This window comes from Cryobacterium sp. BB307 (genome assembly GCF_012274275.1).
GTDB lineage: Bacteria > Actinomycetota > Actinomycetes > Actinomycetales > Microbacteriaceae > Terrimesophilobacter.
This window is the reverse complement of sequence record NZ_JAANZA010000001.1, coordinates 171,584-286,926: the sequence shown is the minus strand read 5'-3', so window position 1 is coordinate 286,926 and position 115,343 is coordinate 171,584. Positions and strand designations below refer to the sequence as shown.

The following is a 115,343-nucleotide window of genomic DNA, read 5'->3' as shown; positions in this document are numbered from 1 at the left end:
AGCAGCTGCGCCGCAGTATCGGTGAGCACGCCACATACGCCGTGGTGAAGAACACACTGACCAAGATCGCGGCGAACGCTGCCGGAATCAGCTCGTTTGACGACGAACTGACCGGCCCGTCCGCGATCGCCTTCGTGCACGGCGACCCCGTCGCTGTCGCGAAGGGTCTTCGTGACTTCGCCAAGGCAAACCCTCTGCTCGTGATCAAGGGCGGTTACTTCGACGGTAACCCGCTCTCCGCAGCCGAGGTCAACCAGCTTGCCGAGCTCGAGAGCCGGGAGGTGCTGCTGGCGAAGCTGGCCGGCGCCTTCAAGCAGTCGCTGTTCGGTGCGGCCTACCTCTTCAACGCACCGCTGTCGAAGGCCGTTCGCACGGTCGACGCGCTGCGTGAGAAGCAGGAAGCGCAGCAGTAACTCAAGCGTGAACAACTTCGTGGCATCCCGCCGCGGAAAAATCTAAGGAGACACAATGGCAAAGCTCAGCACTGACGAGCTGCTCGACGCATTCAAGGAGCTCACCCTCATCGAGCTCAGCGACTTCGTGAAGAAGTTCGAGGAGACCTTCGAGGTCACCGCGGCCGCCCCGGTTGCCGCCGCAGCACCCGCCGCCGGTGGCGCAGGCGCCGCTGCTGAAGAGGTCGAGGAGAAGGATTCCTTCGACGTCGTCATCACCGCAGCCGGTGACAAGAAGATCCAGGTCATCAAGGAGGTGCGTACCCTCACCAGCCTCGGCCTCGGTGAGGCGAAGGCTCTCGTTGACGGCGTCCCCGGAACCGTGCTCGAGGGCGCGAACAAGGAGACCGCCGAGAAGGCCAAGGCTCAGCTCGAAGAGGCTGGCGCAACGGTCGAGCTCAAGTAAAGCAGCTCCACTTCACGCGAGGGCGTCGCACCGGTTTCGGTGCGGCGCCCTTTGCTGTCTGCCCGGCGCACGCGCCCGCTGCGGACATCCGCGCCCGGCGCAACTGGCGCGGATGTCCGGAGCCGGCGCCGTTCGGCGGAAGGGGCGCGGATGTCCGGAAGTGCGCGGATGTCTGGAAGGGCGCATAAAGATAAGGGGGCGCGGGGCACATCCGAACCACTGGACGTGCCCCGCGCTGAGCCGTCTCAGCCGGAAGACTCGGGATCAGGGACGAGTGTGCCGGGCTGTACCTCAGGGCGTCTCGACGGCGAATCCGCCCTGCGTTTGTGGAATGTCTTGGATGGAAAGTCTTGGAACGATAGTGCCATCAGGTGCGGGTGGTCCGCGGGGTGATCGGGGATTAGTAGCGGGTGATTTCCCGGCTCAATCCGAGCTCCTGCACGCGGTGCACGGCCTCGCGCCTGCTGGTCGCGTTCAGTTTGCGGTAGATACTGCGCAGGTGGGTCTTCAGCGTGTTCGTCGAGATGAACAGGTCGGAGGCGATCTGTCCCAGCGTCTTGTCATGCGACAGGCGCTGCGCGATGTCGAGTTCGCGTTCGCTGAGCGGTTCGAGAGCGGAATGCAACGGGTTCGACAGCCCGGCCCGCATGGTGTCGAGGATGCGATGCACCGGCGCCGGCTGGGGACGATCAGAGGCGCGGCTGAGCATGCGCTGCATGGTGTCGCCGGGGATGAGGGTGAACGGCGTCTTCAGTCCGGTGTGGCTGGCGACGAGGAGCGCCTGGTCGAAGGCGATGTCCGCGATGTCGGGGTTGCCCAGCTCGTAGTGCGCTGCCGCCTTGAGCAGCAGCACGTCGATGATGGTGCGTGTCGAGTGGTCATCGCCCAACTGCTCGCAGTCCGCCAGCGCGTCCAGGGTTCCCGCGTAGTCGTCGTGGAGGAAGCGGACACCCGCGATGAAGCGCGCGGGGCAGTTCGCGTGGTTCTCGGTCGGGGTGAGCACCTCGAAGATGGCGAGCGCCTCGTCCCGTTGTCCCAGATGAAGGTGGAGCACGCCGCGCATCCCCTCGCACAGCTCACGCGCCACCGGATCACCGGTCCAGTCGCGCATTGCCTGGCGGCCCCGACGCACGTGGTCCAGGCCCTCGATGTGCCGACCGCTGATGACCGAGATCGCCGAGCGTGCGAACAGGCTGAGTGGCTCCCACTCCGAGCCGGCGGCGACAGCGCTCACAATGCCCTCTGCACGAGTCACATCGTCCGGCCGGTTGCGCTCCACAGCGACAAGAAGGTCGACGGTGAGCGCGAGCACACCGATCCGGCTGTTCAGCGTCGCCGAATCGAGAGCCTCTGCTTTGCGCACCAACGCGAGCGCTTGGTCGAAATCCCCGTTTGCGTAGCGGAGGTAGGCGAGCCCGCCGAGGCACTCCACCTGCTCGGCGATGCCCAGCGTGCGGTCGGCGAGGCCATCCGCCAACTGGAGCAGCCCCTCCGCCCGCTCGAAGTCACCGAGATGGATGGCGACCAGGCCGCGGTGCAGGGCGTTGATGCCCTCAGCGCGGACGCGCTGCTTCGTTCCGCGGGATCGCGCCGAGCGCAGCAGGGCGCCTGCCTCGGCCGCCTTCGCCTCGGCCTCGGCGATCAGCCCGAGCGACCGCAGCGCCGCCGAGTGGTGACTGAGCACGTCCGACGTGTGCCAGGGGGACGCATCCGGTGTTGCCGCGAGCGTCGCTTCAGCGGCCCGGAAGTAGGGAAGACCGGCGACAACTCCGGCGGAGTCAACCGAGCGGTAGCTCGACCCGATCGCCGCAAGCAGCCACGGGTCATCCGCCCACAGCTCGTGCGGGAGGGAGTCGATGAGTTCCCGGATGCCGTGACCGTGCCGCGTCACGAAGCGGGGCCACTTCTCGGACAACAAGGCGGCGGCGGCCGATGGCTCGCCGGATGCGAGGCGATGTGCGACGCCTTCGTGCAGGTCGTCGAATCTTCCGATTGTCTCCACGGTTTCCCTGCGCCATGCCGGTTCGCGCGCCATCGCGCGATTCAAAGGGTACGGGCGCGGCTATGAGGGGCACCTGCGGTTGACTCGGGTAGTGCAGGCGAAGTCGGTCCGTGTGAGTGACCTTACTTGCCCCGATGATCACGTGTCCAGACTCCGAGACGATCTCACACGTTGTCGTCGCTCGGAGGCGCCGTCGTGCTCGTGCGCACCACGAGGTTGACCGGCATCACCATGCGGGCCGCCTCCCCGGTGGGGGTGTCGCCGCTCAGGCGATCGAGCACGGCCTCCACCGCGGCCTTGCCTTGGGCGGCGGGATGCTGCTCGAGCGTCGTCAGTCCGAACATGCCTGCGAGCGCGTGGCCGTCGACTCCGACAACGGACAGCTGGGAGGGGATCAGGATGCCCAGCTGTCGAGCAGCAATGATCACCCCGATCGCGATCTCGTCGCATCCGGCGATGATCGCCGTCGGCCTCGAGGTCGGGTCGGCAAGGACCGTCAGTCCACCGTCGTAGCCGCCGGGAACCGAGTAGGGGACCTTGCGGAAGTCCCCATCGTGGCTGAGCCCCGCGGCGTCGAGCGCCTGCCGCACGCCGGCGAGTCGCCGGTCATGAACGTGGAAACCCTGTTGTTCGTCGGTGTCATCGCCCAGGTGCATGATGCGCGTGTGGCCGAGGCTGATCAGGTGCTCAGTCATGAAGCGCGCCGCGGCCAGGTCGTCGATGCTGAGCGTTGCGATGCCGTCGATCTCGCCGCCGATGCCGACGACCGGTTTGCCGAGCGAGTGCAGCAGCTCGACTTCCTGCTTGGTGAGCGAGATGCCGACGGCGATCACCGCGTCGACCCGCTTGCGCACCAGGAAGTAGTCGAACACCCGCCGCCGTCTCGCCGGGTCGTCGCTCAGCCGGTACAGGGTCAGGTCGTAGTCGGCCTCGATCAGCGCGGCCTCAATGCCCTCCAGCACCTCAGCGAAGAACCAGCGGCTGATGCTCGGCGTGACGACCCCGACGTTCCGGGTGCGTCCGGTGACCAGGCTCGCGGCGTTCGAGGATGCGACGTAGCCGATCTCCGCGGCAGCCCGCACGACCCGCTCGCGGGTCTCTGCCGAGACGTAGCCCCGCCCGCTGAGAGCCCGGGAAGCGGTCGACTTGGATACACCGGCTCGGCGCGCGACGTCGTCGATGGCGCTCACGTTCACTCCGTCCTTGCCGTTCTGAGCGTCAGCATAGTCAACATCCGGCCGTTTGTGGAACCGGTTCCACAAATGACTCCGGCCGCCGACGGCAACGATTGCTTAGCGATTGCGGTATGTCCTTGAACTGCCGAACGGCAGTAACGTAGCGTGTCTATGGAACCGGTTCCCGAACGGGACCGGCTCCAAGCATGATGGACCCGCGGGGCGGCGACATTACCTCCCTGACGGGTCACCTAAGAGGAGGAAGCACATGAGAAAGTCCCTGCAGCACAGACTTCTCCTTCCCGTCGCCTCTCTCGGTGTGGTTGGTCTCGTTCTCACCGGTTGCACCGGTGGTGGCGGCACGGACACCGGGAACGACCTCGGAGACTTCTCGGGCGAGACGCTCGAGGTTTCCGGCGCATGGTCGGGCGCGGAGCAGGAGAACTTTGAGGCGGTCCTCGCCCAGTTTGAGGAGGACACCGGCGCGACAGTGAACTACACGAGCTTCGGTGACCAGGCGGCCACGACCCTTGGCACGCAGATCGAGGGCGGCAGCCCGCCGAACGTCGCGCTTCTCGCGCAGCCCGCGCTCTTGCAGAGCCTCGCGCGGGACGGGAACCTTATTCCGCTATCTGACAACGCGCGAGCGGCAGTCGAAGACAACTACTCGGAGAGCTGGATCGATCTGGGCACGGTCGACGGTGAGCTGTACGGCGTCTGGTTCAAGGGTTCCAACAAGTCGACTGTCTGGTACAACGCCGACCTGTACGACCAGGCGGGCGCTGAGGTTCCGGATAACTGGGACAGCTTCCTGGAGCAGCTGCAGGTCATCAGTGACAGCGGCTTTGCCGGGATTTCGATCGGTGCGGACGTCGGATGGCCGTTGACCGACTGGTTCGAGAACGTCTACCTGCGCACAGCCGGTGGTGACATGTACGACCAACTGACCAACCACGAGATCCCGTGGACCGACCCGTCGGTCGCCGAGGCGCTCGAGGTGCTGGCCGAGCTGTTCGGCAACCAGGCGCTGTACCAGGAGGGCGCGGTGCAGCGCACCTTCGACGACTCGGTGACGCAGGTGTTCGGCGCTGACCCGCAGGCGGCGACCGTCTACGAGGGTGACTTCGTTGCAGGCAACATCGCGGATGACGGCAACTCCGTCGTCGGCGAGAACGCGCTGTTCTACGACTTCCCCGCGGTGAACGATTCAGAGCCGGCAGTCGTGGGCGGCGGTGACGTCGCCGTTGCGCTCGTCGATGACGAGGTAACTGACGCGCTCATGCAGTTCCTCGCGACGCCCGAGGCGGCTGAGATCTGGGTGCCGAACGGCGGCCTGACCTCACCGAACTCAAACGTCGACACGTCGCTGTACCCGGACGACATCTCACGGCAGATCGCTGAAGCGCTCACCGGCGCCGAGACCTTCCGCTTCGACATGTCCGACCTGACGCCGAGCGCGTTTGGCGGTACCCCCGGGCAGGGCTTCTGGCAGATCATGATCTCGTTCCTGCAGGACCCGAGTGACATCCCGGGCACCCAGCAGGCGCTGGAAGACGCTGCAGTGGCGGCATACTGATAGATAGTCGATAACCCTCGGTGCGGAGTCAGGCGATGACACAGTCAGCGGTTGCTCCGGCGGAGACAAGCACCGGGAGGGGCGGCCCTGGCCGTTCCTCCCGGGCATCGTCCCGTCGGCGCATGTTCCTCATTGCGTTGATCTTCCTGGCTCCCGCGCTGCTGCTGCTCGGCGCGCTGGTCGCCTACCCCATCGTCTACACGGTCGTGCGATCGTTCTTCGATGCGAGCGGCGGCCAGTTCGTCGGATTCGACAACTATGTCGAGATGTTCACGCGTGACTCGACGTTCACCGCCATCCGGAACAACATCATCTGGGTCATCGTTGCGCCGGTCACCTGCACGATCCTCGGCCTGATCTTCGCGGTGCTGCTCGACAGGATCCGCTGGGCTACCGCGTTCAAGCTCATCATCTTCATGCCGATGGCGATCTCGATGCTCGCCGCCGGTGTCATCTTCCGGATGATGTTCCAGGAGAACCCGAACCTCGGTGTCGTCAACGCGGCACTAGTCGGTATCAACAGTTGGTTCACGGATGAGTCAGCGTATCCGGGTGCTAACGTGCGGGCGGACTCCGGACTCATCGTGCAGGGCGGCACGATCGCCAGCGACGGCGCCGTTGAACCGGGCACTGAACAGAACTTCCCCCTTGTCGGCATCCGGGCCGACTCCATCCCGGAGGAAGCCGCCCAGGCTGAGGAGCCGGGCTCCGCCGGCTCCGACGAGATCACCGGCACGGTGTGGCTTGACGTCATCCGCGGCGGCGGCGGCGAAAACGGCGAGATCGAGGACGGCAAGTCCGGACTGCCCGGCATCCGTGTCGACGCGGTTGCCGACGACGGCTCGATCGCCGCCAGCGCGGAGACGGATGCCGAGGGCCAGTACCAGATCACGGGGCTCGCCGACGGCAGCTACACGATCGCGCTGCCCGCCTCCAACTTCACCCAGGGCTACCAGGGCGTCAACTGGCTCGGTGAGACCCTGATCACGGCGGTGATCATCCTCAGCTACGTGTGGATCTGGGCGGGCTTCGCGATGATCATGATCGCATCCGGGCTCTCCGCGATCGACCGGTCGCTGCAGGAAGCCGCGCGCATGGACGGCGCGAGCGAGTGGAAGGTGTTCACCAAGATCACCGCTCCGCTGCTGTCGCCGGTGATCATCGTCGTCTTCGTGACGCTCATCATCAACGTGCTCAAGATCTTCGACCTGGTCTACGTCATACCGCCCGGCTCATCGAAACCCGCGGCTAACGTGATCGCGGTCGAGATGTGGACGGTGTCCTTCGGCGGTGGCAACAACCAGGGTCTCGGCTCTGCGCTCGCCCTGCTGCTGCTGATTCTCGTGCTCCCGTCGATGATCATCAACGTGAGGCGCTTCCGAGAGGAGCGGTCGCGGTGACCGGAGCTGACCTGACCATCGTCCGCGGCAAGAAGACCGTCGGACAGCGCATCCTCGGCGTCTTCAACAACTCCATCGTCAACGTCGTCTTCGTCCTGGTCGCGCTGTTCTGGCTCGTCCCATCGGTCGGACTCCTCCTGTCGTCCCTGCGTACGGTGGGCGACAGCGCGTCATCCGGATGGTGGACAGTGTTCACCGAGCCAACCCAGCTGACACTCGAGAACTACGCCGCGCTGCTCTCGAACGACACCATCACCGGGTCCTTCTGGAACACCATCCTCATCGCCGTGCCGACGACCTTCTTCGTCGTGTTGTTCGGCTCTTTGGCGGGCTACGCGTTTGCGTGGATGGAGTTCCCGGGCCGCGACTGGCTGCTCATTGCGGTGATCATCCTGCTGGCGGTTCCCATTCAGGTCGGCCTCATCCCGATCGCCCGCATGTTCGGGGCTCTCGGCATCTTCGGGTCGATTCTCGGTGTTGTGCTGTTCCACATCGCCTTCGGCCTGCCGTTCGCGATCTTCCTGATGCGCAACTTCTTCACCCAGATCCCATCGGAGCTGCTCGAGGCGGCGCGGCTGGATGGTGCGAGCGACCTCCGCATCTTCCTGACGGTGATCGTGCCGCTCGGAGTGCCGGCGATTGCGTCGCTCGCGATCTTCCAGTTCCTGTGGACCTGGAACGACATGCTGGTGGCCCTGATCTTCAGCAACTCGCAGTCGCAGCCGCTGACCGTCGCCATCCAGAGTCAGTTGCGGCAGTTCGGAGCGAACATCGACGTGCTGTCGACCGGTGCGTTCATCTCGATGATCATCCCCCTAATCGTGTTCTTCGCGTTCCAGCGCTACTTCGTGCAAGCGCTGCTGGCCGGCTCGCAACGCTGACCCTGCTCATCCATCTCGCTTGGGGGTGGGCGTGCGTAGGGTTGACGGATGAGCGGAATGCGAGGCGGCGGCGGTCACCGGGGCCGACTCGACGAGGAAGCACAGCGGGCGGCCAACGCTGCTGCGCCGAAGATCCCCAACCTGCTCACTCGCACCGCAGCGCTATTCGCCCCACACCGACGCGCACTCATCCTTACCGCGGCGCTCGTCATCGTCGCAGCCGGACTGTCCGTGCTGCCGCCGCTGCTCACGCAGCAGGCATTCGACCGCGGGCTGTTCCCGCCAGCTGGGACACCGAACCTGCCCGTGCTGCTGCAGATCGTCGGGCTGATGCTGCTCATCTTCCTCATCACCACCGCCCTCGGCGTGTGGCAGACCTGGCTGACCTCCACGGTCGGCAACAAGGTCATGGGCGCGCTGCGGGTGCGCATGTTCGAGCACCTGCAGCGGATGGAACTCGCGTTCTTCACGCGCACCAAGACCGGGGTCATCCAGTCTCGCCTGCAGAACGACGTCGGCGGGGTCGCGGGCGTGCTGACGAACACCGTCTCGAGCGTGCTCGGCAACACCGTCACGGTGATCGCGGCCTTCATCGCGATGCTGCTGCTGTCCTGGCAGCTCACGGTGGTCGCCCTCATCCTGATGCCGTTCCTCGTCATCGCACAGCGCAGGGTCGGGCAGGTGCGCGCGCGCATCGCCACCCAGACGCAGGAGTCGCTGAGCGAGCTGACCGCGATCACCCAGGAGACACTGTCGGTCTCCGGCATCCTGCTCGCCAAGAGCTTCACGCAGCAGCGCGCGGAGATCGCTCGCTACCGCGACGAGAACGACAACCAGGTACGGCTGCAGGTGCGCCAGATGATGAGCGGGCAGTGGTTCTTTGGCCTCGTGTCGCTTTTCATGGCGATCATTCCGGCGATCATCTACGTGGTCGCCGCGTGGCTCATCCTCGGCGACGTGCCGGTCAGCGCCGGCACCATCGTCGCGTTCACGACCGTGCAGGCGCGGCTGATGTTCCCCCTCATCGGCCTCATGCGGGTCGCGCTCGACCTGCAGACCTCGGCGGCGCTGTTCGCGCGCATCTTCGAGTACCTCGACCTGGCGCCCGCCATCACCGACCATCCGGATGCCCGCCCCACCTCCGCGGACCCATCCCGCATCGGGCGGGTCGAGTTCGCGAACGTCAGCTTCTTCTACCCGGACCGGGATGGCTTGGCGGCGCCGACGCTGAAGGACGTGTCGTTCCGCATCGAGCCGGGCGAGTTCGCGGCCTTTGTCGGCCCATCGGGCGCGGGCAAGACCACCATCTCCTACCTGATCCCGCGGTTCTTCGAGGCCACATCCGGCAGGGTGCTGTTCGCCGGCGACGACGTGCGCGAGCTGCTGCAGGAGTCGCTGCACTCGCAGATCGGCATCGTCAGCCAGGAGACCTACCTGTTCCACGCGACCATCGCCGAGAACCTCCGCTACGCGAAGCCGGAGGCCACCGACGCCGAGCTGGAGGCCGCGGCGCGCGCCGCGAACATCCACGCGACTGTTCGCTCGTTCCCGGATGGCTACGAGACGGTCGTGGGCGAGCGCGGCTACCGGCTGAGCGGCGGCGAGAAGCAGCGCATCGCCATCGCGCGCGTGCTGCTGAAGGACCCGCCGGTGCTCATCCTGGACGAGGCGACCAGCGCGCTCGATTCGATCTCGGAGCGCGTCGTGCAGCGGGCGCTCGACGAGGCGTCGCGCGGGCGCACCACCATCGCGATCGCGCACCGGCTGTCAACCGTCGCGGGCGCAGACACCATCTACGTCGTTGAGGCCGGCCGGATCGTGGAGCGGGGAACGCACGACGAACTGGTGTCGGCATCCGGAACCTACTCGCGCCTGTACGCCCAGCAGCAGACCCGCTGAAAAACCCATCGAGTCGGGAGTATTCGCCCTTATGGCATGCGCGATTTGGGCAAATACTCCCGACTCGATGAAAAGGTGGTCTTAGGAGCGCTCGGCGAGCAGGTCTTCCATGTAAGTGATTTCCTTCTCCTGCACGATGACCATGCCGCCCGCAAGCTGCCGCACCTCTGGATGGGTGCTGCGGTCGAGGACCGCTTCCGCCATCTCGACCCCGCCGATGTGGTGCGCGATCATCAGCTCGAGGAACAGGCGCTCGGCTTCGACGCCGCGCAGCGACTCCAGCTCGGAAAGCTGCTCGGCGGTCGCGAGCCCGGGCATCGGCGCGCCCGGCTCGTGCGCCTGATCACCGCTGCCGTGGTTGTGGGCGGAGCCGTCCAGGGCTGGCCGGATCATCCACGTCATCGACGGCTCGGGCGCGGCTTGCGGCAGACCCCACAGCTCCAGCCAGGCGAACATCTGCCCGGCCTGCTGGCTCTGCGCGGTCGCGATGTCGTAGGCGAGCAGGCGGATCTCTTCGTCGTCCGTGTTGTCGCGGATGATCATCGACATCCGCACCGCCTGAAGATGGTGGGTTTGCATGTCACGCGAGAAGCCCGCCTCGGCGCTGGTGTTCGACGGCATCGCCGGCACCGCGACGGTGAACCGCCCCGCGGCGAAGGCGAGAGCGACCAGGATCGCCGCGCCCAGGATGATGCCGACAAGCGCGCGGGTGCTCAGCCGGTTGGTCGTTCCAGTTGTCTGCTCAGTGATGTCAGGCAACCTTCCCTGGACCGTTGATGGCACCGTCGCAGCGGGCGCCCGGCTCAGGCACGTTCTTGGCCTGCCAGTACTTGGTGATGAAGTCGCTGATGCGCTCGTCGTCGACGCCTGTCAGCTTCAGCTGCACACCCCATCCGGATGCGACGACGGGGGCGTCAAGACCCGGGTACGGGGAGACGATGATGTAGGTGTCGGGCAGCTGGCTGCGGAGCTCGGCGACATCCGCCTCACTGAGCTCGTCGGGGTTGTAGGTGAACCAGAGCGCTCCGTGCTCGAGGGCATGCACCGCGTTTTCGTTCTGCTGGGGCTCCTCGTACACGCCGCAGTTCAGCCAGGCGGGGTTGTGGCTGCCGCCGGCGGGCGGGTTCATCTCGTACTGCCCCTCGTAGTCGACGGGACCGTTGGTGTGCGTGTAATCGATATCGGGCCAGGTCTGCACCTCCGAGATCTCGATCGCATCCGGGTTTGCCCTGGTCGATCCGCCGGTGACGACGATCGTGACGATCAAGCCGACGACGGCGAGGGCAGCCACCGAGCTCAGCACGATCGCGATGAGCCGATTCCGCTTCTCCTTGGCCTGTTCGCGCTTGAAAGTCTCCAGCTTGGCGAGACGGCGCTGCTCGCGCTCCTGCTTGACGGTGAGCTTCGAGCTTGTGCCGGAGTTGGCCGGATTGCCGGAGTTGGAGGTGCGTGCCACAGAAGTCCTGTCGGGGTGGTAGAGACAAGGGAACAACCCACCACGTTAGCGGGTCGCAACTGAAGGGAACGCGTACGTACGCATCAGTTATTCCCGAACGCGCTTCCTCTTATGCGGCACGAGGTAACGCGGGAGGGCCCGCTGATAGATTGAGCCGCGATGAGATACGCCAACTCGGTGCTCGACCTGATCGGCGACACCCCCCTCGTGCGACTGAATAGCGTGACCGACGGAATCCGTGCAACGGTGCTCGTGAAGATCGAGTATCTGAACCCCGGAGGCTCCTCCAAGGACCGCATCGCGGTGAAGATCATCGACGCTGCGGAGGAGGCCGGACTGCTGAAGCCCGGCGGCACGATCGTCGAGCCGACCAGCGGCAACACCGGCGTCGGTCTCGCACTGGTCGCTCAGCAGCGCGGCTACCGCTGCGTTTTCGTCGTGCCGGACAAGGTCGGTGTCGACAAGCGCAGCGTGCTCGAGGCCTACGGCGCCGAGGTTGTGGTGTGCCCGACCGCGGTGGCTCCGGATGACCCGCAGTCGTACTACAGCGTCTCCGACCGGCTCGCGCGTGAAATCCCTGGCGCGTTCAAGCCCGACCAGTACTCCAACCAGAACGGCCCGGCCAGCCACTATGAGACCACCGGTCCGGAGATCTGGCGCGACACCGACGGAACGATCACCCACTTCGTCGCCGGCGTCGGCACCGGCGGCACCATCAGCGGCACCGGCCGTTACCTGAAAGAGGTCTCGAACGGCGCGGTGCAGGTCATCGGCGCCGACCCAGAGGGCTCGGTCTACTCCGGCGGCACCGGCCGCCCGTACCTGGTCGAGGGCGTCGGCGAGGACTTCTGGCCCACAGCCTACGACCCCAGCGTTGTCGACCAGATCGTCGCCTCCAGCGACGCCGAGTCCTTCGAACTGACGCGCAGGCTGGCGCGCGAGGAGGGCCTGCTCGTCGGCGGCTCGAGCGGCATGGCCGTCGCCTCCGCGCTGAAGGTCGCGCGCGACCTTCCCGAGGACGCCATCATGGTCATCCTGCTCCCGGATGGCGGGCGCGGCTACCTGGGCAAGGTCTTCAACGATCGCTGGATGGCCAACCACGGCTTCACGGCAGCAGCCGAGAGCGGCAGCGTGGCCTCCGTGCTGGCCGGCGTCGCGGCCCGCAGGCCGGAGTTCGCGCACGTGCGGGTCGACGACACTGTCGCTGACGCCATCCGTGCCATCACCAGCAGCGGAGTGTCCCGGCTTCCGGTGCTCGCGGCCGACCTCCCGGTCGTCCTCGGCGAGGTCGCCGGCGCCATCGACGAGCGCGAACTGCTCGCCGGGCTCGCCTCGGGTGAGCTCAGCGCCGACCAGCCGGTCGGCGGGGCGGTCGGCGCGCCGCTGGACCTGATCGGCGCGGGCGAGCCGATCGACGCGGCTCGGACAGCACTCGAGACGACGGATGCCCTCCTCGTCATGCAGGAAGGCAAGCCGATCGGCGTGCTCACCCGCCACGACCTCCTCGACCACCTCACGAAATGACCCCACTCATGACGAACGACAGCCACGGCTTCTCCACGCGCGCCATCCACGACGGGCAAGCATTCGACCCCACCACCGGCGCGGTGATCCCGCCGGTCTACCTGACCACCACCTTCGTGCAGAAGGCGATCGGCGACCTGCGGAACGGCTACGAGTACACCCGCGGCACCAACCCCACCCGCGACGCGCTGCAGGTGCAGCTCGCGAGCCTCGAGGGTGGCCGGCACGGGCTGAGCTTCGCATCCGGCCTTGCGGCTGAGGATGCGCTGCTGCGGTCGGTGCTGAAACCCGGCGACCACGTGCTCATGGGCAACGACGTCTACGGCGGCACCCACCGGCTCGTGAACCGCATCCACGTGCCGTGGGGCGTGACGCTGAGCACCGTCGACGCGTCGGACATCGACGCGGTGCGGCAGGCGCTGCGGCCGGAGACCAGCGTGCTCTGGCTGGAGACGCCGAGCAACCCGCTCATGCGCATCTCCGACATCGCCGCGCTCGCCGAGCTCGGCCACGCCGCCGGAGCGCTCGTGGTGGTCGACAACACCTTCGCGACCCCGTACCTGCAGCAGCCCCTCGCACTGGGCGCCGATGTTGTCGTGCACTCCACCACCAAGTACCTGGGCGGCCACTCCGACGTGCTCGGCGGCGCGGTCGTGCTGAACGACGATGAGCTCGCCGAGAAGGTCGGCTTCATGCAGTTCGCCGCGGGCGCGGTGTCCGGTCCGCTCGACGCCTGGCTGACCACGCGCGGCATCAAGACCCTGTCGCTGCGGATGGATCGCCACTCGCAGAACGCGCAGGCGATCGCGGAAGCGCTCGTCGGGCATCCGAAGCTCGAGCGCGTCTACTACCCGGGCCTCGCCGACCACCCCGGCCACGACATCGCCGCGCGCCAGATGCGCGGATTCGGCGGCATGCTGTCGATCGCGCTGGCCGGCGGTGCGGATGCCGCACGCCGGTTCGCCGAGGCGACCGTACTGTTCCAACTCGCCGAGTCGCTTGGTGGGGTCGAGAGCCTGGTCAACTACCCGGCCGAGATGACCCACGCATCCGTTCGCGGCACCGAGCTCGAGGTGCCGGCGGGCGTCATCCGGCTGTCGGTCGGCATTGAGGACGCCGCCGACCTGGTCGACGACGTCCTGACCGCGCTCGCCTAGCTCTCGGCACGCGGACCGGTCAGCTGTGGCCGGATGGCGAGGGTCAAGCCGACGAGCAGCTGCGTCACGACGACGGTCGTGATCATCGCGAACCAGGACGGGTTCTCGGCGTTGTCGGTGAGCATCATCACCGGGAACACGACCAGCGGCCACGACTGGGAGGCAAGCGGAAGGTAGCGGGCGGGACCGCGCCACCGACCGGCTGCGACGACGCCGACGCTCACCACGAAGATGCCGATCATCGCGATGAACCAGGTGAGCTCTGCGAGCTGTACGGCCTCACCGGACACCGGGATGAACTGCGCCGCCATGGCTGCGATCACGATCGCCGTGGCCGCCGCCCCGATCGACCGCCAGGCGACGCTGTCGCCGACCGCGCCGGTGCGCCACATGATGAGCAGCAGCACGAGGGCGCTGGCCTGGAAGCCGACCGATGCGATGTCGCCCGGCAGCGGCGTGCCGACACCGGCCGGCCATGGCAGGTTGATCACCACGGCGAACGCCGCCACCAGCGCGACGATGATCGCACCGCCTAGTCGGACCAGCGCCAGAGACAGGGTGGGGGAAGGTGGCCGGATGGGGTCGACGGCCTGGGTCAAAGCGGGGGCCGGGAGTTTGACAGTGTTCATGGGCGTCCTCAATGTTCGTGGGTCGCGGCGTCCATCGCCGGTGCCACAACTCTTGAGCCTGACCGTCCCGTGCGCACAGGGCCAGAACTCACCGGGTTCACCCGCGGAATGTCCCGAGCATCCGGGACAAAAGCCTCCTGACAGGCGGGTGCACGACCTGTCACGATGGTCGCTATGAAGGAGAAGTCGGCACGCATCGTCGCGATGGTCGGCTTTTCACTGTCGCTGTCTCTCTGCGTGCTGGCAATCGCGCTCGAGGTCATGATCGTCCAACTCGGCCAGGAGGGTGCGGTCACGCCGGGCTGGGCGGGGGCGCTGCCCGGGTTCGCGCTGGCGGTCACCGGTTCGGTGCTCATGTGGCGCATCCCGTGGCATCCGATTGCCACCGTCCTCCTCTTCGCCGGAGTCGGGCAGAGCTTGTTCGGCTTCTGCGCGGCCTGGATCAACTACGCGGTGTCCGGGTGGTGGGAGGCGCCGTTTGCCCCGGTGGCCATGGTCGTCACGCAGAACTTCTCGGCCTGGGCGATTCTTGCCATCCCGTTCGCCCTCCTGCTGTTCCCCAATGGCACCCTTCCCGCGGCGCAGCCCTGGCGGTTCGTCGCCGCCGCTGGGTCGGTCGCACTCGTCGCCGCTGCCCTGATCTACGCGGCGGCGCCGGCCAGAGAATCGTGGGAGACGTTTGGCAGGCCGGATCTGCGCGTGCGCAGATGGGACAGCGACTGGGGCATCCAGCTGCCGGATGGTGTCTGGGCGTTCGTCTTCTCCTGGGTGTCGGCGCTCATGTTCGTCGGCATCGCATGCGCGGCGATCTCGCTGATCGGCCGCCACCTCGGCGCGGACAGCCAGGGCCGACAGCAATTGCGGTGGATCTCGTGGTCCGGCGTGATCTATTGCCTTTCGCTGGTCAGCGCCTTTCTCTGGCTGCCCTACATCGTCGGACAGATCCTGATCACGCTGGCCGCGACCGTCGTGTGTGTGGCGATCCTCGTCGCCGTCACGCGCTACCGGCTGTACAGCATCGACAACGTGATCAGTTGGACGCTGGTCTACGCGATCCTTGTGGTGAGCGTCGTCGCTGTCGACCTCACCCTGGTCGCCCTCGTCGGCGGACTGGTGACCAACCAGTTCATCGCCATGGTGTCCGTGCTGGTCGTGTTCGTCGCCTACGCGCCGCTTCGCGAGCGGCTGTTGTGGACGGTCGGCCGGCTGGTCAACGGACGTCGCGGCGACCCGTACGGTGTCATCTCCTCGCTGTCGCGACGGCTGGAGGGCGCAGAGGATCCGGACGACCAACTCATGCACATCGCCCGCACCGTAGCCGACACCTTCGCGTCGCCCTACGTCTCCGTCTCGATCGCCGGCGGCGATGGCAGCCGACTGGTTGCGGTCCATGGAGAACCGACCGCGACCGCGCAGGCCATGCCGCTCACCTATCGGGGCAAGACCATCGGCAGGCTGGAGCTCGCGCCTGGGCGGCGCCGGATGACCCAACGCGACGAGCAGCTGCTCGCGGACCTGGTGCGCCAGGCCGCCGCTGCCGTGCGGGCGACCGCGTTGAGCGCGGAGTTGCAGTCGATCCGCGAACAGCTCGTGCTCACGCGCGAGGCGGAACGGCACCGGCTGCGCCGCGACCTGCATGACGGGTTGGGCCCGGCGCTCGCCGCCGCGAAGCTGCGCATCGAGACCGCGAAGAACGTGCTGGAGCAGGGCCCCGGTGCAGCCGGCATCCTGCTCGACGCCGCCGCGCAGGAAGTCTCCTCCGCCATCACCGACGTCCGCCGGGTTGCGCACGATCTCCGCCCGCCGGCGATCGACGATCTGGGCCTGATTCGGGCAACCGAGCAGCTGTGTGATCGGTTCGGCGCGAGCTTTGACGTGATCAAGGTGCCGGACGCCCTCCCCCCGGCAATCGAGGTCGCCGCCTACCGGGTCGTGGCCGAAGCGCTGACCAACGCGCACCGGCACTCCGGCGGAAACCGGCTCGCGGTGCGCCTGGAGCGGTTGCCGCGCTCGCTCGTGGTCGAGGTCAGCGACAACGGAATCGGAATCCCGGGTGACGCCGCGGCGGGGGTCGGACTGCGATCGATGCGCGAACGCGCAGAGGAGATCGGCGGCTCGTTCACCGTCACCAACCGCGAGGGCGGCGGGACCGTAGTTCGCGCGGAAATGCCGCTCGCAGCTGCAGAGGAGAAGGTAGATGCCTGACATCAGGATCGTGCTCGTCGATGACCACCCCGTCTACCGGGATGGCCTCGGCGCGCTGCTGGGCTCGATCGACGGCCTGACGGTCGTCGCCACAGCGAGCGACGGTGCGGAGGCGATCGAGACGGTCGCCTCCCAGAAGCCCGACGTCGTGGTGATGGACGTGCAGATGCCGGTGATGGACGGCATCGAGGCGACCCGTCGCATCCTGCAGCGCCAACCGGAGCTCGGGATCGTCGTGCTGACGATGTCGGAGGATGACGAGACGGTGTTCGAGGCGATGCGCGCGGGGGCGCGGGGTTACCTGCTCAAGGGTGCAGGCCAGGACGACATCTCGCGCGCCATCCGTTCGGTCGCGGGCGGCGACGCGGTGTTCGGGCCGGGCATCGCGGTGCGCATCGGCGAGTACTTCGCTCGGGTCGACAAGGGCGGGCTGGCGAATGAGGCGTTCCCGCAGCTCACCGCCCGGGAGCGCGAGATCCTCGACCTGATCGCGGCGGGGCGCACCAACGGCCAGATCGCGCAGACGCTGTTCCTGTCGCCGAAGACGATCCGGAACAACGTGTCGAACATCTTCGCGAAGCTGCAGGTCGCGGGTCGCGCTGAAGCGGTGATCGCCGCGCGAGAGGCTGGCCTCGGCCGCTAGGGGATGTCGCTTGCTGCCTCTTCCAGCGGCGAGGACGGCTGTTCGCGCTGAGTCGCGATCGCGGTGCCCGCTGAGACGCAGACGATGCCGATCGCGAGCAGCTGGAGCGCGCTGAGCGACTGCCCCAGCACGATCCAGCCGGCGAAGGTGGCGAGCACCGGAGCGAGCGCGGTGATGATCGAGTACAAACGCGGAGTGATCCTGCGCAGGACAAGATTGTCCAGGCTGTACGGGATGGCGGAGCACAGCACGCCGACCACCACCAGCAGCCAGATCACTCCCCAGTCGAGCGTCCCGTAGTCGATGGTCAACGCCCCGATCGGCAGGGTCAGCACGAGCGCGACGACGCTCGCGATCGCCAGTCCCTCGAGGCCGCGGAATTGCTGCGCCACTCGCCTCGTCAGCAGGATGTATGCGGCCCAGCCCACGCCGGCGGCCAGTCCCATGACGACGCCGAACGGGTCGAAGTCGCCCTCAGGGCCGACCAGCAGGTAGACGCCGATGCCGGCGCCGATCGCACACAGCACGTCGAGGAAGCGACGGGATGTCGCGAGCGCGATGGCCAGCGGGCCGAGAAACTCGATGGTGACGGCCGGGCCGACGCCGATTCGGCCGACCGCCTCGTAGAACGCCAGGTTCATCCCGGCGAGCGCGACCCCGAGCGCGAGTGCTGGCCAGAGCTCGGTGAGTGAGCGTCCGCGCATCCGGGGTCGGGTGACCGGCAGCAACACGATCATGGTGACCAGCTGTCGCCCGGCGACCACCGCGGCGCTGCCGACGACCGGGATGATGAGCCCGGCGATGGACGAGCCGAAGTTGACGCTCAGCTGCGAACCGAGCTGCATGCCGGCGCCGACGGCTCGGTCGCGTTGGGAGGTCACGAGCAATCAGCGTACGGCTTCGTTGGCCCACCGGCTGCGGGCCGCCCTACGATGGACGTTGCGCCGAGCTTGGCACCATCAGTCACCGATGTGGCAGAAATTCGCTCGTCCGCGCATTCCTGCCATCCGAGAATCGAATCATGACCCGCACCATGGACGCCGCGCCAACCCACACCGCTACCGGCACCGTCGGCCTCTGGCAAGGCTCCGCGCTCTACATCGCTTCCGTGCTCGGCACCGGAATCCTGGTGCTGCCCGCACTCGCCGCATCCGTCGCCGGGCCGGCTTCGATCATCGCGATCACCGCGGTGCTCGTGCTGTCCATCCCCCTCGCAGGCACCTTCGCCGCACTCGCCGCCCGGTACCCGGATGCCGGAGGCGTCGCCACCTTCGTCCGGCGCGCCCTCGGCAACACCGCCGCCCGCGCGGCCGGCTACTGGTTCTTCTTCGGCGTCGGGGTTGGGATGCCGGTCGTCGCCGTCCTCGGTGCCGCCTACATCGTCGGCGTGGTCGGCGGACCGCGCTGGGCGGTCGTGCTCGTCGCGGTGGTGCTGCTGGTCCCGCCGTTCCTGTCGAACCTGTTCGGGGTGCGGGTCTCCGGCCGCGTGCAGCTCGTGCTCTCCGGCCTGCTGGTCGTGATCGTCGTCGGGGTCATCCTGGTGACCGTTCCCGCTGCGGACGCCGACAACTTCCAGCCGTTCCTGCCGCACGGTTGGGCCGGCGTGGGCGCCGCCATCAACCTCTTCGTCTGGGCGACCGCAGGCTGGGAGGCGGTGACCCACATCGCCGGGGAGTTCCGCAATCCGCGCCGCACCATCCCGTTCGCCACCGCGATCGCGATCCTGGCGGTCGGCGCCGCGTACCTCGGTCTGCAGGTGGTCACGATCGCGGTGATGGGCGTGGATGCCTCCAAGAGTGACGTGCCGCTGCTCGACCTGGTTGCCACCACCGCACCGGGCATCGGCCCCATCTTCGTCGCCTTCATCGCCGGGGTCGTCGCTGTCGGCGTGCTGAACCTCTATGTCGGAGCGTTCGCCAAGCTGGGCGCGTCGCTGGGTCGCGATGGCGACCTGCCGCGCTGGATGGCGGCGGGCGCTGAGACCGGGGGAGTGCCGCGCCGCGCGCTGCTCGTCGTCGCCGGGGTGGGCGTTGTCTACATGGTCGCGCTCGTGATGGCCGACCTGAACCTGACCTCGTTCATCCTGATTCACACCAGCTGCATGGTGGCGATCTACGGGGTGGGCATGGCCGCGGCGGTTCGGCTGCTGGACCGGTACTCGGTGGGCTGGTGGCTCGCGGTGATCTCCTGCGTGCTCGTGCTGGGCCTGCTCGCGCTCGCCGGTTTCAACCTGGTGTGGCCGGTCGGGCTCGCGACAGCGGCCGTCATCGTCACCGTCGTCAAGCGCCGCTCGCGTGCGCTGACGCCGCCCGATATCGCCGCCGGATGACACTCCGGTAGTCGCTGGCCGGTGCCGCGGCCAGTTCCACCGGCCAGTCGGGCCGCTCCCCGGTGAGTGCCCACGCCGCCTGCACGGCCGCGCCGGACGCGACATACTCGCCGGGTGTCGGAACGGCTACGGGCAGGTCGAAGACCTGGCTGGCCACCAGCTGGACCGCCGGATTCTGCGCGGCGCCGCCGATCAGGAGGATCCTGTTCGCGCCCACTCCGGCGTTCAGGATGGCGTCGACCCCATCGGCGAGGCCACACAGCATTCCCTCGATCGCCGCACGGGCGAGGGCCGGCCTAGTCGTGGACGCGAGAGTCATCCCGGTGAGTCGCGCCGTCGCATCCGGCAGGTTGGGAGTGCGCTCGCCCTCAAAGTACGGCGTCAGCACCAGTCCGGCCGACCCGGGTTCCGCCTGCAGCGCGAGCCGGGCGAGGCCGTCGTGGCCGACGTCAAGCAGGCCCGCGATCGCATCCAGCACGCGCGCGGCGTTCAGGGTGACGACGATCGGGAGGAAGCCGCCCGCGGCATCCGCGAACCCGGCGATGGTGCCGGTTTCATCGCGCACCGGATGCTCGGTGACAGCGAACACGGTGCCGCTGGTGCCGATCGAGACGACCAGATCACCGGTGCGGGCGCCGAGGCCGAGCGCGGCGGCGGCGTTGTCGCCGGCCCCGGCCGCGACCACCGCCCCGTCCGGCAGCCCGCCTGAAAACGAAGGAGACCCGCCCGCGACACGCCGCGATCCGTGCGCGGAAAGCACCTCCGGCAGCAGAACTCCTGCATTTTCAGTGCGGCGGAGGGCGAGCGCGAGGAGGTCGCGGTCGTAGCGGCCGGATGCGGCGTCGAAGTACCCGGTGCCGCTCGCGTCGGAGCGGTCGGTGAAGAGCTCGTCGAGGCGCGGACCGAGCGCGCTCTCGGCGCGCGGCCCAAAACCGCGCAGCCGCCAGCTCAGCCAGTCGTGCGGCAGCGCAACCGCGGCGATACGGGCAGCGTTCTCCTGCTCGGCGTCGGCGAGCCAGCGCAGCTTGGTGATAGTGAACGACGCGACCGGCACTGACCCGGTCCGCCGCACGAACTCCGCATGCCCCACCTCGGAGACCAGGTCCGCGGCTGCCCCGGCAGACCTGGTGTCGTTCCATAGCAGCGCCGGGCGGACGACCTGGCCGGCGGCATCCAGCGCCACCAGGCCGTGCTGCTGACCGGCGATCGAGACGGCGGCGACATCGGCGAGGCCGCCCGCGTCGGCGACGGCCGACAGAAGGGCCGTCCACCAGGCATCCGGGTGCACCTCGGTGCCGACCGGATGCGGCGCTCGACCGGTCCGCACGATCGTCCCCGTGTCGAGGTCGCGGATGACGGCCTTGCAGCTCTGCGTGGATGAGTCGATTCCGGCGACCAGTGTTGAGGGCATGAAACAAGTGTGGCCGACCGACTGCCGGAGCCTGTGCCTGATTGTTTGCCCGACCACCCGCGTCGATAGCGCCACCGGACCTAGCCTGAAGGGATGCAGGGACGGGAGTCGACGCGCAAGGCGAGCTGGATCACCCGCCACTGGCCGCTGGTCAGCGGTCTGGTCGCGGTGGTACTCGCGGTGTTGCTCGGCGTGCTCGTCTTCGTGCGCCACAACCAGCCGCTGCTGCTCGACACCGAGTGGATGAAGGAGATCCTCGAGGACCGGGTGCCGTACCTGGAGGTCCCCGCGCTGTTCCTCAACTTCATCGGCGGGGGCTGGGTGGCCCACACCCTCGTGCCGCTCGGCATGGTCGCCGTGCTCCTCGCGCTCCGGATGCCGCGGGCGGCGCTCTATTTCGCGATCGCGCTGCTCACCAGCGTCGCGGTCGTTCAGGGGCTGAAGGCCGTGTTCGGCAGGCCACGACCGGAGGAGATGCTGGTGCCGAGCGACTTCGGATCGTTCCCGAGCGGACATGTGGCCAACGCCGCCACGCTCGCGGTGGCGCTCGCGATCATCTTCGCCCGAACCTGGGTGTGGGTTCTCGGCGCGGCCTATGTCGCCGCCATGGCCTGGAGTCGCACCTACCTCGGTGTGCACTGGCTCAGCGACACCATCGGCGGCGCACTGATCGGCGCCGGAATTGCGGTAATCGTGTGGGCACCGTTCGCCATACGACTGAATCACGAGCGAGAAGCCCGATTCGCAACTGATTCCGTGTCGACCCCCGGGTGAGTTGTGGGTAGGTTGCCTCCTATGAGGATTCTCTTGGTTGGTGCCGGCGGCGTCGGAAACGCGATCGCGAAGATCGCTGCCCGGCGCGACTTCTTCGAGGCGATGATCGTCTCCGACTACGACCTGGCGCGGGCAGAGTCGACCGTCGCCTGGATCGAGGAGCGGCACGGACCGCAGAACGGACGGTTCGTGGCCGCCCGGATCGACGCCTCGAACCCGGACGACGTCGCATCCGTCGCGCGGGAGAATAACGCCACTCACGTGATGAATGCCGTCGAGCCGAAGTTCGTGCCGACCATCTTCGCGGGCGCGCTCGCCGCCGACGCAAACTACCTGGACATGGCGATGAGCCTGTCCGAACCGCATCCGGTCAACCCGCACGAGGAAACCAACATCAAGCTGGGCGACGACCAGTTCGCGCAGGCAGCGGACTGGGAGCGAGCCGGGCGGCTCGCCGTGGTCGGCATCGGCGTCGAGCCCGGGCTGAGCGACGTCTTCGCCCGGTACGCGGTCGATCACCTGTTCAGCGAGGTAGACGAGCTGGGGACCCGCGATGGCGCCAACCTGGTGGTGCGCGACGAGGCGGGCAACGAGATCTTCGCGCCCAGCTTCAGCATCTGGACCACCATCGAGGAGTGCCTCAACCCGCCGGTGGTGTGGGAGAAGGACCGCGGCTGGTACACCACCGCGCCGTTCAGCGAGCCGGAGGTGTTCCATTTCCCGGATGGCATCGGCCCGGTTGAGTGTGTCAACGTCGAGCACGAAGAGGTGCTGCTGATGCCGCGCTGGCTGGATGCCAAGCGCGTCACCTTCAAGTACGGGCTCGGCGCCGAGTTCATCGGCATCCTGAAGACGCTGCACCAGCTGCACCTCGACTCGACCCTGCCGATCCGGGTGCGCTCGGCCGACGGCCCGGTGATGGTCGCCCCGCGCGACGTCGTCGCCGCCGCCCTGCCCGACCCTGCCACCATCGGGCCGCAGATGACGGGCAAGACCTGCGCGGGAGTGTGGGTCACCGGCAAGGGCAAGGACGGCAATCCGCGCGAGGTCTACCTGTATCACGTCGCCGACAACGAGTGGACGATGGCCGAGTACGAGTCCCAGTGCGTCGTCTGGCAGACCGCCATGAACCCGGTGATCGCACTCGAACTGCTGGCGCGCGGCAGCTGGTCCGGGGTCGGGGTGCTCGGTCCCGAGGCGTTCGACGCCAAGCCGTTCCTCGACCTGATGGCGCGCACCGTCGCTGAAGGCGGCTACGGCCAGGCCTGGGGGCTCGAGGAGCGACTGTGACCGCAGACAGGAGCGGCGGTTGTCGCAAGTCATCCGCACCGGGTGACGATTGAGGGCTCACCGGCGCGCATCCTGACCGGGTGAACAATTCGTCATCGTCTCCAGTAACCTCCGACGATCCCGCCCGATTCTTCGAAGAACTCGGGGCACGCGGGAACGAGCCGTTGTTGCGCAAGGTTGCCGGCAGCATCCGGTTCGAGATTGTCGATGGTGACAACGCGGACTCGTGGATGGTGGTCGTTGATCACGGCCAGCTGACGGTCACCCGGCAGTCCGGATCAGCCGATTGCACAATCCGCGGCGATCGATCGACCTTCGAAGACCTGGTCGCCGGCCGTACCAACGCCAACGCGGCGGTGCTGCGTGGCGCGCTCGCCGCGCGCGGCGACGTCGAGCTGCTCGTGACCATTCAACGCATTTTCCCCAGCCCGCCTCCCGGATGGGATCCGACAGCAGAAACGAGGGGCGGCTCATGAGCGAGCTGATCAGCATCCTGAACGGCAACACCTTCGTGGTCAGCGATGAGGTCGGCGACGTCGAGGCGTCGCCAACTGACCCGACGGGGCTGTTCTCCTTCGACACCCGGTTCCTGTCCAAGTGGGTACTCACCGTGGGCGGGGAGCGGCTCACCTCGCTGTCGACCGATAACCTGCAATATTTCGAGGCCCGGTTCTTCCTCGTGCCTGGGGTCGGCAGTGTCTATGTGAACGCGACCATGTCGGTCATCCGGCAGCGCTCGGTTGGCAACGGCTTCACCGAGGTGCTGTCGATCCTGAACCACGATGACGAGGCAGTCGAGCTCACGGTGCGGATCGACGCGGATGCCGATTTTGCCGACCTCTTCGAGGTGAAAGACGCGCTGAAGAAGAAGGGGTCGTATTCCAAGCGGGTGGAGGGCGATGGGCTCCACCTGGCCTACGAACGCGACACCTACCACCGAACGACGGCCATCTCGTCGTCCCAGGAGTGCACAGTGGACGAGAACGGGTTGACGTTCACGATCACGATCGGCCCACACGAGACCTGGAAGACCGAGCTGGATGTCGCTATCGGAGTGAGCGCACAGCACGTCGAGGGACAGGGGCGCTCGCTCGCGGAGCAGGCGAGGCGGCCGATCCCGGACATGGCGCTTGGTCTCAGCCGCTGGCTGGAGGAGACACCGCGCCTCGGTTGTGACTGGGAGACCCTGACCAGGACCTACCAGCGCAGTCTCGTCGACCTGGCGGCACTGCGGTTCTCGCCGCTGACTGCCGGACGAAACAGCCTGCCGGCGGCCGGGCTGCCCTGGTTCATGACGATGTTCGGCCGAGACAGCATCTTCACCAGCCTGCAGGTGCTGCCGTTCAGTTCCGAATTGGCAGCCACGACGCTGCGGCAACTGGGGTTGCGACAGGGAACCCGGGTGGATGACTTCCGGGACGAGGACCCGGGCCGCATCCTGCACGAGGTGCGTTTCGGTGAGATGACCGCGTTCGAGGAGCGCCCGCACTCTCCCTACTACGGCTCGGCCGACGCCACCCAGCTGTACGTGATCCTGCTCGACGAGTACGAACGGTGGACGGGCGACACCGAACTCGTGAAGGAGTTCGAGTTCGAGGCACGCGCCGCGTTGCACTGGATCGACAGCTACGCGGACCTGCAGGGCAACGGTTACGTGTCGTATGAGCGCCGCAACGCCGATACCGGCCTGGAGAACCAGTGCTGGAAGGACTCGTGGGACTCGATCTCATTCCACGACGGCAAGCTGCCCGGGTTCCCCCGGGCAACCTGCGAGCTGCAGGGGTACGCCTACGACGCCAAGATGCGCGCCGCCCGGCTCGCGCGCGAGGTGTGGGACGATCCGGAATTCGCGACCGACCTGGAGAAGCAGGCCGCGGACCTGAAGCGACGCTTCAACCAGGACTTCTGGGTCGCCGACGGCGAGTACTTCGCCCTAGCCCTCGATCCGGACGGGCGGCAGGTGGATGCGCTCACCTCGAACATCGGCCACCTGCTGTGGAGCGGCATCGTCGACGACTCGAAGGCCCAAGCCGTCGTCGACCACCTGATGAGCGACCGGTTGTTCTCCGGCTGGGGCATCCGCACCCTCGCCGTAGGGGAGGCCCGGTACAACCCGATCGGCTACCACAACGGCACCATCTGGCCGTTCGACAGCTCGTTCGTCGCGTGGGGGCTGCGGCGCTACGGCTACAAGGACGAGGCTGCGCTGGTGGCGGCAGGCATCCTGGAGGCGTCTCGCTTCTTCGACGGCCGGTTGCCGGAAGCGTTCGGCGGCTATCCGAAGTCGATGACCAAGTTCCCTGTGCAGTACCCCACCGCGTGCAGCCCGCAGGCGTGGTCGACCGGTGCGCCGCTGCTGCTGCTGCGCACGATGCTCGGCCTGGAGCCGATGGGCGGTCACCTGATCGTGGATCCGGCGCTTCCGGCGAACATCGGCCGGCTCGAGCTGCTCGACATCCCCGGCCGGTGGGGCCGGATCGACGCCTTCGGCCGTGGCCGCGTTGACACGTCGCGCGTGACCGACGCCTAGCGCCCCCTGTTGTGCAGGACTGTTGCGGCGAAACGAAGGTACTTAGGCTTGCCGCATGACGGATGCGACGGAGCAGGTCGAAGCAGCTAAGCGCGCCCTGGCCGAGGCACAGGCGGCCCTGGCGAAGGCCGAGGCGGATGCCGAGACATCCGGACGGGTCAGCAGCGACGCGCAGCCGGCTCCCCAGGCTCCGCTGAGCAGGGACGACGTCGACAGCATCCGCTCCGGCTACGCCTTTGACGGCTCGGTGCTCGAACTCGGCGCGCTCGTCAACGGCGACGCGCTCCCGGACGTGCAGGTGCGCATCCCGGTCGGCATGCTGAACCGGCACGCGCTGGTGGCCGGTGCCACAGGTACCGGCAAGACTCGAACCCTGCAGGTGCTCGCCGAGCAGCTGTCCACCGCCGGCGTACCGGTGTTCGCCGCCGACATCAAGGGTGATCTCACCGGCGTGGCAACCCCAGGGCAGCCGAGCGAGAAGCTGCTCGAGCGCACCACCGCTATCGGCCAGGACTGGGCACCCGCAGCGTTCCCAGTGGAACTGTTCAGCCTCGGCGGCACCGGCGTCGGCGTGCCGGTGCGGGCGACGATCTCCGGGTTCGGGCCGCTGCTGCTGTCCAAGGTCCTCGGCTTGAACGACACCCAGGAGTCGTCGCTCGGCCTGGTGTTCCATTACGCCGAGAAGGCCGGCCTCCCGTTGGTCGACCTGGCCGACCTGCGTGCGGTCCTGAACTGGCTCGTCGGCGACGGCAAGGACGACCTGAAGGACCTCGGCGGCCTCTCCAAGGCGACCGCCGGGGTGATCCTGCGCGAGCTCATCACCTTCGCCGACCAGGGCGCCGACGCGTTCTTCGGCGAGCCGGAGATGGACACGGCCGAGTTGCTGCGCACCGCATCCGACGGTCGCGGTGTGATCAGCCTGCTCGAAGTGCCGGGTGTGCAGGACAAGCCTGCCCTGTTCTCCACCTTCCTCATGTGGCTGCTCGCCGACCTCTTCAACGACCTGCCCGAGGTAGGCGACACCGACAAGCCGAAGCTCGTGTTCTTCTTCGACGAGGCGCACCTGCTGTTCAAGGACGCGTCCAAGTCCTTTCTGGCCCAAATCGTGCAGACCGTGCGACTTATCCGCTCCAAGGGTGTCGGCATCGTGTTCGTGACGCAGACGCCGAAGGATGTGCCGGATGACGTGCTTGCGCAGCTCGGTTCCCGCATCCAGCACCAGTTGAGGGCGCACACGCCGGATGCGGCGAAGGCGCTTCGCGCGACCGTGTCGACTTATCCGACCTCCGGGTACGACCTCGAGGAAGTGCTCACCCAGCTCGCGACCGGCGAGGCCATCGTGACCGTGATGAGCGAGAAGGGAGCGCCGACACCGGTCGCGTGGACCAGGTTGCGTGCCCCGCAAGGGCTGATGGACCCGTCTTCGCCGGATGCGATGGGTGCACTGGTCGCCGCGTCACCGCTCCAGGCGAAGTACGGAACCGCGCTCGACCCCGAGTCGGCTCGCGAGATCCTCGCCCGGAAGCTCGAGACGGCGGCCGAGGCGGCGAAGGAGAAGACGCCGGATGCCCAGGCGGAGTACGAGCGGATGCAGCGCGAGTGGGAGAAGTCGCTGCCGAAGACGTCCAAGGCACCTCGCAGCACCAGCAAGCCGGCCAAGGAGCGCGACCCAGTGACCGATTTCCTCTCCTCCAGACAGGGCAAGTCGATCGTGAACAACGTCATCAAGGGCATCTTCGGCACGTTGAAGCGGCGCTGACACGGCTCACAGGTGACGCTCCTAGCCTCGCTCTCAGGTGGAGGTGAGCAGCATGTCGGGTGACTACGACCCAACCAAGGTCGGCAACCAGCCTGCGCTGCGGACGTCATCCGGGGCCATCTGGCTTGTCGTCGGCGGCATCCTGGCGGCGATCTGTGCAGGCATGCTTGCCTGGCTGTCGGTCCTCGACCCTGCAGTCGCCTGGACCGGGTTCGCCATCGTCCTGGCGTTGTACCTGGCCATGATCGGCGTGCGGCTGCTGGTGGAGCGCCAGCGCGTGCGGCTCATCACCCTCGCGATCCTGTTCGGGCTGATACTGCTGACCTCGCTGGTGTGCGTCATCATCATCAACGCCGAGCAGTGGGCCGCAATCGCCTGACGCGCCTGCTCCGGACATCTGCGCCCCGCGCACCCGTCGCGGTTGTCCGCAACCGGCGCGGTTTGGGTGGACAGGTGCGGATGTCCGAAACTGCGCGGCTTGTCGGCCGGAGCGCGGATGTCCGGCGGACAGGCGCAGGCAAGGCGGATGCCGGCCGCACCGTCGCGACCGGCATCCGTCGATGTACTAGATCGTCACGAAGTCGATCTGCGCGAACTCCTCCGGCCCGATGACCGACTCGATCCACTCGAGCACCGCGGCCTGGTCGGTGCGGTACGCGAAGTCGACGCCGCGGCACCATTGGTTCAAGCCGAACGACGTGACGGCGACAATCGTGTTCGATTCGAACCCTCCGTAGAACACCGGTCCACCCGAGTCACCCGAGCAGGTCCCGCCCTTGCCGAGACCGTTGCCGTTGGTCTGCAGGTTGAACCCGTCGGTGAGCGCGCTGCGCAGGTTGGTGATCTTCGCTTCAGCCATCAGTCGCTCCCGGAACGACGTGAACTTGACCGGGTTCACCTCGGTCAGGCCGTAACCGCTCGCGGTGACGGTCAGGTTCTTCTGACCGCGCGCCGTCGCGAACTGATCCAGCGACCCGGCAACCGCCAGCGAACCGTACTCGGCGAGCATGATCGGCTGATCGAGCACGACGATGCCGGCGTCCATCGTGTTCGGCAGCGTGTTCGTGAACCCGAAGTCGTAGAGCTCATCCGAGGTCGCGCACAGCACGCCGAGGGTTCCGGCGGCGCAGGTCTCCGGATATCCGGTCACCGGGTCGACGCCCGTGACGGGGTCGAGGTTCGCGCCGGCATCCTGCTGGAAGTAGACCCGCGCGGTTGACGCGCCCTGCGTGCAGTGACCCGCGGTCAGGAACACCGTCGGAGTCAGCAGAGCGCCGGAACACCGGTGAGTGAACTCGCCCGCATCGTCGTAGAAGACGACAAGGCCGACGAACGGGTGCTCGTCGTCTTCGACGAAGTCCCCGGTGATCGCGGATGCTGGTGCCGCGTAGCCGAGGATCATCGCGAACGCCGCGACGAGCACGAGTAGTAGTTTTCGCATCGCTTCCTCCTTGAAGCAGGCGTCTTGTGAACGCGTCTGATCTGACGGGCGTTGAGTCCCGGTCGTGTCACGTTAACCGCAGAGCACCCGGCCGGGCACACGGCTGGCACTCAGGCTTCGCTGCGCCCCGGAATGCGCGCTCCGGACAGCCGCGCCCGGCGCACCTGTCGCGGATGACCGCAGGGCTTGCGGATGACCGCTGGAGTCGCGGCCAGGTCGCACGCCACAGTGCGTGTCCAGATGCCTTGGTTAGTGTCTCGGCAACCGCTGGCATCCGTCATACGACGGGGCCCCCACGTCCGGCGAGTAACCCTGGTGGATGGACACGACGAAGGAGTGTGAGCCATGAAGACCGCCCGATACTACGGCAAGGAAGACATACGAGTCGAAGAGGTGGAGGAGCCTCAGCTGAGAGCGGGCACCGTCAAGATCGCCCCGGCTTTCAACGGCATCTGCGGCAGCGACTTGCACCTGTTCCACGACGGACCAATGCCTCCTGCGCCGACGTCCGATGCCGCGCACCCGCTTTCGGGCGAGACACTGCCCGTCGTGCTCGGTCACGAGTTCTCCGGCGTTGTCGAGGAGATTGGCGAAGGCGTTGAAGGACTTAAGGTCGGTGATTCCGTGGTCGTCGAACCGCTCATGGTCGACGGCACCTGTCCCGCCTGCAAGGCGGGCAAGTACAACCTGTGCGAGCAGATGGGATTCATCGGCATCTCAGGACTCGGTGGTGGCCTCAGCGAGCACATCGTCGTCGAGAAGCGCTGGGTGCACCCTGTGGGCGATATCCCACTTGACCAGGCCGCGATGATCGAACCGCTCGCGGTGGCGCTCCACGCGGTGAAGCATGCCGGCGCAACCGAGGGTCAGCTCGCCGTTGTCGGCGGCGCCGGTCCCATCGGTCTGCTTGTGGCAGCAGTGCTCAGGGCAAAGGGCGTGAAGACGATCGTCAGTGAAGTTTCTGCGGCCCGCCGCGCCAAGGCTGATTCGTCGGGGGTCGCGGATGCCGTGGTCGACCCTTCGACCGAAGACCTGGGGAGCGTGGTGGCCGAGCACAGCGGGGGTGCGGGAGCTGATCTCGCGTTCGACGCGGCCGGCGTCGGCGTGGTGGTGCACCAGCTTCTCGAGGTGCTGGGTGCTGGCGGCCGTCTCGAGGTCGTCGCGATCCACACGAAACCGGTCGAGATCAACATCGCAGCAGAGCTGACGTTCGGCGATCATGTGCTCGGCAGTTCGATCGGCTACGCGAACGACCACCCCGAGGCGATCGAACTCGTACGAAGCGGCAAGGTGAACCTCGCGCCGTTCATCACGTCGAAGATCATTGTCGACGACCTTGTCGAGCAGGGCTTCGAGCGTCTCATCACGAACAAGGACAACGAAGTGAAGATCCTGGTGTCGATGCGCTAAGCCTCAGCGAAGTCCCCGGCCGATGGCCGGGGACTTCCTACGTGACAGCTGTCGCGACTCAGGTGATACCTATGTCCCGACTCATCGCGCTGCGGAGGATGGGGGATTCGAACCCCCGAGGGCTTGCACCCAACACGCTTTCCAAGCGTGCGCCATAGGCCACTAGGCGAATCCTCCTGGTGCTCCGGCGGTGCCGGATGACCTCCCACATCCTACGCGATCGGCTGGATGCCGCGCGCCGCCCCAGACCTCCGCTCCCTGTGCGATCGGTGCAAGTCGGCCACCACCACTCGAAGCGTGCCTACTGTGATGAGACAGGGTCATTCGAAGGAGTGAGGCCGGTCATGGCGGAACCCAAGCGGCGCGAGAAGGCAAACCCGCAAACCGGAGCCCAGCCACGATCCCGGACCAAACCAGCATCCGGAGCCAATCAAGCACCCGAAGATAGCCCCGACACCCTGCGCGGCTACTACGAGCAGATGGTGCTTGTGCGCGAGTTCGAGCTCAAAGCCGGCGAGATGTACGCGCGCGCGAAGATCGGCGGCTACTGCCACCTCAACCTCGGCGAGGAGGCGACCGTCGTCGGCCTGATGGCCGCGCTGCAACCGCAGGACTACCTCTTCACCTCCTACCGCGACCACGGCTACGCGATCGTCCGCGGCATGGAACCCCGCCGCGTGATGGCCGAGCTGTTCGGCCGCACCGACGGTGTCGTCGGCGGTCGCGGCGGCTCCATGCACATGTTCGACAGCGAGCTCCGGATGCTTGGCGGCTACGGCATCGTCGGCGGCCAGCTGCCGCCGGCGACCGGCGCAGCACTCGCGATCGCCTACCGCAGCGAGCCGGCGCCGGACGCCGAGGCGGTCATGTGCATCCTCGGCGACGGCGCCACCAACATCGGCGCGTTTCATGAGTCACTGAATCTCGCCGGCCTGTGGAAGCTGCCGATCGTCTACGTGATCGTCAACAATCAGCTCGGGATGGGCACGAGCGTCGACCGGGCATCCGCTGAACCCGATCTGTATAAGAGGGGTGCGGCGTACCGGATCCCCGGTGAGCGCGTCAACGGCGACGACCCGATTGTGGTGCGCGACGCGGCGCTCGCCGCACTCGAACGGGCGCGCGTCGAACGGCAGCCGATGATTCTGGAGACGTTGAGCTACCGACTGCGCGGCCACTCGGTCGTCGACCCGGCGAAGTACCGCCATCCGGACGACGTCGAGGAGGCGAAGCAGAACGACCCGGTCCCCGCGTTCCGCGCCCGGCTCGCCGAGCAGGGAGTGCTCGACGACGCGGCCGAAGAACAGTTGCACAAAGACGTCGAGCAGACCGTCGCCGAGGCGGTCGACTTCGCCGACGCCAGCCCGCTGCCGAGCGAGGAAGAGCTCTTCGAGTTCAGCTACGCCACCGAGGTCGCCAACATGCCGAACGCATACCCGGGAGAGCCGGTGATGGCCAGATGAGCGAGCCGAGGGTGATCACCTACCGGCAGGCGCTGCAGGAGACCATCCGCGCCGAACTCGAGCGCGACGAGAACGTCTTCGTCATGGGCGAGGAGATCGGCGTCTTCGAGGGGTCGTACAAGATCACCGCCGGCCTGCTGAAGGACTTTGGTCCGAAGCGCATCGTCGACACCCCGATCTCGGAGGAGGGCTTCGTCGGCGCCGCGGTCGGCGCTGCGATGCTCGGGCTGCGTCCGATCGTCGAGATCATGACGCTCAACTTCAGCCTGATCGCGATCGACCAGATCGTGAACCACGCGGCGAAGATCTACGGGATGTTCGGTGGCCAGTCCAGCGTCCCAATGGTCATCCGTACTCCCGGCGGCGGCGGGCAGCAGCTCGCCGCGACGCACTCGCAGAACCTCGAGGTCTGGTACGCGCACATCCCAGGGATGAAGGTGGTCGCGCCGTCGACCCCAGCCGACGCCAAGGCGCTCCTCACCGCGGCCATCCGCGACGACGACCCGGTGCTGTTCCTCGAGAACCTGGCCCTGTACAACCGCAAGGGCGAGGTTCCGGATGGCGAGCTGGTCGCCGAGATCGGCCGCGCTGCGGTCGTCAAGGCGGGCACCGACCTCACCCTCGTCAGCTACTCGCGCGGTATGGTGACGGCGCTCGAGGTGGCCAACGCATTCGACGAGGAAGGCATTTCGATCGAGGTCGTCGACCTGCGCAGCCTGCGACCGCTCGACCGGGAGACCTTCTGCGACTCGGTGCGCAAGACGAGCCGCGCGGTGATCTTCGAGGACGACATGCTGAGTTACGGCGTCGGCGCCGAGATCGCCGCGACGATCGGCGAGGGCGCATTCGACTACCTGGATGCGCCGGTCAGGCGGGTCGCCGCCGCCGAGGTGCCGCTGCCGTATGCGAAACCCCTCGAGCTGGCCGCGTTGCCGGATGCCGATGACCTCACCCGCGTCATCCGGGAGACCCTCGACGCCAGCGGGTTCAGGAAGTAGGAGGCACTCGATGTCCGAAGTGACCATGCCGCGTCTCTCCGACACGATGGAGGAGGGCGAACTCGCCAAGTGGCTCAAGAATGTCGGCGACCCGGTCGCGAAGGGCGACGCGATCGCCGAGATCGAGACCGACAAGGCGACCATGGAGCTCGAATCGTTCGAGGACGGCGTTCTCGAGCAGCAACTCGTGCCAGAGGGCGCAATCGTGCCGATCGGCCAGGCGGTCGCGGTCATCGGTGACGGTTCCAGCGCCAAGACACCGGGTGCCGCACCGCAGCCAGCGGAGCAGGAGGCGGCCGGCGGCAAGGAGACTGGCGAGCCCTCGGAAGAGGAGCCGGAGGCGACGCCGGAGCCGGAGGCAGAGGAGCCGGCCGGCGAGGAGCCGGAGCGGGGGGCAGAGGAGCCGGCCGGCGAGGAGCCGGGCGAACCGGCCAGCCCGGAGCCCACGGCCGCACCGAGCGGGAAGGCTGCTGCGGGTCTCACCACCGGCGGTGTCTCGCGCATGTCGCCGCTCGCGCGCAAGCTGGCCCGCGACCACGGCATCGACCCCGCCACGATCGAGGGCACAGGGCCGCAGGGGCGGATCATCCGCGCCGACGTCGAGGCGGCGATCGCCGCTGCGGAATCCGAAGGCGCCCCAGCGCAGCAGCCGCAAGAACCTGCCCCTGAAGCACCGCGGCCGCAGCAAGCGACACCCACCGGCGCCGCAGATGCCAAGGAGTCCGAGCGGGTGCCGGCTAACCGCATCCGGATGGTCGCAGCTAAGCGGCTCACCGAGAGCCAGCAGGTGCCGCACTTCTTCCTTACCGCGGTCGCCGAGCTCGACGCCTTCCTCGAGTTCCGGGCGAGCATCAACGCGACCCTCGAGTCCCAAGGCGTGAAGGTGAGCGTCAACGACCTCATCGTGCGCGCCGCCGCGGTGACCCTGCGCCGGCATCCGGAAGCGAACGCATCCTGGGACGGCGACGCCGTCCTCAGCCACAACCGCGTCAACATCGGGGTGGCGGTCGCGACGGACAACGGGCTGCTGGTCCCGGTCATCAAGGACGCCGACCGGATCTCGCTCAGCGAGGTGGCCCAGCGCACGCGCGCGCTCGCGGAGAAGGCCCGCGCCGGCAAGCTCGCCCTGGACGAGATGAGCGGCGGCACCTTCAGCGTCAGCAACCTCGGCATGTTCGGCATCACCCAGTTCACGGCCATGCTCAACCCGCCAGAGGCGGGGATTCTCGCGGTCGGCGCGGCCACCAAGGAGCCGGTCATGCGCGACGGGGCGCTCGCCGAGGTGTCGAAGCTGAAGCTCACGCTGACCGTCGACCACCGGGTGATGGACGGCGCGACCGGGGCCGCGTTCCTCGCCGACCTGGTCGCGGTGCTCGAGAAGCCGCTGGGGATTCTGCTCTGAGCTGCTCGGAGTGGACCGAAAGTGCCGAACCGGTAGACTAGCGGCGGCTCCTCGCGTGGCGCCATCCAGGCCAACTCCCCCAGGACGGAAACGTAGCAAGGGCAACCGGGCTCTGGCGGGTGCGCGAGGGGTCCTTTCTTTTCTCCGCACGAACGCACTGGCCGAAACTGCAGGAAGGTGCGCTTGGGAGGGCGTTTCAGCACGTTTGCGCAGTCTCGCGGGCGGCGGGTCAGCCTCAACGGCACCTGAGTGTGCGGTAATACCCGCTCCCTAGGATGAAGCGAGGGCGACCGAGCGGGAGAACCGAATGTCGGACAAGACCATCGAGCGAGCCGAGACCGCCGCTCCTGGCGAACCGGATGCCGACACTCTCGCCGCGGTCGACGCGTATTGGCGGGCGGCCAACTACCTCAGCGTCGGGCAGATCTACCTTCTCGACAACCCACTGCTGTCCGATCCGCTCGCCGCCGAGCACATCAAGCCCCGGCTGCTCGGACACTGGGGAACCACCCCTGGACTCAACTTCCTCTACGCCCACCTGAACCGCATCATCCGGGAACGGAACCAGAAGACGCTCTACATCACCGGTCCCGGTCACGGCGGTCCCGGCCTGGTCGCGGGCGCTTGGCTGGACGGGACGTACTCCGAGGTGTACCCGGCCGTCTCGCAAACGACCGACGGGATGCGCGCACTGTTCCGCCAATTCTCCTTCCCCGGCGGCATCCCCAGTCACGTCGCCCCGGAGACGCCCGGGTCCATCCACGAGGGCGGTGAACTGGGGTACTCGCTGAGCCACGCCTACGGCGCCGCGTTTGACAACCCGGACCTGCTTGTCGCCGCCGTGATCGGGGACGGCGAGGCGGAGACCGGCCCGCTCGCCGGCAGCTGGCAGTCGAACAAGTTCATAGACCCGGTGCAGGACGGCGTCGTGCTGCCCATCCTGCATCTCAACGGCTACAAGATAGCCAATCCGACTGTGCTCGCCCGAATCGACGACGACGAGCTCCTCGACCTGATGCGCGGGCACGGCCACCGGCCGTACGTCGTCGAGGGCGGTTTCGACGGCGAAGACCCGATGCTCGTGCACGAGCGGATGGCGCGCACCCTGGACGAGGTGATGGACGAGATCGCCGCGATTCGGCAACGCGCAGCCGACGGCGACACGTCCCGCCCGCGCTGGCCGATGATCATCCTGCGCACACCGAAGGGCTGGACCTGCCCGCCCGTCATCGACGACGAACCGGTCGAGAACACCTGGCGCTCCCACCAGGTGCCGCTCTCGAATGTGCGCGGCTCGGCAGAGCACACCGTCATCCTCGAGGAGTGGATGCGCTCCTACCGACCGGAGGAGCTCTTCGACGCCGACGGCGCACCGACCCCGCTCGTGAAGGCATCCGTGCCCTATGGGGACTTGCGGATGAGCGCAACACCGCACGCGAACGGCGGGCTGCTGCGCCGCGAACTCAAGTTGCCGGACTTCCGCGACTACGGGGTCGAGGTCCCGAGACCGGGCGCGGTGGACGGCGAGGCGACACGGGTGCTCGGCACGTGGCTCGCCGACGTCATTCGCGACAACCCCGATAACTTCCGCATCTTCGGTCCCGACGAGACAGCATCCAACCGGCTCGCTCCCGCCGTCTACTCGCACACTGCCAAACAATGGGCGGCCGACATCCTGCCTGTCGACCAGAATCTCGCACGCACCGGACGCGTCATGGAGGTCCTCAGCGAGCATCTGTGCGAGGGCTGGCTCGAGGGCTACCTGCTGACCGGGCGGCACGGCTTCTTCAACTCGTACGAGGCGTTCATCCACATCGTCGACTCGATGTTCAACCAGCACGCCAAGTGGCTCAAGGTGGCGCGGGAACTGCCGTGGCGCCGCCCCATCTCGAGCCTCAACTATCTGCTCTCCAGCCATGTCTGGCGGCAGGACCACAACGGATTCAGCCACCAGGACCCCGGCTTCATCGACCACGTGATCAACAAGAAGGCCGAGGTCGTGCGGGTCTATCTCCCGGTCGACGCCAACACGCTGCTGAGCACCTACGACCACGTCCTGCGCACGACCGACTACGTCAACGTGGTCGTGGCGGGCAAGCAACCGCAGCCCCAGTGGCTGACCATGGAGCGGGCCGTCGCCCACTGCACGCAGGGCGCGGGCATCTGGGACTGGGCCGGCACCGAAGTGGCGGGGGAGGAACCGGATGTCGTGCTCGGCTGCGCAGGCGACGTGCCGACCATGGAAACCATCGCCGCGGCATCCATTCTCCGGGAGCACCTGCCGCAGTTGAAGGTTCGGGTGGTGAACGTCATCGACCTGATGCGCCTGCAGGATCAGCGCGAACATCCGCATGGCATGTCAGACGCCGACTTCGACGCCCTGTTCACCGTCGACAAGCCGGTCATCTTCGCATACCACGGCTACCCGACGCTCATCCACCGCCTCACCTACCGTCGGGCCGGTTACGACAACCTGCACGTGCGCGGCTACAAGGAGAACGGCACGACCACGACCCCGTTCGACATGCTCATGCTCAATGACCTCGACCGGTACAAGCTGGTCATTGACGTGATCGACCGCGTGCCGCACCTCGCCGAGACGCAGGCGACGCTGCGGCAACGGATGCAGGATGCCCGGATTCGCGCGCGTCAGTACACGCGGGATCACGGCGAGGACATCCCCGAGGTTGCGGACTGGGTGTTCCAGGGGGCGCACGCCGGACCTCGCACCGGCGCGGACTGACCGCTCCGGCGGCCGCAGAGGGTTCCGTAGGATTGTTGGTGCCGCGCCACCGGCGGCGAAGGGAAGTCTCGAAACTGAACTCGACACGCAGCGTCTACATCACCTCGGCGGAAGGCAACACCGGCAAGTCGACCATCGCTCTCGGAGTGCTGGCGACGCTCTCCCGGTCGGTGAATCGGGTGGGAGTGTTCCGTCCGATCTCCCGGTCCTCGACCGAGCGCGACTACGTGCTCTCGCTGCTGCTTCAGCATGACGGTGTCGACCTCGACTACGACGAGTGCATCGGCGTCGGCTACGAGGACGTGCACGATGACCCGGATGCCGCGCTCGCCCGCATCGTGGAACGGTACAAGGCCGTCGAGGCCAAATGCGACGCGGTCGTCGTGCTCGGCTCGGACTACACAGGAGTCGGCGCGCCGACCGAGTTCGGCTACAACGCGCGCATCGCCGCGAACCTCGGAATGCCGGTGCTGTTGGTGGTCGGCGGACGCAGCAAGACCACCGGGCTCGCGCGCACCCCGGAGGCGGTCGGCCAGGCTGCCGAGATCGCCATCGACGAGCTGCGCCATGAGCACGCCCATCTGGCCGCCGTCATCGTCAACCGCGGCGATCCCAAACGGCTGGACGAGATCACCGCCGCCGTCGGCACCCAGACCAGCACGCCGGTGTGGTCGGTACCAGAGGACCCGGTGCTGGTCGCCCCGACGATGCGCTCGATCATGGAAGCGACGGACGGCACGCTGGTGCGCGGCGACGACGAGCTGTTGGACCGCGAAGCCATGGGCGTTGTTGTCGCCGGCATGAGCATGAACAACGTGCTGCTGCGCCTGATCGAGGGCTCCGTCGTCGTGGTCCCGGCCGACCGCACCGAGGTGCTGCTCGCTGTCATCATGGCGAACGAGTCGGCGACCTTCCCCTCCCTGGCCGGGATCGTGCTCAACGGCGGGTTCGAAGTGCCCGACCAGATCATCCAGCTCATCGACGGCGTGCGGCCGACGCTGCCGATCATCGCCTCCCCGCTGGGCAGCTACGACACCGCGGTGACGATCACCAACATCCGGCCGCGCCTCGCCGCCGACTCGCAGCGCAAGCTCGACAGTGCGCGGGCGCTGTTCGAGCAGCACGTCGATTCGGCGCAACTGCTCGAACTGCTCGAGGTGGAGAGCACCGACGTCGTCACACCACTGATGTTCGAGTACGGGCTGGTGGAACGCGCACGGGCCAACCGCAAGCACATCGTGCTGCCCGAGGGTGAGGACGACCGCATCCTGCGTGCCGCCGCCACCGTGCTCTCGCGCGGCATCGCCGACCTGACCATCCTCGGCGAGGAGATCGAGGTGCGGGCCCGCGCGATCGGGCTCGGCCTCGACATCCGCCAGGCGCAGGTGATCAGCTCGTTCGACGACGTGCTCCGGGAGAAGTTCGCTGCCGAGTACCAGCAGCTGCGCGCCCACAAGGGCGTCAGCCTGGAGAGCGCGCGCGACACCGTCACCGACCCCAGCTACTTCGGCACCCTCATGGTGCACAGGGGACTCGCCGACGGGATGGTCTCCGGCGCCGCACACACCACAGCGCACACCATCCGCCCGGCATTCGAGATCATCAAGACCAAACCGGATGTCTCGGTCGTCTCGAGCGTGTTCCTCATGGCACTCGCCGACCGGGTTCTGGTCTACGGCGATTGCGCGGTCATCCCCGACCCATCTGTCGAACAGCTCGCCGACATCGCGGTGTCCGCAGCCGAGACGGCCGTGCAGTTCGGTATCGATCCACGGATCGCGATGCTGTCCTACTCGACCGGCGCATCCGGAACCGGCACCGACGTCGACAAGGTGCGCGCCGCGACGGCGATCGTGCGTGAGCGACGACCCGACCTGCCGGTCGACGGGCCCATCCAGTACGACGCGGCGGCGGACGCTGCGGTGGCGAAGGCGAAGCTGCCCGAGTCGGAGGTCGCCGGGCGGGCAACGGTGTTCATCTTCCCCGACCTCAACACCGGCAACAACACGTACAAGGCGGTGCAGCGCAGCGCCGGTGCGGTGGCCATCGGGCCGGTGCTGCAGGGGCTGCGGCTGCCGGTCAACGACCTGTCCCGCGGCGCGACGGTGAAGGACATCGTCAACACCATTGCCATCACCGCCATCCAAGCCCAGAGCGCGAAGCGATGAGCCAGGTTTTCATCGTCAACTCGGGGTCCTCGTCGATCAAGTACCAGCTGATCGACCTCGACACTGACAAGCCCGTGGTCGATGGGATCATCGAGCGCATCGGTGAGCCGGGCGAGGTGCCCGACCATGAGGCAGGCATGAAGCGCGTGCTCGTCGAGACGATCGGCACCGACCGCGACATCGTGGGAGTGGGGCATCGGGTGGTGCACGGTGGCCCGCACTTCTCCGAGGCGACCGTGATCACGGATGAGGTCGAGCGGCTCATCGAGGAGGTGTCGTCGCTCGCGCCGCTGCACAATCCGGCGAACCTGCTCGGCATCCGTGCCGCCCGTGCTGCCCTCCCGGACGTGCCGCACGTCGCGGTGTTCGACACCGCGTTCCACCAGACGCTGCCGCCGGAGGCGTACACCTACGCCATCGACCGGGAGATCGCTGAGCGCTATAAGGTGCGGCGCTACGGGTTCCACGGCACGTCGCACCAGTACGTCGCGGGCGAGGCGGCACGCTTCCTCGGGCGGCCGGTCGAGGAGCTGCGGATCATCGTGCTGCACCTCGGCAACGGAGCATCGGCGACCGCGGTTCGCGGCGGCAAGTCGATCGACACGTCGATGGGGCTTACCCCGCTCGAGGGTCTCGTGATGGGAACCCGGTCGGGCGATATCGACCCCGGCGTCGTGTTCCACCTGCGCCGGCAGGCAGGGATGAACGTCGATGAGCTCGACGACCTGCTCAACAAGCGGAGCGGGCTGCTGGGTCTCACCGGCACCGGTGACATGCGCGATGTGCAAGAGGCCGGCTCACGCGGCGATGAGGCGGCCGAGTTGGCGCTCGCCGTGTGGCGGCACCGCATCCGGCACTACATCGGCGCGTACATTGCGGAGCTCGGCGGTCTGGACGCCCTGGTTTTCACCGCGGGCATCGGCGAGAACAACGGACTGCTGCGGCGGCGGGCGCTCGCCGGGCTGGAGTTTCTGGGGATCGAGGTCGATCAGGATCGCAACGAGCTGGCCTCCAAGTCGGCTCGGTACATCTCGCCGGAGGGTGCGCCGGTGGCGGTGCTCGTAGTTCCAACCAACGAGGAGCTGGAGATCGCGCGCCAAACCGTCGCGGCGATCGCCGCCCTCCCTGCTGGTTGAGGGATCGCGCCAGCGATCGTCTCGAAACCAGTCATCCACACCAACGGCCGCCCAGGTCGGGGGTGGCCACTATCCTTGGTACGTGGTCACCGCCCTGTATCGCCGCTACCGGCCTGAGACGTTCGCCGAGCTGATCGGCCAGTCCCAGGTGACCGAGCCGCTGCAGACGGCGCTGCGTACCAACCGGGTCAACCACGCCTACCTGTTCAGTGGACCACGCGGATGCGGCAAGACCACGTCCGCGCGCATCCTGGCCCGCTGCCTGAACTGCGTGGAGGGTCCGACCGACACTCCGTGCGGGAAGTGCCCGAGCTGCATCGAGCTGTCCCGCGACGGTGGCGGTTCTCTCGACGTGGTCGAGATCGACGCCGCCAGCCACAACGGTGTCGACGACGCTCGTGACCTGCGCGAGCGCGCGGTGTTCGCTCCCGCGCGCGACCGGTACAAGATCTTCATCCTCGACGAGGCGCACATGGTCACGCCGCAGGGCTTCAACGCCCTGCTGAAGATCGTCGAGGAGCCGCCGGAGCACGTGAAGTTCATCTTCGCGACCACCGAGCCCGACAAGGTGATCGGCACCATCCGGTCCCGCACGCACCACTACCCGTTCCGGCTGGTGCCACCCGCACAACTGCTCGAGTACGTGCAGCAGCTCATCGACGAGGAGAAGGTCACCGCCGAGCCCGGCGTGCTGCCGCTTGTCGTGCGTGCCGGCGGCGGTTCGGTGCGCGACACCCTCTCGCTGCTCGACCAGCTCATCGCTGGCTCCGACGGCACCTCGATCGACTACGAGCGCGCGGTCGCTTTGCTCGGCTACACCCACGCGGCGCTGCTCGGCGAGGTCATCGATGCGATCGGCGCTCGGGATGCCGCTGCCGCGTTCGCCGCGGTCGACCGGGTCATCCAGACCGGTCAGGATCCGCGCCGGTTCGTCGAGGACCTGCTCGAACGTCTGCGCGACCTCATCATCGTCGCAGCAACCGGCTCAGGGGCCGCTGCGGTGCTGCGCGGAATCCCAGAGGACGAGCTCGAGTCCATGACGGCTCAGGCAGCGCGGTTCGGCGGCGCCGAGCTCAGCCGGGCTGCGGATGTCGTGAACGCCGCGCTCACCGAGATGACCGGCGCCACGTCGCCGCGGTTGCACCTTGAATTGATGGTGGCGCGAGTGCTTGTGCCCGCGGCCGACGAGTCCGAGCGTGGGACGCTGGCTCGCGTGGAGCGTCTCGAGCGCCGAATCGGTGTTGCAGGGGATGCCGCGCCCGCCCCGGTGGCTGAGGAAGAAGCCGCAAAGCCGGCAGTCTCGAAGCCGGTCGCGGCAACCCCGCCCGCCCCAGAATCGGCGAAGCCCGTCGTCTCGAAGCCAGCCCCCGCCCCCGCAGCATCCCCCACCGACGTCACCTTCGACCAGCTCAAGGATGCCTGGTCCCAGATCGTGGAAGCAGTCGGTGAGCGCAAGCGCACCGCGTGGGCCGTCGTCTTCACCGCGAAGCCGATGGGCCTGAAAGACGACGTGCTCGCGCTTGCGTTCCCCAGTGAGAACGACGTCGCGGGCTTCCGCCAGCCGCAGGCGGCCGGTGAGAGCGTGAGCGAGATCCTGCGCCAGGCGATCGTCGACGTGCTGGGCATCCGGGTGAAGTTCATCGCTCGGGTCGATGCGGGCGCGAAACCGCAGCGCACTGAGCCGCCGCACGACGACGTCCCGCCACCCGCCGAGGAGCCCGAGCCGGCACCGGAGGAACACGGCGGCTGGGCGGTCGCACAGATCCCGGACTCGGAGCCGCCGGCCGAGCGCCGAGCACCGGCCCCGGCCGCTGCGCCGACGGCTGCCGCGCCGCCGACGGCTGCCGCCACGCCGGCACCGACGAAGCCGAACCGACCTGCTGCGGCGCCGGGCGCATCCGGTGCCCGGCCGTCCAACGTCCCGCCGCCCCGGCAGCGTTACGGTGAGTCAGTCGTGCGTGAATTGCTGAACGCGAGCTTCATCGAGGAACAGCCGATCGAGCAGCGCGTGACGCCGATGGAGGGCTAGTTGTACGAGGGCATCGTCCAGGAACTGATCGACGAGCTCGGCCGCCTCCCCGGCATCGGGCCGAAGTCGGCGCAGCGCATCGCGTTCCACATCCTGCAGACCGAGTCGTTCGATGTCTCGCGTCTCGCCGAGGTGCTCATCGAGGTGCGCGACAAGGTGCGGTTCTGCGAGGTGTGCGGCAACGTCACCGAGCAGGAGCGTTGCCCGATCTGCCGCGACCCGCGCCGCAACGCGAGCCTCATCTGCGTTGTTGAGGAGGCGAAGGATGTCGCCGCGATCGAACGCACCCGGGAGTTCAAGGGTCTCTACCACGTGCTCGGCGGTGCCATCAGCCCGATCGACGGCGTCGGCCCCGACGACCTCCGGATCCGGCAGCTGATGCAGCGACTCGCCGACGGAACCGTCACCGAGGTCATCATCGCCACGAACCCGAACCTCGAGGGTGAGGCCACCGCAAGCTACCTCAGCCGCCTGCTGATCCAGCCCGACCTGCGCGTGACGCGCCTCGCATCCGGTCTCCCGGTCGGCGGCGACCTCGAGTACGCCGACGAGGTCACGCTGGGTCGCGCGTTTGAGGGCCGACGGAGCGTTCAGCACTGAGCGCCGTTCCGGACAGCCGCGCCCGTTCCGCTGAACCGCGACCGTTGCGGACATCCGCGCCAGGTGCGCCTGCCGCGGATGTCCGCAGGCGGCGCGTTACATGCCCCGGTCTCGGCGAGTGTCGTCGACGTCCGACTCGATCTTCTCCTTGCGAACGGTCTCGTTCACCTGCTCCTGCTCGGTGACCTCGTCCTTCTCGAGCCTCACCCGCTCAACCGGCTTGGTGGTCTTCTCGACCACCGGAGTCTCGGCGTGCAGGGTCACTTCGTGCTCGCTCTCCGTGATGTCCGGGCCGCTGAGCGCTTCGTCGATGTTCTCGTCGGTGATCGGCTCGCGAACCACCCGCACCTCCTCGTGGCTGACCGGCACAGTCGTCTGCACGTTCTCGGTCACCACGTACTTGCGCAGGTGGGCGTGACCAGTGGCGTGGCGTTCCTTGCCGACTCGCAACTCCTCCTCGGATCGGGTCATCGCGTCGTCAGTCTTGCCCCGCATGTCGGACCGTTCCTGCATGTCGGAGCGCATGTCCGTGCGATCGCCCGTCGTTCCTTCCAGGTGGTAATAGTTGTAGAGCTCGTCCTCCTGGCGTTCGTCGAGGTGCGCGTCCGCGTCGATTCGTGGCGCATCCTTCACCATGTCTTTGTCGTACGGCACCCTCACGTGGTCGCCCTCGAGGGTGGCATCGCGGATAGGAACGAAGCTCTCGGACATGCCGAAGAGTCCCGTCATGACGGTGACCCATTCCGGGTCGCCGGTCTGGTCGTCAAGGTAAAGCTGGCCCACCTTGCCTATCTTGTTTCCGCTCGTGTCGACTACCTCTCCGTGGTCGCGCACTATGGTTTGCAGCTTTTCGGTGGCGATCATTGCTCGCTCCAGTCTGTTGTTCGTTCTTTTGGATTGGTTCCCATTAACGTCCGAGTGAGGGGGGTTACCGATAGGGGTCGCGACGAACTTAAGGGAAGTGTCTAGCGCACGTTGTGCGGCCACCCATGTTGAGCAATTTGCCGAGCAGTTACGCCAGCGCATTGCGGGGCGCGTAACGCTGAGCGAGGCGTCAAGGTCATGCCGGTAGAATTCTTGTCTTCGACCCCCTTGACCAATTCCGGAGAACGCGTGAGCCTCATCGTGCAGAAGTACGGCGGGTCATCCGTCGCCGACGCTGAGAGCATCAAGCGTGTTGCGAAGCGGATCGTTGAGACCCGCAAGGCCGGCAACGAGGTTGTCGTCGTCGTCTCGGCAATGGGCGACACCACCGACGAGTTGGTCGACCTGGCCAGCGAGGTCGCACCGATGCCATCCGGTCGCGAACTCGACATGCTGCTCACCGCGGGCGAGCGCATCTCGATGTCGCTGCTGGCGATGGCGATCAAGGCGATGGGCGTCGAGGCCCGCTCCTACACCGGCAGTCAGGCCGGGATGGCGACGGATGCCCGGCACGGCAGCGCCCGTATCGTCGAGGTGAACCCGACCCGCATCCGTGCAGCCATCGACGCCGGCGCCGTTGCGATCGTCGCCGGCTTCCAGGGCTTCAACCGTGGCACGGGCGACATCACGACGCTCGGGCGGGGTGGCTCGGACACGACCGCCGTCGCCCTGGCTGCGGCGCTCGGCGCCGAGGTCTGCGAAATCTACACCGACGTCGACGGCATCTACACCGCCGACCCGCGGGTCGTGCCGAGCGCCCGCAAGATCGACCGGCTGACGAGCGAGGAGATGCTCGAGCTCGCCGCGGCCGGCGCCAAGGTCCTATATATACGCGCAGTGGAATATGCGCGGAGGCACGGGGTAACGATTCACGTGCGCTCGTCGTTCAACAACAACGAGGGCACCCTCGTCCTTCACCCCGAGAACGGAGAAACCGTGGAAGAGCCAATGATCGCCGGACTGGCCGTCGACCTGGGCGAAGCAAAGATCACGGTCGTCGGAGTTCCGGATGTCCCGGGCAAGGCCGCGCAGATCTTCAACCTGGTCGCCAGCACCGAGGCGAACATCGACATGATCGTGCAGAACGTGTCGGCCGCCGACACCGGCCTGACCGACATCTCCTTCACACTGCCCATGTCGGAGGGAGTCAAGGTCATGCAGGCCCTGACCGCGGCGCAGGATGACATCAACTACGAGTCCCTGCAGTACGACGACCAGATCGGCAAGCTCGCGCTGGTCGGCGCTGGTATGCGCACCAACTCCGGTGTCTCCGCCAAGCTGTTCACGGCCCTTTTCGACGCCGGCATCAACATCGAGATGATCTCCACCAGCGAGATCCGGATCTCGGTTGTCACGCGCGCCGACACCATCAATGACGCGGTGCGCGCGGTTCACTCCGCATTCGAACTCGACGGCGAAGAACCCGCCGTCGTCCACGCTGGAACGGGGCGCTGACATGACGGGCGTGAACATCGGAGTGGTCGGCGCTACCGGTCAGGTCGGCGCGGTGGTGCGCCGCCTGCTGGAGGAGCGCGACTTCCCCGTCGCAAACATCCGGTTCTTCGCATCCGCTCGCTCCGCAGGCACGACGCTGCCGTTCAAGGGCGAGCAGATCGTGGTCGAGGATGCGGCGACCGCTGATCCGACCGGGCTCGACATGGCGATCTTCTCGGCCGGTGCGACGACGTCGAAGGCACAGGGGCCGCGGTTCGCGGCGGCGGGCGTGACGGTCATCGACAACTCGTCCGGCTTCCGGATGGACCCGGATGTCCCGCTCGTGGTGAGCGAGGTCAACCCGCACGCGATCGGCGAGGCGCGCAAGGGCATCATCGCGAACCCGAACTGCACGACCATGGCCGCGATGCCGGTGCTGAAGGTGCTGCACGAGGAAGCCGGGCTCGAGCGGCTCATCGTGAGCACCTACCAAGCGGTGTCGGGCGCCGGTCTCGCCGGCGGTGAGGAACTGCTCGAGCAGATCCGCGCGGCCGTCGACCAGAACCTGATCGGCCTCGTGAACGACGGCAGCTCGGTGAACTTCCCTGCGCCGGCCAAGTTCCCGAAGCCGATCGCGTTCGACGTCATCCCGCTGGCCGGTTCGATCGTCGACGACGGGCTGGGAGAGACCGACGAGGAGAAGAAGCTCCGCAACGAGAGCCGCAAGATCCTCGAGCTGCCCGACCTGCTGGTCAGCGGCACGTGCGTGCGGGTGCCGGTGTTCACCGGGCACTCCCTGTCGATCAACGCCGAGTTCTCGAAGTCGATCACGCCCGAACGCGCGCAGGAGTTGCTCGCGGAGGCGCCGGGCGTCGCGCTCTCGGATGTCCCCACCCCGCTCGAAGCGGCAGGGAATGACCCGAGCTACGTCGGTCGCATCCGGCAGGACGAGGGTGTGCCGAATGGTCGTGGCCTCGCCCTGTTCATCAGCAACGACAACCTGCGCAAGGGTGCTGCCCTGAACGCGGTGCAGATCGCCGAACTGGTGGCCGCCCAGCTCGCCGCCCGCGCTTAACCCGTTTCAAGGAGAATCTGCCGTTCGGGACTCCCGTACGGGCGAGTACGGGCATCCGCCGTCGGATCTCCTTGAGATGGGTTAAGAGGAGCCGCCGAGGGCGCGGTACACCGCGTCCTGATGCGCGAGCCGGCGCATCGCCGCGATGACCGGCTCGTACAGGGCAGTGCCGAGCACCGCGTACTTGACCGCATCCGCCGGGTCGGTGGTGCTCATGTTGCCGATATCGAACTCGGCCAGCTCCATGATCGCCCCGCCGTACGCCCGCAGGCGATCGTCGGTCATCGGCACGCCCGCCGCCTCGGCCGCGGCGAGCGCTCGCTCAAGCTGAGCCACCGCCGCGTAGTCCGGGTCGTACACCTGGCCCAGCGCCTCGATGGCCCGCTTCGCTCGCGGGTACTCCGCCGCATCCGACCCGCCATACGGAGGCAGCTCTTCGAGCGCCCGGCCGATGGTGCGGACCAGGTCCGATTCCGGATGCTCGATCACGTCGATCACGGCCTTGGCCCGCTTCACGCTCAACCCGGCCACGTCGATCAGCGCCCGGATGAGCCCCAGCCGCTCCACGTGCGCGTCGTCGTAGTCCGCCTGGGTCGCGCCGGTTGCCTGCCCGGGCATGAGGAGACCCTCGCGCAGGTAGTACTTCACGGTCGCGAGCGGAACGCCGGTGCGGTCGACGAGCTCGGAAATGCGCACGATGCTCCTTGACAAGATAGTGACGCTATCCAATACTGGATACCATGACTATCCAACCACAATCGCTGCTGCTTGCAGGCATCCTGCTGCTCGCCCTGGTCACGGTCGAGTCCGGCGGCTACTTCCTCACGCGTGTGATGGGAGGCAAGGTAGCGACCAACGGACTGCAGAAGTCGTTCTTCCGCGCTGGCCACGCACATGCCGCGGTGCTGCTCGTGCTCAGCGTCGCGATCCTCGCCATCATCGACCTGAGCGCCCTCGAAGGTGGCTGGCTGTGGGCGGGCCGATCGCTGGTGCCGATTGCGGCGATCCTGATGCCTGCCGGCTTCTTCCTTTCGGTGATCGGCCGCGAGCCGCAGCGCCCCAACCGGCTGATCGCACTGCTCTGGCTTGGTGTCGCGAGCCTCACCGCCGGCCTGATCATCGCGGGCGTCGGCCTCATCGCAGGCGCGGTCGCCGCCCTCTAGCCGTCCGGAAAATGAAGGAGATCCGGCCCATTTGGAGCGTTCTGGCAACGGAACGCCGTTTTCGAGCACAATCTCCTGCATTTTCAGAAGGCGGGAAGAAGCGCGATTCTGAGCGACCCTCGACGGGCGAAGCGGCCCGTCGGGCGCGGCTAAACTGGAGGGCGTGAGTTCAGCATCCGCCCCCATCGACGTCGCGCTCATCGGTGGCGGCATCATGAGTGCCACCCTCGGCGCAATCATCCAGCAACTCGAGCCCGACTGGACAATCCGCATCTTCGAGCGGCTCCCGGACGTCGCGCAGGAGAGTTCGAACGCGTGGAACAACGCCGGCACCGGCCACTCTGCCCTGTGCGAGCTGAACTACACCAAGGAGCTGCCCGACGGCACCGTCGACATCTCGCAGGCCGTCAAGATCAACGAGCAGTTCCAGGTCTCCCGGCAGTTCTGGGCGCACCTCGTGGGCAAGGGGCTTCTGCCCGACCCGGAGGCGTTCATCAACCCGGTCCCGCACATGAGCTTCGTGTGGGGCGAGGAGAACGTGCAGTTCCTCCGCCGCCGCTACGAGGCGATGAAGGATCACCCGCTGTTCGACGGCATGGAGTACAGCGAGGACCCAGCCGTCATCTACGAGTGGGCACCCGCGCTGCTGCCCGGCCGTAAGAAGGACCAGCCGATCGCGGCGACGCGTTCGATCGAGGGCACCGACATCGACTTCGGCGCCCTCACCCGTAACCTGATCGACAATCTGGTCGCCGGTGGCGCCGAGCTGCACACCGAGCGCAAAGTCACCGGCCTCAAGCGGCAGAAGAACGGCGTCTGGCGCCTGAACACCCGCCACATCGTCGGCGGCACCCCGACCACCGAATACGCGCGCTTCGTCTTCGTCGGCGCGGGCGGCGGCGCACTGTCGCTGCTGCAGTCATCCGGAATCCCCGAAGCGCGCGGCTTCGGCGGCTTCCCGGTCAGCGGCCAGTTCCTGCGCACCGACGACCCGGAGATCGTCGCGAGTCACCTCGCCAAGGTGTACGGCAAGGCCGCGGTTGGCGCGCCGCCGATGTCGGTGCCGCACCTCGACACGCGAGTCGTCGACGGCAAGCCGAGCCTGATGTTCGGTCCGTACGCGGGCTTCACGCCGAAGTTCCTGAAGTACGGCTCCTGGTTCGACCTGCCGTTCTCGATCCGTCCGGGCAACATCATCCCGATGCTCGCGGTGTTCAAGGACAACCTCGACCTCACCTGGTACCTGGTCACGCAGGTGCTCGCGAGCAAGCACACCAAATTCATGGCGCTGCGCGAGTTCATGCCGGATGCGCGCCCGGGCAAGTGGCGGCAGATCACGGCGGGCCAGCGCGTGCAGGTGATCAAGAAGGACACCAAGAAGGGCGGCATCCTGCAGTTCGGCACCGAAGTCGTCACCGGCGCCGACGGCACGATCGCCGGCCTGCTCGGTGCCTCACCGGGAGCGTCGACGGCGGTGCCGATCATGCTCGACCTGCTCTCACGGTGCTTCCCGAATCAGCTGCCCAAGTGGGAGAGCACCATCCAGCAGATGGTGCCCAGTTATGGGCTGAAGCTCTCGGATGACCCGAAGCTCGCCGTGAAGACCCTCGAGACCACCGCAAAGGCGCTCGAACTGGTCTGATCCGGCCGTTGACGACCCTGCGCACCGGTTGCTAGGGTCGTACCCGCTATGTGGCTGTGACTTCCCTTCGTCCCGCGTCCGAGGCTGTGCCCGGCGGGAGTCGTCTTCGTACGAAGGGGCGCATGCGATGCGCACAGCCAGCAATTCACTCGCAATCGGCCATGTCCGCGCGGACAGCATCTCGAAGAGCTACGGCGACCGCAGGGTGCTCACCGATCTCAGCCTTGTCGTCGCGCCCAGCGACCGACTGGGTCTGATCGGCGAGAACGGCGTCGGCAAGTCGACGCTGCTCCGCATTCTCGCAGGCGTTGACGAGCCCGATTCCGGCAGCGTCGTGGCGCCGAAGCGCGCCGGCCTGCTGCAGCAGGAGGTGCCTTTTGCGCCCACCACGGCGATCGGCGCGCTCATCGAACATGCCCTCGCGCCGGTCCGCGCCGTCGGTGCGGAGTTGGAGGATGCCGCCGCCGTCCTGGCGTCGGGGACACCGGATGCTGCGGACCGCTACGACCGTGTCCTCGCCGAGGCCGAGCGGGTGGGCCTCTGGTCGATCGACGCCCGCCGGGACGAGGTCCTCGACGGCCTCGGGGTCGGCAGCCTCCCGGGCGAGCGAACCCTCGCAGAGGTGTCCGGCGGCCAACGGTCGCGGCTCGCGCTCGCCGCTCTCCTGCTGGAGCGACCCGATTTCGTGCTGCTTGACGAGCCGACCAACCATCTCGATGACGAGGCGGCAGAATACCTGCACCGCGAACTCACCGCCTGGCGCGGGCCGGTCGTGTTCGCAAGCCACGACCGCGCGTTCCTCGATGAGACAGCCACCGATCTGCTCGACCTCGACCCGAGTCGAGGCGGGACGACCCGGTACGGCGCGGCATCCGGCGGCGCATACACCGGCTACTTCGCCGAGAAGGCGGCCGAGCGCGCTCGCTGGGAGGAGCAGTTCGAACGAGAGCAGGACGAGCTGAAGCAGCTCGAGCGCTCTGTCGCGGTGACGGCGCGTGCTGTCGCGCCCGATCGCGCCATCCGCGACAGGAACAAGATGGCCTACGCGCGACACGGTGCACGAGTGCAGGCTCAGGTGAGTCGCCGGGTGCGCAATGCGCGGGCTCGGCTGGACGAACTGAGCGAGCACGCGGTGCGGAAGCCGCCGGCGCCGTTGCAGTTCGCCGGGCTCCCAGCCCGCGAAGCCGGCAGGCGCGTGCTCGGGCCAGACAACCCCGACACCGCCATCCTCGTGCGCGAAGCAACGGTTGACGGTCGCATGCGGATGCCGCAATTGCAGCTGACCGCGACCGACCGGCTGCTGGTGACCGGGGCGAATGGCGCGGGAAAGTCGACGCTCCTCGGGATGCTGGCCGGCACCATCGAGCCTGCGCGGGGCACGGTGATGCGCGCACGCGGGCTTCGGGTGGCGCTGCTCGAGCAGGACGTACGGTTCGCCGATCCGTCTGACACCCCACGCTCCATCTACGAAAGCCGGCTAGGGGAGCGCCGCGCCGAGGCGACCCCGCTGGTGTCGCTTGGGCTGATCGCACCGCGTGACCTCGACCACCCGGTCGGGTCGCTTTCGGTCGGGCAGCAGCGACGGCTGGCACTCGCGCTCATCATCGGCCGGCCCCCGCACGTGTTCCTTCTGGACGAGCCCACCAACCACCTGTCGCTGCAACTCGCGAGCGACCTGGAGGACGCGTTGGGCGCCTACCCGGGGGCTGTTGTCGTGGCGAGTCACGACAGGTGGCTGCGACGCCGCTGGTCCGGACGCCTGCTCCACCTCGTCGCCGGTGTCCCATCGAGTTGACGCGCATGGCGCCACGATGGGGCACAAAACGGCCCTGATCGGCAAATTTTCGCCCCCAGTTCGCGGGAACTGGGGTACAACTCGGCCACAATCGGTGCGATACTCAGGTGCCCCACTACCCGAACTGATGAGGCCTGGCACCCGTGGCTATCGGACTTCCGGCGCACCGCGCAACGCAGGTCCTCAGCCGCGCCTACACGCGGGGCCAGCACGCACTCGCGTTCACGCTCCTGGGCGGCATGCTCCTCATCGCGCTGGCTCTCGGTGCCCGGCTGGGACCGGCCATGTGGCTGTCCGCACTGGCTCTCGCGGTGGCCATCGTCGTGCTCGCCATCCGGCGGCAGACCGACAGCGACGCGATGACCGTGCTCTACCTGCTGGTCGGCGCGACTGCACTGTTCCTGTTCGCCCACGCGTTCCTGTCGGGGCCGGATGCTGGCCTCACCGATTACGGGTACTCCCTGGTCGCCGCGAAGACCGCGCTGGTCATGGCCGGCACCTCCAGGGTCGGCGCCTGGCCGAGCGTGAGCTGGACCATCGCAGGCTACGTCGTGGCCGAAGGCGCCGTACTGGCGGCATCCGTTCTCGCCGGCAGGTTCCTGGCGTTCGACACCACGACGCTGGCCATCGCCGTCGCGAGCGTCGCCCTCCGCCCGCTGGTCTCCGCCACCGGCGGGGGACTCAGGGACGCGCAACCGCGGCTGTACCGCGCGGCGCGCGAGGAGGAGCTGTCAGCGCTGCGGCACCGCATCGAAGTGAAGGCGGCCGCGCTGATGCACGACACCGTGCTCGGGCACCTCGGCGCGATCGCCTCGGCGCCGGATGGCGGCCTCGACCCGCGGATGCGAACCCAGATCGAGCGTGACCTGCAGCTTCTCCTCGGCGAGGACTGGCTCTCCGACGAGACGCCCGGCGTCGCCGGGGAGCTGCGCGCCGACTGGCAGCACAGCGGCCTGTTCGCCGCGATCCAGGAGGGCCGGATGCTCGGGCTCGAGGTGCAGACGACCGGCGACCTGGGCGCGGTCGGTCGACTCGATCGGCAGACCTCCATCGCCCTGGGGCAGGCCGTGAAGCAGTGCCTGGTGAACGTGAGCAAGCACTCGGGCACGATGCTCGCCGAGGTCGCCGTCTACGCCGCCGGCGACGAGGTGTGCGTGATGGTGATCGACTCCGGGAAGGGTTTCGATGAGGCATCCGCCCCACGCGACCGGATGGGGCTGCGCACCTCGGTGCACCAGCGCATCGAAGCCGTGGGCGGGCAGGCCCAGGTGTGGTCGACGCTCGGCCGGGGGACCTCGATCATGCTCCGCGTCCCGACCAGCGGCCAGGACGCCCGGGGCGGGGGCTCGTCGTGAGCGCTCAACCCGAACTCACCCGCCAGCAGCTCGACCCGGTCGGCACCCTGGATGGCCGCCCGCTGATCATCGGCTTCTCGGTCCTCGCGCTCGGGTACGCACTGTTCACCACCGTGCGCTCGCTCGACCACATCGCCAACCCGCTGCTCGCCGCGCTGGCGATCTCCGCCCTCGCGTTCGCGTGCGCGATCGCGCTCATCGAAACCAGCCCGCAACGTGCGCCATTCACCTCCGGGGCGCACCTGAGTGTGCACCTGCTCGCGCTGACCGCCGCGGGGCTGTCCCACGCGAGCCAGGCCGGGTCGAACGACTTCATTCAGGACGACTGGGCCGCGATCTCGCTCGGCATCCTGCTCTTCGCGCTCGGCCCGTACCGACCGGTTGACGAACTCGCCGCTCTGGGCACGACATCCGCGATCCTCATCGGCTTCCTGACCGTGACCCGCCTGCCCGAGTTGTCGGATGCGCTGCCCCCGATCACCTACCTGCTCGCCAGCATGCTCGGTCTGCTCGCCCTGACCTACGCATCCGCCGCCTACAACGGGTGGATGCTGCGCGCACTCGAGCGGTGGCGGAACTGGAACGTGAACACCTCAGACCTGCGCATCGACGCGGTCGCCGGTGGCATCTCGCGTGCGGTGCACCGCGACCGGGTCAGCATCCTGGAAGGAGAGGTGCTGCCGTTCTTCCACGACCTGCTGGAACGTGCGGACGTCACCGAGGCGGACCGGGCGCGGGCCGGGGCGATCTCGACCGCGATCCGAACCGTCATGGTCGCCGAAGCGGACCGGAGCTGGCTCGATGAGCTGATGGGAACGTTCGGCAGGACGCGTACGATCACCCTCGACGACTCGCGGGGACTCGCATCGGCGATGGAGTCGAACCAGCGCACCGCGCTGCGCGCCCTCCTCGTCGCGTTGCACGACGAAGAGCACCTCGTCAGCGGCGAACTGCGGATCGGCAGCGACGCCGATACGCGCGTCAACTCGGTCGCCATGAGGGTGACGCTCACCGAGCAAGCGGCCAGAGCCGCGCTTCGGCCCTACTTCGCGGTGATGCGCATCGTCTTCCCCGACTTCCGGGTGAAACCGTCCCGCTCCGCGTTGATAATAAGGTTCTCTTATGGGCACCGATGATCCACAGCTTGTCGCTCCCGAGGCCGTCGGGGAGCGTGCGCCGGTTCGCCTGGCAGTTCTTGACGACCATGAGTTGCTACTCGACAGCCTGGCCAGCTGGATCGGCGCCAACGCGCTCGACTTCGACCTCGTGCTCGCGGCGCAGACCTGGCTCGAGCTCGTGCACAGCGCGAACTTCCCGACGGAGCTGGTCTTCCTCGACTTCCAGCTGCAGGAGTCCATCTCCATCGAGGCGCGCGTGCGCACCTGCCGCGCCGCCGGCGCGAAGGTGATCGTGATCAGCAGTCTGGACACACGTGACGCGAGGGAGCGCGCTATGGATGCCGGCGCATCCGCGTTCCTGTCCAAGTCGTTGCCGATGCACGAGGTGATGGACGTTGCGCGTCGGGTCATGGGAGTCGAGGTCGGCCCCAGCACCCGCAACTGGCGTCCGCTGCCGGTCGGTGCCACCGCGACGACCCGTCCCAAGCTCAGCGGCGGCGAAGAGGAAGCGCTTAGGCTTTATGTGTCTGGGCTCACCACGGTAGAGGTGGCCCGACGGATGAACGTGAAGTATGAGACGGCCAAAACGTACTTGCGCCGAGTGCGCGAGAAGTACGCCAAGGCCAACAGGCCGGCGGGAAAGAAGGCGGAACTGATCCGCCGTGCCGCCGAGGACGGATACCTGCAGTAGTGGCAAAGCTTTATTTTCGCTATGGCGCGATGAACAGCGGCAAGAGCACCGCGCTGCTCCAGGCCGCCTACAACTACGAGGAGCGCGGCCAGCAGGTGCTGCTCGCCAAGCCGCAAGTCGACACCAAGGGCGCAACCCTCATCGTCTCGCGACTGGGCGTCACCCGGCCGGTGGACTTCATGATCGCGGCGACGGATGACGTGCTCGAGCTGTTCGCGCAGGCGCGGCAGGAAGTGAAGGAGGAGACCGGCCGGGACGTGAGTTGCCTGCTGGTGGATGAGGCACAGTTCCTCACAGAGGGGCAGATCGACGACCTGCTGCGCATCGCGATCCTGGAGGACGTGCCGGTGCTGGCTTACGGTCTCCGCACCGACTTCCAGACCGTGGCGTTCCCGGGCAGCAGGCGGCTGCTGGAGATCGCGCACTCGCTTGAGGAGCTGAAGACCATCTGTCGTTGTGGCCGCAAGGCGGTGTTCAACGCGCGCAAGATCGGCGACCGGTTCATCTTCGATGGGGACCAGGTCGCGATCGAGGTCGGTGAGGTCGTCTACGAGTCGCTGTGCGGGTCCTGCTACCTGGACGAGAGCGGTGGGCGCCTGAACCGAGGCAACCGGGTGCTGTCGCCGATGGACACCGCGTATAACTCCGCGCCGGACCCCGACTTCGCCTGACCGCTTAAGCCTTTAGGGCAACGAAAAGGGCCACCTCTCGGTGGCCCTTCTCATTTGTGTCGGGGTAGCGGGATTTGAACCCACGACCTCTTCGTCCCGAACGAAGCGCGCTACCAAACTGCGCCACACCCCGTCGACTAATCAAGAATAGCCGAAATCATCGGCAGTGAGTGTCACTAGAACGGCTTCCGGAGGGCAAGCGAAGCGAACCGGCGCATAAATCGACGTGCCGAGCCCCGCCGACACGTTCAGATGAGCCATCCGGCCGGCGTGATGCCAGGTGCTCAGGCCGTTGGCCTGGTCCAACGGGATGTCGCAATTGGCGACCAGCGCACCGTAACCGGGCACGCGCACCTGACCGCCGTGGGTGTGCCCAGCGAAGATCATGTCGGCACCGTGATTCACGAGCGAGTTAAGCACCCGCTGATACGGAGCGTGTGTCACCCCGATCGTCACCGGGGCCGGCCCGACCCGGTCGTCCTCCCAGCCCACGTTCTCGCGCAGGTCGTCGACGATGCCGGGAAGCAGGTCCAGACGGTCCCACCCGCGGTGGGCGTCACCGGTTCCGACGAGCTCGAGCCGGGAGCCCCGGAACTCGATCGCGCGTGCCGCATTGTTCAGGTCGTACCAGCCGAGGTCGCGGTAGAGCTCCTCCAACCCGGCGGTGTCGAGACGGTTCCCCCCGTCTCGCCCCGGGCGACTTTCACCGGCCAGATAGGCGAACGGGTTCTTCGCCTCGGGGCCGATGTAGTCGTTCGAACCGTGCACGAAGACACCCGGGATGCCGCGGAACGGCTCCAGTGCGTACGCGACCGCGTCCAAGGCATCCGTATGTCCGAGCGTGTCGCCGGTGTTCACGATGAAGTCCGGTTCGAGAACCGCGAGCTCGCGCACCCAGTCGATCTTGGTGCGCTGCCACGGTGCGAGGTGCAGGTCGGCGAGGTGCAGCACTGTGATCGGTCGAGCGCTCGGGTCGAGCAGTTGCACGACCTCCCGCCGCACCGTGAAGCGATTCCGCTCCACGACGGTGCCCCAGGCGAGCGCCCCGAGGGCTGCGGCGCCGACCGTCGCGAGCGCGCCGCCGATTACCCGGTTAGCGGCTCCCATCAGTCGTCGTCGGGGTCGGGCCCGGGAGTCGGACCGCCTCGCGGCGCCCTGCCGACCGTGATGGTGACGGTGTCGGACTTGGATACGCCAGTACCGGCACCCGGGCTGGTCGAGATGACCCTGTCAACCTGAGAGGGATCCGTCGTGTCGACCTTGTCGACCTTCACCTTGGTGAGACCTTCTGCCGCGAGCGCTGCCCTGGCCTCGCCTTCGGTCATCCCGACGACGTTCGGAACGGTCCCGGCGAGCGACCCGTCGCTCACGTACACGGTGACGCTGAAGCCAGGCGACAGCCGGCTGCCAGCGGGCGGGTCGGTCGAGGCGACCACGCCGGCGGGGAGGGCGGATGCCACGGTGCCGCCATCCGTGTACTCGAACCCGAGCCCTTCGAGCGTCGACTTGACGGTGGCGACCGACTGGCCGGAGAAGTCCGGCAGCACGGTGGTGGTGCCCGTGATCAGGTTGCCCGGCGCGTCGGGGAAGCCGTTGCCGCCGTACATGCCGAGCAGATTCGCCATCACCGGCTTGAAGATGCGGTGACGTGCGCTGGCACCGTTTCCGCCGCCGAACGCGACGCGGCTCAGGTCGGCGTGGTCCATGATGTTTCCCACCCAGACCGTCAGCGCAATGTTCGTGCTCGCCGCAACCATCCAGGTGTGCTCGGCGTTGTCGCTCGTTCCGGTCTTGCCGATCAGCGGGATGCCGACGAAGGGGTTGGCCACAGCACCGGTACCGCGGGACATCACCTGCTGCAGCGCGTGCGCGGCTCCGGCCGCGACCTCAGGCGACAGGGCCTGCCGGCACTTCGGTGCCTGGCCGGCGAGCTCGGCGCCGTCACGGTCGACGATCTTCTCGACCGCGATCGGGTCGCAGGACTTTCCGCCGGCGGCGATGGTGGCGATCATGGTCGCGATGCTGATCGGGGCGATCTCGTTGGTGCCGATGACGGTGGAGGGGTATGCCTGCAGCTTCGCCTCGTCGGCGCGGTGAACGCCCATGTCGAGTCCGGTGTCCCGGATGTCGCACAGGTTGAGCTGCTGAGCCATCGACAGGTAGGCCGTGTTGACCGACGAGTTGGTCGCCTGCTGCACGGTGATCCGGCCGAAGCTCTGGTTGGCGAAGTTGTGGAACTTCTGGTTGCCGACCCAGTCGCCCTCACAGGACGGGAACCGCTTGAAGACCTTGGCGTTCGAGCCGTCGACGACCTCCTGGAGGCCGTGTCCCGCCTTAAGCCATGCGGCCAGCGTGACGATCTTGTAGGTCGATCCGACCTGGAATCCGGACGAACCGCCGTAGGGCCGGTCGGTGTTGAAGTTGACCGCAGTCGTCTCCGGGCCGCCGCCATCCTGGGAGTTGTCGAAGTGCTTGTTCTGCGCCATCACGCGGATCTTGCCGGTGCCGGGCTCGACAGCACTCACCGCTGCGCCGAGCGAGAAGCGCGATTCAGAAGCAGGGGCCTGCTCGTCGGTGATCGCCTTGGCCGCTACCTGCTGGTCCAGGTTGATGGTCGTGTACACGTCGTATCCGCCGCGGTCCCAGTTCGCCTGACGCTCCTTGGGGTCCGCGCCGAGGCTCTCCAACTCGGGGACGACGAACGAGACGTAGTCGCAGAAGTTCTGTGCGGAGTAGGACGCGTACATGCATCCGCTCGCGGGAGCGCTGATGTTGACGTAGGACTCGATGGGCGTGGCCACGGCCTCGTCGTGCTGCGCCTTGGTGATCATGTCGAGCTCGAGCATGATCTTCAGGATGGCGTCGCGACGGCTCTGGTTGTCTGGGTACTTTTCGGGGCTGTCCAGGTTTCGCGCGTTCGGATACTGGACGATCGCGATCAGGCTGGCCGCCTCGGCGAGCGTGACATCCGCCGCAGGCTTGCTGAAGTACTGCTTCGACGCGGCCTCGATGCCGTAGGTGTTGTTGCCGAAGCCCGCGATGTTGAGGTACGCGAGCATGATGTCTTCCTTGGAGTACGTCTTCTCCAAGCCGATCGCGAGCTTCGCCTCCCGTAGCTTGCGCTCGAGCGTCTGCTCCTGCGCCTTGTCGAGCGCCGCGTCGCGCTCCTTCTTATCGGTGATGCGCACTGCTTCCTGCATGTTGATGTTCTTGACCAACTGCATGGTCAGCGTCGACGCGCCGCTGTCGATGTCACCCTTGGCGACGTTGCCAACTGCGGCACGGGCGATCGACTGCATATCGACACCGCCGTGCTCCCAGAACCGGCGGTCCTCGCCGGCGACGACCGCCAGCTTGATGAACTCGGACACCTGGTCCCAGCCGACCTCTTCACGGTTCTGCTTGTACATCGTCGCGAAAGGGACGTACTCGCCGCCCGATACCCCATAGAGGGTGTTCTTCACCGACTGGTCACCGATCTCGATGTAATCGGGCAGCGCCTCGAAGATGCCGATCGAGGAGTTCGCGGTCATGCTGGTGACGGCGAGCGCGGGAGTCACGAGGGCTGTGATGAGAACACCCGCGAGACCACTGAGACCGACCATGCCGAGGAAGCCCTTTAGGGCGCCCGGAAGCTTCGAGTTTTCAGAAGGCATAGGATACAGCGTACGGGATGGTCTACTCGCGAAAGCTGAACGGAAACCGAAATGCAACGTTGGGAGTACCTCACTACCCCGCTGATCATCCACAACACTCAGGCCATCCTCAACAATTGGGGCGAGCAGGGCTGGGAACTGGTGCAGGTCGTGCAGGGGCCAGAGGGTGGGCTCGTGGCCTACTTCAAGAGGGAGAAAGAATCCGCATGAGCATCGACGCTCGTCTCGCCGAACTTGGTATCGCTCTTCCCGAGCTTGCCGCCCCCGCCGGGTCGTACGTGCCTGCGGTCGTCAGCGGCAACCATGTGTTCACTGCCGGTCAACTGCCGTTCGTCGGGGGGAAGCTTCCGGCCACCGGCAAGGTGGGCGAGGGCGACTCTCTGGTGTCACCGGGGGATGCGAAGGGTTACGCCCGCGAGTCAGCGTTGAACGGTCTCGCGGCCATCAAGTCGGTGATCGGTTCGCTGGATCGCGTGACGCGAGTCGTCAAGGTCGTCGGTTTCGTCGCATCCGATCCCGCATTCACCGGCCAGCCCGGTGTCATCAACGGCGCGTCAGACCTCCTCTTCGAGGTGTTCGGCGACGCGGGCATGCACGCACGCAGCGCGGTTGGCGTCGCGGCGTTGCCGCTGGACTCGCCCGTCGAGGTCGAGTTCATCGTCGAGTTCGCGTAAGCGACTCCGCGCTACTGCAGCTTCTCCGTGATCACCTGCATCACTGAGGTGTCGGCAAGAGTGGTGGTGTCGCCGATCTGGCGCCCCTCCGCGACATCCTGAAGCAGTCGCCGCATGATCTTGCCCGAGCGGGTTTTCGGCAGCTCAGTAACGACGAATACCTGACGCGGCCGGGCGATCGCGCCGATCTGCTCGGCGACGTGGGCCCGCAGGATCGCGCTCGCCTCCTCGGCCGTCTGCGCCTCGGCCTGCTTGGCACGCAGGATCACGAACGCGACAACCGCTTGCCCGGTGGTGTCATCGGAGGCCCCGACGACGGCCGCCTCGGCAACGATCGGATGCGACACGAGCGCCGACTCGATCTCCATCGTCGAGAGACGGTGACCGGACACGTTCATCACATCGTCGACCCGGCCAAGCAGCCAGATGTCGCCGTCTTCGTCCAGCCGCGCGCCGTCGCCCGCGAAGTACATGCGGCGCTTGTTCGCACCGGGGAAGTCGAACTTCTCCCAGTAGGTCTCGATGAAGCGCTCCGGGTCGCCCCAGATGCCGCGCAGCATTGAGGGCCACGGGTCGGTGACCACGAGGTAGCCGCCGTTGCCGTTGCCGACGCGATTGCCCTGCTCGTCGAGCACATCCACCGAGATTCCGGGGATCGGCACCTGCGCCGAACCCGGCTTGGCGGTGGTGACGCCGGGCAGCGCGGAGATCATGATCGCGCCCGTCTCGGTCTGCCACCAGGTGTCGACGACCGGGGTTGTGCCGCCGCCGATGATCTCGCGGTACCAGACCCAGGCTTCCGGGTTGATCGGTTCGCCGACCGAGCCGAGCACGCGCAGCGAGCTGAGGTCGAAGCGCTGCGGGTGCTCCCTGCCGACCTTCATGAACGAGCGGATGGCGGTGGGCGCGGTATACAGGATCGTCACCTTGTACTTCTCGACGATCTCCCACCAGCGACCCGGATGCGGGGTGTCCGGCGTGCCTTCGTACATCACCACCGAGGTGCCGTTGGCGAGCGGGCCGTAGACAACGTAGCTGTGTCCGGTGACCCAGCCGACGTCGGCCGTGCACCAATAGACATCCGTCTCCGGTTTTAGGTCGAATACGATGCGCTGGGTGAACGCGTTCTGCATCAGGTAGCCGGCGGAGGTGTGCAGGATGCCCTTGGGCTTCCCGGTCGTGCCGGACGTGTACAGGATGAACAGCGGGTTCTCTGCCTCGAACGCCTTCGCCTCGTGCTCGGCGTCGACCTTCTCGAGCTCCTCGTGCCACCACAGGTCGCGACCCTCGGTCCAGCCGACCTCGTTGCCGCCGCGCTTGATGACGAGCACGTTCTCGATGCTGGTCTCGCCGGCGAGCGCGGTGTCGACGGTCGGCTTGAGCGGGAAGACCTTGCCCTTGCGGTATCCGCCGTCGGCGGTGATGACCAGCTTGGCGGTCGCATCCTCGATCCGCGACCTGAGGCTGTCGGCGCTGAAGCCGCCGAAGACCAGCGAGTGCACCGCGCCGATACGGGCGACCGCGAGCATCGCGACGACGGCCTCCGGAATCATCGGCAGGTAGATGGCGACCCGGTCGCCCTGGCGGATGCCGAGCTCGGTGAGCAGGTTCGCCGCCTTCTTCACCTCGGCGGTGAGCTCGGCGTAGGTGATGGTGCGGCTGTCGCCGGGCTCGCCTTCCCAGTAGATCGCGACCCGGTCGCCGTTTCCGGCCTCTACGTGCCGGTCGAGGCAGTTGTAGGCGACGTTCAGGCGTCCGTCGGCGAACCAGCGCGCGAACGGTGGGTTGTTCCAGTCGAGGGTCTGCGTGAACGGGGTTTCCCAGTGCAGCAACTCGCGGGCCTGATCCGCCCAGAAACCGACCGGGTCGGCGGCGGCGCGCTCATACAGGTCGCTCGTCGCAACCGCCTGAGCGGCGAACTCGGGACTCGGCGGGAAGCGCCGTTCCTCGTGCAGCAGGCTGTCGATCTGTTCGCTCATTACACTCCTGAAACGCTTCTTTGCGGTCTCGGTGCGGCTGTTTGGGCGCACCAGAAACGAGACTACCCGCCTCACAGTGTTTCCCCATTGAAAAGGTCTCGCCCTGCACTAGACTGATGTGGTCAATCCGTCATGGATGACTGGCAGTCCGCAACGATTCCCCCCAATCAGCTGACTGCCGTGGCGGCGCCGGTTCCCCCCAACAGGCGCCGCCCCTCTTTTTTAACCCGTTTCAAGGAGATCCGGCCGCGTTCCGCCCCGGATGCCCGTCATCCGTCTCGAAGCGGCGCTTTTTCCTTGAGATGGGATAGAAGCCGGAGGTTGGTCGGGCGACGGGTGCTCCTCCCGATAGCGGCCGGTGAGCCGGAGCGCACTGCTGGCCCGAGTCAGACCCGGATCGTCGGCGGCTGGCGCGTACCGTCGCCGCATGCTCGAGCCGCGTTTCGTCGCCCGCCCACCCGGTGCGAGCCAGGACACACCGACCCGCCGCAACCTGCCCGAATTCGGTGAGCTGGCGGCGCTCGTCGCCGACCCGGAGGTGACGGATGTCTTCGTCAACGGGGTGGACGGGCTGTGGGTCGACCGCGGCGCAGGTCTGCTGCGCCAGCCCTCCCTTGAACTGGACGAGGGTCGACTCCGCGAACTCGCCGTCCGCCTGATCGCACTCGGCGGACGGCACATCGACGAGGCGACACCGTGCGTCGACGTGCGACTGCACGACGGCATCCGGGTGCACGCGGTGCTGCCGCCGATCTCCACCGGCGGCACGCTCATCTCGATCCGGCTGCCGCGCTTCAGGCGGCTCTCGCTCGACGACCTCGAGCGGGCGGGGTTCTTCGCCGACGTGCCCGCCGCATCCGTTGTCCATTTGGTCGAACGGCGCGCGAACGTGCTGATCACCGGGGCGGCCGGCAGCGGCAAGACCACCCTGCTTTCGGCGATGCTCGCGAGCGCCGACCCGAGCGACCGGATCGTCGCGATCGAGGATGTCGCCGAACTCCACGTCGAGCACCAGCACTTCGTGTCACTCGAAGCGAGGCAGGCGAACCTGGAGGGCGCAGGCGGCGTCGGCATGGAGCGACTGGTACGCGAAGCGCTGCGGATGCGCCCCGACCGGCTGGTGGTGGGGGAGTGCCGCGGCGCGGAGGTGCGCGAACTGCTCGCGGCGCTCAACACCGGCCACGACGGCGGCGCAGGCACCCTGCACGCCAACTCACTCGGAGACGTCCCGGCACGGATGGAGGCGCTCGGCGCGCTCGCCGGTCTCGGTCCGACCGCGATCGCCCGCCAGACGGTGAGCGCCATTGGCGCGGTGCTTCACCTCGAGCGGCGCGGCGGCGTGCGCCGGCTCGCCCAGCTCGGGTCCTTCGAGCTCGATGATCGGGACCGGCTCACGACCGTCGAGGCGCCCCCAGTGAGCCCATGAAGCGGGCGGTGCCGAAGCACGCGGCTGACCCGGTCGGCCCGGCCGCCCAGACGGTGCAACGGCTTGCCGTGCTGCTGGCCGCGGGCGTCACGCCCGGCTCCGCCTGGGGCTACCTCGCCGAGCAGAGCGCCGACCCGCGCGTGCGGCAGATCGCTGCGACGGATGCGCCGATCGCCGACGCGATTCTGGCCAGCAGTCAGGGCGATCCGGTCTGGCGAAGCCTCGCCGCGGCCTGGCGGATTGCGATCGATGCAGGGGCTCCGCTCGCGCCGACACTGAGGTCGCTCGCGCAAACCCTCCGCGATCTCGCCCAGACCCAGCGCGACGTCTCGGTCGCCCTCGCGGCGCCCGCGGCGACCGCACGGATGGTGCTGGCGCTCCCGCTGGTGGGGCTGCTGTTCGGCGCGGCACTCGGATTCGACACCCTGGGCATCCTCTTCGGCACCCCGGCCGGCTTCGCCTGCCTCGTTCTCGGGGCAGGGCTCATGCTCGCCGCCCGGATGTGGAACCGCCGCCTGCTTCGGGCCGCAACCCCGACCGACCCAACGCCGGGCCTGCAGCTCGAGCTGCTGGCGATCGCGCTGTCTGGCGGGGCATCCGTCGACCGGGCACGCGAGGCGGTTGCCGAGGCGAGCCGCAGCTGCGGTCTGCCGAGCGACGCAGCCGAGGTCGACGCGGTGCTCGCGCTGTCCGTGCGGGCCGGGGTGCCCGCGGCGGCCCTGCTGCGCAGCGAAGCCGAACAGGAGCGACTCGAGGCGCGCAGCGAAGGGCAGCGCAGGGCGGCGAAGCTCGCGGTGACGCTGATGATCCCGCTCGGCGTGTGCGTGCTGCCCGCGTTCATGCTGCTGGGGGTCGCGCCGCTGATGATCGCGGTCGTCTCCTCAACGGTGTCCGGGCTGTGAGGTTCGCACACGGCGGCGAGCCCGGATGCCCGGGACTGCCAGTGGTCCGCTCGACACTGTCCTCGATTAGAAGGAGGAACAGATGAGATTCAGACTCAAGCGTCGCCTCGCAGGCGAGACCGGCGCGGCCACCGCCGAGTACGCCATCGCGACGATGGCGGCCGTCGGCTTCGCGGGGCTGCTGGTGGTGATCATGCGCTCCGATGAGGTGCGCGGCATGCTCACCGACCTGGTGCAGCGTGCGCTCACGTTCGCCGGCTGACGCCGAAGCGGGCACGGTGGCCGCAGAATTCGCGGTTGCCGTGCCCGCCGTGATGCTCGTGCTCGCGTGCTGCCTCGGCTCGGTGCAGCTCGCCAGCCAGCAGGTGCGGTTGCAGGATGCCGCCGCGGTCGCCGCCCGCGCCACGGCGAGGGGCGACCCGGTGGATGTCGGCCGACTCGTGCCCGGCGCATCCGGAGCAATCGAGAGCGGCAGTGAGCTCGTGTGCGTCACGGCGACGGTGCACGGGCCGGGGCTATTCGGCGCCATCACCCTGACAGCGCGCAGCTGCGCACTCGCCGGAGGAGGCTGATGCGCGCCGACGAGCGCGGGTCCGGCTCGCTACTCGCGGTCGCGCTCATCACCGGCACTCTCGCGCTGACCATGCTGTTCGTACCTCTCTATATAGTGCTGGTCGCGAAGCAGCGGGTCGCAGGGGCAGCGGATGCCGCAGCACTCGCCGCAGCGGACGTCGCGATCGGCATCGTCCCCGGGGTGCCCTGCGAGCAAGCATCCGTCGTCGCCGAAGCGAACGGGGCGGCGCTCAGCGGATGCCGTCAGGATGGCGCTATCGTGACCGTCAGGGCCAGCACGATCGTGCTTGGACTGCCCGTGGCGGCTCTCGCCACCGCCGGACCCGCTCCGCCGCGCCAATAGAGCGCGCGGTGTTTTCGTGTGTATGGTGTCCCCTGTTCTATTCAGACATTCAAGGAGTTCCGTGCCCGGCACGAAGAAACTGGTCATCGTCGAGTCACCTGCAAAGGCGAAGACCATCGCGCAGTACCTCGGTGACGATTACGAAGTGCAGGCCTCCGTCGGCCACATTCGTGACCTCATCGAGCCGAAAAACCTGCCGCCGGAGCTGAAGAAGGGCTCGCTCGGCAAGTTCTCCGTGGATGTCGAGAACGGCTTCGAGCCGTACTACGTCGTATCCGACCAGAAGCGCAAGACGGTCTCCGAGCTGAAGAAGGCGCTCAAGAACGCCGACGAGCTCTACCTCGCAACTGATGAGGACCGCGAAGGCGAGGCCATCGCGTGGCACCTGCTGCAAGTGCTGAACCCCAAGGTTCCCGTGCGGCGCATGGTGTTCCACGAGATCACCAAGGACGCCATCGAGCACGCCCGCGACAACACCCGCGAGATCGACACCGCACTCGTTGACGCGCAGGAGACCCGCCGCATCCTGGACCGCCTGTACGGCTACGAGGTGTCGCCGGTGCTGTGGCGCAAGGTTGGCCCCGGGCTGTCGGCCGGCCGCGTGCAGTCCGCCGCTACCCGACTGGTGGTCGAGCGTGAGCGCGAACGACTGGCTTTCATCGCGGCGACTTACTGGGACCTGTCCGCGAGTCTCACCCCGGCCGAGCAGAAGGACCTGTTCGACGCGCGTCTCGCCCGCCTGAACGGCTCGCGAGTCGCCACCGGCCGCGACTTCGATGACCGTGGAGCATTGAAGACGGATGCTGTCGCCCTCGACGAGGCGGCAGCCGAGGCGCTCGCGACGGCACTGCGAGAGGCGTCGACCTCTGTCACGGTGACCTCGGTCGAGTCGAAGCCGTACACGCGTCGGCCGGCCGCGCCGTTCACGACGTCGACGATGCAGCAGGAGGCCGCCCGCAAGCTGCGCTTCTCCGCCCGGCAGACGATGAGCGTCGCGCAGAGCCTGTACGAGAACGGTTTCATCACCTATATGCGAACCGACTCGCCGTCGCTGTCGCAGCAGGCCACCAACGCGGCCCGCACGCAGGCGAAGGCGCTGTACGGAGCCGACAGCGTTCCCGAGAAGCCGCGCGTCTACAGCGGCAAGTCGAAGAACGCGCAGGAAGCGCACGAGGCGATCCGCCCATCCGGTGACACCTTCCGCACCCCGTCCGAGTTGCAGGGCACGCTGCGCGGCAACGACTGGAAGCTGTACGACCTGATCTGGAAGCGCACCGTCGCCAGCCAGATGGCGGATGCCAAGGGGTCGACCGCCACGGTCACGATCACCGCGGCCACGGCATCCGGAGACCGCGCCGAATTCGTTGCAAGCGGCACCGTGATCACCTTCCGCGGCTTCCTGGCCGCCTATGAAGAGGGACGTGACGAGGAGCAGAACGAGACCGCAGAGCCGACCGAGGCGAAGCTGCCGGCGCTGACCGAGGGGCAGAGCCTCACGCTGGCGTCGGTCGAGGCCAAGGGGCACGAGACCAGCCCGCCGCCGCGGTACACCGAGGCCAGCCTGATCAAGACGCTCGAGGAGCTCGGGATCGGGCGACCGTCCACCTTCACGTCGATCATCTCGACGATCATCGACCGCGGGTATGTGACCCCGCGCGGCACCGCGCTGGTGCCCAACTGGGTGGCGTTCTCTGTGGTGCGTCTGCTGGAGGACTACTTCGGCGAGCTGGTGCAGTACGACTTCACCGCCGACATGGAGAACGACCTCGACCGCATCGCCGACGGCGAGGAAGACCGGGTCGGCTGGCTCACCAGCTTCTACTTCGGCGGCCAGCGGCACCGCGGCCTGCGCAACGTCATCGACAACCTGGGCGAGATCGACGCGCGCAGCGTCAACTCGACCCGGATCGATGACGACATCACGCTGCGCATCGGCAAGTACGGCCCGTACCTTGAGGTCGAGGATCCGGATGCCGCGGACGGCACGCCGCGCCGCGTGAACATCCCGCAGGACCTCGCCCCCGACGAGCTCACGGTCGAGAAGGCCCGCGAGCTCATCGAGGCGCCCGTGGTGACCGACCGGGTTATCGGCATCAACCCGGAGAACGGCAAGCAGATCGTCGCGAAGGACGGCCGGTTCGGCCCGTACGTGACCGAGCTGGAGCCCGAGGAGGACGAGAACTCGGCGGTCGAGCCTGTCGAGACCGTGGACGCCGCCACCGGCGAGGTGACGGCGACGGTGGTTGAGCCTGTCGAGACCCCGAAGAAGCGCAAGCCGGCCGCCAAGAAGGCGGCCGGCGCCAAGCCGCGCACCGCGTCGCTGTTCAAGTCGATGGACCTCGCGACCATCGACCTCGACACGGCGCTGACCCTGCTCAACCTGCCGCGCGTCGTCGGCGTCGATCCGGAGTCCGAGGCGGAGATCACCGCGCAGAACGGCCGGTACGGCCCCTACCTGAAGAAGGGCACCGACACCAGGTCGCTCACGAGCGAGGACCAGATCCTCGAGATCGACCTCGCCGGTGCGCTGGAGCTGTTCGCGCAGCCGAAGTACGGTGCCAAGCGTGCGTCCAGTGCTCTGAAGGAGTTCGAGAACCCGGACCCCGAGAGCGGCAAGGCGATCAAGATCAAGGACGGCCGGTTCGGGCCGTATGTCACCGACGGTGTGACCAACGTGACGGTCCCGCGCGGTGAGGTGCCGGAGGAGATCGACTTCGAGCGGGCGGTGCAGATGCTCGCCGACAAGCGGGCGAAGGGTCCGGCCAAGCCGAAGGCGAAGGCGAAGGCCAAGACCACCCGCAAGGCTCCCGCGAAGAAGAAGTGACGTGACCGGGCTGTTCATCACGTTCGAGGGCGGCGACGGCTCGGGCAAGTCGACCCAGGCGGAGCTGCTCACGAGTTGGCTGACGGATGCCGGACACACCGTCGTGCGCACTCGCGAGCCGGGCGGCACCGACCTTGGTGATGAGCTGCGGGAGATCGTGCTGCACCGGCGCGGGGACATCGCGCCGCGCGCCGAGGCGCTGATCTACGCGGCGGACCGTGCACATCACATCGCGACCAAGGTGCGGCCGGCGATTGACCGCGGCGAGGTCGTCATCCAGGACCGGTACTTCGACTCCTCGGTGGCCTACCAGGGAGTCGGCCGCGGTCTCGGGGCGGACGATGTCCGTCGGATCTCGCTGTGGGCGGTCGAGGACCTGCTTCCCGACCTGACGATCCTGCTCGACCTGGACGAGTCCGTCGGCCGCGGTCGCCTCGACGGGGCGCGCACTCGCTACGACCGGCTCGAGGCGGAGGAGCAGACCTTCCATGCGACGGTCCGCTCCGCGTATCTCGAGCTTGCGGCGGCCGAGCCGGAACGGTTCCTGGTGCTGGACGCATCCGGGGACATCGACTCGCTCGCCGCGGCGATCCGCACTCGCGTCGAAGCCCTCCTCGCGCGCCGCTGACCGTCCTGCAACGCTGCTGCCGTGTGTTATCGATGCGGGTGCTGTAGCGGGCGCATCGACAACAAACTGCGGGTTTGTTGACCGCGCGCCGGTTCAAGGAGGCGCGCGGTCAACAAGCGGCGGCGTGGTTGACCGGATGCGCCGGATGCGTCGGGCGGGCCGGGCGCCGGATGCGCCGGGCCGCGGGAAACTGGGAACCACCGAGAGCGGTGCACCCTAGGCTTTACGCATGCAGGTGTGGGACGAGCTGACCGGCCAGTCTGAGGCGATCGACGTGTTCCGATCGGCCGCGGAGGCCGCCGCCGCTGGGCGTGACGGGATGACCCACTCGTGGCTCATCACCGGTCCGCCCGGGTCAGGGCGCTCCAACCTCGCCTTCGCCTTTGCGACCGCGCTGCTCAGCCCCGGCAACCCCGACGGCGATGAGGCGACCCGCCGTCAGGTGGCGGCGCGCACGCATCCGGATCTCGGCGTGCTCAGCACCGAACGCGTCATCATCTCGATCGAAGAGGTGCGGTCGCTGGTCGCGAGCTCGCAGTTCTCACCGTCGGTCAGCCGCTACCGGGTGATGATCATCGAGGACGCCGACCGGATGACCGAGCGCACCTCCAACGTGCTGCTGAAGGCGCTCGAGGAGCCGCCGCCGCGTACGGTGTGGATCCTGTGCGCGCCGAGCGAGGCGGACCTGATCCCCACCGTCCGGTCGCGGGTGCGCAGCGTGCGGTTGCGGGTTCCATCCGTGGAGGATGTCGCCGAGCTGATCACCCGCCGCGACGGCGTCGACGCTGAACTTGCGATCCGCGCCGCCCGCGAGGCGCAGAGCCACATCGGCATGGCGCACCGGCTGGCGACCAACGCCGACGCCCGCGCGCGTCGCGAGCAGACTCTGCAGGCCGCCCTCGGCATCCGGAGCGTCTCCGGTGCGGTCAGCGCTGCCGCCACGCTGCTCGAGGTCGCCACCGCGGATGCCAAGGCGATCACCGAGGAACGGGACGCCGAGGAGCGTGAGAGCGCGATGCGCTCGCTCGGCATCGAGCCAGGCGGCACCATTCCGCCCGCGCTGCGCTCGCAGCTGAAGTCGCTCGAGGAGGACCAGAAGCGCCGCGCCACCCGCAGCCTGCGCGACGGACTGGACCGCATCATGGTCGACCTGATGTCGCTCTACCGGGATGTGCTGCTGCTGCAACTGGGCGTCGCAACCGAACCCATCAACCGCGAGATCAGCGACCAGCTGCAGCGCGCCGCCGAGGAGTCGACCCCGGCGCAGACCCTCGAGACCCTCGACGCCATCACCACCGCGCGGCAGCGTATCGACGCCAACGTTGCGCCCGCCCTCGCCCTTGAAGCCATGTTGATCACCGCCAGGAGGCAGCCCAGATGAGAGAGCGACGCACCCGACGAACCCTCAGCGCGGTCGCGGTGGCCGCGGCGGCGGCGATGGGGCTGAGCGGATGCGTGTCGTTCTTCGTCCCCGAGGAGCCGAGCAAGACATCCGTTCCCACCGACGAGTCGGTCGCGCCCGAGCTCGAGGCGTTCTACAAGCAGGTGCTGCAGTGGGAGAACTGCGGTGACGGCTTCCAGTGTGCGACCGCGACAGCGCCGCTCGACTGGAACGAGCCCGAGCGGGAGTCGATCGAACTGGCGCTCATCCGGTCGGTGGCGAAGAGCAGCGACCGGATCGGGTCGCTGCTGGTGAACCCCGGCGGGCCGGGTGGTTCCGGCTATGACTTCATCCACGACAGCCTCGACTATGCGGTGTCCGGCAACCTGATCGACCGGTTCGACGTTGTCGGCTTCGACCCCCGCGGCGTCGGCCGGTCGTCGGCGGTCTCCTGCTACGACGACCCTGCCCAGATGGACCGCTGGCTGTACGAGCTGCCGGGGAACGAGTTCGCGTCGGATGCCTGGATCGCCGAGAACAAGGCATCCTCGGCTGAATTCGGTCAGGCCTGCCTCGATCACACCGGCGACCTGCTCGGCTTCGTCGACACGAACAGCGCCGCACGCGACCTGGACCTGCTGCGCGCGATCCTCGGCGACAAGAAGCTGAATTACCTCGGCTACTCCTACGGCACCCTGCTCGGGGCGACCTACGCCGAGCTGTTCCCGGAGAAGACCGGGCGCCTCGTGCTCGACGGCGCGATTGACCCGGCCACGAGCGAATTCGACGTCACCGCGACCCAGGCGGTCGGGTTCGAGAGCGCCATGATGGCCTACCTCGAGGACTGCAGCACCGGCTCGGAGTGCCCGTTCCGCGGCGCCCCCGAGCAGGCGATGCAGACCGTGAACGCGCTGCTGCAGAGCCTGCAGGCCAGCCCGTTGCGCGCATCCGACGGTCGGATGCTTGGGGCATCGACCATGTTCACGGCCATCATCCTGCCCCTGTACAGCCAGGAGAACTGGCCGTACCTGAACGACCTGTTCGCCCAGGTGATGAGCGGGGAGGCGGACTTCGCGTTCGCGCTGGCCGACAGCTACAACGGGCGGAATCCGGATGGCACCTACCGCGACAATTCGACGGAGGCGTTCACCGCGATCAACTGCCTGGACTACCCGATCGACTCGTCGGTGGAGACGCTGCGCGCGCAGGCTGCCGAGCTCGCGAAGGTGGCGCCGGTGTTCGGCCCGCTTATGTCGTACGGCACGTCGTGTGACGGATGGCCGTTCCCGGCCGAGCGGGACCGGCAAGAGATCCACGCATCCGGTTCGGCGCCGATTCTCGTGGTGGGGACGACGAACGACCCGGCGACCCCGTACCAGTGGTCGGTGAACCTGGCCGACCAGCTCGACGAGGGCCACCTGGTCACCTATCAGGGTGAGGGGCACACCGCCTACAACAAGTCCAACTCGTGCGTGAACCGCGCGGTCGATGACTTCCTGATCAACGGGACGGTGCCGTCGGCCGACCCCATGTGCTGAGGCTTGCCCTACGGGAGCCACAGAGGGGTAGCAAGGAGTAATGGACCGCTTCCGGGCTGCCGCACGACGCTATCCGCTCGTCCTGGCGACGTTCGGTGTGGCTGCCATCGCCCTCGTCCTGACGTTGCTCGGTTTCGACACCGTCACCGCCTGGTTCGTGTCGCTGTTCGCGCTCGCCGTTGCCGCTCGCGAGGGCTGGAGCATGATCCGGAGCCTCGTCGGCGGCCACGTCGGGTTGGATGTGCTGGCTATCACGGCGATTGTTTCCACCGTTGCGGTGGGCGAGTACTGGGCAAGCCTGGTGATCGTCCTCATGCTCTCGGGAGGGGAGGCGCTTGAGGATCTCGCCTCGGTTCGTGCCCAGCGGGAGCTCAACGCACTGCTGACTCGGGTGCCCCAGCGGGCGCACCGGATCGCGGATGACGGGGAGATCGAGGAGATCAGCGCCGACGAGGTCGCAGTGGGCGACCGTCTGCTGCTGCGCCCCGCCGAACTGGTCCCCGTCGATGCTGAACTGTTGAGTCCGGCCGGCGATTTCGACGAGTCATCGCTGACAGGGGAGAGCATGCCGGTAGAAAAGTCGACCGGGGAGCAGGTGCTGAGCGGCTCGATCAACGGCGCAACCGCAGTCGAGGTCCGGGCGACCGCTGTCGCATCCGACAGCCAATACCAGCGGATTGTCGAGCTGGTGCGGGAGGCCTCGCAGAGCAAGGCGCCGCTGGTGCGCCTCGCTGATCGCTACGCGCTGCCGTTCACCATCGTGTCGCTGGCCATCGCCGGGGCAGCCTGGTGGATGAGCGGCGATCCGGTCCGGTTCGCCGAGGTGCTCGTGGTCGCGACCCCGTGTCCGCTGCTGATCGCGGCTCCCGTTGCGTTCATGGCGGGCATGTCCAGCGCCGCGAAGCTCGGGATCGTGATCAAGGATGCCGGGACTCTTGAGAAGCTGTCCCGCGCGCGCACTGTCGCTTTCGACAAGACCGGGACGCTGACGCACGGCAGGCCGGAGGTTGTCGGGGTGCAGCCCGCCGACTCCCTCAGCTCTGATCGTCTGTTGCAATTGGTCGGCTCGGCCGAACGATACTCGTCACACGTGCTGGCGCAGTCGCTCATCGCCGCTACCAGTGACCGCGGGCTCGAGTTGATCGACGCGGACGACGCTCGGGAGGTCGCGACCAACGGTGTGCGCGCGGAACTGGACGGGCACGTGGTCATGGCAGGCAAGCCAGGCTGGGTCGCCGACCACGCATCCGGTGTCCAGCGACTAACTTTGGAATCCGGGGAAGCGGCCGTCTACGTGGCCGTCGACGGCCGGTTCGCCGGGACGATCACCTTGCGTGACCGGATGCGCGAGGAAGCGCCGGCGACGCTGGACGCGCTGTCCGGACTGGGCGTGCGCAAGACGATCATGCTGACCGGGGACGTGCGGCAGACCGCGCAAGCCGTCGCGGATGAGCTCGGCATCGAGGAGGTCCACGCCGAGTGCCTCCCGGCCGACAAAGTCGAAGTCGTGCGTGCTGCGACGCCGCGCCCGGTGGTGATGGTCGGCGACGGCGTCAACGACGCGCCGGTGCTCGCCGCCGCCGACGTCGGGATCGCTATGGGCGCGCGGGGGTCCACTGCGGCGAGCGAATCGGCTGATGTGGTGATCCTGCTGGATGACCTGTCCCGCGTCGCGCGTGCGGTGTCCATCGGTCATCGGACTGTGGCGATCGCGTTACAGAGCATCTGGCTCGGCATCATCATCAGCGTCGGGCTGATGTTCGTGGCCGCGTTCGGTTACCTGCCCGCGATCGTAGGGGCGACCCTGCAGGAGGTCGTTGACCTGATCGCGATCCTCGGCGCGCTGCGCGCGGTGCGGGCGGGCGCTGCGCCGCTTCCGCATGGAGCGAAGTACGGGCTGCGTGCGCCGCAAACGGTGGAAGGCGCCGGGTGACAGGCATCTCCGGTTCGAGAGTAGAACTGAGCCGCCTGTGGGAATCGAACCCACGACCTTCTCATTACGAGTGAGACGCTCTGCCGACTGAGCTAAGGCGGCGCACCGCGCGGCGAGCCGCTGGCACGAAAAGCAATCTTAGCCGATCACTGACAAGCTCAAACAACCCCGCATCCGTTGACATGCAAGTAGTCACTTGCCTATTGTGGTTCGGGTGGGAGATGTCTTCCGGGCGCTGGCGGACCCGACACGGCGGCTCATCCTCGACGAGCTCACGCTGCGGGACGGGCAGACCCTGTTCGAGATCTGCTCGCGGCTGATCGCCCACGGCAACACCTCAACCCGGCAGGCGATCTCGCAGCACCTCGCCGTTCTCGAAGAGGCCGGCCTGGTCGTTTCTCACCGATCCGGCCGCACCAAGATCCATCACCTGAACACTCAGCCACTGCGCTCGATCACCGAGCGCTGGCCCGTAACCGATTAGGAGTGCACCATGCAGGCACGCATCAACGTGACGAGCGTATTCGTCGACGACCAGGCGAAGGCGCTCGCGTTCTACACGGAGAAGCTCGGGTTCCTGCCGAAAACGGATGTTCCGGTCGGTGAGCACCGGTGGCTCACCGTCGTCGGCGCGGATGCTCCGGATGGAGTGGAGCTGCTCCTCGAACCTGACGAGCATCCGGCCGCGAAGGCTTACATGAGGGCGCTGGTCGAGGACGGCATCCCGGCCACGTCGTTCGCGGTGGATGACGTGGTCGCCGCGCACCGAGAGCTCGAGGCGCAAGGGGTCAGGTTCACCCAGCCGCCGACACCGATGGGACCGGTGGTCACCGCGGTGCTCGACGACACCTGCGGAAACCTGATCATGATCGCGAGCCCGGCGTAGGCGGCGCCTACGCCGGCACGCGCGCGTACCGCTCCGCCGCTCGGGCGCGCGCCTTGGCCGCCTCGACCTCGCGGTTCTTCGGCGGGGCGGTTGTCACCAGGTCCTGCAGCAGGTGCCCGGTGATGTGTGCGATCTCCGCGACCGCGCGGTTGAAAGCTTCCTCGTTCGCCTTGGACGGCTTCGTCGAACCGCTCACCTTGCGCACGTACTGCAGCGCCGCCGCGTGAACCTCTTCGTTCGTCGCCTCGGGCTCGAAATTGTGGAGAGTGTGAATGTTCCGGCACATAATTCGAGGCTACTCGGGGGCACTGTCAGGGCAACCCCCGCCGGGCGCGGCACAGGCTACGTTCAGCGCGCCAGTACTATAGGCGAGTGACTGACCAGGGGGAGCCGCTGAGTCGCCGCGCCGCGCGCGAGGCGACGGGCAAGCCGATCAAGCCGAAGAAGCAGGCACCGGATGCGCCGGCCTCCTCGAGCGGGAACGCCGGCACCGGCATCCGGGCGCTGATCGCCAAGCATCCAACCGCCTGGCTGGCCGGCGCGCTGAGCGCCGCCTTCCTGATGCTCGGCACTGGCGCCGTGTTCGCCGGCGCCGCGGTCGCCGCGAACGCGGCCACGCCTGTGGTGTTGCCAACCGAGACGGCGCGGGGGCCGCGAGACGTTCCGCCGCAGCTGGCCGGCGCGCAAGCCGTCCGCACGTGCATGGTCTCCGCGGTCGATCCCGCGCTCGGCAGCTTCGCCGGCGCGGTGGTCAACGCCGCCACGGGCGAATTGCTGTTCGACCGGAGTGCATCCGACGCCGCCCCTGGAGCCAGTGCCGTGAAGGCGCTCACCGCGGCCGCCGCGTTGTCGGTGCTCGGGGCGGACTACCAGCTCAGCACCCGGGTGTACCAGGGAACCGAGCCGGGCAGCATCGTGCTCGTCGGCGGCGGTGACCCGACCCTGAGCGCGGCCACCGACAGCTACTACCCCAATGCGCCTAAGCTTGCCGATCTCGCCGAGCAGGTCAACGCACAGTGGAAGCTCCTCAACCCGCCGGTCGTCGTCGTTCCCGACCCGCCGCGTGAGGAGAACGAGGACGAGGAAGGGGACGAGACCGAACCGGACCCGGCGCCCACCCAACGTCCCACCACCACCCAGCAGCAGATCACCAAGGTGATCGTCGACGTGGGCCTGTGGAGCAGCGCCGACCGTTGGAACCAGGGCTGGGCCCGCGGTGAGCAGACCACCGGCACCATGGCCGAGGTCGTCCCGCTGATGGTCGACGGCGATCGCGCCGACCCGAAAAAGGCAGTCAGCCCGCGCAGCACCGATCCGACCGGGCGGGCGGTGACCGCCTTCATCCGCGCGCTGGGTCTCGACCCGGCGAAGGTGCAGGTGAGCAACGGATCGGCCCTGACCAGCCGGCCGCTGCTCGGCGAGGTCAAGTCGCAGCCGGTCAAGCAGCTGGTGGGGCACATGCTCCGCACGGGTGACAACACGCTCGCCGAGCAGCTCGCGCGCGTCGTCTCAGTCGAGGTGGACAGGGGCGGTGCGGCCGCGTCCCTCACCGACGTGATCGGCGGTGCCCTTGCACAGCACGGCATCGACGTGAGCGGACTCGCCCTCAGTGACGCGAGCGGTGTCAGCGCCGCGAACGCAGTCCCGCCGCAGGCGATCGCCGGGCTGATGGCGAAGGTCGCGAGCGGTGACCAGACCCTCGCGATCATGAACGACTCGCTGCCGGTCGCCGGCAACAAGGGCGGGCTGGAGGGCCGGTTCGGCGGCGACAATGCGGTGGTGCACGGCAACGTCCGCGCCATGCCGGGCGCGATCGACGGGGCTCAGACGCTCGCTGGCCTGATCATCGCCGCGGATGGCACCGCGCTCGGGTTCTCGTTCCACGCCGTCGGCGCAGGCGGGGAGGCAACGGATGCCGCCCTCGATACTCTCACCGCGGCAGTGTTCAATTGTGGGAACAACCTTTCCAACGTTTGAGCAAGGGGAAGACCATGAGCCGGGCTTTGTTCGTCATCGATGTGCAGAACGACTTCACCGAGGGCGGTGCGCTCGGCGTCCAGGGTGGCGCGGCGGTGGCCGCCGGGGTCACGGCGCTGTTGGCGAAGCATCCGGATCGGTATGAGCACGTCTTCGCGTCCCGCGACTGGCACGACGCCGACAATGACAATGGCGGGCACTTCGCCGTCGGCGCCGAACCGAACTTCGTGGACACCTGGCCCGCGCACTGCGTCGCCGGAACGCCCGGCGCCGAGTACCACCCGGACCTGAACACGGATGCGGTCACGATCCACGTGCGCAAGGGGCAGGGTGTGCCGGCCTACTCGATCTTCGAGGGGAAGACGGATGACGGTGCGACCGTGTCCGAGAAGCTGGACGAGTTGGGTGTGCTCGAGATCGACGTCGTCGGCATCGCCACGGACCACTGCGTACGCGCGTCGGTGCTCGACGCGCTCGAGCACGGGCGGCGGGTGCGCGTGCTGACCGGACTGGTCGCCGGGGTTGCGCCGGATGCGACAGCGGCCGCCCTGGAGGAGATGGGGCACGCCGGGGCGGAGCTGGTGAGCCCGGAGGGGGAGCCAACCCCCGCGGGTTGAGGGTCTCGACAGGCTCGACCACCGGTGGGGTCGGCCACCGGCGAGTCAAGCGACGGGCAGCGCCGCCGGGTTCTCCACCAGGCGGATGAACGCCGCCAGTTCCGTCACACCGTCGGGGGTATGCGGCAGGTACTCGGTCAGCTCCGGCGAGTAGATCAGGTAGGCGGCCCACTGCGCGCGCGAGATCGCCACGTTCAGGCGGTTCTTCATGATGAGGAATTCCATGCCGCGCGGCACATCCGACGCCGACGACGCTGCGAGCGTCACGATCGCCACGGCAGCCTCCTGCCCCTGGAACTTGTCCACCGTGCCGACCGGCACCTCGGTGAACCCTGCGGCATCGAGGTGCGCCCGCACAAGTGTGAGCTGCGCGTTGTACGGCGTCACCACGATCAGGTCCGCTTGCCTGAGCGGCCGCACCGCGGCATCCGGCTCCGGAACCCACGATCGACCGAGCGCTGCCCGCACCAGCTCGACCACGACCTCGGCCTCCTCCGGCGATTGGGTCGAGTTGCCCACGTGCACCACCGGCACCGGATGCAGTCCAGCCGCAATCCCATCGAGCGAGCGCTGCGACGCGCACTCGTGCGAGTGCAACGCGCCCTCGTACGACAGCCGCGACACCGGGGCGGCGACGGCCGGATGCATCCGCCTGCTCTCCGCGAGGAAGTACCCGTACTCGGGCGGCAGCACGTCGTGCCCGTCGGCGACCCAGCCGAGCGCGGACGTGTCGACGGGTTCCGGATGCGTGCCCTGGCTCACCTGCGGAAGTTGCTGCGGGTCGCCGAGCAGCATCACGTTCTTCGCGGCAACGCTCGCGGCGATGGTTGAGGCCAGCGCGAACTGCCCGGCCTCGTCCACGACGATCAGGTCGAGTGAGCGACGGGGGACCCGGCCGACGTTGGCGAAGTCCCACGCGGTGCCGCCGAACACGAACCCGGTGTCGGCGTGCTCGAACGCGAAGCGGAACGCGTCGTCCTTCTTCGCCAGGACCGTGTAGTCGTGGTCGCCCGGGTTGAGTCGGTCCTTGGGTGCCTTGGCGACGAGCGACGGGTCGAGCCCGGCATCGCCGACGAGCCTGTCGAGCACGTGCTCCACCACCGCGTGCGATTGCGCGACGACGCCGATCTTCCAGTGGTGCTCGCGCACCAGGTCGGCGATAACGTGCGAGGCGAGCCAGGTCTTGCCGGTGCCGGGTGGCCCCTGCACGGCGAGATAGGAGTCGTCGAGGTCGAGCAGACTCGCCACCACCGCCGTGCGGTAGGACTCGTCGACGACCGGGGAGAGGTTTCCGCTGCGGGTGCGCGGCGGGGTGCGGCGCAGGATGTCCACCATCGGATCCTTCGGCCAGCCGCCGGATGCGCCGTCGGGCGGGGTGTCGATGATCCGCTGCGCCCATTCCTCGATCGCAGGCCGCTGGGCACCGGCACCGGGCGGTGCCGCCGGCGTCAACGCGACGGGCAGGTGAGCGTACGGCTCGATGCCCTCAGGCAGCGTCTCCTCCACCAGGGCGCCGTCGTCATACACCTCGACCAGCCGCACGCTGCGGGCAGGCCGGGCGCCAGCTTCGGCGTTCGGAATGATGAACGGCCCAGGCGATTCATAGACCAGGAACGGTCCGGCCTGCTCGGTCGGCTTGACGGTGCTGCCCGGCGCCCACTCGCCGCGCAACAATAGGGTGCGCCGGTCGACCCGATGGTTGTCGCCGCGGTGCCAGTTATCCACAACCCGCACGGCCTGCGCCCTCAACACATCACGGGTGGCCTCCCACTCCTCGATCGGCGCGACCAGACGCGCGAAGTGCCCCCACCAGAAGCTCTTCTGCTCCCGCCGGTGGTAGTCGATGGCCGCCGACGCGAGCGCCGCAGCGGTCTGGTCGACGGTGCGCTCGTGCAGTGGATCGCCGGCACGGTGGAGCAATGCCTCCGCGAGGGGCGAGGCGGGGACATCCGGACCCTCCTGCTCCTCGATCGGACGCGAGCCGGGCCGGATGCCGTGCTCCGCGCCCACGGCCAGCAGCCAGTCCCGCAGTGCGAGCGTCGACTGGCAGTCGTACTCGTTGTAGTCGGCGATCGCGTCGAGCATCTGCTGGCCGGTCAGCAGGTCGCCGGAGTCGATCAGTTCGCGTGCGCTCACGTACTCGGTGATCGAGTCGGCACCGGTGGTGACCGCCTGCCCGTCGCGGGTGTCGGGCATGTACAGCGGCTCGAGCTTCTTGATCGAGTAGGAGCGGCTGCCGACGCGCACGCCCTTGCGCACGATGGGGTACAGGTCGACGAGCATGTGGTCGCGCAACAGCCCGTCGACGGCGTTCTCGCACACGCCGTGCCTGGCCGCGATGGACAGCAGGTGGGTGCGCTCGTAGCTCGCGTAGTGGTAGATGTGCATCCCCGGGTAGCGCTTGCGCCGGTCGGCGATGTAGGCCATGAAGTCCTCGAGCGCGGCGCGCTCCTCAGTGAAGTTGTGCGCCCACCAGGCGCGGAAGGTGCCGTCGGCCTCCACCAGCCCCCAGAGGTAGTCGATGCCCCAGCTCTCGCCCGGCCCTTCCGTGTAGAGCGGGTCGCCCTCGAAGTCGAAGAACACGTCGCCCGGGTTCGGTTCGGGGATGAACCCGATCGTGCGGCCGTCGGCCAGCTCGAACGGCGGTGGCGCGTCATCCGTCGCCTGCAGCTGCAACCGTGCCTGCGCGCGCAGCGACTCGAACGTGCTGGCGGCGATGGTCTCTGGCACGGTGTCTGCACCTGCGAGCTGGTCGATGGTGGTGATGCCGGCGTTCGCGAGGCGCTCGCGCTGCAGCACCCTCATGCCCGCGACGAGCAGCACGTCGCGGTGCGCGGTGACCTCGGCGTCGCAAGTGGGGCAGCGCCCGTCGACGGTGAAGCGCGGGTCGCCCCACGCCACAGGGTCGGATGCGCGCATCCGGTCGGCGACGAGTTGCACCAGTCGTTCGCGGCGTCGCCGGTAGACCGGCATGATGTCCGCGACCTGGTGCACGCTGACGGTGCCGTCGCCGAGCAGCAGTTCGACGGTCGGCGCCGCCCGGATGCCGGTCTTCTCGAGCTGCTCGACGTAGGCGGCGAGCTGCAGGAGCGCGGTGACGCGGGCGCGGCGCGCCAGCTTGGTGTCTTGCACCAGGTAGGAGCCGTCGGGTTGCCGCACGATGAAGTCGGCGAAGCCGATGAGGTCGCCGTCGAAGAAGGTGGCCTGGAAGACCACGTCGGCGCCGTTCTCAAACGCATCGTGGGTGGCCGCGGTGGCGGCTGCGAGCGTCTCGGCGGTCAGCTCGTCGGGGCGGGCGATCTCGACGACGCCGGAGCCGAATCGCTCACGGTAGCGTTCGAGCACGCGGGCCTCGTGCTGGTCGCCGAGCCGCGCGGCGCGCTCGAGCATCGCGTCTTCCGGGTCTTCCACCGGCTCGACCCTGCCGAGCTTCGCGTCGATCTTGCGCAGGAACGCGAACTCGCACTTCGACGCGACGGTGAGGTCACTCGGGCTGGTGACGACACGGTCATCGAGTACGAACACGCGGGCTCCTTTCGCCTGCCTCGACAGTACCGGCGACCCGCGACATCCGTTCTGGGGGAGGTGCCCGACCTAGGCCGCAGCCTCCGCGCGCGCCGGCGCCTTCGACGGCAGCGACACCAGCACGAGAGCGAGGGCGGAGACCACGGCGAGGATCGCATCCGGGATCCACGTCCCGAGCAGTGCGACGTGCGAGACGAAGAACAGCGGCAGTACCCACAGGGCGAGGCGGATCGCGGGCTTGTCCAGTGCGGTGAGCGTTGCGACCACGCCGATCACCGCGAGCGTCACCCCGAAGGTCGCGATGAGCACGATCGCCTCGAACGGGAACGGGTCGTCGGCGAATGCGGTACTGACCGAGATGACGCCGCACATGGCGAACAGGAGCACCAGGATGATCTGGCCGATGCGGGTTTGGATGTTCATGGAACCTCTTTTCCGGTGGTCGAGCTTGTCGAGACCCACAGCGGGATCTCGACAAGCTCGATCACCGAAGGGGTCCCAAAGGGTTTGCCCCGAGTATCCGGGCGCGCGGCGGTGCGCGGGACCCGACGCGCGGCGCGTCGGCACGGATCTAGGGCACCCCAGATTTACGTGCCGGGAGGGGCCAGCCGACGCTCGAACATCAGCCGGTAGGTCGCGCCGGCGATCAGGGCGCCCAGCAGTGGGGCGAGGATGAACACCCACACCTGGGCGAGCGCCGCCGGTCCCGCGTAGATCGCCGCAGCGATCGACCGCGCCGGGTTCACCGAGGTGTTGCTGATCGGGATGCTGATCAAGTGGATCAACGTCAGTGAGAGGCCGATAGTGAGACCTGCGAATCCCAGATTCGACCGTTCGGATGTGGAGCCCAAAATCACGTACAGGAAAACGGCGGTGAGCACGACCTCGGCGATGATCACCGACAGCAGGTTGAACTCACCGGGGGAACGGTCGTCGTAACCATTAGACGCGAAGCCGGTGTCGAAGGCGTTGGGCAGGAAGCCCTCGATCCCGCCGGCGGCGATAGCCAGGACGACAGTCGACCCGAGGATGCCGCCCACCAGCTGGGCTGCCCAGTACGGGGCGACGTCACGCCATGGCAGCCGCCCGGCGAATGCGGCACCGAACGAGACGGCCGGGTTGAAGTGGCCGCCCGAGATGTGCCCGACCGTGTAGATGCCGACCAGGACGGTCAGCCCGAACGCGAGTGCGACGCCGAGATAGCCGACGCCGAGTGAGTTCGCTTCGGCGTCTGGGAAGTTGGCCGCGAAGACCGCGGTGCCGACACCGCCGAGGACCAACAGGAAGGTGCCGAAGGCCTCCGCGGCGAGCCGAGCGGCCAAGGTTGAATCGTTGGTTGCCATGAGTGCCTCCGTTGAGGTGAAATGCTGCTGGCGATACCTGTGTTGAGGGTAAGCCTGATTGCTGCTGCGCGGCAGGGTTTCACTCAGTTCTCACGGGTGGGCGTAGAGGTCGCGAGGGGGCAGAAAAAGGCCTTGGTGGCCTGCGGGTCGGGATCAGCCCGCGGCCAGCTCCGCCAGTTTCGCGACGGTGTTCATGTTCCGGGCGGTGCCGTTCCCCGCGGCGTCGATGCTGAGCTTCGAGCGGCCCTGACCGTCGGGGTAGAACACGTACAGCTCGCGCGTGCCCACGGCGACCTCCTCGTTGGTGCGATTCCTGACCTGCTCGAGGGCGGCATCCGGTGGCGGCTTGTCGAGGAAGATCGCGACAGTCTTGCTCGCGGGGCGGTCCGGGAACGGGTTGTCCGCGACCACTCCGGCTAGCTCGGCGGCCGTGCGAACCATGACGCCGATCGGGCGTCCCATGTGCTCGGCGAGCGCCTTCTCCAGCTTCGCCTTGACGTCGGACTCGGATGCGCGGACATCGAACAGCACGTTGCCGCTCGCGATGTAGGTGCGCACATTGTCGAAGCCGAGGCTCTCGCACAGGTCGCGCAGCTGGCCCATCGGCAGCTTCACGCCGCCCACGTTCACGCCGCGCAACAACCCGACGTAGGCGGTCATGCCGCCCTCGCCGCCTTGACCCAGAGGTGGCCGCACTCGCGGCAGGACCAGTCCGGGTCGTTGCCGGTCAGCAGGCATCCGCCAAGGATGATCTCGCCGCGTTCGGCACGCTCGAAGTCCTCGCCAGCCGGCATGCCCCAGACGATTCGCACGCCGCCGCGCTGCCCGCACTCTGGGCAGACCACCAGTCTCGCCATGATCGAACAGTATGCCGCCAGCAGCCGACATCCGGTAGAAATAGTGCATGCAGGGGCAATCGGACGACGGCAACTGGGTCTACGGCTCACCCGAGACGCGCGTCGAGATGGGGCCGACCTACGGCTGGGTCGGCGCGATCCTCACCGTCGGCGCCGCCCTGGTGACGCTGTGGCTGCTGCAGTTCCAAGGCCAGGTTGACGCCGCCGGCGCGCGCACCTACACGCTGTCCTGGGTCGGCATGATCGCGATCATCATCGGCCTGTTCGCGCTTGCCGGGCTGCGCGGCTCCCGCGCCGGCCGCACCGTCGTCTGGGTCGGGATGGCGCTCGCCGGAGCCGTGACGCTCATCATGGCGGTGCAGGTGCTCGTCTTCTATATAGAGGTAGGCGGCAACGTAATCGTGCACCTGAACCCGGGCGGGCTGGCGCTCACCGAGACAGCGATACCATTCATGCCGGCCAACGTCTGAGCTAGCTGGACGCGACCCGCTCGCCGGAGGTGACGAACTCCATCACCGCGTCGAGGGTCTGGTCTGCCGCGAGGATCCGGTTATGGCCGAGCCCCTCGGTGACGATGAGCTGCGCGCTCGGGTGGGCGGCGGCCAGCCGCTGGGACTGCTCGACCGGCACCATCCGGTCGCCGCGGTCGTGGATGAGGAGCATCCGGATGTCCGCCGTCAACGGCGTGCGAACGCTCGAGAAGAGCTCCACCCCGGAGTCGTCGCGCACCACCCGGCTGCGGAACAGCTCGGGCAGCGTGGCCGCAATTTCCGGGCGCAGCCGCAGCGCGCGCCGGAAGCCGTCGTAGAGGTTGTCGGCCTCCGCGACACCGGAGATCCCGACCAGGCGACCGACCGTGAGCCCGCGGTGGATGGCGACGAGGGTGGCAAGCGTTCCCATCGAGTGGCCGACCACGGTGTGGAAGGAGCCGTGCTTGCGCTGCAGCTGCTCGATCGCGTCGAGGTAGTCGAGGATGCTGGTGCGCCGCCCGCCGGACGCGCCGTTGGCGGGAGCGTCGAAGCTGACGACCGTGAATCCGGATGCGCGCAGCTCGCGCACCAGGCGGGCGAACTGCGCGGCGCGCCCGCGCCAACCGTGTACCAGCAGCACCGTCTCGGTGCCCTGGCCCCACTGGTAGGTGGTCACGCGTTTGCCGTTGACCGTGATGGTGTCGCGGACGGCGGCCTCGTGCGTCGCGGCGGCATCGGCGCGGACCGGGAGCCGAGGTCCGACCCGCATGAAGAGTGGGAACGCGATCCTCGCGGCGAGTGTTGGGGAGAAGCGTCCGACCTCGTTGAGTGCGGTGCCGATGGGGTTCATGAAGTGCTCCTGAAAAGAATACGAACGGTCGTGCAACTAACTATACGAACGATCGTGCGTTTACACTAGTGGCATGGATGTAATCGACGGACGCCGGCTGCGCGGGGACGAGTCTCGTCGCACCGTGCTGGAGCGCGCCATGGATGTCGCGTCGGTTCACGGACTGGGCGGACTGTCCCTGGGGACCCTCGCGGCCGACGTCGGCGCGAGCAAAAGCGGCGTCGCCGCATTGTTCGGATCGAAGGAGCGGCTGCAGGTCGCGGTTGTCCAGGCGGCGCGCGAGGTGTTCCTGGAGACGGTGATCGAGCCGGCACGGTCACAGCCGCGCGGCTTGCCGCGGCTTGCCGCGCTGGTGATGCGCTGGCTGGCGTACTCCCAGAACCGCGTGTTCACCGGTGGCTGTTTCTTCCTTGCTGCGGCCACGGAGTTCGACTCCAAGCCGGGCGTCATCCGCGACGCGATCGCCGAGCAGTTGGACGAGTGGGACGGCTACCTCGTGGCGACCATCGGATACGCGATGCGGCAGGGCGAACTGCCGCTGCTGGACGACGCCGAACAGCTCGCGTTCGAGCTGCGGGCGCTCGAGGAACAAGCGAACTCCCGGTCGCTGCTGCGCGGTGGAGGAGATGAGCCGTACCGGCGTGCCCGCCGAGCGACCACGGACAGGCTGCTGTCGCTCGGCGCGGATCCGACGGTACTCGAAGCGAGCGGTCTGGTCCCGGCTCCCGCGGGTTGAGGGATTCCGCGAAGCGCAATCGTCTCGAAACCAGCTCTCGGACGGTGGTTTCGAGACGATCGCTTCGCAATCCCTCAACCACCGGAAACGCCGTAGCCTCAACCCATGAACGCTGACTCGTTGCGCGAGCTGTGCCTCTCCCTCCCGCAGGCGATCGAGACGTTCCCGTTCGACCTCGAGACGAGCGTGTTCAAGACGAGCGGCAACAACAAGATCTTCGCCCTCGGCGACTTGGCGGCGCATCCGTTGAAGATCTCGCTCAAGGTCGATCCGGAGGAGTCGATCGCCCTCCGGCAGGAGTTCGCGCAGATCACCCCCGGCTATCACCTGAACAAGAAGCACTGGATCACCATCGAACTCGACGGCGGGGTGCCGGATGCGCTCGTCGAGCAGCTGATCCGCGGCAGTCACGCGCTGGTGAAGCCCAAAACGCCGCGAGCCAAGCCCGCTGGTTGAGGGATTCCGCGCAGCGCAATCGTCTCGAAACCAGGTTGGGGAGGGTGGTTTCGAGACGATTGCTTCGCGATCCCTCAACCACCGCAGACGCAGAAGGGCGCCTTCACCACCCGAAGATGAAGGCGCCCTCGTCTGCGTCTCGACCGGCGGTTACTCCTTCAGGTCGATCATCGGCGTCGGACGACGCCAGCCGCGCGTGATCACCAGCTGGTACACCACGCCGATCGCGAGCCAGATCAGGCCGACGATCAGGGTGCGCGGCGACAGGCTCGTCCACAGCCAGATGGTGAGCGCGAAGCCGATCAGCGGCAGCACCAGGTAGTGCAGCACCGCAACCCCCTCGCGCTGCTTCTCGCCCATGAAGTAGTGCTTCACGACCGACAGGTTCACCGCGGAGAACGCGATGAGCGCACCGAAGCTGATCATCTCGGCGAGCAGCCCGAGATCGATCCAAATCGCGACCAGCGACACCACCGACACCGCGAGGATCGCCAGCACCGGGGTGCCGAAACGCTTGTTGATGCGTCCGAAGAAGCCGCGCGGCAGCACGCCGTCGCGTCCCATTGCGAACAGGATCCGGGACACGGATGCCTGTGACGCCAGCGCCGACCCGGTGGCACCGGCAACGTAGGCGGCGGTGAAGAACGCGGCGAGGAACTGTCCACCGGCGACGCCCATCACATCGAGGGCCGCGCTGTCGACATCCGTGAACGCATGCGTCGGCAGCACCAGGTGTCCGACGTAGGAGATGCCGATGAACAGCGCGCCGGCGACAAGCGTCGTGAGCATGATCGCCCGCGGCACCTTCACGGTCGGATCCTTGGTCTCCTCTGCCAGCGTCGACACCGAGTCGAAGCCGAGGAACGACAGGCACAGCACCGCAGCGCCGGCCGCGACGACACCGAAGCCATCCGGAGCGCCGGTCCCGGTGAACGGGGCCATCAGGTCCACGGTGGTGCCCTGCGAGATCGACCCGACGGAGAGCGCCACGAACACCGCGATGAAGATCGCCTGCACCGCGATGATGACGAAGTTGGTGCGCGCCACCGACACGATGCCGATGACGTTGAGCACCGTCACCAGTGCGATCGCCGCGAGGATGAACACCCAGTTCGCGATCGCCGGGAACGCCGCGTTCAGGTAGATGCCGATCACCAGGTAGTTGATCATCGGCAGGAACAGGTAGTCCAGCATGAGCGCCCAGCCGGCCAGGAAGCCGACGCCGGGGCCGAAGCTGCGCTGCGTGTAGGTGTACGCAGAGCCGGCGTACGGGAACGCCTTCGACAGCAGCCCGTAGGAGCGGGCGGTGAACACCATGGCGATCAGGGTGACGATGTAGGCGAGCGGAACGCGTCCGCCGGTCATCTGGGCGACGATGCCGTAGGTCGTGAAGACGGTGAGCGGCACCATGTAGACGAGCCCGAACATGACGAGCGACGGGGTGCCGAGCACACGGCGCAGACCTTCGGTGGTCGGCGGCTTCTCAGCGGCGATCTCTGTGGTCAATCCAGTTCCTTTCAGGGGTGCGGCAACGCTGCCGCAGCAGTGGGGGTGGTGCTGAGTACAACTGGTTCGCCCGCGAGGTAGGTGGCTCGTACGGCGATGTCCGGCATTGTGGTGCGGTCGGTGGTGCGCGGGTCGCGCTCGAGCCAGACCAGATCGGCGCTCACGCCAACCTCGATCCGGCCCCAGGGCGCATCCGTGCGGTCGGCGAGGGCCTGGGTGGCCACGCCGCTGGTGTAGGCGGCCAGCGCGGTCGCGATGTCGAGTCGTTCGTGCGGAGTCCAGCCGCCGGCCGGGTCTCCGGATGCGGTTGTGCGGCTGGTCGCGACGGCGATCCCGTCGAGCGGTGCGGCACTCGAGCACGGCCAGTCGGAGCCGAACGACAGCGCGCCGCCGTCGTCGAGCAGGGAGCGCATCGCGTACTGCCGGTCGGCGCGGTCCTCGCCGAGCCGCGGGACGGTGAGCAGTGTCATCAGGGCGTCCAGCTGCGCCCACAAGGGCTGCATGTTCGCGATGACGCGGAGCCGGGCGAAGCGGGCCCGGTCGGCCTCGCTGACCAGCTGGGCGTGCGCGATCACCGGGCGGTTGGCGGAGGGCCCGTTGACGGATGCCGCGTACTCGATCGCGTCGAGGGCGACCCGCACCGCGCGGTCGCCGATGGCGTGGATGTGCGGCTGGAACCCGGCGGCGTCGACCGCGGCTACCGACCGGGCAAGATGTTCCGGCTCCCAGACCAGCATGCCGTGGTCGTGCATGCCGCTGCAGTACGGCTCGAGCAGCGCGCCGGTCTCGTTCTCGACAACGCCGTCGGCGAAGAACTTGACGCTGTGCGCGGTGAGCAGTGGCGAGCCGGCCGCCTCGACGCGGCGACGGGTCTCGACCAGTGCGGGCAGCGCATCCGGGAACACCCGCGGGTCGGCAAGCAGGGCGAGGTTGACCCGGGTGGCGAGCACCCCGCGGCGGGCGGCCTCGAGGTAGACGTCGACGTCGTCGGGCTCGACCCAGGCATCCTGCACCCAGGTCACGCCGAGGGAGGCGAACTGCCGGGTGGCGCGGGCGAGCGCGTCGACTCGCTCGTCGAGGCTGAAGCCGCCGGATGCGCGGGTCACCAGTTCGACGGCGCCCCACTCGCGCAGGGTGCCGAGCGGGCTGCCGTCGGGGCGGCGCGGGATCTCGCCGAGCACCGGCTCCGGGGTGTTCGCGTCGATGCCGGCGAGCTCGAGCGCGCGGGAGTTGACCCAGACGGTGTGGTAGTCCCAGGCGCGCAGGATCACCGGGCGGTCGGGCACCGCCTCGTCGAGCCAGCGCGCGTCGAACAGGCCGCCGGGCGAGAGGCTGCCGTCGTAGGAGGCGCCGATGATCCACTCGCGGTCGGGGTGGGCGTCGGCGTAGTGGCGCACCTCCTCGACGATCTCGGCGATGCTGGTGCAGCCGCGGACGCGCGGGCCGGCATCCTCGAGGCCGCCGAAGATCGGGTGGGCGTGGCCGTCGCCGAAGGAGGGCATCAGGAATCCGCCGACCAGGTGGACGGTTTCGGTGCCGTCCGGGGCCGAGTCGTGGGCTTCGGGGCCGATCGCGTGGATCCGGCCATCGACGACGAGCACGGCAGAGGCATCAGGTCGGCCGTGGCCGGTCCAGATCGTGCCGCCCGTGAAGAGTCGCGGTCGGGGGTCGCTCATCGTCGAACTCCTCCATTGGAACTCGTGCGAACGAACGTCGTTCGTATCGGATACCGTACTGAGTGTCGGGCAAAATGCATAGAGGCAGATTGCGAGGGTCGCGATGACGTTGACCGCAAGGAAAATCGCGCTGGCCGCGTTCCAGATCGCCGAGGCCGATGGCATCGAGCACCTGACGATGAAGACGCTGGCGCAGAAGCTGAACCGGCGGCCGTCGTCGCTGTACAACCACATCGACGGGCGCGACGACCTGATCGAGCGGATGCGCGCGATCGTGGTCGAGTCGATCGACAATTCGCCGTTCGATTCGGAGCCGTGGAACCGGGCGCTGATCGCCTGGGGCAAGAGCTATCTGGCGGCGTTCGCTGCGCATCCGAGCTGCATTCGGCTGCTCGCGACCACGCCGATCACCGATCCGAGCACACTGCGGATGTATGAGGTGGTGGTCGGTGCGCTGACCCGCGCGGGGTGGCCGGATGGCGACGCGGTCGCCGTGATGCGCACGGTCGAGGCGCACGTGCTGGGTTCGGCGCTGGACATCATCGCCCCGGACAACCTGCTGTCACCGGATGCTGTGCCGAGCGAGCTGCCGACGCTGCTGCGCTCGCTGGATCCGAAGTACTCGGACCGCTGGAACGCGCACGCCGCATTCGAGCTGGGCATCGAGGCGTTGGTCAACGGCTTGCGCTCCCGCCTGCCCGCGTAACTTGGTGGTCGACCTACTCGGTGGTCGAGCCCGTCGAGACTCTCGCGCCGCTGCACCACTAACACGCGCCGCCCCCGAAGGTGGAGTGCCGAACAATGACCTTCGCGGCTAGCATCCGGCATATGAGGATTCTTGGGGGAGTTGTCATCGTGGCCGTTGGCCTGATGCTTGCGGGCTGTGCGGCGCTAACGCAAGCCGCGGTCACTCTCGAAGAGCTGGAGGTCGATCGGCTGGTGACCAGCGATGTGGATCCGGCATCCACCCCGGGTTTCGTCAATGACCCGCAGACGGAAGTCGACATGATTGGCGACGAGATTCCGTACAGCACCATTGATGGCGCGTCCATCCGCTATCAGGGCGAGTGGGATGACACGAGCATCTATCTCGGGTTGGTGGATACGGCGACGGTCAGGATTATCACCCTGCTCCCGGATGTCCCTGACGGTTGGGCAGCAGGCGGCTCCTTGGGCAATACGGTCTTCGGCCTGGCAACAGGCACCGACGGAAAGATGAACGTGCAGTACGTTCCGCACGGTACCGCAGAGGTGCCCGAGGGCTGGATTGCTCTCTCCGATTGGATCATCGTCCGCCCCTGACTCGGTGATCGAGACTCTCGCTGGTTGAGGGATCGCGAAGTGATCGTCTCGAAACCAGCCTTCCCGGTGATCGAGCCTGTCGAGATCGGTCTCGACAAGCTGGACCACCCCCCGCGTATCAGCCGGTGTCTTTGAGGGCACGCTTGAGTTGGGGGAGGATGCGCGGTTTGGATCTGCTGACGCGGATCCATTCCCGTCTGGGGTCCATCCAGGATGGTGGTCGGAATTCGGGGACGCCGTCGTTGATGCGGATCTCCCAGCCGGAGCGACCGAGGGTGCGGTGGTGGTGCCAGCACAGCAGCACCCCATTGTCGACTTCGGTCGGTCCACCCTCGGCGTCGGGTTTCACATGGTGCACTTCGCACCAGTCGCCGGGGGTGCCGCAGCCCGGGGCGGCGCAGTAGTAGCCGTCGCGGGCTCCGATCGCCTTGCGCTGCTGGGGAGTGAACCCGCGGCGCGGGCTACCGAGCGCGATCACCGCCCCGTTCTGGTCCAGGATGACGGTCTGGGTGTCGCCGGTGCAGGCCAGCTGCCGCACGGTCTTGATGGAGAGCGGGGCGTCGATCCCGTCGATCCAGCCGGCGCCGGTGCCGTTCTGCAGATCCTCGGCGCTGACGGTGACCAGCACCGTGGGTGCCGCCCCGTTCAGCTTCGGGGTCTCCGGGTCGCGGGCCGCGGCCGACAGAATGCCGCCGAGTGCATCGTGTCGTTTCTGGTCGGGTGTGCGGTCGTCGCGGATCACCAGCTCGTCCGGTTCAGCTTCCGCAGGCGCGTCGCCGTCGGGTCGGAAGGCGGGTTCCCGGCGTGGGGTCAGGTAGGCGTTGAACAGTCGCTCCAGCTGCCCGGCCACCAGCGGGGTGAGGTTGCCGGAGATCGGCACCAGACCGCCGTTGACCCGTCCGAGGCGGATGCCGCGCTTGGCGAGGGCCTCCTCCTCGTCCGGGGCAACACCGTCGGGGTCGATGTACGCACGCCACACCACAGCCTGGATCCGTAGCTCCCCGGCGGTCATTGTCGGTGTGGCCGCGGACTCCACCAGCGCGGTCTCCGCCGCTCGCAGGTGGTCCGGGTTCGCTCGGTGAGCGGCCGGCGCGAGTTCGTCGACGATCGCCGCCGCGAAGTCCTGCGACAGTTTCCCTTCCGCCATTGCGGTGGCGACCACCGAAAACTCCGCCGGCCACGCCTCGCCGACCAGGTTGCTGCGGTCCCTGAGCTTTTCCCCCAGTCTGATCCGCTTGCGGATGGTGTTCACCGCCGCGCCGGTGGTGCGCTCCAGCAGTTCGGTGCCGCTGCGGCATCCGCGCTTGGCAGCCAGTGAATCGCTGCCCAACATCCGCCAGGAGCGGTGCTCTACCTCCGCCGCGATTGCGAGTCGGGCGGCGTCGAGCTGCCGCCCGTACTCTTTTTCAATGGTGCGGGCGGCGTCGACCAATTCGTTGTCACCCAGGTGCCGGATACTGGGTATCGCGCCGGGTGCGAACGGGTCGAAGTTGGTCATGTATCGATGGTGACACCATCACCCGACATTCGAATCTACATTCTAGCCAGTCGGGGACAAGACGTAAACGCCCCGGTCTGTGGAGGACCTTCTTTCCCAAACGTGCAGGGCACAACCCGCTCACCGTGAATGCCGATCTCTCGGTCCGTGCGCTTAACAGCGCATTTTGCTGGCGCCGGAAAGAGCATCGAGGCGCGCTTGGCTGAACTGGATGACCTGCTGAAGCGTGGCGTGATCTCGACAGAGGAGCACGGCCAAGCCCGGATGCGCGTGCTCTCCGGCGACTAACCACGGACTCGCTGGTTGAGGGATCGCGAAAGCGATCGTCTCGAAACCAGCTAGCTACCGGTGGTCGAGCCTGTCGAGACCCAGCCCGTCCTCTCGGGATCTCGGCAAGCTCGATCATTCAGGGTGGACGTTCATGTCCGGCCGGAACGCGCGAACTCCAGACTCTCCTCGATGATTGAAATGACCGCTTCCAGTTCCGCTTCATCTCTCGGGCCGTAGATCATGAACTCGGTCCCGAAGTCCGCGTACTGATGCGGCTCGGCCCATCCGAGCACCACGAGTTCCTCGCCGCGCTCGACGGGCAGGACGAGGTGGATGCTGGTGTCCTCCACCCCGTGTAGATGCACCGGCTCGAGCCGTCTACCCGGCGCCAAAGAGCGCTCCGGGAAGACCTCCGCAGCCATGTCGGCAAGAAAGACGGCCCGAGACGATGGCGGCGACACCTGACTGATGCCTTCCACCACGCCCTCGAGCCCGAACACTTGAGCAACCAGCTCGCCCCACAGGGCAGCTGGTGCCTGCTGGTCAAGCTGTCGGTGTGGACCGTCCTCTGAGGTCTTCGGGCGCGCTCCAAGCCTCGGCTCGTTCAACATGACGCTTCACCCCAGCCGATGTCGCATGACCATCTGCAGAGCGAAGACGTTCACGTACTCGCCTTCGCCATCTCCAGCCAACCAGTCCCCGACCTCGCCCAGCGTGCTGGAAGGCGTGCCGAGGGTGACGAGCGAATCCGGTCGCTCCGTCGATGTGTGAAGCTCGCCATCGGTGGTCGGAAGCACAGTGAGCCAGGCGCGAATCGGTGCACCGGGCATCCCCTCGGCTAGATCATCCATGACAATCGGCAACGCGGTCGTGTGCTCCTCGCTGATGAGGCCGTTGCGAAGCACCCGACCCGAGCTGTCCAGGCGATACGTCGCTGGCTCCCAAAGGACCGGGTCAAGCAGCGCAATTCGACCGCCGGAGACTACGGCGTGGCCGATCACGATCTCCGGATGCGCGGGTGAACGCAGGCCATGAACGATGGTGACGCCCGGAATGCTCAGCAGCTCATCGAGCAGCGGTGCCATCAGTTGTTGGGCGATGGCAGTCCTTCGCGCCGACATCGAGTTTTCACCGGCCAAATTCAGCATCGACCGACCGGGGGCGCCTACAGTTCGGTTCCACTGCGCGTTTGGGAAAGAGTCCTTGTGCGCGGCCCGGACTCCCAGTCGAATGTTTCGGTAGGCAGTCGTGTCGGTCGTCAAGAGGTTCCACACGATGATCCCCAGAACTGTGTACGCGACGTTGACCACCAGGAGCGTGCGGTCGGACAGTTGCGGCATCACCAGGTAGGTATCGGCCGACCGTGGCCCGAATGCCGCGATCGCTGAGACGGCCGACATACCGAGATTCCCGAACCAGAACACCAGAAACGCCAGCCGACTGAGTAAGTCAGCCACATCGAATCGGCGGAGGAGTACCGCGGTCAATCCAAGCGCGATCCCGCTGGCCAGCAACGTCAGCAGCGGGCGACGACCTGCCCAGTCAGCGTCGGTCATGCCACGCAGTTCCAGAGAAACGAGGACAGCGGCCAGAACACTGAGCAAGACGAAGATGACAAAGAGCAGTTCAGTGCCGAAACGGACTGCCGGAAATCGACTCGGCACCGCCGGCACCGCGGTGGTCTCGCCCGGCCACGCTCGACTCCGCCATGCGAGACGGGTCGGATCAACTCGCGGTATCGGGATCGAATTGGCGCTTCCCGGCGCAGGAGTCGCCCACTCACTCATGTTGCCGCCAGAAAGTTTGCGTCTCGGGTTGGCGCAGTCACTGCGGATGCCTCCTCAGTCCTTCACGACAATCGAGCAACCCTCCCAGAAAGCGGGCCGAAGCGGCTAGCCCCACTTGTGGAGGACGCGTCGGTCGAGCGGCTCTCGGTGGTCGAGCTGGTCGAGACCCGCCAGAAGCCAAGGGCCTCGACAAGCTCGATCACCGAATGGCGAGAACTCACCGCCCCGCCGCGTACCCCTGATTCCCGCGCGGGTTCGCCGCCGCGTAGAGCAGCCCGGTCTCCGGATCCAGCCCGGCCGTCGACAACCGGCCCAGCGTCCAGTCGCCCGCCCGCGTCACCACGTGCCCGCGCGCCTCGAGCTCACCGATCACCGCATCGCCCAGCCGGTCCTCCACCACCGCGCCGCCGGGCACCCACGTGCGCGGCCAGAACGAATCCGGGAACGACGTCGTGTGCAGCGTCGCCGCATCGATCGCCTGCTGCGGCTCGTACCCGCCGACGATGGTGCGCAGCAGGTACGGCAACTGCCACTGGTCCTGCTGGTCGCCACCGGGCGAGCCCAGCGCGCCGACCGCACGCCCGCCGCGCAGGATCAGCGTCGGCGTGAGCGTGGTCCGCGGCCGCCGCCCGGGCACCAGCGACGACGGCGCATCCGGGGTCAGCCAGGTCATCTGCAGCCGCGAGCCGAGGCAGAAGCCAAGCTCCGGGATGGTCGGGTTCGACTGCAACCAGCCGCCGGACGGCGTCACCGCCACAATGTTCCCCCACCGGTCGACCACATCGATGTGGCAGGTGTCGCCCTTGGTCTCCCCGGTGCGGGACACCGTTGGCTCGCCCGCCCCGGCAGCGGATGCGCCGGCCGTGCGCAACTCGGGGACGAACGGCGAACGCCCCGCCACCCGACCCGGCCGCAGCTCGTGCGACGCGGCATCCGTGATCAGCGCCCGCCGCTCGGCCGCGTACTCCGCCGACAGCAGCCGCTCGAGCGGCACGTCGCCGGTGTCGCCGTAGTAGGCCTCCCGGTCGGCGAGGGCTAGCTTCTGCGCCTCGAGGAGGGTGTGCGCGCCGAGCCCGGTGGACGGGTCCAGCCGCTCGTCGCCGAACCCGTCGAGGATCGCCAGCGACTGCAGCAGCGCCGGCCCCTGCGACCACGGCCCGGCCTTGGCGATGGTGTGCCCGCGGAAGTCCAGCGTCACCGCGGGCTCATATCCGGCCTGCCAGCCGGCGAGGTCGGATGCGCGAATCACCCCGGCATGGTCCCCGCCGGTGGAGTGCCGGTGCGGCGTGCGCACGAACGCGTCGATGGCCTCTGCGACGAAGCCCTCCCGCCACTGGTCGCGGGCGGCGTCGATGCGGGCCTCCCGGGTGTCGCCGGCGCTGGAAGCGAGCCGCTCGTAGGTGCGGGCGAGCGCCTCGTTGCGGACAAGCGCGCCGGGCGCCGGGACAGCGCCATCCGACATCCACTGCTCTGCCGAGCTCGGCCAATGCTCGGTGAACAGCTCGGCCACCCGACCGATGGTGGCTGACACCCGTTCGAGCAGCGGATGCCCGTCCCGCGCGTAGCCGATGGCGAAGGCGAGCACGTCGGCGAGCTCCCAGGTGCCGTGGTCGCGCAGCAGCAGCAGCCAGGCGTCGACCGCGCCGGGGATGGCGGCGGCGAGGGCGCCGGATCCGGGCACCAAGTCCAGCCCCTCCGCGCGGTAGTGCTCGATGGTCGCGCCGGCCGGTGCCGGTCCCTGCCCCATCAGCACAGCCGGGATGCCGGGCTGCTCGGCGGTGGCGAAGATGCCGACGAGGTCGCCGCCGGGTCCGTTCAGGTGCGGTTCGACGACGTGCAGCACGAAGCCGCAGGCGACGGCGGCGTCGAACGCGTTGCCGCCGCGCTCGAGCACGGCCTGGGCGGATGCGGTGGCGATCCAGTGCGTGGACGCCGCCATCCCGAATGAGCCGGTCAGGGTGGGGCGGGTGGTGAAGGCGCTCGGCGGGGTGTACGTCACGGAACTGACGCTACCGCTTCACCTCAATCCATTGAGTCGGCCGAAGCAGCGCTCACTCGTCCTAGTTTCTCGGGGTTGCGCACCACGTAGATCTCGGTGACCTTGTCGCCGTCGAGCACGAACGAGATCGCGCTGTCGACGCCGGTCGCGTCGAGACCGAGGATCGCCGCTTCGCCGTTCAGTTCGGCGAGCTGGAGCCGGATCGGGGCATCCGGTTTGCTCAGCACGCCCAACACGAACCGCAGCACCTTCTCGGGGGTGCGGATCGGCTGCAGGGCCGCCTTCTTGAAGCCGCCGCCGTCGGTGTACATGACCACGTCCGGCGCGAGCATAGAGACGAGGTCCTCGAGCGATCCGCCCACCGCGGCGGCGAGGAACCGTTCGGTGACCTCCCGATGGGTGCGCTTGTCGACCGGATGCCGCGGCGCGCGCTCGCGCACGCGTCCCCGTGCCCGGCTGGCCACCTGCCGGACGGCGGCGGGTGTCTTGCCCAGAGTGTCGGCGATCTCGTCGAAGCCGAGCCCGAACACGTCGTGCAGGACGAACGTTGCCCGTTCGGTCGGAGACAGGGACTCCAGCACCACCAGCATCGCGAGCGACACCGAGTCGGAGAGTTCGGCCGCGGCATCCGCCCCCGCCTCGGTCACGTCGGCGATCGGCTCCGGCAGCCAGGGTCCGATGTAACTCTCCCGCTGGCGCAGCTGGTGCCGCACGGCGTTGAGCGATTGGCGGGTCACCGCCTGCAGCAGGTACGCGCGCGGGTGTTCCACCCGGGCAAGATCGACGTCGGCGAATCGCAGCCAGGTTTCCTGGACGGCGTCCTCGGCGTCGGCCATCTTGCCGAGCACGCGGTACGCGGCGCCGATCATGGCCGGGCGGTGCTCGGCGAAGACGGTGGCGTTCTCGGTCACATCGGCCTCAACTCGCACTGGTCCTTGAATCCCTGGCTGGTCAGCCCCATGGCCGCGTTGGTGCGCGAGCGCTGGTTCTCCAGGGCGATGATTGCCGTGAGCTCGACGAGCTCGGGGTCTGACAGGTCGGAGCGCAGGGCGTCGACCATCTCGTCGGTCACTGTCGGCGGGGTCTGAGTCATCGCGACCGAGTATTCCATCACTCGACGCTCCAGGGGCGTGTACACGTCACTGGCCTGCCGGTTCGGCACCGCCCGGAGCTTGGCCTGGTCGACGCCCTGGTTGTTCGCTTCCCAGAAGCCGAAGTCCATGCACCAGCTGCAGCCGATCTCGGAGGCGCTGGCCATCGTCGCCAGGGCCTTCAGTGTCGGGTCCAGCGCATCCCACTTGGCGACGCTCGACTCGTGCCGGATCATCGTGCTCAGCACTTTCGGGTTGTGGTACGCGACCAGGCCGGGGTCGAGCACCCCGCCGTACTTGCGCTTGCTGTACGCCTCCATGAAGCGGACCTTCAGCGTGCGTGGGTGATCGAGCGGAATGCGGGCCATGGTGGTCTCCTCTTTCTGAGTGGTCTCACCGGGGTAGACACCGCGCGCGCGGAAAGTGTGACACCCCGCGTGAAAGTGAGCCGAAAATGGCCGTCGCGAGCCAACCCTTGAGTCGGGACTTGTTGCCGTTATCAAGCCAGTCATAAGGGCAACAAGTCCCGACTCGATGCGACGGAGGGCGCCCGCCTGGGGGCTGTCAGCTAGCCGCCGTCGTTCTGCAGGAACGCGAGCACTGCCGCCACCCGCCGGTGCACACCGCTCTCGGGCAGCCGCAGCTTGGTGAAGATCGCATTGACGTGCTTCTCCACGGTGGATGTCGAGAGGAACAGCGACTGCTCGATCCCCGCATTCGTCTTGCCCTGCGCCATCTCGTGCAGCACCTCGAGCTCGCGCGGCGACAGCGCAGCCAACGGGCTCGACTCCTCAGCGCCGCGCCTACGCACCAGGGCGTCGACGATCTGCGGGTCGATCACCGAACCGCCGGCACGCACCTCGCGCAGCGCGTGCACCAGGTCCTCGAGGTCGCCGATGCGGTCCTTCAGCAGATAGCCCAGCCCAGCCGACCCATCATCGAAGAGCGCGAGCGCGTAGCTCTCGTCCGCGTGCTGCGACAGCACCACCACACCTGTCGACGGCGACGAGGCACGAATCGCGTGGGCCGCCTCGATCCCCTCCATGTGGTGGCTCGGCGGCATCCGGATGTCGGTGAGCACCGCGTCGGGGGAGAGTCGCCGCACCGCGTCGAGCAGCTCCGTCGCGTTCGCGGTGGAGGCGACAACTTCGATCTCGCCCGAGTCCTCGAGCAGGCGGCGCAGCCCCTCGCGCACGAGGTAGTTGTCCTCGGCGATCACGACCCGCAGCGGGCCCGAGTCATCCACGATGATCCGCCTCACGCTCGGCGACCCCATCACGATCAACAGGCAGGTCGACGAGCACCGTCGTGCCGGACGGTTCGGCCGCCGACACGCTGACCGTGCCGCGCAGCGCCGCCACCCGGTCTCGGATGTTCGCCAGTCCGCCGGTCGTGGCCGACATCGGCGACGCCTGCCCGATGCCGCATCCGTCGTCGGTGATCGAGATCCGCAGGTGCCCGTTCGACCGGGCCAGCCCGACCGACGCGTGCGACGCGTTCGCGTGCTTGGCGGTGTTGGCCAGCGCCTCGCGCACCACGTAGTACGCCGTGGTCTCGACATCGTCCGGGTACCGCTCGGCGCGCACCGCGGCATCCGCGGATACGGCCAGCGGGATCGGATACCGCGCGGCCCCCGACTCGACCGCCGCCACCAGGCCATTGTCGGTCAGCACCGGCGGGTGGATGCCCTGGGCGAGCTCGCGCAGGTCGGTGAGCGTCTCGCGGGTCTGGTCCTGCAGCGCGGCCAGCTCGGCGGACGTCAGCTCACCCCGCTCGAGACGGTTGCGCGCGAGGCGCAGCGCAGCGATCTGCGCCACCACGTTCTGCTGGATCCCGTCGTGCAGGTCGCGCTCGAGGCGGCGGCGCTCGTCGTCCTGCGCGGCCACGAGTCGTTCGCGCGAGGCGGTCAGTTCGCCCAGTTGCTCGGCGAGCTGCGCGGTCAGGCGCACGTTGGCCACGGATGCTGCCGCCTGCCCCGCGACGGTGTGCAACAGCATCCGCTCGGCGTCGCTGTACTCGCCGCGGTACCGCGGTCCGACCTCGATGCGCCCGAGCGTCTCGTCGCCGCGCACGAGATCGGTCGACAGCGTCGGGTCACTGGCCGCGGAGCCGGCGACTCCGACGGGCGACGCCGCGAGCGCCCCGTCCGTGGTCGCCAGCCGGATCTGCACCCACGACGCGCCGAGCCCGTCGCGCACCGCCTCGGCAAGCCTGGTGAGCAGCTCGCGGGGCTCGCCGGCCCGCTCCAACTCCGTGCCGAGCTCACTGAGCATGGTGAGTTGGCGGTCGCGGTCGCCGAAGACCGCGCGGTGGATCGCCCGCTGCATCCAGGTGCGCACCGGGAGGAGGCAGACAGCGAGGAGCGTGGTGATGAGAATCGCGGGCACGACTCGGAGCCGGCCTGCGAGGAGGATCGCCGGCATGGCGACGGCGATGGCGTAGATCACCGTGATGAGCAGGTTCGATGACCGCGCGACGTTCCGCCCGCGATCGCCGGGGGCGATGTCGAACGCGCCGTAGCGGAAGATGCCATGGATCGCGGCGATCGGCATCGCGATCAGCGCTGCGTAGACGAGCACCTCGATGCCCCAGAAGCCCGGGACGAAGGTCCACAGCCCGAACGCCAGGACGCTCGCGCCCACGGTGATCGCCATCACCCGAGTCCGTGCCCGCACCTCCGGATCGCCGAAGAGCGCTCGGGATGCGAGCAGTACGAGGCCCAGGATGACGGCAGGCCACGGTTGGGCGATGAGGAACTGCACGGCGGGCGCCGCCCATTCGAGCCACGGCACGGCGTACGGGTTCGGGATGGCGTCGCCGCTGATGCCGATGTACTGCGACATCACCACGTGCGGCGTGGTGAGGAGGGTCAGCGGCCCCACGAGCAGAGGCGTCCAGAGGAAGGCGACGGCGATGCGCTGCCAGCGGGACTCCAGCCGACCGTCGGGGAATGTCGCGAACACGACGAGGAAGGCGGCGGTGGCCGTCGCATCCGCCGTCAGCCCGATCAGGTTGAAGAGCGGGAACCACGGCTCGGTCATGAGTTCCAGGTTCCGCTGCATGAACGTTTCGTACGCAGAGCCGACGAGCATCGCGGTTGCGGCCAGCGCGATGAACAGGGCGGTGCGCGACGACGACACGGTGAGCAGCCACATCCCGAACACGAACAGCGGCAGCACCCCGAGCATCGGCCACGCGAGGCCATGGTCGGCGTCGGCCTCGATGAACCCGCGGACGACGACGATGTAGACCAATGCCGCGACCCCGATCGGGCCGAGCGTCGCCAGGCACACCCACCTGCGGTTCACAGTTCAATCGTCCTCCTGTCGGGCCGTTCGCGGGAGAGGGGCATCCGCAGTAGCCGCATGGCGGCTGGCCTCCATCGGCCGTGCGGGGATCCGCCAGGCAGCATCCGGTCTCCCGCGTTCTCCGCGACTCGCGCATCCGTGAGTCTCGTTGGCGAGCGGATGCTTGGGATAGCACCCGCAGGACAGGGAGTCACATCATGTACAAGGTCTACGCAGGTCTGGCTTGGAGCATCGCGGGCGGCGTTGTCGTGCAGGCCGCCGCCATCGCGTTCGCGTTTGGCGGGCTGCTCAACAGCGTGGCGAATGGCGGTGTCGTCGACAAGGCGCTGCTCGAAAGCCGTCAGGCGGGTGGCGTCGGCGAGCTCGGCTTCGTGCTGCACGCACTTGTCGGCGGGGGACTGATCCCGCTGCTGGCGGTCGTGCTCCTCGTGGTCTCGTTCTTCGTGCGCGTCAGGGGAGCGAAGCTGTGGGCGGCGATCGTCCTGGCGTTGGTCGGGCTGCAAGCCACACTCGGGTTCGCAATTGTCGGTTCCCCGTATCTGGGGCTGATTCATGGCGCGAACGCGCTGGCCATCGTGGCCGCAGCGGTCACCGCTGCGGTGCGGGTGCGGCGGTCGTCTCGGTCGGCCGCGATGCTGGACCGGAAGCAGGCGACATCCGATGCCGTCACGTCGTGACATCCTGCGGTACGCCGCCGTCGGCAGCGCGATGACCATCGGGCTGGGCGCCGGCGCGCTCGCGTGGAGCGGCACCCTGCTCGGCGAGTACTCGGTGATGGACATGGGGGCCGGCGGCGAGCACGCCGCCCATGCCGGGCATGATGCCTCTGCTTCGGCCGCTGGGGCTGGCGTGAGCGTGACCTCGCTGACGGCCGACCCCGACCGGCCCGCCGACGTGCACGTGAGGTTTGTCGTGCGGCAGGAGCCGATCGACGTGCCTGGCGGCCGCCGCGTCGACGGGTTCACGGTGAATGGCACATCGCCCGGCCCGGAGATCCGCGCGACGCAGGGCGACCTCGTCGAGGTCGAGCTCGTCAACGAGTCGGTGACGGATGGCGCGACGCTGCACTGGCACGGCATCGACGTGCCGAACGCGGCCGACGGTGTGGCCGGCATCACCCAGGACGCCGTGCCGGTCGGCGGGCGTCACGTCTACCGGTTCGTGGCGACGGATGCCGGCACCTACTGGTACCACTCGCATCAGGTGTCGCACGAGCAGGTGCTGGGCGGACTGCTCGGGGCGATCGTCATCGACCCGGCCGGGACGTCTGCGCCTGAACCTGCGACCGACGTCGACGTCGACGTGACAGCGCTGCTGCACGTCTACGGCGGCGAGCACACGCTGAACGGCCGCGCCGCAGATGAACGCGTCGAGGCTGCGGCGGGCGAAACCGTGCGGGTGCGCGTGATCAACACCGACCAGGGCACGGCCGCGGTGTGGTCGGCGGCGCCGTTCCGCGTCGTCGCGATCGATGGCCACGACGTGAACGCGTCGACCGACGTCAACGGGCAGCGGTTGCTGATCCCGGCTGGCGGGCGAGCGGATGTCGCGGTGCGGGTGCCCAGCGATGGCGGCGCCGTGCGGCTGCAGGTCGGTGGCGCGCGCGGTGTGATCATCGCCGACTCGTCGCATCCGGAGGCATCCGCCCCGCCCGCGACTCAGCCGCAGGACACCCTCGACCTGCTCTCCTACGGCTCGGCCGAGCCGCTGGCTTTCGACCCGACCGCGCCGGACCGATCATTCGACTACGTGATCGCGCGTCGCTTCGGTGTCATCGATGGCCGGCCCGGGAATTTCTGGACGATCAATGGGCGGATGTTCCCGGATGTGCCGATGTTCCATGTGCGGGAGGGGGACGTCGTCCGGATGCACCTGCGCAACGATTCGGGTGATGTGCATCCCATGCACCTGCACGGTCATCACGTCGTGGTGCTGGCGCGGGACGGGGTGGCGGCATCCGGCAGCCCGTGGTGGGTCGACTCGCTCGATGTGCACCCGGGTGAGTCTTACGACATCGCGTTCGTGGCCGACAACCCGGGTATCTGGAGCGACCACTGCCACACCCTCCCCCACGCGGTCGACGGCCTGGTCGCGCACGTCATGTACGAAGGCGTGACGACCCCGTTCACCATCAACGGCGAGGCGGGCAACCGGCCCGAGTGAGCGGTCGACCCGTCGGTTGGCGCCCAATCGGTGGTCGAGCCTGTCGAGACCCTTGCTATCCCGAACCTCACGGCCAAGCCCGTCTGGATCTAGGCGCTCGTACCCCTGCCCTCCGCGCGTGAACGCTCCTCGTCCAGGAACCCGACCTTGTCCTTCTTCCGCACACTGCTCATGTACCGGTGCAGGCTCTCGGACGCACCAGCCACTCCTTCGGCATCCGGAGCGTAGGTGAGCGAACTGTCCGCGTCGATGCCCAGACTTGCACCGGTGAGCACGGCGTCCTGGTTGGCGCCGAGGAAGACGAAGTCCCAGCTGTACTTCTCCTTCTGCTCGGTGATCAGGGTGCGCACCGTGTCGAGGCTGTACTCCTGGCTGGAGTTCTCTTCGCCGTCGGTGACGACGACGACCTGCACGGTTCCCGGGCGCGCGTGCTCCGGCAGCGCTGCCAGGTCGCGTCCGAACTCGCCGATCGAGATGCCGAGCGCGTCGTACAGCGCGGTGCCGCCGCGCGGCTCGAGTCGGATGACGACATCCTTCGGGTCGGCGAAGTGGTCCTGCCGCTCGATCACCTTGTCGAAGGTGACCACATCGACAGTGAGCATGCCCTCCTCGGCCGCCTGCTTCTCGAGCAGGGTGGTGAGCGCGCCGACCATCTCGTCGCGGATGGTGGTCATGGATCCGCTGCGGTCGATCACCAGCAGCGTCGCGGTGTAGTTGTCGTCGGCCATGTGGTCTCCTTCGGGTCGGGTAGTTCGGGTCGGGTTGAGCGGATGTTGCTGCTTGGGTAAGCGGGCGAGATCAGTGTGAGCGTGGCCACTGACATTGGTATCTCGGGTGCTCGGCATTCGCGCCTTCGCCGTGCTCTTTGCCCAAGCGGCACCCCACTCTGGGGATGCCGTCACGCCCTAGCGGTCCATTAGCCTCGGGCGGGAACGAGAGGAGTCCCATGCCAGGACCCGGCTTCGCGGTGATCGACTTTGAGACGACTGGTCTTTTCCCTAGCGGCCACGATCGGGCGATCGAGGTCGCTGTCGTGCACACGAACGAGAACGGCGTCATCGAGGGGCAGTGGGAGACGCTCATCAACCCCGGCCGTGACCTTGGCAGGCAGGACATCCACTGCATCCGGGCTGCGGACATCGTGAGTGCACCCGCCTTCGCGCAGATCGCTCCGGACCTCGTCGAACTCTTGGACGGACGCGTGATCGTTGCGCACAATGCGAGCTTCGACACACGATTCCTCGTCGCAGAGCTCGAGCGGACCGAGGCATGGGTGAACCCCGGACTTCCCTCCCTGTGCACTATGCAGCTGGCGAGGGACTTCCTCCCGGGCGCCGGCCGCGCTCTTTCGGACTGCTGCGCGGCATTTGACATCGAATTGGTCGGCGCGCACCGTGCGGTGGTCGATGCCCTTGCGACCGCACGATTGCTGAGTGCTTACATCGAGCAGTCGGCCGATCGACAGTTCTGGTACGCGCACTTCGATGCGGCACTGGAGTATCAGTGGCCGAAGATCAGTGGTGGCGCAAAGGCTGAATGGTTCCCGCGCCCGGATGAGGGCGGCTCCCCGGACATCACGGCAGCCACCTTTCTTCAGCGCATCACTGAGAAGATGCCGGAGTATGCCGGCCCAGCTCAGCATGTCGACTACCTCGCCCTGCTTGATCGCTGTCTACTGGATAGGCACCTGTCCGTCCACGAGTCGCAGGCGCTAGTGAGTCTTGCGGAAGAGGTCGGGCTCTCGCGTAACATGTGCCAGCAGCTTCACCTGGAGTACTTCAATCAGCTGACCGACGTGGCATGGTCGGATGGCGTCCTTACCGGAACCGAGATGGCGGACTTGGTGGCGGTAGGCAACCTTTTGGACATCTCCACGGAGGCAATTGCTGCATCGTTCGACGCTCGCGAGACGAAGGTCAACGCGGACCGTACGGATGCGTCCCTAGCGGTGGGCGTGTTTGCGCTGTCCCCCGGCGACCTCATCGTGCTCACCGGCGAGATGATGCGCCCCCGCTCGGAGTGGGAGGAGCACCTGCGAGGCAAGGGGTTCACGGCTGGCTCCGGCGTGACCAAGAAGGTCAAGCTTGTGGCTGCCGCCGATCCAGACAGTCTGTCTGGCAAGGCCAAAAAGGCGAGGGACTACGGCATCCCGATCGTCGATGAGGCGACCCTCATGCGGCTGATGGAAGCTTGATGTCCGAATTCAGTCTTTTCGGCAGGGCGGCCGGCGGTGATGCGCTGCCGCCGTGCGGCCAGTGTGGAACCGGACAGAGCACCAGGTGGCGGAAGCTGTACTAGTCCTCGTCCGTAGCGGTGGGTCGAATACTCGACCCACCGCTCTGGCTCGTTCGTCTTCGTTGTGGTCATCCACAAGAATTGGCGCATGCCCGAACTACAACGTCGGTTCACCTCGGTTCTTGAACGAGTGCTCTCGGGGCTCGCCACAGTAGAAACGGAAGTCGCTCCGGATTGGCTGCGACGACCGGGCCGCGACGAACTCGGGAACGCGTGGATGCTCGCACAGCACGTCTACGGTCAGTTGACCGGCAACATCCTTCCCGACGTTATGCCACCTCGTGAGCGACGCCGTGTGGATCTGGTTCTGACCTACGCCGATGGCAGCCGTCAGATCGTTGAGTTCGACGAGCGCCAACACTTCACAGCAGCACGGCTGACGACCCTCGAGGTCTATGACGACTCGCTACCGGTTGGCTTCGATGTGTCGGCATGGCGTGACCGATGTATCCGTCTACAGGGGCGTGAAGCGGGCGGTGGGTTCGCTGCACCCAAGCCGCCACTGTTTCCCGATGCTGGAGGTCGACACCGCCAACGAGCGTTCCGAGATTTCCTGGCGGACGTACTGCCTCCTCGCTACGGTTGGCGGCCCACCGTGCGGTTTCAGGATGTGGAGGTTGCCGCATTGCTGTCTCAGAACAATGCCGACGAGGCGATCAGCGCACTCTGGCGTCAGAAGCCAACGTTCCGTATCTAGGCCCCAAACGTCGGAGCTGGCTAACTAGCTGGCGCGCATTTCATGCGTTCTGCTTGTCGACCGGGTTGCCATCGGCGTCAACCTTCATCGTGTTCCGGCATTTCGGGAAGTTGCTGCAGCCCAAGAAAGACCCGAACTTGCCCTTCCGCTTCACCATGACGCCGTCGGCGCATTCGGTGCAGCTGACCGTGCTGGCCACCGCGCCGTATGCGTCACGAACGACCAACCCGTGCTCCTTCACCAGCTCTCCCAAAAACGCGGACTCACGTCCCTTCACCGTCAGCAGCGTCACCGCACGGCGAGCTCGCGTCAGCGCAACATAGAAGAGTCGTCGCTCCTCCGCCCTAGGGAAGCTTTCCGCTGCCGGCATCGCCAACCGCAGCACCGGATCGTCAACGATCCGGCTGGGGAAGCCGTAGCTACCTCGTGTCATCCCCGGAATGACGATGTAGTCGGCTTCCAAACCCTTCGATGCGTGCATGGTCGAAAAGGCGACATCCAGATTCTTGAACTTCTTGAGGTCGCCGGACGGCACGTTGGATTCGTGGAACCGGTAGCGGCCGAGGATGAACACTGTCGCCGGACGCGGCTCACCTGTCACCTGCTTGTCAAGTTTCTCCAAGTGATTCCGGATGGCGCTGCGCACGTGGTCGTCCCTTGCGACCGAGATGGCGGCTAGCGTCGGCGGTGTTTCACGCGTGGAAGAGACGACCCGCTTGCGTAACTGTTCGGGGTTCTTGCTTACGAAGCGGCTCGAAACGTCGCAGATCGACTGAGGGCAGCGGAAGGTGCGCTCCAGCCGGAGCACTTCGGCGGCGCCGAACCACTGCTCGAACTGGGTCATCACCGAAAGGTCAGCGCCAGCGAAACGGTTGATGCTCTGCCAGTCATCACCCACGGCAAACAAGTATCGGCCTGGCTCGCGAATCAGGGCGCGGACCAATCGGGCACGTGCATGGCTGGCATCCTGCATTTCGTCCACCATCACGAGCTCGAATGGGCTAGCCCAACGACCGGACTCCAGATGGTCGGCAGCGAGGTTCAACATGTCTTCGAAGTCAATCCAGCCGCCCTCGGCGAGCTTCTCTTCCCACCGGCGCCTGATCGCGCTGAACAGGCGCAGGAACTTGCCATGGCGGAATTGAAACTTCTGCTTGCTCTCCGCCAGCATCCGTTCGTGTAACTGCTCGTCGCTCAGCTGGTTGCTCTTGGCGTGGACGAGGAACGTGCGGAACGTTGTTACCAGCCGCTCGTTCTCGATCGGCGGTTCGCCGACCACGGGGCGATCAGGATTCGGATCAAGCCGGATGCCGCGGTAGCTCAGTTCGTTGGTGAGGTAGTCGAAGGCCCGGCCGTTCCAGATTGACGCCATCGTCGTCTCCAGCAGCGTGGTGCCGTTCTCCGCATGAGTGGCGCGCTTCCATTGGAGATCCTCGAGATAGCTCTCAAACTCCGGCGGCGCTTCGCCTGCTTCATTTAGCGCCCAGTGCTCGTGGTAGACATCGATGCTCGGGTAATAGAAGTCCGGCCTGTACTGGATGCGATCGGCGCTGGCCGTGTCGACCTCATAGGGGCGCTCGTACTCGTACTCGACACCGTTGTAGAACAGCCAGTCGGCGATCAGTCGTTCGCCCTGGCTGCGAACGACCTCTCCCTGAAGGGTGCGAAAGCCCGCGTTTCGCTTTACCGGGTCCCACGCTTCGGGTTCATCCTCCTCCTCGCCGAAGTCAGGCAGGTCACGCCCGAAGACGAGGCGGAACAAGTCCCACTCGGTGCGAAAACCTGGGTCCGAATCGCGCAGCTCGTCGACGATTTGCATGACCTGGCGAATGTCGCCGCCGGCGTGGTCCACCCACGGGGCAAGGCTGGGTTTGCGCCCGGTCGCGTGACCGATGACGTGTAGACCGAAGGAATGGAACGTGTTCGCTTCCACTTTTTCGGCGTCGAGGCCGAGCGGCGTCAGCCGCGTGTTGACGCGTTCCTTCAGCTCCTTTGCAGCCTTGGCATTGAAAGCCAGCATCAAGATCTTGTCCGCAGGAATCAGTCCGCGATGAAGGGCGTAGCCGGCTTTCGCGATCATCGTCGAGGTCTTGCCAGAGCCGGCGGATGCTATTACCTGGACTCGATTGTCGAAGCAGACGACCGCCCGGGCCTGCTCCTCGGTGAGCGGTGAGCTTTCAACGCGAGCGAAGAAATCGCGATGGGTCTCCAGCTCGGCTTCGAGGTAGTGCTCGTTCCAGGAGGCGACGTAGGTCTGGAGGTCCGCCTGCCACAGGTCGATTGCTTCAAGGACCTCGCCACGCTGTGCAGCGCGGTGCTCCTCAAGCTCGGCCGCTACGAGCAGCTCACCGAACCCATCGGAGGGTTTCGCCTCGAGCCATCGCGCGGTGTGCTCCCGAGTCAGCCAGCCCCGCTGCGAGAGGTGTGAGCGGGAGCTCTCGAAGAATTCCCGCGCCCACGCGACAACGCGGTTTGCCGTCTCATCAAACCTTGTCTTGAGCTGCGCCACCCGCAGCTCTTCGAGGTACCGAGACCGTTCTGCTTCAACCGTGCGTCGCAGTTGTCGAGCGGTTCGATTTGGAATCCCGCGAAGCTCGATGAAGTCGGGGAAGGCCACCCGAATGACGGACCAAAGAGCTCCTGTCCGCACAGTGAAGGCATCCGCTTCATCGAGTGCGATGCGCTGAGTCAGTTCTCCGGTCTCAATGAGGATGCCGTTCTCAACGACACTGACCCGCCAGTCGTCCGCGCGTGTGAACCTCTTACCCCACTCCGACGGACGCCAAACTCCCGTCATGCCCTGAGCCCCCCACCACTGACCGATCGCCACAGGCTACCGGATGCGAGGGAATGTCGGCGCCCCGAAGTACGGTCGAGGAATGAGACTTGAAAACGTAGGCGTGGATACTGGGCCCCTTATGGCAAACGCAGTCATCGAGGGGTTCGTTTTGTTCCTACAGTCGATGCCGTGGTGGATGTGGCTAGTTCTCATTGCTTCGCTTCTTTTGGCGGCTTTGACACCGAAGCCCCGACGTCGTCGCCGGTAGCGTGCGAATGCGATGACCCTTATCGATGCGAAGGAGCGCCAATGACCTACACGTCGTCGAACAACAATGGCAACGACTTCGTCGTTGGTGACGACGATGATGATGGCGACGGCTGGGAGGATTACCATCCGCCGGCCGACCGATTCCTTTACGCCCAGATCTGGTGGATCGCCAGCGAGCTCGTGAGGCGCCACCCTCACCTCCGGATCTCGGGCGTTGAGGTCGACGAAGGTGACCGCCTGGTGATCGTCCACGATGAGCAAGACGCGATGAGCATTCAGTGGGATCTCGTCGGCGGATGCAAGTATCTAGTCGACGGGCAAGTCAAGGCAATCAGCTGGATCCAGATGATGGCCGCATCCAACCCTCACGAAATCGTCAAGCGCATCGAGGTCGGCACCGGACTCGGAGTGCCGAAGGCGACACCCGGCACCACACCTCGTTCACTCGCATATCGGATCATCGCCAGCGCGCTCAACGCTGCTGTCAACGACCGGCACGACTGGTACGCGGTTCCCGCCCCGATGCAAGTGGATGAGGATCCGCTGTATCCGGCCAGCTCTCTCTTTACCAGTTTCCCCACGACGGTCGAAGCTAGGCAAGGCTATGCCGATGCCGCGCTTCAGCAGCTCGAAGGCACTGGCCGGGGCGTCTACTTCTTCCAGCCGTTCTGGGCCATCCTGCGCGACCTCGAACCAGTCGCCATCGTCGACGCGGCGGGTGTGAGCCACACCAAGATAGGTGCGACGCCCCTTCTTCCCGTCTACGAGAGCCTCGACCGAAACCTCACCCTGACCATGGCCCGAGTTCTCGGTCCGCACCTTCCCTGAAGAGCCACCATGACCGAAACCGCAGTCCCGCCCGCGCGCAAGATCCTTTACATCGACCTGGACAACACGCTGGTCGACTTCCCGAGCGGCATCGATCGCCTGCATCCGGATGTCGCGGCGCGGTATGCGGGGCATCTCGACGATGCGCCCGGCATCTTCGCTCTCATGGACCCGCTGCCAGATGCCCTCGAGGCCTACGGTCTGCTCGCTGCTCACTTCGACACCTACATCCTGTCGACGGCGCCGTGGGACAACCCGAGTGCATGGCACGACAAGGTGGAGTGGGTGCGCAAGCATCTCGGCTTCGCGAGTGACGCGGTGGCATACAAGCGATTGATCCTGTCTCACCACAAGAATCTGAACCGGGGCGATTTCCTGGTCGACGACCGCGACCGCAACGGGGCCGACCAGTTCGAAGGGGAGTGGTTGCACTTCGGCCCCGGCGCAAAGTACCCGACGTGGAAATCCGTCACCGAGTACTTGCTGTCGCGTGCCGAGCCTTCGCAGCTGGATGTTGCGATCAACCTTGCCCGTGCTGCGCATGCGGGTCAGCGGGACATGCTCGGTGTTGCCTACATATGCCACCCGCTGGCCGTGATGGGCAGGCTGGAAACGCTCGACGAGAAGATCGTCGGTGTGCTGCACGATGTGGTCGAAGACACTCCGGTCACCCTCGACTACCTGCGCACGCTCGGGTTCGAGCCGCACATCGTGGCCGCGGTGGATGCGATCACCAAGCGGACGGATGAGACGCTCGAGGAGTCGCTGGCTCGCGTCCGAGCGAACCCGCTCGCGTTACGGGTGAAGCTGGCCGACATCTCGCACAACGCGGAACCGGATCGGCAGAAGAGACTGACGGCCGAACAGCGGGAGCAGCTCGACGCGAAGTATCGAAAGTCGGCGGAGCTGCTGGGAACCTCGCTCGACGCCATCTTCGCCGAGTTCCTGCCGCCGCGACCGCAACCTCACGCGACGACCGCGAGCGCAGGCGTAGAAGCGGCGAGCTGAACGCTGGCTCATGCGCGCGTGGCGTGCGGATGATGATCGGATCGTTGGGATACTGATGACGCCGCGGCAGGGGAGCCTGCACTCATCTCGTGCGGGGGCTATCGCCTGAGGACTACAGAGGAGCAAGCGATGACCGACACCGAGGCCATCACGCTGGGCGCGGAACTCGCCGACGAGAGCGCAGCGCATGACATCGCGAATGCGGTCAAAGGTCGTCGCTCGATCGCTCGCAAATACGTCCTGCGGGTCCGCCGCCGGCACCCAGAAGCGACGCCCTCCGAGGTGATTCGGATGCTTGAGCGCCACTACGGCGCCGCGATCAGTGCCGCAGGTGCCATCATCACGGCTGGCGCAATCGCCGCCGACGTCGGTATAGCGCTGATCCCAGGCGTCGGTGCCGCGACAGCCGGCGTCAAGAGTGCCGGCCAACTGGCTGCCAAGAAGGCCGGGAAGGAAGCCGCGAAGGCGGCCGTGAAGGTGGCAGCGAAGAATGTCGCGCTGGGCGCCGCGAAGACCGGTGCTCAGCGAGTCGCAGGGCTCCTGCCAGCGGGGGATGAGCAACTGCAGTTCGAGATCACCGCGATCTTCGCACTCGCAATCGCCGATGTCCACGGGATGGACCTCGATCAAGACCAGGCTAAGGCCCTCGTCTACGGCCTGACGAATGAACGGGTCAGCCAGCAGCAGATCGCGACCATGGCCACGGACGTCGCGAACGCAACTTCGGAAGGCGTCGTCGGCACCGGCCGCAGCATCGTCGCGGGCCGCACGGATTGGTCGCATTGGGCGAACACCCTCGCGGACGCGCTTCCCGGAGGGGCGGCTCAAAGCCTCGTGCGGACCATCCAGACGGGTCAGCTGGAGACTGTGCGCGAGAACATGAGTGGAAAGCAGCAGGCAGCCATCGAGTACGGAGTCGGAGCCTTGACCGGAGGGGTCGCGCGCTTCGTATTCGGTAGCGACGTCATCAAGTCAGCCCGAGTTGCGTTCGCCGATGCTCCAGACGTGTTCCCCGCACATCTGGAGCTGCCGCTGAGTGCAAAGGCAGACGAGGATGACGACGAGGCCGAGCCGAACCAAGCTCTCGCCGCTTTGCAGGACGCGGCGAAGTCGACGGGAACGTGGATCGCCGGCACCGCCAGCACGGTCGGAGGCGGCATCGCGACGGGTGCCGCCGCAGTGGGCGCGGGAGTAGCAAGCGCAGCCGGAACAGTCACGCGCCCGTTTCGGAAAGTCGACATCGACGGGGACGGGCTCCCGGATGAGCCGCGGGCGCTCACCACGGTCAAGGGCGTCGGCGGCTCCGTCTCCGGAGTGGCGGACGTGGTAGGCGAGCGGGTCGGGAAGCTGTTCAAGCCGAAGAAGCGCAGCTAGTCCTCACATTGGAAACTGCTTGTCAACCGCCTAGGCCTTGGGCAGCGGTCACCGCCGCCTGAACAACCGAGCCGGCTTGCCGACTGTGCCGCGCTCCAGTTCGCCGGTCGCCGCCAGCTTGGGTTCCATGAGCCGGCGGAACGTGTCTCGCCGCGGGATGCCGTCCGGATCGACTGCCTCGTGTAGCCGGCGCAAATCGAGCAGCGTGAAGGTGTCGGGCAGCAGCCCGGCGGGATCCGGTGCCTCCCGGTACTCGGCGCGCAGGCGATCAACCGCGAGCTTCAGGATGTCGTCGTGGTCGTATTTCAGGTCCTTCACGCTGCTTACCGGTTCGAGCCGCGCGTCGGCGAGCACAGCATCCGGTACCGCAACCATGTGGGCGATGGAGAGCACGCGACCGCGGTCGTCGCGGTCGATCGCGTCGAAGACGTGCAGTTGCCGTGGCGCTAAGCCCCGGATGCCGGCCTTGAGATCCAGGGATCGGCGCACGGCATCCGCTAACAACTCTCCCTCGTGCAGGAAGGTGCCGGGCAGACGCCGTGCGCCATCCTTCTCCACGACGGCTACACATAACCGCCCGTCCCGCACGGTGAGCACGGCGGTGTCCACGGCGACCGATGGCCGCCAGTAGTCGATGAGGCGTTTACCGTGGCTGTCCCTGTAGGCACTCATGGACCAATTGTCGCAGGTATGCCCTAATGTGTAGTTATCGCGAAAGTGCGCAAATATGAGCGGAGTCGGCATGGGCGAAATCGACGTAGCGGATGGCACCGAACCGGTGCCGCAATCGACCGCGCACGTCGTCACCGATCTCATGCGTGGAACACTCTCCGACGCGGACCGTGAGCGGTGGCTGAAGGCGTATGCCGGCCCGAATGATCGATGGACTGACGACGAGATCCTGCTTGCAATTGGGAGCGGCTTCGCCTGATAAGGCGAAGCCAAGAAGGAGAACAGATGAAGCTAGAACGAATCAACCGTGATCGCGCCGCCGGCGTGCTGTTGGCCTCCGCGTGCGGGGACGCGCTGGGCGCCCCATACGAGTTCAAGCCGCCGCTGCCCGACGATTCCATCGTCGCCATGACAGGAGGCGGAGCGTTCGGATGGGCGCCAGGTGAATGGACCGACGACACTTCGATGGCAATCCCCATCGCCCACGCTGCAGCGGAAGGTCTCGACCTGCGCGACGAAGCCGTGCAGGACCGCATCGTCGCTGCGTGGGTCTACTGGTCTCGCACCGCACCGGATGTCGGCATTCAGACGCGCGCCGTGCTCGCTGGAATCGAGCCGACGGCGTGGGCGGCGCGTGCATCCGCTGAGCGGGTGCACCGGTTGAACGGAAGGAGCGGCGGAAACGGGTCGCTCATGCGCACCGCGCCTGTCGCGCTGGCCTATTTGGACGATCCGGTCGCGCTCGCCGAGGCGGCACGGGCTATCAGTGATCTCACCCACTTTGAGGCGGATGCCGGCGATGCGTGCGTGCTGTGGTGCCTGGCCATTCGTCACGCGGTGCTCACCGGCGAACTGGACGTGCGTGTCGGGCTGGGAGCGCTCCCGCCCGATCGCGGCGACCTCTGGCTTGCGCGAATCGAGGATGCAGAGGTGCGCCTGCCCGCCCAGTTCACCCGGAATGGCTGGGTGGTCGAGGCGCTGCAGGCGGCGTGGTCAGCGATCGTGCACACCGACGCGACGGATGCCACGCACTTGCGCCGTGCGCTCGAGGCCGCGGTTCGGGGTGGGCGCGACACCGACACGGTCGCGGCGATAGCCGGCGGTTTGCTTGGCGCCCGTTGGGGCGCATCCGCGGTTCCGTCGTCGTGGAGCCGGATCGTGCATGGCTGGCTGGATCTGCGCGCGGATGACCTGATGCGCTTCGGAGTTCTCGCCGCCCAGGGAGGTAGCGCGGGTTCGGATGGCTGGCCGCTCGCGGAGCGCTTCGACTACTCGGGGTGGGGTGACGTGTCGACCCTGGTGCGGCATCCGCACGATGAAGGGGTTTGGCTGGGCGCTGTTGGGGCACTCGATGCGCTCCCCGACGACGTCGACGCGGTGGTGTCGCTGTGCCGGCTGGGGAGTGCGCAGATTCCGGAGCGGATCCAGCATCACGTCGCGCTGTGGCTGGTCGATTCGCCGGATGCCCTGGCGAACCCGAACCTGGAGTTCGTGCTCGCGGAGGCGGCGGAGGCGGTCGCGGCCTTGAGGGCCGAGGGGCGCACGGTGCTGCTGCACTGCGTACAGGCACAGAGTCGAACGCCAACGATCGCGGCGCTTTACGCAGCGCGGTACCTCGGTGTGGCGCCGGACACCGCGTTGCGTGAAGTCTGTGCTGCCCTGCCGAACGCTGGACCGAACGCCGCATTTCGTGCTGCGGTCACGAGGCTGGCATGAGGATGATGGCGCGGCGCTGTGCGGTCAGGGCACCATGCGCCCACCTTCGTACCCCACTTCGGGGCGATCGGGTATTTGTCATTGTCGAAGAGGCGCGGGCGTTGGTAAACATGACTCGAGGGGTCCCAAGCGGGCAACCGGATCGTCGCGCGTCCATGCGCAACCATCCGGCGATGTCGTCTCCGAACCGCGTAGGACCTCCGCGCCGTCCCGAGGCGCCAGGCAGTCGATGGACTTCGCGGCGAGGCGTTCTGTTCGACTGGTCAAGGGGGAAGTGTGAGCGAAGTAACGATCGAAGTCGAGGTCGACGAGGTCGTGTCGTTTGCGGCGGCCTATAACGGGCGTCCGCTTATCAAACACCTCAGCGTGCGCTCGATCGTCGCTGAGCAACTGGTCGATGTGGAGATAAGTGCCGAGCTCGTCTCGGCCGGACGCCCGCTTGCGCAGCAATGGAGCGTCGCACTGCCGACGCTTGGACCAACAGCCACGACTTGGTCCATGCAAGATCTCCGTTCGTTCTCCCTGGACGCAGACGCCATGCACGACGTGCTTGAGGTGCAGCATGCCGAACTCGTGATTCGGGTCAGGCAGGCCGACCAGGAACTAGCCACCGTTCGGCGACCGGTACAGGTTCTCGCAGCGGGCGGGTGGGTTGCGACAGACCAGGACTCATACCTCAATTTGGCAGCATTCGTCACTCCGAATCATCCCGCTCTTCGTCCGGTCCTCGAATCCGCTGCCGGGCGGCTTGCCGATGCTGGTTACACCAACGGCCTTTGCGGCTATCAAGCCGGACCGGGATACGCCGACGCCATGGTTGAGGCGCTCTACGAATCAGTTCGCGCGCTGCAACTGACCTACTCGGACCCGCCGCCCAGCTGGGATATGCACGTGAACGCGACCACGGCTGGTCAGCGTGTTCGAACCGCCGCTGAGGTGCTTGACGAGCGGGTGGGAACATGTCTCGACACGGCGACGTTGATGGCGGCCTTGCTCGAGAATGTCGGATTGCGTCCGGTTCTAGTCGTCATACCGGGGCACGCATTCGTCGGATATTGGCGAAAGGACAGATCTCCGGAAGTCACGTTCCCAAGTACTGTGAACCGCATCGCAGACACGCTCAACTTCGTCCAATCGGGTGAGCTCGCATTGTTTGAGACGACCACCCTATGTGGTGGTCCACACAGCGAGTCATTTGGCACGGCGCGACAGCGAGCCAACGCGAATCTCGACGACCGGGCGGACGGACTCAGCGTCGTTTTCGAGGTCAAGAAGGGGGATAGGTCTCAGTTTGTCGACATCGCCGAAGCCCGTCTGAACCAGCGCATTCTTCCAATCCCGTCGCGCTATGCGCGCCCTGACGGCACCGTCGAAATCGTCGAGTATCGACCGCAGGACCTCACTATCAGCCTCCTGCAGAAAGCGATCGCAGAAGGACAAGGACAGACTCGGATCGGTGTTCGCGCGGACGACGCCCCGTATCGCGTCAAGCGGTGGAAGGACGCGCTGCTTGATCTCAGCTTGAGGAATCCCCTCATTAACTATCGATTCCCAAGGCACTCGAGCGTGACGCTTATGCTTCCAACGGGCAGCCTTGGCGTCATCGAAGACCTCCTGCAGAGTGGTGTCGATCTCCAACTCGGGCCTAACGGCATTGTCCGCGGAGACGAGCAATATGAGTTCTCATCACGCAGAATGGCTGACGCCGATCTGGCGGACCTCCTGGAGCGTGAACTGGTTGCCAATCGCACAGTACTTACCGACGTGCACCCGGACTCCTTCGTCAACCGGATGCGACGAATCGCGTCCGCCGCTAAGTCTGTGATCAACGAGACAGGTAACAACAACCTGTACCTCGCCCTCGGCATGGTGGTGTGGGAGGTAGACAACGCAAAACGGCAGGAAGTGAGCTCGCCGCTCATTCTCGTCCCGGTGACGATCAAGCCTGTGAATCGATCACGACAGTTCATTCTTCAACTCGATACAGCGAGCGCGATCACGCCCAATTTCTCTCTCGCAGAGAAGTTGAAGCAAGACCTGAGCCTCAGCCTGCCGAAGCTCCTCGAACCCGAGCTGGACGACGCCGGCATTGACATCGACGGCCTCTTCTCGCACGTCCGCGAAGAGATCACCAAGGCAGGTCTATCCAAGATCCGCGTTGACGACGTTGCAAGCATCGGTTTCTTTGACTTCAGTACCTACCGGCTGTGGCGAGACCTCAGTGATAACTGGCCGACGCTGTTGAAGAGCCCGCTGGCTCGTCACCTCGCGGAGACGCCCAGTCTCGAGTTCACGGATCCGGCAATCGGAGAAGCCGCGGACGAGTCGGACCTCGACGATCTTGCTGCTCGACTACCCGTACACTCGGACGCCTCTCAAACGAAGGCCGTTCAGCGTGCAATTCGCGGCGAGACTTTCGTGCTCCAGGGGCCACCCGGTACCGGCAAGTCGCAGACGATCACCAACATGCTTGCAAACGCCCTTCACACTGGACGACGTGTGCTCTTCATCGCCGAGAAGCCCGCCGCGCTCAACGTTGTGAAGGATCGGATCGAAGCGGTCGGACTCGGCGCTTTCACACTGGACCTTCACGACAAGGCAATGCGCCCAGCTGCGGTTAGACAGCAGCTCGCAGCAGCGCTCGATGCCACGTCGTTTGCGGATCGCGTCGCGTTCGAGACAGCCCACAACGAATTGAGTCGATCGGTCACGCCGTTGCGCCGGTACCCGGAGCGGCTCCACGCCCGGGGTGTGCTCGGGGAGTCTGCTTACTC

The 115,343-nt window shown here is 67.3% G+C and carries 98 protein-coding genes, 3 tRNA genes, 1 other RNA gene and 1 pseudogene (2 of these 103 running past the window's edge); 67 read left to right on the top strand and 36 right to left on the bottom strand.

The annotated features are described in order from the left end of the window. Positions 1-413 carry the 3' portion of a 50S ribosomal protein L10 gene (rplJ, locus tag HGK58_RS01270; RefSeq protein ID WP_168625750.1) on the top strand. The gene continues 103 nt to the left of window position 1, outside the view, so the window shows 413 of its 516 coding nt (coding positions 104-516); its start codon lies off the left edge, out of view; the stop codon is at positions 411-413. Between the two features lie 55 nt (positions 414-468). Then, complete coding sequence (rplL, locus tag HGK58_RS01265) at positions 469-858, top strand: 50S ribosomal protein L7/L12 (protein WP_168625749.1); 390 nt, start codon at positions 469-471, stop codon at positions 856-858. Between the two features lie 400 nt (positions 859-1,258). Here rplL and HGK58_RS01260 read toward each other — a convergent pair whose 3' ends face one another. After that, on the bottom strand, positions 1,259-2,893 hold the full coding sequence (locus tag HGK58_RS01260; RefSeq protein ID WP_168625748.1) for a LuxR family transcriptional regulator: 1,635 nt from the start codon (positions 2,891-2,893) through the stop codon (positions 1,259-1,261). Positions 2,894-3,024: 131 nt separating this feature from the next. Further along, positions 3,025-4,050 carry a LacI family DNA-binding transcriptional regulator gene (locus HGK58_RS01255; RefSeq protein WP_168625747.1) on the bottom strand — a complete coding sequence of 342 codons (1,026 nt, stop codon included), beginning with the start codon at positions 4,048-4,050 and terminating at the stop codon, positions 3,025-3,027. A 253-nt stretch (positions 4,051-4,303) separates the two neighbouring features. Here HGK58_RS01255 and HGK58_RS01250 point away from each other — a divergent pair, with 253 nt between their 5' ends. The 4 genes from HGK58_RS01250 (at position 4,304) to HGK58_RS01235 (ending at position 9,791) form a co-directional block, all read left to right on the top strand. Beyond that, on the top strand, positions 4,304-5,611 hold the full coding sequence (locus tag HGK58_RS01250; RefSeq protein WP_168625746.1) for an ABC transporter substrate-binding protein: 1,308 nt from the start codon (positions 4,304-4,306) through the stop codon (positions 5,609-5,611). 122 nt (positions 5,612-5,733) lie between these two features. After that, a complete protein-coding gene (locus HGK58_RS01245) occupies positions 5,734-7,011 on the top strand; it encodes an ABC transporter permease subunit (RefSeq protein ID WP_227411706.1) in 1,278 nt (425 codons plus the stop codon). After that, entirely contained in the window at positions 7,008-7,892 is an 885-nt protein-coding gene (locus HGK58_RS01240) for a carbohydrate ABC transporter permease (protein ID WP_349236091.1), read from the top strand. Before HGK58_RS01245 ends, HGK58_RS01240 begins: the two co-directional genes overlap by 4 nt. Before the next feature lie 48 nt (positions 7,893-7,940). Further along, the gene (locus HGK58_RS01235; RefSeq protein WP_168625744.1) at positions 7,941-9,791 is read left to right on the top strand and encodes an ABC transporter ATP-binding protein; all 1,851 of its coding nucleotides are present in this window, start codon (positions 7,941-7,943) and stop codon (positions 9,789-9,791) included. 81 nt (positions 9,792-9,872) lie between these two features. Here HGK58_RS01235 and HGK58_RS01230 read toward each other — a convergent pair whose 3' ends face one another. Continuing rightward, on the bottom strand, positions 9,873-10,550 hold the full coding sequence (locus HGK58_RS01230; RefSeq protein ID WP_246865360.1) for a DUF305 domain-containing protein: 678 nt from the start codon (positions 10,548-10,550) through the stop codon (positions 9,873-9,875). Beyond that, positions 10,543-11,247: a DUF3105 domain-containing protein gene (locus HGK58_RS13990; protein ID WP_168625743.1), complete on the bottom strand. Its 705-nt coding sequence runs from the start codon at positions 11,245-11,247 to the stop codon at positions 10,543-10,545. The genes HGK58_RS01230 and HGK58_RS13990 overlap by 8 nt, the downstream gene beginning before the upstream one ends. 159 nt (positions 11,248-11,406) lie before the next feature. Between HGK58_RS13990 and HGK58_RS01220 the strand changes: the two genes are divergently transcribed. After that, complete coding sequence (locus HGK58_RS01220; RefSeq protein ID WP_168625742.1) at positions 11,407-12,771, top strand: cystathionine beta-synthase; 1,365 nt, start codon at positions 11,407-11,409, stop codon at positions 12,769-12,771. An 8-nt stretch (positions 12,772-12,779) separates the two neighbouring features. After that, positions 12,780-13,928 (top strand): cystathionine gamma-synthase, encoded by a 1,149-nt coding sequence (locus HGK58_RS01215; RefSeq protein WP_168625741.1) that lies wholly within the window; start codon positions 12,780-12,782, stop codon positions 13,926-13,928. Here the strand turns inward: HGK58_RS01215 and HGK58_RS01210 are convergent. After that, the gene (locus HGK58_RS01210; protein ID WP_168625740.1) at positions 13,925-14,557 is read right to left on the bottom strand and encodes a hypothetical protein; all 633 of its coding nucleotides are present in this window, start codon (positions 14,555-14,557) and stop codon (positions 13,925-13,927) included. The genes HGK58_RS01215 and HGK58_RS01210 overlap by 4 nt on opposite strands. Positions 14,558-14,731: 174 nt before the next feature. On the opposite strand from HGK58_RS01210, the gene HGK58_RS01205 reads away from it, so the two are divergent. Together HGK58_RS01205 and HGK58_RS01200 are read left to right on the top strand one after the other, a co-directional pair. Then, positions 14,732-16,762, top strand: coding sequence for a histidine kinase (locus HGK58_RS01205; RefSeq protein WP_168625739.1), 2,031 nt, complete (start codon positions 14,732-14,734; stop codon positions 16,760-16,762). Beyond that, entirely contained in the window at positions 16,755-17,405 is a 651-nt protein-coding gene (locus HGK58_RS01200; RefSeq protein ID WP_168625738.1) for a response regulator transcription factor, read from the top strand. Before HGK58_RS01205 ends, HGK58_RS01200 begins: the two co-directional genes overlap by 8 nt. On the opposite strand, the gene HGK58_RS01195 is transcribed toward HGK58_RS01200, so the two are convergent. Continuing rightward, positions 17,402-18,286, bottom strand: a complete 885-nt coding sequence (locus HGK58_RS01195; RefSeq protein ID WP_349236090.1) for an EamA family transporter — start codon at positions 18,284-18,286, stop codon at positions 17,402-17,404. The genes HGK58_RS01200 and HGK58_RS01195 overlap by 4 nt on opposite strands. A gap of 140 nt (positions 18,287-18,426) precedes the next feature. Between HGK58_RS01195 and HGK58_RS01190 the strand changes: the two genes are divergently transcribed. Beyond that, positions 18,427-19,734, top strand: a complete 1,308-nt coding sequence (locus HGK58_RS01190; RefSeq protein ID WP_168625737.1) for an amino acid permease — start codon at positions 18,427-18,429, stop codon at positions 19,732-19,734. Here HGK58_RS01190 and xylB read toward each other — a convergent pair. Then, positions 19,685-21,145 (bottom strand): xylulokinase, encoded by a 1,461-nt coding sequence (gene xylB / locus HGK58_RS01185; RefSeq protein WP_168625736.1) that lies wholly within the window; start codon positions 21,143-21,145, stop codon positions 19,685-19,687. The two genes, HGK58_RS01190 and xylB, sit on opposite strands and share 50 nt — an antisense overlap. A 93-nt stretch (positions 21,146-21,238) precedes the next feature. Between xylB and HGK58_RS01180 the strand changes: the two genes are divergently transcribed. The 6 genes from HGK58_RS01180 (at position 21,239) to HGK58_RS01155 (ending at position 27,877) form a co-directional block, all read left to right on the top strand. Continuing rightward, positions 21,239-21,919, top strand: a complete 681-nt coding sequence (locus HGK58_RS01180; RefSeq protein ID WP_168625735.1) for a phosphatase PAP2 family protein — start codon at positions 21,239-21,241, stop codon at positions 21,917-21,919. Positions 21,920-21,940: 21 nt separating this feature from the next. Then, a complete protein-coding gene (locus HGK58_RS01175) occupies positions 21,941-23,209 on the top strand; it encodes a saccharopine dehydrogenase C-terminal domain-containing protein (RefSeq protein WP_168625734.1) in 1,269 nt (422 codons plus the stop codon). An 80-nt stretch (positions 23,210-23,289) separates the two neighbouring features. Next, positions 23,290-23,685 (top strand): SCP2 sterol-binding domain-containing protein, encoded by a 396-nt coding sequence (locus tag HGK58_RS01170; protein WP_168625733.1) that lies wholly within the window; start codon positions 23,290-23,292, stop codon positions 23,683-23,685. Then, positions 23,682-25,739, top strand: a complete 2,058-nt coding sequence (locus tag HGK58_RS01165; protein ID WP_168625732.1) for an amylo-alpha-1,6-glucosidase — start codon at positions 23,682-23,684, stop codon at positions 25,737-25,739. The genes HGK58_RS01170 and HGK58_RS01165 overlap by 4 nt, the downstream gene beginning before the upstream one ends. Positions 25,740-25,794: 55 nt before the next feature. Further along, positions 25,795-27,498, top strand: a complete 1,704-nt coding sequence (locus tag HGK58_RS01160; protein ID WP_168625731.1) for a helicase HerA-like domain-containing protein — start codon at positions 25,795-25,797, stop codon at positions 27,496-27,498. Between the two features lie 37 nt (positions 27,499-27,535). Further along, on the top strand, positions 27,536-27,877 hold the full coding sequence (locus HGK58_RS01155) for a hypothetical protein (protein WP_168625730.1): 342 nt from the start codon (positions 27,536-27,538) through the stop codon (positions 27,875-27,877). Between the two features lie 186 nt (positions 27,878-28,063). Here the strand turns inward: HGK58_RS01155 and HGK58_RS01150 are convergent, their stop codons facing one another. Next, a complete protein-coding gene (locus HGK58_RS01150; protein ID WP_168625729.1) occupies positions 28,064-28,939 on the bottom strand; it encodes a trypsin-like serine protease in 876 nt (291 codons plus the stop codon). A 345-nt stretch (positions 28,940-29,284) separates the two neighbouring features. Here HGK58_RS01150 and HGK58_RS01145 point away from each other — a divergent pair, with 345 nt between their 5' ends. Beyond that, positions 29,285-30,349 (top strand): 2,3-butanediol dehydrogenase, encoded by a 1,065-nt coding sequence (locus HGK58_RS01145; protein WP_168625728.1) that lies wholly within the window; start codon positions 29,285-29,287, stop codon positions 30,347-30,349. 92 nt (positions 30,350-30,441) lie between these two features. Here the strand turns inward: HGK58_RS01145 and HGK58_RS01140 are convergent. Then, a tRNA-Ser gene (locus tag HGK58_RS01140) sits at positions 30,442-30,526 on the bottom strand. Between the two features lie 167 nt (positions 30,527-30,693). Here HGK58_RS01140 and pdhA point away from each other — a divergent pair. The 9 genes from pdhA to recR all read left to right on the top strand — a co-directional run bounded on the left by pdhA (position 30,694) and on the right by recR (position 42,888). Further along, entirely contained in the window at positions 30,694-31,812 is a 1,119-nt protein-coding gene (pdhA, locus tag HGK58_RS01135; RefSeq protein WP_168625727.1) for a pyruvate dehydrogenase (acetyl-transferring) E1 component subunit alpha, read from the top strand. After that, positions 31,809-32,810, top strand: coding sequence for an alpha-ketoacid dehydrogenase subunit beta (locus tag HGK58_RS01130; protein ID WP_168625726.1), 1,002 nt, complete (start codon positions 31,809-31,811; stop codon positions 32,808-32,810). The genes pdhA and HGK58_RS01130 overlap by 4 nt, the downstream gene beginning before the upstream one ends. Positions 32,811-32,820: 10 nt before the next feature. Beyond that, positions 32,821-34,212, top strand: a complete 1,392-nt coding sequence (locus HGK58_RS01125) for a dihydrolipoamide acetyltransferase family protein (RefSeq protein ID WP_168625725.1) — start codon at positions 32,821-32,823, stop codon at positions 34,210-34,212. Between the two features lie 42 nt (positions 34,213-34,254). After that, positions 34,255-34,351: signal recognition particle sRNA small type (gene ffs, locus HGK58_RS01120), an RNA gene on the top strand. Positions 34,352-34,519: 168 nt separating this feature from the next. After that, on the top strand, positions 34,520-36,955 hold the full coding sequence (locus HGK58_RS01115; protein ID WP_168625724.1) for a phosphoketolase family protein: 2,436 nt from the start codon (positions 34,520-34,522) through the stop codon (positions 36,953-36,955). Positions 36,956-36,993: 38 nt separating this feature from the next. Continuing rightward, the gene (gene pta, locus HGK58_RS01110; protein ID WP_349236089.1) at positions 36,994-39,123 is read left to right on the top strand and encodes a phosphate acetyltransferase; all 2,130 of its coding nucleotides are present in this window, start codon (positions 36,994-36,996) and stop codon (positions 39,121-39,123) included. Next, entirely contained in the window at positions 39,120-40,259 is a 1,140-nt protein-coding gene (locus tag HGK58_RS01105) for an acetate kinase (RefSeq protein WP_168625723.1), read from the top strand. The genes pta and HGK58_RS01105 overlap by 4 nt, the downstream gene beginning before the upstream one ends. A gap of 82 nt (positions 40,260-40,341) precedes the next feature. Then, positions 40,342-42,288 carry a DNA polymerase III subunit gamma and tau gene (locus HGK58_RS01100; protein ID WP_168625722.1) on the top strand — a complete coding sequence of 649 codons (1,947 nt, stop codon included), beginning with the start codon at positions 40,342-40,344 and terminating at the stop codon, positions 42,286-42,288. Further along, positions 42,289-42,888: a recombination mediator RecR gene (gene recR / locus HGK58_RS01095; RefSeq protein WP_168625721.1), complete on the top strand. Its 600-nt coding sequence runs from the start codon at positions 42,289-42,291 to the stop codon at positions 42,886-42,888. It begins immediately after the preceding gene. Between the two features lie 96 nt (positions 42,889-42,984). Here the strand turns inward: recR and HGK58_RS01090 are convergent, their stop codons facing one another. Then, positions 42,985-43,752 carry a PRC and DUF2382 domain-containing protein gene (locus tag HGK58_RS01090; RefSeq protein ID WP_168625720.1) on the bottom strand — a complete coding sequence of 256 codons (768 nt, stop codon included), beginning with the start codon at positions 43,750-43,752 and terminating at the stop codon, positions 42,985-42,987. Between the two features lie 249 nt (positions 43,753-44,001). On the opposite strand from HGK58_RS01090, the gene HGK58_RS01085 reads away from it, so the two are divergent. Together HGK58_RS01085 and HGK58_RS01080 are read left to right on the top strand one after the other, a co-directional pair. Beyond that, a complete protein-coding gene (locus HGK58_RS01085; RefSeq protein ID WP_168625719.1) occupies positions 44,002-45,267 on the top strand; it encodes an aspartate kinase in 1,266 nt (421 codons plus the stop codon). A 1-nt stretch (position 45,268) separates the two neighbouring features. Next, positions 45,269-46,321, top strand: a complete 1,053-nt coding sequence (locus HGK58_RS01080; RefSeq protein WP_168625718.1) for an aspartate-semialdehyde dehydrogenase — start codon at positions 45,269-45,271, stop codon at positions 46,319-46,321. Positions 46,322-46,402: 81 nt separating this feature from the next. Here HGK58_RS01080 and HGK58_RS01075 read toward each other — a convergent pair whose 3' ends face one another. After that, complete coding sequence (locus HGK58_RS01075) at positions 46,403-47,017, bottom strand: MerR family transcriptional regulator (RefSeq protein WP_168625717.1); 615 nt, start codon at positions 47,015-47,017, stop codon at positions 46,403-46,405. 44 nt (positions 47,018-47,061) lie between these two features. Between HGK58_RS01075 and HGK58_RS01070 the strand changes: the two genes are divergently transcribed. From HGK58_RS01070 to HGK58_RS01040, 7 genes are all read left to right on the top strand, one after another. Then, the gene (locus HGK58_RS01070; protein ID WP_168625716.1) at positions 47,062-47,484 is read left to right on the top strand and encodes a hypothetical protein; all 423 of its coding nucleotides are present in this window, start codon (positions 47,062-47,064) and stop codon (positions 47,482-47,484) included. Between the two features lie 163 nt (positions 47,485-47,647). After that, complete coding sequence (locus tag HGK58_RS01065; RefSeq protein ID WP_168625715.1) at positions 47,648-49,126, top strand: malate:quinone oxidoreductase; 1,479 nt, start codon at positions 47,648-47,650, stop codon at positions 49,124-49,126. 127 nt (positions 49,127-49,253) lie between these two features. Further along, the gene (locus HGK58_RS01060; protein WP_168625714.1) at positions 49,254-50,921 is read left to right on the top strand and encodes an ABC-F family ATP-binding cassette domain-containing protein; all 1,668 of its coding nucleotides are present in this window, start codon (positions 49,254-49,256) and stop codon (positions 50,919-50,921) included. A 143-nt stretch (positions 50,922-51,064) separates the two neighbouring features. Then, positions 51,065-52,276 carry an ATP-binding protein gene (locus HGK58_RS01055; protein ID WP_168625713.1) on the top strand — a complete coding sequence of 404 codons (1,212 nt, stop codon included), beginning with the start codon at positions 51,065-51,067 and terminating at the stop codon, positions 52,274-52,276. Further along, a complete protein-coding gene (locus tag HGK58_RS01050; protein ID WP_168625712.1) occupies positions 52,273-53,412 on the top strand; it encodes a hypothetical protein in 1,140 nt (379 codons plus the stop codon). The genes HGK58_RS01055 and HGK58_RS01050 overlap by 4 nt, the downstream gene beginning before the upstream one ends. Beyond that, positions 53,399-54,085 (top strand): response regulator, encoded by a 687-nt coding sequence (locus tag HGK58_RS01045; RefSeq protein WP_168625711.1) that lies wholly within the window; start codon positions 53,399-53,401, stop codon positions 54,083-54,085. The genes HGK58_RS01050 and HGK58_RS01045 overlap by 14 nt, the downstream gene beginning before the upstream one ends. Beyond that, positions 54,085-54,756 carry a thymidine kinase gene (locus HGK58_RS01040; RefSeq protein WP_168625710.1) on the top strand — a complete coding sequence of 224 codons (672 nt, stop codon included), beginning with the start codon at positions 54,085-54,087 and terminating at the stop codon, positions 54,754-54,756. Before HGK58_RS01045 ends, HGK58_RS01040 begins: the two co-directional genes overlap by 1 nt. A gap of 59 nt (positions 54,757-54,815) precedes the next feature. Here the strand turns inward: HGK58_RS01040 and HGK58_RS01035 are convergent. The 3 genes from HGK58_RS01035 to HGK58_RS01025 all read right to left on the bottom strand — a co-directional run bounded on the left by HGK58_RS01035 (position 54,816) and on the right by HGK58_RS01025 (position 58,412). After that, a tRNA-Pro gene (locus tag HGK58_RS01035) sits at positions 54,816-54,889 on the bottom strand. An 8-nt stretch (positions 54,890-54,897) separates the two neighbouring features. Further along, the gene (locus HGK58_RS01030) at positions 54,898-55,863 is read right to left on the bottom strand and encodes a metallophosphoesterase (RefSeq protein WP_168625709.1); all 966 of its coding nucleotides are present in this window, start codon (positions 55,861-55,863) and stop codon (positions 54,898-54,900) included. Then, entirely contained in the window at positions 55,863-58,412 is a 2,550-nt protein-coding gene (locus tag HGK58_RS01025) for a transglycosylase domain-containing protein (RefSeq protein WP_168625708.1), read from the bottom strand. The genes HGK58_RS01030 and HGK58_RS01025 overlap by 1 nt, the downstream gene beginning before the upstream one ends. Positions 58,413-58,463: 51 nt before the next feature. On the opposite strand from HGK58_RS01025, the pseudogene HGK58_RS01020 reads away from it, so the two are divergent. Both HGK58_RS01020 and HGK58_RS01015 read left to right on the top strand, forming a co-directional pair. Then, a pseudogene (locus HGK58_RS01020) lies at positions 58,464-58,604 on the top strand (DUF4177 domain-containing protein); the annotation flags it as partial. Between the two features lie 14 nt (positions 58,605-58,618). Further along, positions 58,619-59,086: a RidA family protein gene (locus tag HGK58_RS01015; RefSeq protein WP_168625706.1), complete on the top strand. Its 468-nt coding sequence runs from the start codon at positions 58,619-58,621 to the stop codon at positions 59,084-59,086. Positions 59,087-59,097: 11 nt separating this feature from the next. Here HGK58_RS01015 and acs read toward each other — a convergent pair whose 3' ends face one another. After that, on the bottom strand, positions 59,098-61,065 hold the full coding sequence (gene acs / locus HGK58_RS01010; protein ID WP_168625705.1) for an acetate--CoA ligase: 1,968 nt from the start codon (positions 61,063-61,065) through the stop codon (positions 59,098-59,100). Between the two features lie 427 nt (positions 61,066-61,492). On the opposite strand from acs, the gene HGK58_RS01005 reads away from it, so the two are divergent. From HGK58_RS01005 to HGK58_RS00960, 10 genes are all read left to right on the top strand, one after another. Further along, on the top strand, positions 61,493-62,491 hold the full coding sequence (locus HGK58_RS01005) for a TadA family conjugal transfer-associated ATPase (protein WP_168625704.1): 999 nt from the start codon (positions 61,493-61,495) through the stop codon (positions 62,489-62,491). A gap of 8 nt (positions 62,492-62,499) precedes the next feature. Further along, on the top strand, positions 62,500-63,393 hold the full coding sequence (locus HGK58_RS01000; RefSeq protein WP_349236088.1) for a type II secretion system F family protein: 894 nt from the start codon (positions 62,500-62,502) through the stop codon (positions 63,391-63,393). 82 nt (positions 63,394-63,475) lie between these two features. Beyond that, positions 63,476-63,655, top strand: a complete 180-nt coding sequence (locus HGK58_RS00995; RefSeq protein WP_168625702.1) for a DUF4244 domain-containing protein — start codon at positions 63,476-63,478, stop codon at positions 63,653-63,655. After that, complete coding sequence (locus HGK58_RS00990; RefSeq protein WP_168625701.1) at positions 63,633-63,965, top strand: TadE family type IV pilus minor pilin; 333 nt, start codon at positions 63,633-63,635, stop codon at positions 63,963-63,965. Before HGK58_RS00995 ends, HGK58_RS00990 begins: the two co-directional genes overlap by 23 nt. Then, a complete protein-coding gene (locus HGK58_RS00985; RefSeq protein ID WP_168625700.1) occupies positions 63,965-64,309 on the top strand; it encodes an Rv3654c family TadE-like protein in 345 nt (114 codons plus the stop codon). The genes HGK58_RS00990 and HGK58_RS00985 overlap by 1 nt, the downstream gene beginning before the upstream one ends. A gap of 61 nt (positions 64,310-64,370) precedes the next feature. Then, positions 64,371-67,133 carry a type I DNA topoisomerase gene (topA, locus tag HGK58_RS00980; RefSeq protein ID WP_168625699.1) on the top strand — a complete coding sequence of 921 codons (2,763 nt, stop codon included), beginning with the start codon at positions 64,371-64,373 and terminating at the stop codon, positions 67,131-67,133. Between the two features lies 1 nt (position 67,134). Then, complete coding sequence (tmk, locus tag HGK58_RS00975) at positions 67,135-67,761, top strand: dTMP kinase (protein ID WP_168625698.1); 627 nt, start codon at positions 67,135-67,137, stop codon at positions 67,759-67,761. A gap of 229 nt (positions 67,762-67,990) precedes the next feature. Beyond that, positions 67,991-69,142 carry a DNA polymerase III subunit delta' gene (locus HGK58_RS00970; protein WP_168625697.1) on the top strand — a complete coding sequence of 384 codons (1,152 nt, stop codon included), beginning with the start codon at positions 67,991-67,993 and terminating at the stop codon, positions 69,140-69,142. Beyond that, the gene (locus tag HGK58_RS00965) at positions 69,139-70,680 is read left to right on the top strand and encodes an alpha/beta hydrolase (RefSeq protein ID WP_168625696.1); all 1,542 of its coding nucleotides are present in this window, start codon (positions 69,139-69,141) and stop codon (positions 70,678-70,680) included. Before HGK58_RS00970 ends, HGK58_RS00965 begins: the two co-directional genes overlap by 4 nt. 40 nt (positions 70,681-70,720) lie before the next feature. Then, positions 70,721-72,613 carry a heavy metal translocating P-type ATPase gene (locus HGK58_RS00960; RefSeq protein ID WP_168625695.1) on the top strand — a complete coding sequence of 631 codons (1,893 nt, stop codon included), beginning with the start codon at positions 70,721-70,723 and terminating at the stop codon, positions 72,611-72,613. 29 nt (positions 72,614-72,642) lie between these two features. Here HGK58_RS00960 and HGK58_RS00955 read toward each other — a convergent pair. Continuing rightward, positions 72,643-72,715, bottom strand: a tRNA-Thr gene (locus HGK58_RS00955). 112 nt (positions 72,716-72,827) lie between these two features. On the opposite strand from HGK58_RS00955, the gene HGK58_RS00950 reads away from it, so the two are divergent. Together HGK58_RS00950 and HGK58_RS00945 are read left to right on the top strand one after the other, a co-directional pair. Continuing rightward, positions 72,828-73,097 (top strand): metalloregulator ArsR/SmtB family transcription factor, encoded by a 270-nt coding sequence (locus tag HGK58_RS00950; RefSeq protein WP_168625694.1) that lies wholly within the window; start codon positions 72,828-72,830, stop codon positions 73,095-73,097. A gap of 9 nt (positions 73,098-73,106) precedes the next feature. Next, positions 73,107-73,499, top strand: coding sequence for a VOC family protein (locus HGK58_RS00945; RefSeq protein ID WP_168625693.1), 393 nt, complete (start codon positions 73,107-73,109; stop codon positions 73,497-73,499). A gap of 7 nt (positions 73,500-73,506) precedes the next feature. Here HGK58_RS00945 and HGK58_RS00940 read toward each other — a convergent pair whose 3' ends face one another. Continuing rightward, positions 73,507-73,785 carry a DUF2277 domain-containing protein gene (locus tag HGK58_RS00940; protein WP_168625692.1) on the bottom strand — a complete coding sequence of 93 codons (279 nt, stop codon included), beginning with the start codon at positions 73,783-73,785 and terminating at the stop codon, positions 73,507-73,509. An 86-nt stretch (positions 73,786-73,871) separates the two neighbouring features. Between HGK58_RS00940 and HGK58_RS00935 the strand changes: the two genes are divergently transcribed. Further along, a complete protein-coding gene (locus HGK58_RS00935) occupies positions 73,872-75,476 on the top strand; it encodes a D-alanyl-D-alanine carboxypeptidase (RefSeq protein ID WP_168625691.1) in 1,605 nt (534 codons plus the stop codon). 14 nt (positions 75,477-75,490) lie between these two features. Further along, positions 75,491-76,093, top strand: a complete 603-nt coding sequence (locus HGK58_RS00930; RefSeq protein ID WP_168625690.1) for an isochorismatase family protein — start codon at positions 75,491-75,493, stop codon at positions 76,091-76,093. Between the two features lie 45 nt (positions 76,094-76,138). Here HGK58_RS00930 and HGK58_RS00925 read toward each other — a convergent pair whose 3' ends face one another. From HGK58_RS00925 to HGK58_RS00905, 5 genes are all read right to left on the bottom strand, one after another. After that, a complete protein-coding gene (locus tag HGK58_RS00925) occupies positions 76,139-79,618 on the bottom strand; it encodes a TM0106 family RecB-like putative nuclease (protein ID WP_168625689.1) in 3,480 nt (1,159 codons plus the stop codon). Positions 79,619-79,687: 69 nt separating this feature from the next. Beyond that, positions 79,688-80,041, bottom strand: coding sequence for a hypothetical protein (locus HGK58_RS00920; protein WP_168625688.1), 354 nt, complete (start codon positions 80,039-80,041; stop codon positions 79,688-79,690). Between the two features lie 164 nt (positions 80,042-80,205). Next, a complete protein-coding gene (gene aqpZ, locus HGK58_RS00915; protein WP_168625687.1) occupies positions 80,206-80,961 on the bottom strand; it encodes an aquaporin Z in 756 nt (251 codons plus the stop codon). 153 nt (positions 80,962-81,114) lie between these two features. After that, the gene (locus tag HGK58_RS00910) at positions 81,115-81,621 is read right to left on the bottom strand and encodes a DUF1697 domain-containing protein (RefSeq protein WP_168625686.1); all 507 of its coding nucleotides are present in this window, start codon (positions 81,619-81,621) and stop codon (positions 81,115-81,117) included. Further along, entirely contained in the window at positions 81,618-81,818 is a 201-nt protein-coding gene (locus HGK58_RS00905) for a hypothetical protein (protein ID WP_168625685.1), read from the bottom strand. The genes HGK58_RS00910 and HGK58_RS00905 overlap by 4 nt, the downstream gene beginning before the upstream one ends. Before the next feature lie 47 nt (positions 81,819-81,865). Between HGK58_RS00905 and HGK58_RS00900 the strand changes: the two genes are divergently transcribed. After that, positions 81,866-82,288 carry a hypothetical protein gene (locus tag HGK58_RS00900; protein ID WP_168625684.1) on the top strand — a complete coding sequence of 141 codons (423 nt, stop codon included), beginning with the start codon at positions 81,866-81,868 and terminating at the stop codon, positions 82,286-82,288. A 1-nt stretch (position 82,289) separates the two neighbouring features. On the opposite strand, the gene HGK58_RS00895 is transcribed toward HGK58_RS00900, so the two are convergent. After that, positions 82,290-83,138: an alpha/beta hydrolase gene (locus HGK58_RS00895; protein WP_168625683.1), complete on the bottom strand. Its 849-nt coding sequence runs from the start codon at positions 83,136-83,138 to the stop codon at positions 82,290-82,292. 73 nt (positions 83,139-83,211) lie between these two features. On the opposite strand from HGK58_RS00895, the gene HGK58_RS00890 reads away from it, so the two are divergent. Together HGK58_RS00890 and HGK58_RS00885 are read left to right on the top strand one after the other, a co-directional pair. Further along, complete coding sequence (locus HGK58_RS00890; protein ID WP_168625682.1) at positions 83,212-83,874, top strand: TetR/AcrR family transcriptional regulator; 663 nt, start codon at positions 83,212-83,214, stop codon at positions 83,872-83,874. A 105-nt stretch (positions 83,875-83,979) separates the two neighbouring features. Continuing rightward, positions 83,980-84,330, top strand: coding sequence for an MmcQ/YjbR family DNA-binding protein (locus HGK58_RS00885; RefSeq protein ID WP_168625681.1), 351 nt, complete (start codon positions 83,980-83,982; stop codon positions 84,328-84,330). A gap of 150 nt (positions 84,331-84,480) precedes the next feature. Here HGK58_RS00885 and HGK58_RS00880 read toward each other — a convergent pair whose 3' ends face one another. Together HGK58_RS00880 and HGK58_RS00875 are read right to left on the bottom strand one after the other, a co-directional pair. Further along, a complete protein-coding gene (locus HGK58_RS00880; RefSeq protein WP_168626822.1) occupies positions 84,481-85,758 on the bottom strand; it encodes an amino acid permease in 1,278 nt (425 codons plus the stop codon). Between the two features lie 89 nt (positions 85,759-85,847). Further along, complete coding sequence (locus HGK58_RS00875) at positions 85,848-87,512, bottom strand: amidohydrolase (RefSeq protein WP_168625680.1); 1,665 nt, start codon at positions 87,510-87,512, stop codon at positions 85,848-85,850. 103 nt (positions 87,513-87,615) lie between these two features. Here HGK58_RS00875 and HGK58_RS00870 point away from each other — a divergent pair, with 103 nt between their 5' ends. Next, positions 87,616-88,218: a TetR/AcrR family transcriptional regulator C-terminal domain-containing protein gene (locus HGK58_RS00870; RefSeq protein ID WP_168625679.1), complete on the top strand. Its 603-nt coding sequence runs from the start codon at positions 87,616-87,618 to the stop codon at positions 88,216-88,218. A 122-nt stretch (positions 88,219-88,340) separates the two neighbouring features. Further along, positions 88,341-88,814, top strand: a complete 474-nt coding sequence (locus HGK58_RS00865) for a hypothetical protein (RefSeq protein ID WP_168625678.1) — start codon at positions 88,341-88,343, stop codon at positions 88,812-88,814. Between the two features lie 118 nt (positions 88,815-88,932). On the opposite strand, the gene HGK58_RS00860 is transcribed toward HGK58_RS00865, so the two are convergent. The 8 genes from HGK58_RS00860 to HGK58_RS13985 form a co-directional block, all read right to left on the bottom strand. Then, positions 88,933-90,312, bottom strand: coding sequence for an HNH endonuclease signature motif containing protein (locus HGK58_RS00860; RefSeq protein ID WP_168625677.1), 1,380 nt, complete (start codon positions 90,310-90,312; stop codon positions 88,933-88,935). A 419-nt stretch (positions 90,313-90,731) separates the two neighbouring features. Next, a complete protein-coding gene (locus HGK58_RS00855) occupies positions 90,732-91,082 on the bottom strand; it encodes a luciferase family protein (RefSeq protein ID WP_168625676.1) in 351 nt (116 codons plus the stop codon). A 117-nt stretch (positions 91,083-91,199) separates the two neighbouring features. Next, on the bottom strand, positions 91,200-92,255 hold the full coding sequence (locus HGK58_RS00850) for a hypothetical protein (protein ID WP_168625675.1): 1,056 nt from the start codon (positions 92,253-92,255) through the stop codon (positions 91,200-91,202). Positions 92,256-92,586: 331 nt separating this feature from the next. Beyond that, positions 92,587-94,368, bottom strand: a complete 1,782-nt coding sequence (locus HGK58_RS00845) for a gamma-glutamyltransferase (RefSeq protein WP_168625674.1) — start codon at positions 94,366-94,368, stop codon at positions 92,587-92,589. A gap of 23 nt (positions 94,369-94,391) precedes the next feature. Continuing rightward, a complete protein-coding gene (sigJ, locus tag HGK58_RS00840) occupies positions 94,392-95,297 on the bottom strand; it encodes an RNA polymerase sigma factor SigJ (protein ID WP_210422568.1) in 906 nt (301 codons plus the stop codon). Beyond that, entirely contained in the window at positions 95,276-95,827 is a 552-nt protein-coding gene (locus tag HGK58_RS00835; protein WP_168625673.1) for a carboxymuconolactone decarboxylase family protein, read from the bottom strand. The genes sigJ and HGK58_RS00835 overlap by 22 nt, the downstream gene beginning before the upstream one ends. Positions 95,828-96,027: 200 nt before the next feature. Further along, positions 96,028-96,705: a response regulator transcription factor gene (locus tag HGK58_RS00830; protein WP_349236087.1), complete on the bottom strand. Its 678-nt coding sequence runs from the start codon at positions 96,703-96,705 to the stop codon at positions 96,028-96,030. Next, positions 96,698-98,767 (bottom strand): ATP-binding protein, encoded by a 2,070-nt coding sequence (locus tag HGK58_RS13985; RefSeq protein ID WP_168625671.1) that lies wholly within the window; start codon positions 98,765-98,767, stop codon positions 96,698-96,700. The genes HGK58_RS00830 and HGK58_RS13985 overlap by 8 nt, the downstream gene beginning before the upstream one ends. 197 nt (positions 98,768-98,964) lie before the next feature. Between HGK58_RS13985 and HGK58_RS00820 the strand changes: the two genes are divergently transcribed. After that, a complete protein-coding gene (locus HGK58_RS00820; RefSeq protein ID WP_168625670.1) occupies positions 98,965-99,444 on the top strand; it encodes a hypothetical protein in 480 nt (159 codons plus the stop codon). Then, entirely contained in the window at positions 99,428-100,930 is a 1,503-nt protein-coding gene (locus HGK58_RS00815) for a multicopper oxidase family protein (RefSeq protein ID WP_210422567.1), read from the top strand. The genes HGK58_RS00820 and HGK58_RS00815 overlap by 17 nt, the downstream gene beginning before the upstream one ends. 89 nt (positions 100,931-101,019) lie before the next feature. On the opposite strand, the gene HGK58_RS00810 is transcribed toward HGK58_RS00815, so the two are convergent. Beyond that, positions 101,020-101,658, bottom strand: coding sequence for a VWA domain-containing protein (locus tag HGK58_RS00810; protein WP_168625669.1), 639 nt, complete (start codon positions 101,656-101,658; stop codon positions 101,020-101,022). Between the two features lie 218 nt (positions 101,659-101,876). Between HGK58_RS00810 and HGK58_RS00805 the strand changes: the two genes are divergently transcribed. Together HGK58_RS00805 and HGK58_RS00800 are read left to right on the top strand one after the other, a co-directional pair. Next, positions 101,877-103,124 carry an exonuclease domain-containing protein gene (locus HGK58_RS00805; RefSeq protein ID WP_168625668.1) on the top strand — a complete coding sequence of 416 codons (1,248 nt, stop codon included), beginning with the start codon at positions 101,877-101,879 and terminating at the stop codon, positions 103,122-103,124. Positions 103,125-103,313: 189 nt separating this feature from the next. Beyond that, on the top strand, positions 103,314-103,922 hold the full coding sequence (locus HGK58_RS00800) for a hypothetical protein (protein ID WP_168625667.1): 609 nt from the start codon (positions 103,314-103,316) through the stop codon (positions 103,920-103,922). A 40-nt stretch (positions 103,923-103,962) separates the two neighbouring features. Here HGK58_RS00800 and HGK58_RS00795 read toward each other — a convergent pair whose 3' ends face one another. Beyond that, the gene (locus tag HGK58_RS00795; protein WP_168625666.1) at positions 103,963-106,719 is read right to left on the bottom strand and encodes a UvrD-helicase domain-containing protein; all 2,757 of its coding nucleotides are present in this window, start codon (positions 106,717-106,719) and stop codon (positions 103,963-103,965) included. A 291-nt stretch (positions 106,720-107,010) separates the two neighbouring features. Between HGK58_RS00795 and HGK58_RS00790 the strand changes: the two genes are divergently transcribed. From HGK58_RS00790 to HGK58_RS00775, 3 genes are all read left to right on the top strand, one after another. Further along, entirely contained in the window at positions 107,011-107,799 is a 789-nt protein-coding gene (locus HGK58_RS00790) for a hypothetical protein (RefSeq protein WP_168625665.1), read from the top strand. A 9-nt stretch (positions 107,800-107,808) separates the two neighbouring features. After that, positions 107,809-108,807 carry a hypothetical protein gene (locus HGK58_RS13585; protein WP_210422566.1) on the top strand — a complete coding sequence of 333 codons (999 nt, stop codon included), beginning with the start codon at positions 107,809-107,811 and terminating at the stop codon, positions 108,805-108,807. Between the two features lie 129 nt (positions 108,808-108,936). Continuing rightward, positions 108,937-110,181, top strand: coding sequence for a hypothetical protein (locus HGK58_RS00775; protein WP_168625664.1), 1,245 nt, complete (start codon positions 108,937-108,939; stop codon positions 110,179-110,181). A gap of 48 nt (positions 110,182-110,229) precedes the next feature. Here HGK58_RS00775 and HGK58_RS00770 read toward each other — a convergent pair whose 3' ends face one another. Further along, the gene (locus HGK58_RS00770; RefSeq protein ID WP_168625663.1) at positions 110,230-110,853 is read right to left on the bottom strand and encodes an NUDIX hydrolase; all 624 of its coding nucleotides are present in this window, start codon (positions 110,851-110,853) and stop codon (positions 110,230-110,232) included. 70 nt (positions 110,854-110,923) lie between these two features. Here HGK58_RS00770 and HGK58_RS00765 point away from each other — a divergent pair, with 70 nt between their 5' ends. The 3 genes from HGK58_RS00765 to HGK58_RS00755 all read left to right on the top strand — a co-directional run. Next, positions 110,924-111,112: a hypothetical protein gene (locus tag HGK58_RS00765; protein WP_168625662.1), complete on the top strand. Its 189-nt coding sequence runs from the start codon at positions 110,924-110,926 to the stop codon at positions 111,110-111,112. A gap of 26 nt (positions 111,113-111,138) precedes the next feature. Beyond that, the gene (locus HGK58_RS00760) at positions 111,139-112,569 is read left to right on the top strand and encodes an ADP-ribosylglycohydrolase family protein (protein WP_168625661.1); all 1,431 of its coding nucleotides are present in this window, start codon (positions 111,139-111,141) and stop codon (positions 112,567-112,569) included. 276 nt (positions 112,570-112,845) lie between these two features. Further along, a protein-coding gene (locus HGK58_RS00755; protein WP_168625660.1) for a DUF4011 domain-containing protein crosses the window boundary here: on the top strand, positions 112,846-115,343 show its 5' portion. Its footprint extends 3,538 nt past the window's final position; the window shows 2,498 of its 6,036 coding nt (coding positions 1-2,498); its start codon is at positions 112,846-112,848; the stop codon falls past the right edge of the window.

Bases quoted from the DNA above. Each gene is read 5' to 3' on its own strand.
- rplL (WP_168625749.1), top strand. From the start codon at position 469: ATGGCAAAGCTCAGCACTGACGAGCTGCTCGACGCATTCAAGGAGCTC.
- HGK58_RS01260 (WP_168625748.1), bottom strand. From the start codon at position 2,893: ATGGCGCGCGAACCGGCATGGCGCAGGGAAACCGTGGAGACAATCGGA.
- HGK58_RS01250 (WP_168625746.1), top strand. From the start codon at position 4,304: ATGAGAAAGTCCCTGCAGCACAGACTTCTCCTTCCCGTCGCCTCTCTC.
- HGK58_RS01245 (WP_227411706.1), top strand. From the start codon at position 5,734: ATGTTCCTCATTGCGTTGATCTTCCTGGCTCCCGCGCTGCTGCTGCTC.
- HGK58_RS01235 (WP_168625744.1), top strand. From the start codon at position 7,941: ATGAGCGGAATGCGAGGCGGCGGCGGTCACCGGGGCCGACTCGACGAG.
- HGK58_RS01220 (WP_168625742.1), top strand. From the start codon at position 11,407: ATGAGATACGCCAACTCGGTGCTCGACCTGATCGGCGACACCCCCCTC.
- HGK58_RS01215 (WP_168625741.1), top strand. From the start codon at position 12,780: ATGACGAACGACAGCCACGGCTTCTCCACGCGCGCCATCCACGACGGG.
- HGK58_RS01210 (WP_168625740.1), bottom strand. From the start codon at position 14,557: ATGAACACTGTCAAACTCCCGGCCCCCGCTTTGACCCAGGCCGTCGAC.
- HGK58_RS01205 (WP_168625739.1), top strand. From the start codon at position 14,732: ATGAAGGAGAAGTCGGCACGCATCGTCGCGATGGTCGGCTTTTCACTG.
- HGK58_RS01200 (WP_168625738.1), top strand. From the start codon at position 16,755: ATGCCTGACATCAGGATCGTGCTCGTCGATGACCACCCCGTCTACCGG.
- HGK58_RS01190 (WP_168625737.1), top strand. From the start codon at position 18,427: ATGACCCGCACCATGGACGCCGCGCCAACCCACACCGCTACCGGCACC.
- xylB (WP_168625736.1), bottom strand. From the start codon at position 21,145: ATGCCCTCAACACTGGTCGCCGGAATCGACTCATCCACGCAGAGCTGC.
- HGK58_RS01180 (WP_168625735.1), top strand. From the start codon at position 21,239: ATGCAGGGACGGGAGTCGACGCGCAAGGCGAGCTGGATCACCCGCCAC.
- HGK58_RS01175 (WP_168625734.1), top strand. From the start codon at position 21,941: ATGAGGATTCTCTTGGTTGGTGCCGGCGGCGTCGGAAACGCGATCGCG.
- HGK58_RS01165 (WP_168625732.1), top strand. From the start codon at position 23,682: ATGAGCGAGCTGATCAGCATCCTGAACGGCAACACCTTCGTGGTCAGC.
- HGK58_RS01160 (WP_168625731.1), top strand. From the start codon at position 25,795: ATGACGGATGCGACGGAGCAGGTCGAAGCAGCTAAGCGCGCCCTGGCC.
- HGK58_RS01150 (WP_168625729.1), bottom strand. From the start codon at position 28,939: ATGCGAAAACTACTACTCGTGCTCGTCGCGGCGTTCGCGATGATCCTC.
- HGK58_RS01145 (WP_168625728.1), top strand. From the start codon at position 29,285: ATGAAGACCGCCCGATACTACGGCAAGGAAGACATACGAGTCGAAGAG.
- pdhA (WP_168625727.1), top strand. From the start codon at position 30,694: ATGGCGGAACCCAAGCGGCGCGAGAAGGCAAACCCGCAAACCGGAGCC.
- HGK58_RS01130 (WP_168625726.1), top strand. From the start codon at position 31,809: ATGAGCGAGCCGAGGGTGATCACCTACCGGCAGGCGCTGCAGGAGACC.
- HGK58_RS01125 (WP_168625725.1), top strand. From the start codon at position 32,821: ATGTCCGAAGTGACCATGCCGCGTCTCTCCGACACGATGGAGGAGGGC.
- HGK58_RS01115 (WP_168625724.1), top strand. From the start codon at position 34,520: ATGTCGGACAAGACCATCGAGCGAGCCGAGACCGCCGCTCCTGGCGAA.
- HGK58_RS01105 (WP_168625723.1), top strand. From the start codon at position 39,120: ATGAGCCAGGTTTTCATCGTCAACTCGGGGTCCTCGTCGATCAAGTAC.
- HGK58_RS01090 (WP_168625720.1), bottom strand. From the start codon at position 43,752: ATGATCGCCACCGAAAAGCTGCAAACCATAGTGCGCGACCACGGAGAG.
- HGK58_RS01080 (WP_168625718.1), top strand. From the start codon at position 45,269: ATGACGGGCGTGAACATCGGAGTGGTCGGCGCTACCGGTCAGGTCGGC.
- HGK58_RS01070 (WP_168625716.1), top strand. From the start codon at position 47,062: ATGACTATCCAACCACAATCGCTGCTGCTTGCAGGCATCCTGCTGCTC.
- HGK58_RS01060 (WP_168625714.1), top strand. From the start codon at position 49,254: ATGCGCACAGCCAGCAATTCACTCGCAATCGGCCATGTCCGCGCGGAC.
- HGK58_RS01045 (WP_168625711.1), top strand. From the start codon at position 53,399: ATGGGCACCGATGATCCACAGCTTGTCGCTCCCGAGGCCGTCGGGGAG.
- HGK58_RS01030 (WP_168625709.1), bottom strand. From the start codon at position 55,863: ATGGGAGCCGCTAACCGGGTAATCGGCGGCGCGCTCGCGACGGTCGGC.
- HGK58_RS01025 (WP_168625708.1), bottom strand. From the start codon at position 58,412: ATGCCTTCTGAAAACTCGAAGCTTCCGGGCGCCCTAAAGGGCTTCCTC.
- HGK58_RS01015 (WP_168625706.1), top strand. From the start codon at position 58,619: ATGAGCATCGACGCTCGTCTCGCCGAACTTGGTATCGCTCTTCCCGAG.
- acs (WP_168625705.1), bottom strand. From the start codon at position 61,065: ATGAGCGAACAGATCGACAGCCTGCTGCACGAGGAACGGCGCTTCCCG.
- HGK58_RS01005 (WP_168625704.1), top strand. From the start codon at position 61,493: ATGCTCGAGCCGCGTTTCGTCGCCCGCCCACCCGGTGCGAGCCAGGAC.
- HGK58_RS00995 (WP_168625702.1), top strand. From the start codon at position 63,476: ATGAGATTCAGACTCAAGCGTCGCCTCGCAGGCGAGACCGGCGCGGCC.
- HGK58_RS00985 (WP_168625700.1), top strand. From the start codon at position 63,965: ATGCGCGCCGACGAGCGCGGGTCCGGCTCGCTACTCGCGGTCGCGCTC.
- HGK58_RS00970 (WP_168625697.1), top strand. From the start codon at position 67,991: ATGCAGGTGTGGGACGAGCTGACCGGCCAGTCTGAGGCGATCGACGTG.
- HGK58_RS00965 (WP_168625696.1), top strand. From the start codon at position 69,139: ATGAGAGAGCGACGCACCCGACGAACCCTCAGCGCGGTCGCGGTGGCC.
- HGK58_RS00960 (WP_168625695.1), top strand. From the start codon at position 70,721: ATGGACCGCTTCCGGGCTGCCGCACGACGCTATCCGCTCGTCCTGGCG.
- HGK58_RS00945 (WP_168625693.1), top strand. From the start codon at position 73,107: ATGCAGGCACGCATCAACGTGACGAGCGTATTCGTCGACGACCAGGCG.
- HGK58_RS00940 (WP_168625692.1), bottom strand. From the start codon at position 73,785: ATGTGCCGGAACATTCACACTCTCCACAATTTCGAGCCCGAGGCGACG.
- HGK58_RS00930 (WP_168625690.1), top strand. From the start codon at position 75,491: ATGAGCCGGGCTTTGTTCGTCATCGATGTGCAGAACGACTTCACCGAG.
- HGK58_RS00920 (WP_168625688.1), bottom strand. From the start codon at position 80,041: ATGAACATCCAAACCCGCATCGGCCAGATCATCCTGGTGCTCCTGTTC.
- aqpZ (WP_168625687.1), bottom strand. From the start codon at position 80,961: ATGGCAACCAACGATTCAACCTTGGCCGCTCGGCTCGCCGCGGAGGCC.
- HGK58_RS00910 (WP_168625686.1), bottom strand. From the start codon at position 81,621: ATGACCGCCTACGTCGGGTTGTTGCGCGGCGTGAACGTGGGCGGCGTG.
- HGK58_RS00905 (WP_168625685.1), bottom strand. From the start codon at position 81,818: ATGGCGAGACTGGTGGTCTGCCCAGAGTGCGGGCAGCGCGGCGGCGTG.
- HGK58_RS00900 (WP_168625684.1), top strand. From the start codon at position 81,866: ATGCAGGGGCAATCGGACGACGGCAACTGGGTCTACGGCTCACCCGAG.
- HGK58_RS00895 (WP_168625683.1), bottom strand. From the start codon at position 83,138: ATGAACCCCATCGGCACCGCACTCAACGAGGTCGGACGCTTCTCCCCA.
- HGK58_RS00890 (WP_168625682.1), top strand. From the start codon at position 83,212: ATGGATGTAATCGACGGACGCCGGCTGCGCGGGGACGAGTCTCGTCGC.
- HGK58_RS00885 (WP_168625681.1), top strand. From the start codon at position 83,980: ATGAACGCTGACTCGTTGCGCGAGCTGTGCCTCTCCCTCCCGCAGGCG.
- HGK58_RS00880 (WP_168626822.1), bottom strand. From the start codon at position 85,758: ATGTTCGGGCTCGTCTACATGGTGCCGCTCACCGTCTTCACGACCTAC.
- HGK58_RS00875 (WP_168625680.1), bottom strand. From the start codon at position 87,512: ATGAGCGACCCCCGACCGCGACTCTTCACGGGCGGCACGATCTGGACC.
- HGK58_RS00870 (WP_168625679.1), top strand. From the start codon at position 87,616: ATGACGTTGACCGCAAGGAAAATCGCGCTGGCCGCGTTCCAGATCGCC.
- HGK58_RS00865 (WP_168625678.1), top strand. From the start codon at position 88,341: ATGAGGATTCTTGGGGGAGTTGTCATCGTGGCCGTTGGCCTGATGCTT.
- HGK58_RS00860 (WP_168625677.1), bottom strand. From the start codon at position 90,312: ATGACCAACTTCGACCCGTTCGCACCCGGCGCGATACCCAGTATCCGG.
- HGK58_RS00835 (WP_168625673.1), bottom strand. From the start codon at position 95,827: ATGGCCCGCATTCCGCTCGATCACCCACGCACGCTGAAGGTCCGCTTC.
- HGK58_RS00820 (WP_168625670.1), top strand. From the start codon at position 98,965: ATGTACAAGGTCTACGCAGGTCTGGCTTGGAGCATCGCGGGCGGCGTT.
- HGK58_RS00815 (WP_210422567.1), top strand. From the start codon at position 99,428: ATGCCGTCACGTCGTGACATCCTGCGGTACGCCGCCGTCGGCAGCGCG.
- HGK58_RS00810 (WP_168625669.1), bottom strand. From the start codon at position 101,658: ATGGCCGACGACAACTACACCGCGACGCTGCTGGTGATCGACCGCAGC.
- HGK58_RS00805 (WP_168625668.1), top strand. From the start codon at position 101,877: ATGCCAGGACCCGGCTTCGCGGTGATCGACTTTGAGACGACTGGTCTT.
- HGK58_RS00800 (WP_168625667.1), top strand. From the start codon at position 103,314: ATGCCCGAACTACAACGTCGGTTCACCTCGGTTCTTGAACGAGTGCTC.
- HGK58_RS00795 (WP_168625666.1), bottom strand. From the start codon at position 106,719: ATGACGGGAGTTTGGCGTCCGTCGGAGTGGGGTAAGAGGTTCACACGC.
- HGK58_RS00790 (WP_168625665.1), top strand. From the start codon at position 107,011: ATGACCTACACGTCGTCGAACAACAATGGCAACGACTTCGTCGTTGGT.
- HGK58_RS13585 (WP_210422566.1), top strand. From the start codon at position 107,809: ATGACCGAAACCGCAGTCCCGCCCGCGCGCAAGATCCTTTACATCGAC.
- HGK58_RS00775 (WP_168625664.1), top strand. From the start codon at position 108,937: ATGACCGACACCGAGGCCATCACGCTGGGCGCGGAACTCGCCGACGAG.
- HGK58_RS00770 (WP_168625663.1), bottom strand. From the start codon at position 110,853: ATGAGTGCCTACAGGGACAGCCACGGTAAACGCCTCATCGACTACTGG.
- HGK58_RS00765 (WP_168625662.1), top strand. From the start codon at position 110,924: ATGGGCGAAATCGACGTAGCGGATGGCACCGAACCGGTGCCGCAATCG.
- HGK58_RS00760 (WP_168625661.1), top strand. From the start codon at position 111,139: ATGAAGCTAGAACGAATCAACCGTGATCGCGCCGCCGGCGTGCTGTTG.